The sequence below is a fragment of the Pseudomonas sp. rhizo25 genome, from assembly GCF_031931935.1.
GTDB lineage: Bacteria > Pseudomonadota > Gammaproteobacteria > Pseudomonadales > Pseudomonadaceae > Aquipseudomonas > Aquipseudomonas synxantha.
In genome coordinates this window covers 1-115,343 of the sequence record NZ_JAUJXA010000008.1, presented here as the reverse complement: position 1 = coordinate 115,343, position 115,343 = coordinate 1, and the positions used below count along the sequence as shown (strand labels likewise).

94 protein-coding genes, 2 pseudogenes and 2 riboswitches (1 of these 98 running past the window's edge) are annotated in these 115,343 nt (G+C 60.9%); of the genes and pseudogenes, 40 read left to right on the top strand and 56 right to left on the bottom strand.

The genetic code is table 11. The features are described 5' to 3' along the window. The 6 genes in view from pepN to QZR30_RS18370 are tightly spaced (at most 14 nt apart) and all read right to left on the bottom strand, a layout consistent with a single transcriptional unit that may run on beyond the window. Nucleotides 1-1,367, bottom strand: the 5' portion of a protein-coding gene (gene pepN / locus QZR30_RS18395; protein WP_059397578.1) for an aminopeptidase N. It extends 1,291 nt beyond the left edge of the window; only the first 1,367 of its 2,658 coding nucleotides appear in the window; it begins with the start codon at nt 1,365-1,367; the stop codon falls past the left edge of the window. Nucleotides 1,368-1,380: 13 nt separating this feature from the next. After that, entirely contained in the window at nt 1,381-2,211 is an 831-nt protein-coding gene (locus QZR30_RS18390; protein WP_046072346.1) for a DUF2797 domain-containing protein, read from the bottom strand. Then, nucleotides 2,208-2,468 (bottom strand): YeaC family protein, encoded by a 261-nt coding sequence (locus QZR30_RS18385; RefSeq protein WP_043051201.1) that lies wholly within the window; start codon nt 2,466-2,468, stop codon nt 2,208-2,210. Before QZR30_RS18385 ends, QZR30_RS18390 begins: the two co-directional genes overlap by 4 nt. A gap of 14 nt (nt 2,469-2,482) precedes the next feature. Continuing rightward, the gene (locus tag QZR30_RS18380) at nt 2,483-3,352 is read right to left on the bottom strand and encodes a rhomboid family intramembrane serine protease (protein ID WP_046072345.1); all 870 of its coding nucleotides are present in this window, start codon (nt 3,350-3,352) and stop codon (nt 2,483-2,485) included. After that, entirely contained in the window at nt 3,349-4,323 is a 975-nt protein-coding gene (locus tag QZR30_RS18375; RefSeq protein ID WP_162252748.1) for a metallophosphoesterase, read from the bottom strand. Before QZR30_RS18375 ends, QZR30_RS18380 begins: the two co-directional genes overlap by 4 nt. Further along, nucleotides 4,320-5,210 carry an NAD(+) kinase gene (locus tag QZR30_RS18370; RefSeq protein ID WP_003217892.1) on the bottom strand — a complete coding sequence of 297 codons (891 nt, stop codon included), beginning with the start codon at nt 5,208-5,210 and terminating at the stop codon, nt 4,320-4,322. Before QZR30_RS18370 ends, QZR30_RS18375 begins: the two co-directional genes overlap by 4 nt. Before the next feature lie 146 nt (nt 5,211-5,356). Between QZR30_RS18370 and QZR30_RS18365 the strand changes: the two genes are divergently transcribed. Beyond that, nucleotides 5,357-6,304: a DUF1853 family protein gene (locus tag QZR30_RS18365; protein WP_311903845.1), complete on the top strand. Its 948-nt coding sequence runs from the start codon at nt 5,357-5,359 to the stop codon at nt 6,302-6,304. A gap of 113 nt (nt 6,305-6,417) precedes the next feature. Here QZR30_RS18365 and QZR30_RS18360 read toward each other — a convergent pair whose 3' ends face one another. The 6 genes and pseudogenes from QZR30_RS18360 to QZR30_RS18335 form a co-directional block, all read right to left on the bottom strand. After that, nucleotides 6,418-7,020, bottom strand: coding sequence for a vWA domain-containing protein (locus QZR30_RS18360; protein WP_311903933.1), 603 nt, complete (start codon nt 7,018-7,020; stop codon nt 6,418-6,420). A gap of 53 nt (nt 7,021-7,073) precedes the next feature. Continuing rightward, nucleotides 7,074-8,072: an ATP-binding protein gene (locus QZR30_RS18355; RefSeq protein WP_311903843.1), complete on the bottom strand. Its 999-nt coding sequence runs from the start codon at nt 8,070-8,072 to the stop codon at nt 7,074-7,076. Beyond that, complete coding sequence (cobN, locus tag QZR30_RS18350; RefSeq protein ID WP_274358415.1) at nt 8,069-11,833, bottom strand: cobaltochelatase subunit CobN; 3,765 nt, start codon at nt 11,831-11,833, stop codon at nt 8,069-8,071. The genes QZR30_RS18355 and cobN overlap by 4 nt, the downstream gene beginning before the upstream one ends. A 2-nt stretch (nt 11,834-11,835) precedes the next feature. Continuing rightward, nucleotides 11,836-12,897 (bottom strand): cobalamin biosynthesis protein CobW, encoded by a 1,062-nt coding sequence (gene cobW / locus QZR30_RS18345; RefSeq protein ID WP_046072340.1) that lies wholly within the window; start codon nt 12,895-12,897, stop codon nt 11,836-11,838. A 93-nt stretch (nt 12,898-12,990) separates the two neighbouring features. After that, a riboswitch (cobalamin riboswitch) is annotated at nt 12,991-13,190 on the bottom strand. Between the two features lie 123 nt (nt 13,191-13,313). Beyond that, the gene (locus tag QZR30_RS18340) at nt 13,314-13,559 is read right to left on the bottom strand and encodes a M10 family metallopeptidase C-terminal domain-containing protein (RefSeq protein WP_311903841.1); all 246 of its coding nucleotides are present in this window, start codon (nt 13,557-13,559) and stop codon (nt 13,314-13,316) included. Nucleotides 13,560-13,581: 22 nt separating this feature from the next. After that, a pseudogene (locus QZR30_RS18335) lies at nt 13,582-13,875 on the bottom strand (M10 family metallopeptidase C-terminal domain-containing protein); the annotation flags it as partial. Nucleotides 13,876-14,127: 252 nt separating this feature from the next. Further along, a riboswitch (cobalamin riboswitch) is annotated at nt 14,128-14,341 on the top strand. Nucleotides 14,342-14,438: 97 nt separating this feature from the next. Here QZR30_RS18335 and QZR30_RS18330 point away from each other — a divergent pair. From QZR30_RS18330 to cobM, 4 genes are all read left to right on the top strand, one after another. Next, nucleotides 14,439-14,627, top strand: a complete 189-nt coding sequence (locus QZR30_RS18330) for a CbtB domain-containing protein (protein WP_046072339.1) — start codon at nt 14,439-14,441, stop codon at nt 14,625-14,627. An 11-nt stretch (nt 14,628-14,638) separates the two neighbouring features. Further along, nucleotides 14,639-15,340 carry a CbtA family protein gene (locus QZR30_RS18325; RefSeq protein WP_046072338.1) on the top strand — a complete coding sequence of 234 codons (702 nt, stop codon included), beginning with the start codon at nt 14,639-14,641 and terminating at the stop codon, nt 15,338-15,340. Continuing rightward, nucleotides 15,337-15,729 carry a cobalamin biosynthesis protein gene (locus QZR30_RS18320; RefSeq protein WP_311903838.1) on the top strand — a complete coding sequence of 131 codons (393 nt, stop codon included), beginning with the start codon at nt 15,337-15,339 and terminating at the stop codon, nt 15,727-15,729. Before QZR30_RS18325 ends, QZR30_RS18320 begins: the two co-directional genes overlap by 4 nt. Nucleotides 15,730-15,799: 70 nt before the next feature. Next, complete coding sequence (gene cobM / locus QZR30_RS18315) at nt 15,800-16,546, top strand: precorrin-4 C(11)-methyltransferase (RefSeq protein ID WP_056846436.1); 747 nt, start codon at nt 15,800-15,802, stop codon at nt 16,544-16,546. Between the two features lie 598 nt (nt 16,547-17,144). On the opposite strand, the gene nfuA is transcribed toward cobM, so the two are convergent. The 3 genes from nfuA to QZR30_RS18300 form a co-directional block, all read right to left on the bottom strand. Then, complete coding sequence (gene nfuA, locus QZR30_RS18310; RefSeq protein ID WP_003190728.1) at nt 17,145-17,729, bottom strand: Fe-S biogenesis protein NfuA; 585 nt, start codon at nt 17,727-17,729, stop codon at nt 17,145-17,147. Nucleotides 17,730-17,788: 59 nt separating this feature from the next. Further along, nucleotides 17,789-18,814: an acyltransferase family protein gene (locus QZR30_RS18305; RefSeq protein ID WP_311903835.1), complete on the bottom strand. Its 1,026-nt coding sequence runs from the start codon at nt 18,812-18,814 to the stop codon at nt 17,789-17,791. Nucleotides 18,815-18,899: 85 nt separating this feature from the next. Continuing rightward, a complete protein-coding gene (locus QZR30_RS18300; protein WP_059397584.1) occupies nt 18,900-21,191 on the bottom strand; it encodes a fatty acid cis/trans isomerase in 2,292 nt (763 codons plus the stop codon). Between the two features lie 164 nt (nt 21,192-21,355). On the opposite strand from QZR30_RS18300, the gene metH reads away from it, so the two are divergent. The 4 genes from metH (at nt 21,356) to QZR30_RS18280 (ending at nt 35,543) form a co-directional block, all read left to right on the top strand. After that, nucleotides 21,356-25,066, top strand: a complete 3,711-nt coding sequence (gene metH / locus QZR30_RS18295) for a methionine synthase (RefSeq protein WP_311903833.1) — start codon at nt 21,356-21,358, stop codon at nt 25,064-25,066. Between the two features lie 229 nt (nt 25,067-25,295). Continuing rightward, the gene (locus QZR30_RS18290; protein WP_311903832.1) at nt 25,296-30,119 is read left to right on the top strand and encodes a hypothetical protein; all 4,824 of its coding nucleotides are present in this window, start codon (nt 25,296-25,298) and stop codon (nt 30,117-30,119) included. Nucleotides 30,120-30,296: 177 nt separating this feature from the next. Next, nucleotides 30,297-35,081 (top strand): hypothetical protein, encoded by a 4,785-nt coding sequence (locus QZR30_RS18285; RefSeq protein ID WP_311903830.1) that lies wholly within the window; start codon nt 30,297-30,299, stop codon nt 35,079-35,081. 243 nt (nt 35,082-35,324) lie between these two features. Beyond that, on the top strand, nt 35,325-35,543 hold the full coding sequence (locus QZR30_RS18280) for a DUF2970 domain-containing protein (protein WP_046072330.1): 219 nt from the start codon (nt 35,325-35,327) through the stop codon (nt 35,541-35,543). A gap of 67 nt (nt 35,544-35,610) precedes the next feature. On the opposite strand, the pseudogene QZR30_RS18275 reads toward QZR30_RS18280, so the two are convergent. Further along, nucleotides 35,611-35,838, bottom strand: a pseudogene (locus QZR30_RS18275) (LacI family transcriptional regulator); the annotation flags it as partial. A 425-nt stretch (nt 35,839-36,263) separates the two neighbouring features. Here QZR30_RS18275 and QZR30_RS18270 point away from each other — a divergent pair. Beyond that, nucleotides 36,264-37,922, top strand: coding sequence for a nitrite/sulfite reductase (locus QZR30_RS18270; protein ID WP_046072328.1), 1,659 nt, complete (start codon nt 36,264-36,266; stop codon nt 37,920-37,922). Next, nucleotides 37,906-38,400, top strand: a complete 495-nt coding sequence (locus QZR30_RS18265; protein WP_043050275.1) for a DUF934 domain-containing protein — start codon at nt 37,906-37,908, stop codon at nt 38,398-38,400. The genes QZR30_RS18270 and QZR30_RS18265 overlap by 17 nt, the downstream gene beginning before the upstream one ends. A 102-nt stretch (nt 38,401-38,502) precedes the next feature. On the opposite strand, the gene QZR30_RS18260 is transcribed toward QZR30_RS18265, so the two are convergent. After that, complete coding sequence (locus tag QZR30_RS18260; protein ID WP_057022523.1) at nt 38,503-38,907, bottom strand: MerR family transcriptional regulator; 405 nt, start codon at nt 38,905-38,907, stop codon at nt 38,503-38,505. Between the two features lie 71 nt (nt 38,908-38,978). Here QZR30_RS18260 and QZR30_RS18255 point away from each other — a divergent pair, with 71 nt between their 5' ends. The 6 genes from QZR30_RS18255 (at nt 38,979) to poxB (ending at nt 47,886) form a co-directional block, all read left to right on the top strand. After that, nucleotides 38,979-40,202 (top strand): NADH:flavin oxidoreductase/NADH oxidase family protein, encoded by a 1,224-nt coding sequence (locus QZR30_RS18255; RefSeq protein WP_311903828.1) that lies wholly within the window; start codon nt 38,979-38,981, stop codon nt 40,200-40,202. Between the two features lie 195 nt (nt 40,203-40,397). Next, nucleotides 40,398-41,207, top strand: a complete 810-nt coding sequence (gene icmH / locus QZR30_RS18250; protein WP_311903826.1) for a type IVB secretion system protein IcmH/DotU — start codon at nt 40,398-40,400, stop codon at nt 41,205-41,207. A 35-nt stretch (nt 41,208-41,242) separates the two neighbouring features. After that, nucleotides 41,243-43,609: a type VI secretion system Vgr family protein gene (locus QZR30_RS18245; protein WP_311903824.1), complete on the top strand. Its 2,367-nt coding sequence runs from the start codon at nt 41,243-41,245 to the stop codon at nt 43,607-43,609. Further along, entirely contained in the window at nt 43,609-44,487 is an 879-nt protein-coding gene (locus QZR30_RS18240) for a VRR-NUC domain-containing protein (protein ID WP_311903823.1), read from the top strand. The genes QZR30_RS18245 and QZR30_RS18240 overlap by 1 nt, the downstream gene beginning before the upstream one ends. Nucleotides 44,488-44,489: 2 nt before the next feature. Beyond that, complete coding sequence (locus tag QZR30_RS18235) at nt 44,490-46,043, top strand: type VI immunity family protein (protein WP_311903821.1); 1,554 nt, start codon at nt 44,490-44,492, stop codon at nt 46,041-46,043. A gap of 118 nt (nt 46,044-46,161) precedes the next feature. Beyond that, on the top strand, nt 46,162-47,886 hold the full coding sequence (gene poxB, locus QZR30_RS18230; RefSeq protein ID WP_311903820.1) for a ubiquinone-dependent pyruvate dehydrogenase: 1,725 nt from the start codon (nt 46,162-46,164) through the stop codon (nt 47,884-47,886). A 113-nt stretch (nt 47,887-47,999) separates the two neighbouring features. Here the strand turns inward: poxB and QZR30_RS18225 are convergent, their stop codons facing one another. After that, the gene (locus QZR30_RS18225; RefSeq protein WP_046072326.1) at nt 48,000-48,557 is read right to left on the bottom strand and encodes an NADPH-dependent FMN reductase; all 558 of its coding nucleotides are present in this window, start codon (nt 48,555-48,557) and stop codon (nt 48,000-48,002) included. 228 nt (nt 48,558-48,785) lie between these two features. On the opposite strand from QZR30_RS18225, the gene QZR30_RS18220 reads away from it, so the two are divergent. Beyond that, the gene (locus QZR30_RS18220; protein WP_046072325.1) at nt 48,786-49,022 is read left to right on the top strand and encodes a hypothetical protein; all 237 of its coding nucleotides are present in this window, start codon (nt 48,786-48,788) and stop codon (nt 49,020-49,022) included. 60 nt (nt 49,023-49,082) lie between these two features. Here QZR30_RS18220 and QZR30_RS18215 read toward each other — a convergent pair whose 3' ends face one another. Next, nucleotides 49,083-49,421: a hypothetical protein gene (locus QZR30_RS18215; RefSeq protein WP_056846443.1), complete on the bottom strand. Its 339-nt coding sequence runs from the start codon at nt 49,419-49,421 to the stop codon at nt 49,083-49,085. A 183-nt stretch (nt 49,422-49,604) separates the two neighbouring features. On the opposite strand from QZR30_RS18215, the gene QZR30_RS18210 reads away from it, so the two are divergent. Then, a complete protein-coding gene (locus tag QZR30_RS18210; RefSeq protein ID WP_046072323.1) occupies nt 49,605-50,516 on the top strand; it encodes a LysR substrate-binding domain-containing protein in 912 nt (303 codons plus the stop codon). A 3-nt stretch (nt 50,517-50,519) separates the two neighbouring features. Here QZR30_RS18210 and QZR30_RS18205 read toward each other — a convergent pair whose 3' ends face one another. The 5 genes from QZR30_RS18205 to QZR30_RS18185 form a co-directional block, all read right to left on the bottom strand. Next, on the bottom strand, nt 50,520-51,089 hold the full coding sequence (locus tag QZR30_RS18205) for a GNAT family N-acetyltransferase (RefSeq protein ID WP_046072322.1): 570 nt from the start codon (nt 51,087-51,089) through the stop codon (nt 50,520-50,522). Nucleotides 51,090-51,109: 20 nt separating this feature from the next. Continuing rightward, nucleotides 51,110-53,365, bottom strand: a complete 2,256-nt coding sequence (locus tag QZR30_RS18200) for an Orn/Lys/Arg decarboxylase N-terminal domain-containing protein (protein WP_046072321.1) — start codon at nt 53,363-53,365, stop codon at nt 51,110-51,112. Nucleotides 53,366-53,502: 137 nt separating this feature from the next. Further along, entirely contained in the window at nt 53,503-54,243 is a 741-nt protein-coding gene (gene dnaQ / locus QZR30_RS18195) for a DNA polymerase III subunit epsilon (RefSeq protein WP_173664510.1), read from the bottom strand. A gap of 70 nt (nt 54,244-54,313) precedes the next feature. Next, nucleotides 54,314-54,766: a ribonuclease HI gene (rnhA, locus tag QZR30_RS18190; protein ID WP_003173571.1), complete on the bottom strand. Its 453-nt coding sequence runs from the start codon at nt 54,764-54,766 to the stop codon at nt 54,314-54,316. An 85-nt stretch (nt 54,767-54,851) separates the two neighbouring features. Further along, nucleotides 54,852-55,610 carry a class I SAM-dependent methyltransferase gene (locus QZR30_RS18185; protein ID WP_046072319.1) on the bottom strand — a complete coding sequence of 253 codons (759 nt, stop codon included), beginning with the start codon at nt 55,608-55,610 and terminating at the stop codon, nt 54,852-54,854. 65 nt (nt 55,611-55,675) lie between these two features. Between QZR30_RS18185 and gloB the strand changes: the two genes are divergently transcribed. The 11 genes from gloB to QZR30_RS18130 all read left to right on the top strand — a co-directional run bounded on the left by gloB (nt 55,676) and on the right by QZR30_RS18130 (nt 70,609). Next, nucleotides 55,676-56,443, top strand: coding sequence for a hydroxyacylglutathione hydrolase (gloB, locus tag QZR30_RS18180; protein WP_046072318.1), 768 nt, complete (start codon nt 55,676-55,678; stop codon nt 56,441-56,443). Nucleotides 56,444-56,541: 98 nt separating this feature from the next. After that, nucleotides 56,542-57,942: a transglycosylase SLT domain-containing protein gene (locus tag QZR30_RS18175; protein WP_046072317.1), complete on the top strand. Its 1,401-nt coding sequence runs from the start codon at nt 56,542-56,544 to the stop codon at nt 57,940-57,942. 150 nt (nt 57,943-58,092) lie between these two features. Next, nucleotides 58,093-59,928, top strand: coding sequence for an extracellular solute-binding protein (locus tag QZR30_RS18170; RefSeq protein ID WP_056846444.1), 1,836 nt, complete (start codon nt 58,093-58,095; stop codon nt 59,926-59,928). Beyond that, nucleotides 59,925-61,763 carry an extracellular solute-binding protein gene (locus QZR30_RS18165; protein WP_046072315.1) on the top strand — a complete coding sequence of 613 codons (1,839 nt, stop codon included), beginning with the start codon at nt 59,925-59,927 and terminating at the stop codon, nt 61,761-61,763. The genes QZR30_RS18170 and QZR30_RS18165 overlap by 4 nt, the downstream gene beginning before the upstream one ends. Then, nucleotides 61,764-62,837, top strand: coding sequence for a microcin C ABC transporter permease YejB (locus tag QZR30_RS18160; RefSeq protein WP_046072314.1), 1,074 nt, complete (start codon nt 61,764-61,766; stop codon nt 62,835-62,837). It abuts the gene before it with no gap. 1 nt (nt 62,838) lies between these two features. After that, nucleotides 62,839-63,858 (top strand): ABC transporter permease, encoded by a 1,020-nt coding sequence (locus QZR30_RS18155; protein ID WP_046072313.1) that lies wholly within the window; start codon nt 62,839-62,841, stop codon nt 63,856-63,858. Nucleotide 63,859: 1 nt separating this feature from the next. Beyond that, the gene (locus QZR30_RS18150; protein WP_274358403.1) at nt 63,860-65,461 is read left to right on the top strand and encodes an ABC transporter ATP-binding protein; all 1,602 of its coding nucleotides are present in this window, start codon (nt 63,860-63,862) and stop codon (nt 65,459-65,461) included. 158 nt (nt 65,462-65,619) lie between these two features. Then, on the top strand, nt 65,620-66,141 hold the full coding sequence (locus tag QZR30_RS18145) for a sigma-70 family RNA polymerase sigma factor (RefSeq protein ID WP_274358402.1): 522 nt from the start codon (nt 65,620-65,622) through the stop codon (nt 66,139-66,141). Next, nucleotides 66,138-67,088, top strand: coding sequence for a FecR domain-containing protein (locus QZR30_RS18140; RefSeq protein WP_274358401.1), 951 nt, complete (start codon nt 66,138-66,140; stop codon nt 67,086-67,088). The genes QZR30_RS18145 and QZR30_RS18140 overlap by 4 nt, the downstream gene beginning before the upstream one ends. Nucleotides 67,089-67,187: 99 nt before the next feature. After that, complete coding sequence (locus QZR30_RS18135) at nt 67,188-69,650, top strand: TonB-dependent siderophore receptor (RefSeq protein ID WP_274358400.1); 2,463 nt, start codon at nt 67,188-67,190, stop codon at nt 69,648-69,650. A 65-nt stretch (nt 69,651-69,715) separates the two neighbouring features. Then, nucleotides 69,716-70,609, top strand: a complete 894-nt coding sequence (locus QZR30_RS18130) for an AraC family transcriptional regulator (protein WP_046072308.1) — start codon at nt 69,716-69,718, stop codon at nt 70,607-70,609. On the opposite strand, the gene QZR30_RS18125 is transcribed toward QZR30_RS18130, so the two are convergent. From QZR30_RS18125 to QZR30_RS18115, 3 genes are all read right to left on the bottom strand, one after another. Continuing rightward, the gene (locus tag QZR30_RS18125) at nt 70,551-71,138 is read right to left on the bottom strand and encodes a LysE family translocator (RefSeq protein ID WP_046072307.1); all 588 of its coding nucleotides are present in this window, start codon (nt 71,136-71,138) and stop codon (nt 70,551-70,553) included. The two genes, QZR30_RS18130 and QZR30_RS18125, sit on opposite strands and share 59 nt — an antisense overlap. Before the next feature lie 117 nt (nt 71,139-71,255). After that, complete coding sequence (locus tag QZR30_RS18120; RefSeq protein ID WP_046072306.1) at nt 71,256-71,885, bottom strand: ribonuclease T2 family protein; 630 nt, start codon at nt 71,883-71,885, stop codon at nt 71,256-71,258. 45 nt (nt 71,886-71,930) lie between these two features. Continuing rightward, nucleotides 71,931-72,908 (bottom strand): Gfo/Idh/MocA family protein, encoded by a 978-nt coding sequence (locus tag QZR30_RS18115; RefSeq protein WP_046072305.1) that lies wholly within the window; start codon nt 72,906-72,908, stop codon nt 71,931-71,933. Nucleotides 72,909-73,036: 128 nt separating this feature from the next. On the opposite strand from QZR30_RS18115, the gene QZR30_RS18110 reads away from it, so the two are divergent. Continuing rightward, nucleotides 73,037-73,399 (top strand): NUDIX hydrolase, encoded by a 363-nt coding sequence (locus tag QZR30_RS18110; RefSeq protein ID WP_046072735.1) that lies wholly within the window; start codon nt 73,037-73,039, stop codon nt 73,397-73,399. Between the two features lie 303 nt (nt 73,400-73,702). Here QZR30_RS18110 and QZR30_RS18105 read toward each other — a convergent pair whose 3' ends face one another. The 12 genes from QZR30_RS18105 to QZR30_RS18050 form a co-directional block, all read right to left on the bottom strand. Then, nucleotides 73,703-73,960, bottom strand: coding sequence for a hypothetical protein (locus QZR30_RS18105; RefSeq protein WP_046072304.1), 258 nt, complete (start codon nt 73,958-73,960; stop codon nt 73,703-73,705). 3 nt (nt 73,961-73,963) lie between these two features. After that, nucleotides 73,964-74,410 carry a GNAT family N-acetyltransferase gene (locus tag QZR30_RS18100; protein WP_046072303.1) on the bottom strand — a complete coding sequence of 149 codons (447 nt, stop codon included), beginning with the start codon at nt 74,408-74,410 and terminating at the stop codon, nt 73,964-73,966. Between the two features lie 89 nt (nt 74,411-74,499). Beyond that, a complete protein-coding gene (locus QZR30_RS18095; RefSeq protein ID WP_046072302.1) occupies nt 74,500-74,829 on the bottom strand; it encodes a hypothetical protein in 330 nt (109 codons plus the stop codon). 120 nt (nt 74,830-74,949) lie between these two features. After that, nucleotides 74,950-76,023, bottom strand: a complete 1,074-nt coding sequence (locus QZR30_RS18090; protein WP_056846449.1) for a class I SAM-dependent methyltransferase — start codon at nt 76,021-76,023, stop codon at nt 74,950-74,952. Between the two features lie 37 nt (nt 76,024-76,060). Next, the gene (locus QZR30_RS18085) at nt 76,061-77,509 is read right to left on the bottom strand and encodes a class-II fumarase/aspartase family protein (RefSeq protein WP_046072301.1); all 1,449 of its coding nucleotides are present in this window, start codon (nt 77,507-77,509) and stop codon (nt 76,061-76,063) included. Beyond that, nucleotides 77,509-78,927 carry an adenylosuccinate lyase gene (gene purB / locus QZR30_RS18080; RefSeq protein WP_056846450.1) on the bottom strand — a complete coding sequence of 473 codons (1,419 nt, stop codon included), beginning with the start codon at nt 78,925-78,927 and terminating at the stop codon, nt 77,509-77,511. The genes QZR30_RS18085 and purB overlap by 1 nt, the downstream gene beginning before the upstream one ends. A gap of 30 nt (nt 78,928-78,957) precedes the next feature. Then, nucleotides 78,958-79,944 (bottom strand): HOASN domain-containing protein, encoded by a 987-nt coding sequence (locus QZR30_RS18075; protein WP_311903812.1) that lies wholly within the window; start codon nt 79,942-79,944, stop codon nt 78,958-78,960. Nucleotides 79,945-79,984: 40 nt separating this feature from the next. Beyond that, nucleotides 79,985-80,980 (bottom strand): HOASN domain-containing protein, encoded by a 996-nt coding sequence (locus tag QZR30_RS18070; protein WP_311903810.1) that lies wholly within the window; start codon nt 80,978-80,980, stop codon nt 79,985-79,987. A gap of 261 nt (nt 80,981-81,241) precedes the next feature. Then, nucleotides 81,242-82,693: an efflux transporter outer membrane subunit gene (locus QZR30_RS18065; protein WP_068967053.1), complete on the bottom strand. Its 1,452-nt coding sequence runs from the start codon at nt 82,691-82,693 to the stop codon at nt 81,242-81,244. After that, nucleotides 82,690-85,866 carry an efflux RND transporter permease subunit gene (locus QZR30_RS18060; protein ID WP_311903808.1) on the bottom strand — a complete coding sequence of 1,059 codons (3,177 nt, stop codon included), beginning with the start codon at nt 85,864-85,866 and terminating at the stop codon, nt 82,690-82,692. Before QZR30_RS18060 ends, QZR30_RS18065 begins: the two co-directional genes overlap by 4 nt. Continuing rightward, entirely contained in the window at nt 85,863-87,029 is a 1,167-nt protein-coding gene (locus QZR30_RS18055; protein ID WP_311903807.1) for an efflux RND transporter periplasmic adaptor subunit, read from the bottom strand. Before QZR30_RS18055 ends, QZR30_RS18060 begins: the two co-directional genes overlap by 4 nt. 652 nt (nt 87,030-87,681) lie before the next feature. Beyond that, nucleotides 87,682-88,119, bottom strand: coding sequence for a DUF3995 domain-containing protein (locus tag QZR30_RS18050; protein WP_046072294.1), 438 nt, complete (start codon nt 88,117-88,119; stop codon nt 87,682-87,684). 93 nt (nt 88,120-88,212) lie between these two features. Between QZR30_RS18050 and QZR30_RS18045 the strand changes: the two genes are divergently transcribed. Together QZR30_RS18045 and QZR30_RS18040 are read left to right on the top strand one after the other, a co-directional pair. Next, entirely contained in the window at nt 88,213-88,602 is a 390-nt protein-coding gene (locus QZR30_RS18045) for a DUF2946 domain-containing protein (RefSeq protein ID WP_046072293.1), read from the top strand. A gap of 94 nt (nt 88,603-88,696) precedes the next feature. Further along, on the top strand, nt 88,697-90,823 hold the full coding sequence (locus QZR30_RS18040; RefSeq protein ID WP_046072292.1) for a TonB-dependent receptor: 2,127 nt from the start codon (nt 88,697-88,699) through the stop codon (nt 90,821-90,823). A gap of 78 nt (nt 90,824-90,901) precedes the next feature. Here QZR30_RS18040 and QZR30_RS18035 read toward each other — a convergent pair whose 3' ends face one another. Together QZR30_RS18035 and QZR30_RS18030 are read right to left on the bottom strand one after the other, a co-directional pair. Beyond that, a complete protein-coding gene (locus QZR30_RS18035) occupies nt 90,902-91,909 on the bottom strand; it encodes an ABC transporter substrate-binding protein (RefSeq protein WP_056846456.1) in 1,008 nt (335 codons plus the stop codon). A 130-nt stretch (nt 91,910-92,039) separates the two neighbouring features. After that, a complete protein-coding gene (locus tag QZR30_RS18030; protein ID WP_043050583.1) occupies nt 92,040-92,489 on the bottom strand; it encodes a hypothetical protein in 450 nt (149 codons plus the stop codon). A gap of 389 nt (nt 92,490-92,878) precedes the next feature. Between QZR30_RS18030 and QZR30_RS18025 the strand changes: the two genes are divergently transcribed. The 3 genes from QZR30_RS18025 to QZR30_RS18015 all read left to right on the top strand — a co-directional run bounded on the left by QZR30_RS18025 (nt 92,879) and on the right by QZR30_RS18015 (nt 93,807). After that, entirely contained in the window at nt 92,879-93,154 is a 276-nt protein-coding gene (locus tag QZR30_RS18025) for a hypothetical protein (protein ID WP_052722000.1), read from the top strand. Between the two features lie 110 nt (nt 93,155-93,264). Then, complete coding sequence (locus QZR30_RS18020; protein WP_034120023.1) at nt 93,265-93,495, top strand: hypothetical protein; 231 nt, start codon at nt 93,265-93,267, stop codon at nt 93,493-93,495. A gap of 69 nt (nt 93,496-93,564) precedes the next feature. Continuing rightward, the gene (locus QZR30_RS18015; protein WP_034120024.1) at nt 93,565-93,807 is read left to right on the top strand and encodes a DUF2789 domain-containing protein; all 243 of its coding nucleotides are present in this window, start codon (nt 93,565-93,567) and stop codon (nt 93,805-93,807) included. A 1-nt stretch (nt 93,808) separates the two neighbouring features. Here QZR30_RS18015 and QZR30_RS18010 read toward each other — a convergent pair whose 3' ends face one another. From QZR30_RS18010 to QZR30_RS17950, 13 genes are all read right to left on the bottom strand, one after another. Next, on the bottom strand, nt 93,809-94,012 hold the full coding sequence (locus QZR30_RS18010; protein ID WP_056846458.1) for a hypothetical protein: 204 nt from the start codon (nt 94,010-94,012) through the stop codon (nt 93,809-93,811). Between the two features lie 199 nt (nt 94,013-94,211). After that, nucleotides 94,212-94,616 (bottom strand): TraR/DksA family transcriptional regulator, encoded by a 405-nt coding sequence (locus QZR30_RS18005; protein WP_003191666.1) that lies wholly within the window; start codon nt 94,614-94,616, stop codon nt 94,212-94,214. Nucleotides 94,617-95,038: 422 nt separating this feature from the next. Continuing rightward, a complete protein-coding gene (locus QZR30_RS18000) occupies nt 95,039-96,061 on the bottom strand; it encodes an ABC transporter permease (protein WP_003191668.1) in 1,023 nt (340 codons plus the stop codon). 26 nt (nt 96,062-96,087) lie between these two features. Further along, nucleotides 96,088-97,641 carry a sugar ABC transporter ATP-binding protein gene (locus QZR30_RS17995; RefSeq protein WP_311903801.1) on the bottom strand — a complete coding sequence of 518 codons (1,554 nt, stop codon included), beginning with the start codon at nt 97,639-97,641 and terminating at the stop codon, nt 96,088-96,090. Nucleotides 97,642-97,706: 65 nt separating this feature from the next. After that, nucleotides 97,707-98,642: a sugar ABC transporter substrate-binding protein gene (locus tag QZR30_RS17990; protein WP_046072288.1), complete on the bottom strand. Its 936-nt coding sequence runs from the start codon at nt 98,640-98,642 to the stop codon at nt 97,707-97,709. Between the two features lie 49 nt (nt 98,643-98,691). Then, nucleotides 98,692-98,868 carry a hypothetical protein gene (locus QZR30_RS17985; RefSeq protein ID WP_173664485.1) on the bottom strand — a complete coding sequence of 59 codons (177 nt, stop codon included), beginning with the start codon at nt 98,866-98,868 and terminating at the stop codon, nt 98,692-98,694. Nucleotides 98,869-98,996: 128 nt separating this feature from the next. After that, nucleotides 98,997-100,025: a Gfo/Idh/MocA family protein gene (locus tag QZR30_RS17980; RefSeq protein ID WP_311903800.1), complete on the bottom strand. Its 1,029-nt coding sequence runs from the start codon at nt 100,023-100,025 to the stop codon at nt 98,997-98,999. A 155-nt stretch (nt 100,026-100,180) separates the two neighbouring features. Beyond that, nucleotides 100,181-101,206, bottom strand: coding sequence for a Gfo/Idh/MocA family protein (locus QZR30_RS17975; RefSeq protein ID WP_046072286.1), 1,026 nt, complete (start codon nt 101,204-101,206; stop codon nt 100,181-100,183). Between the two features lie 19 nt (nt 101,207-101,225). Then, nucleotides 101,226-103,157, bottom strand: a complete 1,932-nt coding sequence (gene iolD, locus QZR30_RS17970) for a 3D-(3,5/4)-trihydroxycyclohexane-1,2-dione acylhydrolase (decyclizing) (RefSeq protein WP_311903798.1) — start codon at nt 103,155-103,157, stop codon at nt 101,226-101,228. Nucleotides 103,158-103,167: 10 nt separating this feature from the next. After that, entirely contained in the window at nt 103,168-103,983 is an 816-nt protein-coding gene (locus QZR30_RS17965; RefSeq protein WP_059397604.1) for a TIM barrel protein, read from the bottom strand. Between the two features lie 25 nt (nt 103,984-104,008). Next, nucleotides 104,009-104,797, bottom strand: coding sequence for a 5-deoxy-glucuronate isomerase (gene iolB, locus QZR30_RS17960; RefSeq protein ID WP_046072283.1), 789 nt, complete (start codon nt 104,795-104,797; stop codon nt 104,009-104,011). 3 nt (nt 104,798-104,800) lie between these two features. Further along, nucleotides 104,801-105,688, bottom strand: a complete 888-nt coding sequence (gene iolE, locus QZR30_RS17955) for a myo-inosose-2 dehydratase (protein WP_046072282.1) — start codon at nt 105,686-105,688, stop codon at nt 104,801-104,803. Nucleotides 105,689-105,837: 149 nt separating this feature from the next. Beyond that, a complete protein-coding gene (locus tag QZR30_RS17950) occupies nt 105,838-107,775 on the bottom strand; it encodes a bifunctional 5-dehydro-2-deoxygluconokinase/5-dehydro-2-deoxyphosphogluconate aldolase (RefSeq protein WP_059397605.1) in 1,938 nt (645 codons plus the stop codon). 284 nt (nt 107,776-108,059) lie between these two features. On the opposite strand from QZR30_RS17950, the gene QZR30_RS17945 reads away from it, so the two are divergent. Further along, a complete protein-coding gene (locus tag QZR30_RS17945; RefSeq protein WP_043050572.1) occupies nt 108,060-108,968 on the top strand; it encodes a MurR/RpiR family transcriptional regulator in 909 nt (302 codons plus the stop codon). A gap of 106 nt (nt 108,969-109,074) precedes the next feature. On the opposite strand, the gene pdxR is transcribed toward QZR30_RS17945, so the two are convergent. Then, nucleotides 109,075-110,487 (bottom strand): MocR-like pyridoxine biosynthesis transcription factor PdxR, encoded by a 1,413-nt coding sequence (pdxR, locus tag QZR30_RS17940; RefSeq protein WP_311903793.1) that lies wholly within the window; start codon nt 110,485-110,487, stop codon nt 109,075-109,077. A 93-nt stretch (nt 110,488-110,580) separates the two neighbouring features. Between pdxR and QZR30_RS17935 the strand changes: the two genes are divergently transcribed. Next, on the top strand, nt 110,581-111,816 hold the full coding sequence (locus QZR30_RS17935; RefSeq protein ID WP_311903791.1) for a multidrug effflux MFS transporter: 1,236 nt from the start codon (nt 110,581-110,583) through the stop codon (nt 111,814-111,816). A 101-nt stretch (nt 111,817-111,917) separates the two neighbouring features. Here the strand turns inward: QZR30_RS17935 and QZR30_RS17930 are convergent, their stop codons facing one another. Continuing rightward, entirely contained in the window at nt 111,918-112,823 is a 906-nt protein-coding gene (locus QZR30_RS17930; protein WP_056846465.1) for a hypothetical protein, read from the bottom strand. A gap of 393 nt (nt 112,824-113,216) precedes the next feature. Here QZR30_RS17930 and QZR30_RS17925 point away from each other — a divergent pair, with 393 nt between their 5' ends. Then, the gene (locus tag QZR30_RS17925) at nt 113,217-113,900 is read left to right on the top strand and encodes a response regulator transcription factor (protein ID WP_005787712.1); all 684 of its coding nucleotides are present in this window, start codon (nt 113,217-113,219) and stop codon (nt 113,898-113,900) included. Continuing rightward, a complete protein-coding gene (locus QZR30_RS17920) occupies nt 113,878-115,269 on the top strand; it encodes a sensor histidine kinase (protein ID WP_046072278.1) in 1,392 nt (463 codons plus the stop codon). The genes QZR30_RS17925 and QZR30_RS17920 overlap by 23 nt, the downstream gene beginning before the upstream one ends. Nucleotides 115,270-115,343: the final 74 nt, after the last annotated feature.

Sequence of the window (115,343 nt, the reverse complement as noted above, 5' to 3'; positions counted from 1 at the left end):
ACCGCCAGACGTGGCGTACCGGCCTGGCTGTACCAGCGTTTGAACTGGCTGAGGTCGGCACCATTGGCGTCTTCCATGGCCTTGATGAAGTCATCGCAGGTCACGGCCTGGCCGTCATGGCGCTCGAAGTAAAGGTCACTGCCTTTGCGGAAACCGTCGGCGCCGAGCAAGGTATGGAGCATGCCGACTACTTCCGAGCCCTTTTCGTACACGGTCAGGGTGTAGAAGTTGGAGATCTCAATAAAGCTTTCCGGGCGCACCGCGTGGGCCATGGGCCCGGCGTCTTCGGCGAACTGGTGGGTACGCAGGTAGGCCACATCCTGAATGCGCTTGACCGTGGCCGAGTTCATGTCGGCAGAGAAGCCCGAGTCACGGAACACGGTGAAGCCTTCCTTGAGCGACAGCTGGAACCAGTCTCGGCAGGTCACGCGGTTGCCCGACCAGTTATGGAAGTACTCGTGGGCGACGATGGCCTCGACCCGTTGGTGGGCGGCGTCGGTGGCGGTTTCGGCGCGAGCCAGCACGGCGCTGGAATTGAAGATATTGAGGCCCTTGTTCTCCATGGCGCCCATGTTGAAGTCGTTGACCGCCACGATCATGAAGATGTCGAGATCGTACTCGCGGCCGTAGGTTTCTTCGTCCCAGCGCATGGATTTTTTCAGGCTGGTCATGGCGTGCTGGCACTTGTCGATGTTTTCCGGTTCGACGTAGATGCGCAGTGCCACTTCACGGTTGGTCATGGTGGTGAAGCTGTCTTCCACGCACCACAAATCACCGGCCACCAGCGCGAACAGGTAGGCCGGCTTCTTGAACGGGTCTTCCCAGGTCGCCCAATGCCGGCCGTCTTCGCCGGGGCCGCTGGCAATTGGGTTGCCATTGGACAGCAACACCGGGTAGCTGTGCTGCTCGGCGATCACTGTGGTAGTGAAGACGCTCATCACGTCCGGACGGTCGAGGTAGTAAGTGATCTTGCGAAAGCCTTCGGCTTCGCACTGGGTGCAGAACATGCTGCCGGATTTGTACAGCCCTTCGAGGGCAGTGTTGGTTTCCGGGTGGATCTTGACGGTGGTGTCGAGGGTGAAGGTTGCACTCTTGGGCTGCACGGTCAGGTGGCTGTCGGTCAGCTGGTAGTCAGCGTCCGTCAGTTCCTGGTCAGCCAGGTTCACGCTCAATAGCTCCAGTTGCTGGCCATCGAGCACCAGCGGCGGCAGGCCGGCACCGCGCTCGGGGTTGCGGCGCATCACCAATTGCGCGTGGACCAGGCTGTGGTCCTCGAACAACTCGAAGGTCAGGTGCGTCTCGTCAATCAGGTAGTCCGGCGCCTGATAGTCCTTAAGGTAGATCATCTTCGGTTGTTCGGTGCGCATGCTTGGGATCCTTCTACTGATGCACGGCGAGCTGGTAGGCCGTGTATTTACGAATATTGATAACGCCGGTATCGAAGATCAGGTATTGGCCCTTGATCCCCAGCAGCGTGCCTTCGGCAATCGGGTTCTTGTCCAGGTTGAAGCTGACGATCTTGGTCGGATACTGCTCGACCGGGTAGCGGATTTCAATCGGCTCGATGTCGGCAATGGTTTGGATGGCTTGCAAGCCAAAGCGTTCCTGCAAACCCAGCAAGCCTTCGGCACAGGAAGCAAACAGCTCATCGCGCACCTGCTTGAGGTCCACTGCTACCGCGTCGCCCTTGAGCAAGGCGCGCCAGTTGGTCTTGTCGGCCACCTGGCTGCGGAACAGGTCTTCGACGAAGCCAGACTGCTGGCGCGTGGCGACACGCATGATCGGCAGCGCCTGGCTGGCGCCCTGATCGAGCCAGCGGGTGGGCAATTGGGTGGCGCGGGTGATGCCGACCTTGATCCCCGACGAATTGGCCAGGTACACCACGTGGTCGGTCATGCAGAACGTTTCGCCCCAGCCGGGATCACGGCAGGTGCCGGCGTCGTAATGGCAGCGCTCGGGGCTCATGATGCACAGGTCGCACTGGGCCAGCTTGGTCATGCACGGGTAGCAATAGCCCTGGCTGAAGCTGGTCTTGGTCTTGCGCCCGCAATGGCTGCAATGAATGGCACCCAGGTATTCGAGGCGCACATGGGTGCCGATCAGAGGGTTGACCGGCACCTCGACATCGCCCAGGCGAAAAGCGTATTGAACAGTCGGCTCACCGAGTTGCGCCGACATTTTGCTGACTGCACCGCGACCAATTTCAATCAATGGATCGCATCCGACTTGAACAGGATGTTCGGCACCGGCGCCGACTTGGAGGCGCATTCCTGCGGGCCCATGTAGCCGGTGCGCTGCTCTTCGGGCAGGTTCTGGATTTCCCAGGCGATCACTGCCTGCAAAGACAACTCGCGCTGCTCGGCGGTGAGCTTGCGGCCGTCAGACCATTTGCCGATTTCCACGGCGAGCTTGAGGCTCTCGTAGATGTCCGGGGTGATGTTTTCGATCATTGCAGCAAAAGAGGACATAAGGCTCTTCCTTATCAAATAGACGCTTTGCGACGGTTGTACAAACCGCCGAGCAAACCCGTCAAGCAACCGATGACCAAGCCGCCCACATGGGCCGCGTTGGCGATTTCGCCGAAGCCGATCATCGAGACCAGCCCCGACAGGCAAAGCAGCAGCCACACCAGCATCATCACCAGTACCCCACGGGGCAGGCGATAGGCCGGGTTGGGTGACAATAATTGAAAGATCCAGCAATGCCCGAGCAGGCCATACAGCACGCCGGACAAACCGCCAAACAGGCCGGGCCCGCCATAGGCATATTGAGCGTAGTTGGAGACCAGGCTGAACAACAGGGTCAGGCCCAGCAGGTTGATACTGCCCTGGCGGGCTTCAATGCGCCGGCCCAGCTCCCAGTACCACATGCCGTTCATGGCCAGGTGCAGGATGCCGAAGTGAATCAGCATCGGCGTGACCAGGCGCCACCACTGCCCCGAAGCCAGCGTGTCGGCGAGCGGCGTGAACTGGATGTACTCGCCCAGCACCCGGAACGGCAGGAAGGTCAGCCAGGCCATGGCTTGCAGGTTTTCGCCGAGCAGGGTCACGGCACCAACGATAAGGCTGGCCAGCAGCACCAGCGCGGTGACCGGGCTATGGCGCACTTGCTGGACAAAGCTTGGCCGAGCAACCGGTGCCTGTTCGGGAATATCCAACTGCTGGTCCGGGTCGCCGGCAGGGAAACGCTGATACAACACGCGCACGTCATCACTGATGGTTTCGGGCACCCACAACACTTGCTCGCCCGCCTCTTCACTGACGCGATGGGGCACTTGCATGCGTTGCAGCAACTTGACGAAACCACCCAGGTCGACGCTCAGGGGCAAGCGCAATACAGCTACGGTACTCATGGAATGGCCTCTGGTCGCTCAACGTCGACCCATACGAATTTACGTGGATCCAGCTGGGTTTCCTGATCCAGTCGATACGCGACCAGCTTGCCGTACAGCACCGCGCTGTAGTCCAGGCAGGCCAGGTTCGGGCGGATCGGCGCCGGTTTGCCGCTGCGCCAGTAGTGGCCGACGAACAACAGCGGTTCATCGACGCCGTAGCGCAGCAACGAATTCTTTTGCTTGGAAGACAACGGCGTGCGCGCCACCGGCTCTGGCAAGGCGTCGGGCTGGAACACGATGTCGCCGTAGGTCTTGGGGTCGTCTTCCCAGAACTTGGTGCGAAAAAACGAGCGCGTCAGGCCATCGCCACCGGTCAGGGTCAAGCCGTCGGGCAAGCGCATATCGGTGCCGCGCAGCAGCCGGTCGAAGGCGTTGCAGGCAAAACTGCCCGGCACGGCGGCGGCCTGCAGGAAGTGCTGGTCGATACAGCCATCCGGGAAGGTCGCGCGCAGCGGCTGGATAAAGCCCTCGTCCCAGCACGCGTGCACCACGCGGAAACGCCCGGCATCGACAAACAGCGGCATGTCGTAGAACCAGCCGAGGAAGTCGTGCCAGTCGGCCGGGTGGTGTTCGAATTGGGTCAGGGTCTCTTGGATCAAGCGCGCATGCCGTGGGTTGTGCTCTCGCACGAACTGCTTGCCGCTGCCAGGCGGCGCCGGCGTGGTCCAGCCCAGCGCGTTGAACTCATGATTGCCCATGATGCACAGCGCCTGGCCGGCCTCGGTCATATCGTGAACGATATGCAGCGCCTCGCGGATGCGCGGGCCACGGTCGATGATATCGCCGAGGAACACCGCCATGCGTGACGGGTGGCGCCAGGTGCCGCCCTGCTTGTGGTACCCCAATTGGTCGAGCAAGTGCTCAAGGGTATGAGCGCAACCGTGCACGTCACCAATCAGGTCATAACTACGCGCGGGATCGAGCATCAGTCGCCTCCACCCCCCAAGCGGCTGCCCCAGCCCAGCTTGGTACGGCACACTTCGTAGTAGTTGTGATCCAGCGGGTGGATCAAGCGCAACTTCTGTGCCTTTTTGCTCACGGTGATGGTGTCACCGGGGGCGCAGGTGAAATGGTTCTGCCCGTCGCAGGAGACTTGCGGGTAAATCTGCATGTCTTTGGACACCACGATTTTCAACTCACTGTTGCCATCGACCACAATCGGTCTGCTGGACAACATATGGGGGTACATCGGCACGATCACAATGGCATCGAGCTTGGGATGCATGATCGGACCGCCAGCCGACAGCGCGTAGGCAGTCGACCCGGTGGGGGTGGCGACGATCAGGCCGTCGGCCTTCTGGCTGCACACGAACTGGCCGTCGATGTACAACTCGAATTCGATCATCCGCGTGGACTTGCCCGGGTGCAGCACTACATCGTTGAGGGCATCGCCCTGGCCAATGGCCTCGCCGTGGCGGCGCACTTCGGCTTGCAGCAGGAAGCGGTTCTCCACCAGGTAATGGCCGTCGAGCACCTTGGCCACTTCGACTTCCAACTCATCGGGGCGGATATCGGTCAGAAACCCCAGGCTGCCGCGGTTGATCCCCAGCACCGGCACGTTATGCCGCGCCAGCGCACGCGCGGCGCCGAGCAGGCTGCCATCGCCGCCGACCACAATGACCATGTCGCAGACTTCGCCGAGCATCTTGCGCGACGAGGTTTGCAGGCCATGGCCTGGGAGGATTTCAGCGATGGTGTCTTCGAGGATCACATGCAGGTGGCGCTCGAGCAGAAACTTCTTCAGTCGGCGGACGGTGTCCAACACCTGGGTACTGCCCAGGCGACCGATAATGCCGATATTGCGAAATTGCTCCATGGGGCTCCTGCGGGGTGTGGGGTGCGACCAAAAAGAACGATTATGGGCGAAAGGCCGTCTCAGGCAAAATCCTTTGTCGCCGCAGAGCCTTGATGACAATGGTTCTCAGGCACCTTACGCACGTCTGAAAAGGCTATGCTCGGACCATGACAGTGTTCCCTGACTTGCACGCCCTGCCCCGTCAATTGCGCCACCCCGAGGTGCGCGACCTGGCGTGGGTGATACTCGCCCCGCCGATGCTCGCGCAGACGCCATGGCCGCAGCGCCATCCGTTGGCCGGCAGTGACTGGGTACAGGCGCCCCACTTGCTCGAAGCCTGGCTGCGTGACCTGGACCGCGACAGCAGTGCCTTGCAGCAGTGGCTGAGCCTGTCACGCACGCGGCGCCTGGGCCTCTATTACGAACGCCTGTGGCAGTTCGCGGTGCAACATGCGCCGGGCGTGGAATTGCTGGCCGCCAACCTGCCGATCCGGCGCGCCGGGCATACCCTGGGCGAGCTGGACATGCTGCTGCGCGACCGCGATGGCGTGCACCACCTGGAACTGGCGATCAAGCTCTACCTGGGCCCTCAGGACGGCGATGGCCAGGATACCGCGCAGTGGCTCGGCCCGGGGTGTCATGACCGACTGGACCGCAAGCTGGCTCACCTGGCCCAGCACCAACTGCCGATCTCGGCGCGGGCAGAAAGTCGCGAAGCCTTGGCGGCGCTGGACATCCAACAGTTCGATGCGCATTTGTGGCTGGGCGGTTATCTGCTCTACCCCTGGCCCGGCGCGGCGCAATCCCCCCTTGGCGCTCACCCGCAGCATTTGCGCGGGCGCTGGCTGCATCAACGCGACTGGCGGGACTTTGTCAGCACCACCCCGCCCGGCCGCTGGCAGCCCTTACCCCGCCATGCCTGGCTGGCACCGGCGCATTACCCGGCGGGTGAAGTATGGAGTGAAGAACAGATGCAAGGCTGGCTGGCGGACCTGGACCCGATGGCGCCGGCGCAGTTGCTGGTGCGGATGGTGCAGAGCGGTGAGGAGTGGGAGGAAGCGGAGCGGTTGTTTCTGGTGGCGGATCTTTGGCCGAATGTGCCGGGGGCGGGCTGATGAAGCTGTGGTGTATTTAAAGGCCTCATCGGGGGCAAGCCCCCTCCCACATTTTGAGCACACCTCATTCCCCTGTGGGAGGGGGCTTGCTCCCGATGGCGATGGCCAAGGCACTACAAACCATCGATATGCCGATACTCCAACTGCAACCCCATCGCCAGCTCTTGAGCCCGCCCCAACCTGATCGGCCCGCGCTCAATATCGACCAGCACTCCCGGGCACTCCAATCGCGGTAACGCGTCAATCGCCTTGAGCCGCCCATCGGTCACCACCAGCAACTTCTGTTGCTCCACCGGATAGCGCTTGCGCCGCGCCGCGAGCCACTCCCCGGCCTCGGCCAGTGCCGCCAGCAATGGCGTGCCGCCGCCGGCACCGAGCTGATCCAGCCAGCCCGCCAGGCCTTTGGCAGCCTTCAGGCCTTGCACCTGCCACTTCGGCGATGCGCCGCTCGCCGTCAGCAATGCCATGCGCGCCCGTTGCCGGTAAGCATCGTCAAACAGCTGGGCCAACAACCCCTTGGCATCGGTCAACGCGCGATGGCGCCGAGTCGACGCCGAGGCATCGACGATCACCAACCATAATTCAGGCGCCGAACGGCTACGCAGGTAGAACAGCACATCTTCCCGACATTGCGGCCGGCCGCCAAGCAAGGTGCCCGGCCAATTGATCGTGCCCTGCTGTGCGCTGCGCGCCTTGCCCTGCCTGCCGTTGTCCAGTCTGCCCGCCTGGGGCCGGGCATCCGCCCCCGCGTCAGGTCGGGGGCGGATGCCTAGGGCTTTTTTGGCCAGGCCGGCACATCGCGGCGTGCGCCGGTGGGCAAGGCCGGTGCGGGCATATCGCCCCATTGGCCCTGGCCAGGGGAGGTCTCAGACGGCTTCGACGATTGCCCTTCATTCGGCGGCGCGGCCGGTGGCGTTTGCGGCTGACGGCGATGGCGCAAGGCAAACTCGGCCACTGCATCTATGTCTTCTTCGGCGATGACTGACGCGCCACGCCAAGCCGCATGAGCCCGGGCGCCACGCAGCCAGACCAGGTCAGCGCGCAGGCCATCGACGCCTTCAGCAAAGCAGCGTTCGGTGATCCGGGCCAATGCCAGGTCATCCAGCGGGATGCTGTCGAGCCGTGCCCGCGCCTGGGTGCAGCGCTCGCGCAAGGCGGCCTGAGGTTCAGCCCACTGCGCGCAGAACGCGGCTGGATCGGTGTCGAAATCCAGGCGACGACGGATGATCTGCCCGCGCTCGGCAGGCAAGGTCTGCCCGCTCAGCGCCACATTAAAGCCGAAGCGGTCGAGCAGTTGCGGGCGCAACTCACCCTCCTCCGGGTTCATGGTGCCGATCAGCACAAAGCGCGCCGAATGGCGATGGGAAATGCCGTCACGTTCGATCAGGTTGGTGCCGCTGGCGGCCACGTCCAGCAGCAGGTCCACCAAGTGGTCTGCCAACAGGTTGACCTCATCCACATACAGCACACCGCCATCCGCCTTGGCCAACACGCCGGGGGAAAACTGCGCACGGCCTTCGCCCAGTGCTGCATCCAGGTCCAAGGTGCCGACCAGCCGCTCCTCGGTCGCGCCCAAAGGCAAGGTGACGAACTGCCCGCTGGCCAGCAGGTCCGCCAGGCCACGGGCCAGGGTCGACTTGGCCATGCCCCGCGGCCCTTCGATCAGCACGCCGCCTATCCTCGGGTCGATGGCAGTCAGGCACAGCGCCAGTTTCAGCTCGTCGGCGCCGACCACGGCGGACAGCGGGAAATGGGGAGTCTCAGTCATCGGCTGTCTTCTTCTATATCCAGCAACAGGTTTTCCAACGCCTCGCGATACGCCCCCGGCTCCTGCCACATGCCCCGCTGCTGGGCTTCGAGCATACGCTCGGTCATGTCCCGCAGGGCGTCGGGGTTGTGTTGCTGCACAAAGGCGCGGGTGTCAGGGTCGAGCAGGTAGGCATCGGCCAGCAGCGCGTATTGATGATCGTCGATCAGCGCGGTGGTGGCGTCGAAAGCGAACAGGTTGTCCACGGTCGCGGCCATCTCGAACGCGCCTTTATAGCCATGGCGCTTTACGCCTTCGATCCACTTGGGGTTGGCGGCGCGGGCGCGGATAACCCGGTTCAGCTCTTCCTTCAAGGTACGGATTCTGGGCAGGTCCGGCTGGCTATGGTCACCATGATAGCTGGCGGCCTTGTCACCGCTCAGGGTTTCCACGGCGGCAAGCATGCCGCCCTGGAATTGGTAGTAGTCATTGGAGTCGAGCAGGTCATGCTCGCGATTGTCCTGGTTCTGCAATACCGCCTGCACCTGGCTCAAGCGCTGGGCAAATTGTCCGCGGGCGGCGGTGCCCTCGTCGGACCCACCGTAGGCATAACCGCCCCAGTTCAGGTAGATCTCAGCCAAGTCTTCACGGCTCTGCCACAGGCGTCCGTCAATCGCGCCCTGCACACCCGCGCCATAGGCACCGGGCTTGGCGCCGAAGATGCGCCAGCCGGCCTGCTTCGCCGCAGCCTCTAAGTCCAGGCCCGACGCCAGCAGCGCCTGGCGCTCGCTGCGCACCTTGGCGGCCAGCGGGTTCATGTCATCCGGTTCGTCGAGGGCCGCTACCGCCTGCACCGCCGCATCGAACAAACGGATCAGGTTGGCGAAGGCATCGCGGAAGAACCCGGACACGCGCAGGGTCACGTCGACACGCGGGCGGTCCAGCAGGCTGATCGGCAGTATTTCAAAATCATCCACCCGCTGGCTGCCGGTGGCCCATACCGGGCGCACGCCCATCAGCGCCATGGCCTGGGCGATATCGTCGCCACCCGTGCGCATGGTGGCCGTGCCCCACACCGACAAGCCAAGCTGGCGCAGGTGGTCGCCGTGATCTTGTAGATGTCGCTCAAGAATCAGATTGGCCGACTGGAAACCGATGCGCCAGGCCGTGGTGGTCGGCAGGTTGCGTACATCCACAGTGAAGAAGTTACGCCCCGTCGGCAGTACATCCAGGCGACCGCGACTGGGCGCACCGCTGGGCCCTGCCGGTACAAACCGCCCGCCCAGGGCATCCAGCAAGCCGCGCATCTCCGCTGGGCCACAGGCGTCCAGGCGTGGCGCTACCAAGATACGCAGGCTTTCTATCACCGACTTCACGTCCTGCCAGCCGGGCTCTTCCAACTGCTCGAGGGGACCTTCCAGCGCCTGCTCGATCAGGCGTGCTGCGTAAAACTCCAGGCGTTCGCGGGTATCGCCGGCGGTGCGCCATAACTGCCCGTCGATCTTCTGCAACACGGGCGGACGCCGTCCCGTCCAGGGCTCGGCCAAGGCGCAATCGAGCGGATCAAAGCCCAGGTCGAATGCCTTGGCCAGTACCCGCAGCAGGCTCGATTGCGGGCCACGGCCGTCGCCACGGGGAATTCGCAACAAGGCCAGCAAGGTGTCGATGCGCAAGCGGCCCTCGGGTGATTCGCCAAAAACATGCAGACCGTCGCGGATCTGCGATTCCTTCAAGTCACACAGGTAGGTGTCCAGGCGCGGCAGCCAGATGTCGGCGTCAGCCTCGCTGTCCAGCTCCAGCTCCTGGTCGATGCGGGTTTCGCGCACCAGCTTGAGAATGTCTTTTTGCAGCTCAAGGGCGCGGCGCGGGTCGAGCAATTGCGCCTCGTAGTACTCGTCGGCCAACAGCTCCAGGTTACGCAACGGGCCGTAGGTTTCGGCGCGGGTCAGCGGTGGCATCAGGTGGTCGATGATCACCGCCTGGGTACGCCGCTTGGCCTGGGCACCCTCGCCCGGGTCGTTGACGATAAACGGGTAGATGTTCGGTAGTGGCCCGAGCAATGCATCCGGCCAGCAGTTTTCCGAAAGGCCCACGCCTTTGCCCGGCAGCCATTCCAGGTTGCCGTGCTTGCCCACATGGATCACGCCATGGGCACCGTAGGTGTGGCGCAACCAGAAGTAAAACGCCAGGTAGCCATGGGGCGGCACCAGGTCCGGGTCGTGGTACACGGCGCTGGCGTCCACCTGGTAACCCCGGGCCGGCTGGATGCCGACGAAGGTCAGGCCCAGGCGCAAGCCGGCGATCATCATGCGGCCGTCGCGAAACATGGGGTCGTTTTGTGGCGCGCCCCAACGTTCCAGTACGGCCTGGCGATTAGAGTCCGGCAGGCGCTCGAACATCGCCTGGTAATCCTCCAGGCCCAGGCTTTGATGGCACGGGCGCAGGTCGAGGCTGTCGAGGTCATTGGTGACACCCCCGAGCAGCGCATGGATCAGTGCGGTGCCACTGTCGGGAAGCACTTCCGCCACCGGGTAGCCTTCAGCTTGCAAGGCGCGCAGGATATTCAGCGCGGCCGCCGGGGTGTCCAAGCCGACACCATTGCCAATACGACCGTCACGGGTGGGGTAGTTGGCGAGGATCAGGGCAATGCGCTTGTCGGCATTGGGCACCCGGGCCAGGTCAACCCAGCGCCGCGCCAGTTCAGCGACAAAATCCATGCGTTCGGGCGCTGCGCGGTAGCACACCACGTCCGACTGGCTGCGTTCGCTGCGCCAGGCAAGGTCCTTGAAGCTGATCGGCCGGCTGATGATGCGCCCATCCAGCTCCGGCAAGGCAATATGCATCGCCAGGTCACGAGGGCCGAGCCCTTGCTCACTGGCCTGCCAGCCGGGTTGGTTGTCCTGGGCGCAGATCGCCTGGATCACCGGGATATCGCGGCGAAATGGGCGCAGGTGCGGGGCTTCGGGGCTGGACTGGGCAAAGCCGGTGGTGTTGAGGATCACGGCGGCTTGCACGTCGTCCAGCAGGTCCTCGACCACCGCAAGGCAACCGGGTTCTTTCAAGCTGGCCACCGCGATAGGCAGCGGATTGAGGCCCGCCGCCTGCAAGCGCTGGCAAAACACATCGATGAAACCGGTATTGGCCGCCTGCAAGTGGGAGCGGTAGAACAGCACCGCAGCCACAGGGAAGTCGGGGCGCCAATCTACCTGCCAGTCATTGAGGCGGGCATTGGCTGTATTGGGGTGATAGATCGCCGTACGCGGCAAGGTTTGCGGCTCGGCCCAGAGATAGTCGCGGCCCAGATGGGCGCTGGCAAGGCAATGGTAAAAATCCAGCGCATTACCCAGGCCACCCTGGCGCAGGAAATGCCACAGGCGCTCGCGCTGTTCGGCATCAACAGTGCTCAGGGCGCTGAGCTCCGGGTCGGGTCGGTCATCCCCCGGCACCAAAATCAGCGTGACGCCGCGTTCGGCCAGCTCCACCAGGCGCTCGATGCCGTAGCGCCAATAACCAATGCCGCCGTGCAGGGAAATCAGGATGACCTTGGCGTGGCGCAACACCTCATCGACGTACAGGTCGACCGAGGCGTGGTTCTGCACCTGCATCGGGTTGGCCAGGCGCAGGCTCGGGTAATCCTCGGGCAACTGCCGGGCCGCTTCGGCGAGCAGCGCCAGGCTGGAGTCGCCGCTGCACAGGATCACCAGTTCAGCAGGGGTTTGGCCAAGGTCGGCAATATTGTCGTCCGCGACGAAACCACCGGGTTGGGTCCTGAGCAGGTGCATGGTTAAACGCTGAGGGCAGCGCGCAATTGCGCTTCAAGGCCGGCGGCATCCAGTTCCTGGCCGATCAGCACCAGGCGCGTGGTACGAGCTTCATCGGCCCCCCAGGCACGGTCGAAGTGTTTGTCGAAGCGCGTGCCCACACCCTGGATCAGCAGGCGCATCGGCTTGTTCGGGATCGCGGCGAAACCTTTGACGCGCAGGATGCCGTGCTGCACCACCAATTGAGCCAGGGCGTCGAGCAGCAGCGCTTCTTCGGCTTGGGGCAGGTCGATGGAGATGGAGTCGAAGGCATCGTGATCGTGATCGTCTTCACCTTCATGATGATGATCGTGATGGCTGTGGCGAGCGTCAATGTGCTCCTCGGAGCCTGCGCCCAGGCCAATCAGCACGTCCAACGGCAGGCGACCGCTGCTGGCTTCGATGACCTTCACTGCTGGCGGCAGCTCCTCGGCGACTTCCAGGCGCACGCGGGCCAGGTCTTCGGCGCTGATCAGGTCGGCTTTGTTGAGGATCACCAGGTCCGCGCTGGCCAGTTGATCAGCGAACAGTTCATGCAACGGCGACTCGTGGTCCAGGTTCGGGTCGAGTTTGCGCTGGGCGTCGACCTGATCCGGGAACGCGGCGAAGGTGCCGGCGGCCACCGCTGGGCTGTCGACCACGGTGATCACTGCGTCGACGGTGCAGGCGCTGCGGATCTCCGGCCACTGGAAGGCTTGCACCAGCGGCTTTGGCAGGGCCAGGCCCGAGGTTTCGATGAGGATATGGTCAAGGTCACCGCGACGGGCAACCAGTTCGCGCATCACCGGGAAGAACTCTTCCTGCACGGTGCAGCACAGGCAACCGTTGGCCAGTTCGTACACGCGGCCATTGGCTTCTTCTTCGGTACAACCGATAGAGCACTGCTTGAGGATTTCACCGTCAATGCCCAGCTCGCCGAATTCGTTGACGATCACCGCAATACGACGGCCCTGGGCGTTGTCGAGCATATGACGCAACAAGGTGGTCTTGCCCGAGCCAAGGAAGCCGGTAACGATGGTGACGGGGAGTTTGGCCAGTGTTTTCATCGGATGCCCTTTGGGGCGGGCATACGGGACGACAGGCCCTGCGGCGGCGCGCAGCAGCGGATTTCGTCACCGGATCACCCCGCCCGGTTGAATTGGAAAATCGGTGACGAGGCAGGTCTCCTGGCTTGGGGCGTACAGGTCTTGCGACCAACGCTGACTGCGCCTTCCCGCCGTCTCGGCAGTGGCATGGCAGTCAACTGAACCCTTCACAGTTGCGGGGGCAGCCGCGGCTTGGACCGCGTTCCCTTCTTAGCTTCGGCCTGGGCCGAAGAACCTCGAGCGAGCAAGGCTACGCAGTGCGGGAGAAGGGGTCAATGTTGATCGCGCATCCGACCTCGAGAAACGCCGAAACCACTCAGGCAGCGGCCGGCCTGTTGAAGCGGCTACTCCCTACCCGCTGGCATGCTGCTTCTTTTTTAGGAATAGGCCCACTTAACCGGAACATTACTGATGATGTCGGGTGTATTTATCGGACCGTGGCTTTTGAGAAAAAAGTCAAAACGGCCGTTGCCCGTCAGATCGATAGCCAACCTCGACAGGTTGGCGTGGCGGTTGTAACTTAGAACAGCTTGACCCGGTTCGCCCGATAACCGCCTTACAAACGTCAACGCGCCAATACCGGCGTTTTTCAACAAGGCCGATGTCGATTCTGTCGGTGCCACTCACAAAGTCCATGATCAGGTCAGGATTTTCCAACGTGGAATCGCTGGCGTGGTCATAAGCAAAGGTATCCGCTCCCCCTGCCCCCCTCAGCCAATCGGCGCCCGCTGCCCCCTTGAGCACATTGTCCGCATCGTTGCCGATGATCGCATCATGACCAGAGCCGCCGATTGCGTTTTCAACCGTAACGCCTTTGGCAATAGAAACATTCCCCCGCAAGCCTCCAACATCGGAATAGGATTCAGCGTTGAGGTTGATAGTCTGGTTTTGGCGATATTTGGAAAAATCCAACGTGTCGTTACCTCCACCGTCCCACACACAGAATATTGCCGTATCCCTGGGATGATCGAGTTGATAATAGTCTCGACCCTAATTGGAGTTAAAACCGTAGGTGGTGTCTGAATTACGTGTCCTATAATTGGCACCATATACCCGCTGGACACCCGCAATATCACCCATCAAGGGTGCAGCAGAGTACTTTCCTTGATGGTTCTGACCACTTAAGTCGGCATCGAAGTAGCTCATGACAGCGCATTCCGCCATTTGACGTAAGCGCTCGCCGCATGCTCTCCTACACACCTTGTTTCGGGTGCCCTTCACAGGGTGAAACGGGAAACCGGTGCGCCATAGACCTATGGCAAGTCCGGTGCTGCCCCCGCAACGGTAAGCGAGCGAAGCGTCAAATCCACTGTGCTGTGCATGGGAAGGAGACGCTTATCAGGTGGAACTCTTCCAAGAGCCGCCCCTCGCAAGCCCGGAGACCGGCCCGAAAAATTCAGATAACAAACCCGCGGTGGGCGGGCGCTGTTCAGAACCCTGCGTGCCTGGCTCGCGTGGTTTGCATGCGCTCGTTTCACTCTGACACCTGATAGGGACGCGCCATGTCGATCACCACCAGCACCTCGCACTCCGCCAGCAGCACTGCCACCTTGAGCCAACGCCTGACCGCCGCAATCGGTGCGTCGATCCTCGGCGCGTGCCTTGTATATTTCGCCGGTTTCTCCCATATCGAGGCAGTGCACAACGCGGCCCACGATACCCGCCACAGCGCCGCGTTCCCGTGCCACTGAGACCTGCCGATATGATCAAGCGTATTGCCCAGACCGCAGGGTTCACCGGCTTGTTGGCCGCCCTACTGTTGACACTGCTGCAAAGCTTGTGGGTTGCACCGTTGATTTTGCAGGCGGAGACCTATGAAAAGCCGCCGGCAACCACCGAAGTCACCCATGAGCATGCCGGCGCCGCTGCGCACACCCACGACGCCGAGGCCTGGGAGCCGGAAGATGGCTGGCAGCGGGTGCTCTCCACCACCGGTGGCAACCTGGTGGTTGCCGTCGGTTTTGCACTGATGCTGGCCGGCCTGTACACCCTGCGCGCACCGACCCGCACCGCCCAGGGCTTGCTCTGGGGCCTGGCGGGTTACGCAACCTTCGTGCTGGCACCCACCCTGGGCCTGCCACCGGAATTGCCGGGCACGGCTGCGGCTGACCTGACGCTGCGCCAGAGCTGGTGGATAGGCACCGCCGCCTCCACCGCCGCCGGTATTGCGCTGATCGTGTTCGGCCGCAACTGGCTGTTGAAAGTGCTGGGCGTGGCGATCCTTGCCGTGCCCCACGTGATCGGCGCACCGCAGCCGCAGGTGCACTCGATGCTGGCCCCGGAGGCTCTCGAGGCACAATTCCAGATTGCCTCGCAATTGACCAACGTGGCGTTCTGGCTGGCCCTTGGCCTGATCAGCGCCTGGTTATTCCGCCGCCACCGCGACGATCGATACTCGGCATGATCCTGGTGGTCGGCCTGGGGTGCCAGCGCGGTTGTGATGTTCACGCCCTTCTGGACCTGTTTGACGCCGCCCTCGCCGAGGGCGGCATTGAACGCCAGCGTATCAGCGCCCTGGCGAGCCTTGATCGCAAACAGGATGAGCCCGGTTTGGTGGCCCTCGCCCATCTTCTGGGCCTACCGCTACAGTGTTTCAACGCCGAACAACTGGCAGGTTATGAACATCGCTTGAGCCATAAGTCATCGGTCGCTTTTGCCCATGCAGGTTGTTATGGCGTCGCCGAAAGTGCCGCCCTGGCCCTGGCCGAACACCTCTCGGGCTGCCCATCCCGCCTGCTGATTACCCGCCGGAAAACCAACCAGGCCACCTTTGCATTAGCCTGCGCCAGTTAAAATCCCGATAATTGCCGTTATCGATCATGAATAATCTTCATGCTCACCCGTTTTTCAACAGGAATTTCCCATGACCGTCTACTTCATCGGCGCAGGCCCCGGTGACCCGGAACTGATCACCGTCAAGGGCCAGCGGCTGATCCGTAGTTGCCCGGTGATCATCTACGCGGGCTCGCTGGTGCCTGCGGCGGTGCTGGAAGGCCATCAGGCGCATCAGGTGGTCAACAGCGCCGAACTGCATCTGGAGCAGATCATCGACTTGATCACGACCGCCCATGGACAAGGCCAGGATGTGGCACGCGTGCACTCCGGCGACCCAAGCCTGTATGGGGCGATTGGCGAGCAGATCCGTCACTTGCGTGAGCTGGGCATTCCCTTCCAGATCATTCCCGGGGTCACGGCGGTAGCGGCTTGCGCGGCGCTGCTGGAAACCGAGCTGACCCTGCCGGACATCGCCCAGAGCGTGATCCTGACTCGCTATGCGGATAAAACCAGCATGCCCGCTGGTGAGGGCTTCGACAGCCTGGCCCGGCACGGCACGACCATGGCGATTCACCTGGGGGTCAATCACCTGGAGAAGATCGTCGCCGACCTGCTGCCTCACTATGGCGCCGATTGTCCGATTGCCGTAGTTCACCGTGCAACCTGGCCGGATCAGGATTGGGCCGTGGGCACCTTGGCGGATATTGCCCAGAAGGTCGCGGCCAAGGGGTTCCGGCGTACGGCGTTGATTGTGGTGGGCCGGGTGTTGGCCAATGACACTTTCAGTGAGTCTTCACTGTATCGGGCGGGACATGCGCACCTGTACCGACCTTGATTTTTTACTTTATAAAATTAAATCAACGCACTGATTTAAATGAATAAATACCAATAAAATGTGGGAGGTGGCTTGCCCCCGATGGCCATAGGTATCTACACACTTCATAGCAGTCACCGGTAACCACGATGCGCAGCGAGCCGCTCTTGATCTTGATCTGCTGTTGATCCTAGGCGCCCCGTTAAACCACGCTGGCCGGAATTCGACAGGGATTTGGGGGGTAAACCGGCAGGGATGCCGGTTTAGCCGCCCCGCGCCATGGATGGCGCGTGGCGGCGGCCCCCCAAATCCCTGTCGGATTACGGGCACACCGAGCCTAGGCGAGGTGCCGAGTGGTGGGGCAATAGCGTTTTGGTTACTTTTGCGCTTTTCAAAAGTGACCCGCTGTAAGAGCGGAACCAATAGTGGCCGTTACCTAAATAACGGATATGTACTCGATCAACCTACAACATCCCGATCGGTCGTCAGGCCGCCATCGGGGGCAAGCCCCTCCCACACTTAATCTTTATTATTAGATAGATATCATAAGCCCCTGAATTTTAAGCACAAAAAACGGCGCTCACGGGGCGCCGTTTTTTCTTCGCAGTGAACACCTTACTCAGTAGTAGGCATTTTCTTTCTGCGTGTGGTCAGTCACGTCACGTACGCCCTTGAGCTCCGGAATGCGCTCAAGCAAAGTGCGCTCGATGCCTTCGCGCAGGGTCACGTCTGCCTGGCCGCAGCCCTGGCAGCCGCCGCCGAATTTCAATACGGCGATACCGTCATCCACTACGTCGATCAGGCTCACCTGGCCGCCATGGCTGGCCAGCCCTGGGTTGATCTCGGTTTGCAGGTAGTAGTTGATGCGCTCGTTGACCGGGCTATCAGCGTTGACGTTCGGCACCTTGGCGTTGGGCGCCTTGATGGTCAACTGGCCGCCCATGCGATCGGTGGCGTAGTCGACCACGGCGTCATCAAGGAAGGCTTCGCTGAAGGCATCGATGTAGGCGGTGAAGCTTTTCAGCCCCAGGGCGGTGTCTTCAGGTTTCTCTTCACCCGGCTTGCAGTAGGCGATGCACGTCTCGGCGTACTGGGTACCGGGCTGGGTGATAAAGACGCGGATACCAATACCCGGGGTGTTCTGCTTGGACAGCAGGTCAGCCAGGTAATCATGGGCGGCGTCGGTAATGGTTATGGCAGTCATGGAAACTCCTCACAGGCTTGCCGGCAGTTTACGCCAAATCATTACAGAGGTACAAAGTCCTAGTATTTTTGTCGGGAAATAATTGCCTGATCCTCGACACCCAGCCAACGCTTGAGCGGGCGATAGGTTGCCTTCTCCAGCCATTGGTAGCTGACGTATGCGCCCAGCGCCGTCACTACGATGCAAACCGGCAGGATTGTGTAGGGATCTATTGCGTTTCGCTCAGCAACCCATCGCCCGGCGGCCAGCACCGGCACGTGGATCAGGTACACCGAATAAGAGCAATCGCCGAGCATTTTCAAAATGCGCGAACCTTGGAAGTAAGGCTCCAGAGTTACACAGCTGATAACCAATATTGCGCTGGGCACACCCCACTCAAGCGCACGGGGTACATCTGCCCCGTGATAGATCGCCGCCAGGGCTACCGCAATCCCGGATAATGGCAGCCACGCCCGGGCCCGGCACCAGCCACGCTGGTACAACATGCCGATCACGATACCCATCAGAAACTCAAGCACGATGTCGTTATGGTAAAAACCGCTGGCCAGGTCCAGGGCAGGACTGAGGGCACAGCACACCAGGTACAACAAACCTGCCACCACCCACAACCGATATGAACGGCCAACCAGCAAGGCCACGGCAAACAGAACGTAGAAGAGCATCTCGAAGTTCAGGGTCCAGCCAGCATCCAGCAGCGGATAGACCCCATACCCTCCTGGGTTCTCAGCAGGTATAAACAGCAGCGACAGCAGCACATGGCCCAGCGCCAGCTCAACATCGGGAAACATCGACGGCACTGTCAGAACCAGCACAGCCATGAGCAGCGTATAGAACCAATACGCCGGAGCGATCCGCGCCAGACGCATCAGCATGAATTGCCACGGCGTGAGCGCCTTATCTGCGGTGGCGAGGAAAATCACCAGGCCGCTGATGACGAAGAATATGTCCACCCCGATGCCGCCTTTGTCGGCAAACAGATAAGCCAGGGGGTTATGCACCTCAAATTCAAAAAACACCTGCGTGAAGTGGTGCCCGAACACCAACCACGCCGCCAGCGCCCGTAGCGCTTGCACTGAAATCAACATCGTCGGAGTACCTTTTCCAGCCTATCGACAGATATCCGACTGCTTCAGCCCCCGCGTGGAGAAATGACCGGATTAATAGCTGTAGTTATAGGTTCTCATAGCGGTTCATGTCCAATACGCCCTCTTCCACCGGCGTGGTTTCATGAATGTACCGCGACAAGTCGTGGAAATACTGCCAGAACAACGGATGGCTGCGGCGCACACCCCAGCGCTCGACAATCTGCTCAAACCCCTTGGCATCCTGGGCCTGCTGCATGCGTGCGACAAATTCAGGCACTTCCCGGGCCGGAATATTGAACATGAAGTTCGGATAACTGCTCATCACCCCGGGATAGATGGTCAGCGTGTCCAACCCCGGCTGGTAGCGATACGCCTCACCGAGCAGGAACGCGACGTTACTGTGGGCGCGGTTGCGCAGCATGCTGTACACCACACGCTGACCGCTGGTGGTCTCGATGCGCAGCATCGTGGCCTCGGGCAACTGGTCGATCACCTTGAGCCCCGCCGCAGGCCGCGACGTCAGGCGGCTAAGCGCCTGTTCGGCATCCTGCAGGCCTGGGTCGATAGCGCTGCGCGAGCAATAGGCCCCCGTGCAGCGGTTGATCGGATCCGGGCTTGCATTCAAAGCGCCATAACGCGCCAACAGCTGGTTGGCAAAGTCGCGCTTGGGGTCCTTCTCGTCCAGATGCAAGCCCGTGGGCTTGTCGTCATCAATGGCTTCATAGTCCAGCCACAGCTTGAGCTTGCCGCTGTTCTGGTACCAGTCATCAAGGAAGTCCTCGCGGCTGTCAGCCGGCATCAGGCGCAGGAAGTTCTGCTCGGCGCCGTTACGGATCAAGTCGAAGTACAGGCGCGTCTGGGCCTGGTGCGACACGTTGCCAAACACGTCGAAGTTCACCGCCAACTGGTAATAGGTACGCTCCAGCAGCGGGTAATCGAACAGCCACATTGTTTGCGGCACCTCGCCGATCAGGCCTTTGGTGACCGAGGCGCTGTCGAAATGACGGAAGATGCTCAGCAAGGCATTGTCACTGCCCGCCCACAGGCTCGACCAACTCGGTGGCGGCACGTCTGCATAGCTGTCACGGCGCAAGGCTTCGTATTGGTTGCGCTTATCGCGATAGGCCAGCCACAGGCTCAGCACGCTGCCCACGTCATCGTTCTGTCCCGGCATCGCCAGCAATGGCGTGGTCTGCCCACGATAGCGCGCATCGGTGATGTAGAGGTCGTGGTCCGGGTCCTGGAACAGAGCCCAGAAGTTATCGCGGATCACATCCGTGGCGATCTGCCCACGACACACCGGCCCGCGGATAAAAGTGCGCACGAAGTATTCGGCGTTATCCAGCATGAACTGGTAGCGAGCCTTGGCCGGGATGGCTTCGAAGGTTTCGAACGGGTTGGCGCGGCGCCCGGGGCCGTAGCCCGGCAAAGCACTCGCTTGCCAGTCACCGGAATAGAACAGCGCCTTGATCCGCGCCATTTTCGCCGGGCTGAACGGGTAAGTGATGTGGGTTTTATGCACGATCACGCCCTGCACCGGCCACAGGCGGTAATAGACTTTGGTACCAGGATCATCATTGGGACGGCGCGTGGCGATCAGGTCGATGGGCTGGCCGCTTGGCGTACGTGAACGTACCCATTGGAAGAAATGCCCCGGCTCGCCGTTCTCAAAGTGGATATGGGCCAGGAACAGATGCTCGTACAACCAGCGCGCCACCAGGCTTTGCCGGGCACCGGGCTGGTTGAACAGGTTTTCCCATTGCTGCACCTGCAGGGCCTCTTTGGCGCTGGGTGCCAGGCCTTGTTCGTCAATCGGTGCACCGGAGGCCAGCCAGCGTTGCAGGGTCTGGTATTGCTGGTCGGACAAGCCAGTGACGGCCAGCGGCATGCCTTCCTTGGGATGGGCGCCGGCGTAGGTGTTGAACTCGCCAGGCGTCGCGCACATGTTTTCGCGGTTCAGGCCCAGGACGATGTCTTCCGGCAGCTTGGCATTAGGCTGCAACGGCGCGTTGTGCCCCAGCTCCAGCATGCGTGCCATCAGCGCGGCCTGGCTGCCCTGGGCATCGAGTACCGAATAGAAGCCCTTCTGCTGCCAGGCCTGTTGGCCGAAAGCGTCGTAGAACAAGCGGGTGGTCGGTGCCGCCCGGCTCCGCTCGCCGTCGTATACCGGCACCTTGCTCGCACCACGGGCCGCGCCCTCGGCACTGCCCAGGTTAAGCTGGCAAGCGGAGTCGTAGCAGGCATGGCAGGCCACGCACTTCTCGGTGAAAATCGGCTGGATGTCGCGGGTATAGGAGATCGCCGCAGCGGGACCTTGTGCCTGGGCGGTACAGGCGACCAGTGCCAGGAAGGCGCTGGTGAAAAAGCGAAGTGACATGTATCCGGTCCCGATTCAATGCGTGCGCTAAAAGTGCCGGCGATTCTACCGGGCCACGGCCGCCCTCAACATGAACGATATTCATGCAAAACCGGCACATGCTCCAAATCGGCACAGGTTTGCTATGATCCATGCCCTCCGTAATGCCTGACCAGAGTAGTCCCATGCCCGATCGTAGCGCTCGTCTGCAAGCCCTTCACCAAGCCCTCAAGGAACGTATCCTGATCCTCGATGGCGGCATGGGCACGATGATCCAGAGCTATAAGCTCGAGGAGCAGGACTACCGTGGCAAACGCTTCGTCGACTGGCCAAGCGACGTCAAGGGTAACAACGACCTGCTGGTGCTCACCCGCCCCGACGTCATCGGCGGGATCGAGAAGGCTTATCTGGACGCCGGTGCTGACATCCTCGAGACCAACACCTTCAACGCCACGCGTATCTCCATGGCCGACTACGGCATGGAAGAACTCGCCTATGAGCTGAACGTAGAAGGCGCACACCTGGCGCGCAGGATCGCCGACGCCAAGACGGCCGAGAACCCGGCCAAGCCGCGCTTCGTCGCCGGCGTGCTTGGCCCCACCAGCCGCACCTGCTCGCTGTCGCCGGACGTGAACAACCCTGGCTACCGCAACGTGACCTTCGATGAACTGGTGGAAAACTACACCGAGGCCACTAAAGGCCTGATCGAGGGTGGCGCTGACCTGATCCTGATCGAGACCATCTTCGACACCCTCAACGCCAAGGCCGCGATCTTTGCCGTGCAAGGCGTGTTCGAGGAACTGGGCGTGGAACTGCCGATCATGATTTCCGGCACCATCACCGATGCGTCCGGCCGTACCCTGTCGGGCCAGACCACCGAAGCGTTCTGGAACTCCGTGGCCCACGCCAAGCCGATCTCCGTAGGCTTGAACTGCGCCCTTGGCGCCAGCGAGTTGCGCCCCTACCTGGAAGAGCTGTCGAACAAAGCCAATACCCACGTATCTGCGCACCCTAACGCCGGGCTGCCCAACGAATTCGGCGAGTACGACGAACTGCCGGCGCAAACCGCCAAAGTCATTGAAGAATTCGCCCAGAGCGGTTTCCTCAATATCGTCGGCGGTTGCTGCGGCACCACCCCGGGCCATATCGAAGCTATCGCCAAGGCCGTGGCCGGTTATGCGCCGCGCGCGATCCCGGACATTCCCAAGGCCTGCCGTCTGTCGGGCCTGGAGCCGTTCACCATCGATCGCAGCTCGTTGTTCGTCAACGTCGGCGAGCGCACCAACATCACAGGCTCGGCCAAGTTCGCCCGGCTGATCCGCGAAGACAACTACACCGAAGCCCTGGAAGTCGCCCTGCAACAGGTGGAAGCCGGTGCCCAGGTGATCGACATCAACATGGACGAGGGCATGCTCGATTCGAAGAAGGCCATGGTGACCTTCCTCAATCTCATTGCCGGCGAGCCCGACATCTCCCGGGTGCCGATCATGATCGACTCCTCCAAGTGGGAAGTGATCGAGGCCGGCCTCAAGTGCATCCAGGGCAAGGGCATCGTCAACTCCATCAGCATGAAGGAAGGCGTCGAGCAGTTCATCCATCACGCCAAGCTGTGCAAGCGCTACGGTGCCGCCGTGGTGGTGATGGCGTTCGACGAAGACGGCCAGGCCGACACCGAAGCGCGCAAGAAAGAAATCTGCAAGCGCTCCTATGACATCCTGGTCAATGAAGTCGGCTTTCCGCCGGAAGACATCATTTTCGACCCGAACATCTTCGCCGTCGCCACCGGCATCGAAGAGCACAACAACTACGCCGTCGATTTCATCAACGCCTGTGCGTATATCCGTGACGAACTGCCCTACGCGCTGACCTCCGGCGGCGTGTCCAACGTGTCGTTCTCGTTCCGCGGCAACAACCCGGTGCGCGAGGCGATCCACTCGGTGTTCCTGCTATATGCGATTCGCAGCGGGCTGACCATAGGGATCGTCAACGCCGGCCAACTGGAGATCTACGACCAGATCCCGGCCGAGCTGCGTGACGCGGTGGAAGACGTGGTGCTCAACCGCACCCCGGAGGGCACCGACGCCCTCCTCGCCATCGCCGACAAGTACAAGGGCGACGGCAGCGTCAAGGAAGCCGAAACCGAGGAGTGGCGTGGCTGGGAAGTCAACAAGCGCCTGGAACACGCGCTGGTCAAGGGCATCACCACCCATATCGTCGAAGACACCGAGGAGTCCCGGCAGTCGTTCGCACGCCCGATCGAAGTGATCGAAGGCCCGCTGATGTCCGGCATGAACATCGTCGGCGACCTGTTTGGCGCCGGCAAGATGTTCCTGCCCCAGGTGGTGAAATCCGCCCGGGTGATGAAGCAGGCCGTGGCCCACTTGATCCCGTTCATCGAGCTGGAAAAAGGCGACAAGCCCGAAGCCAAGGGCAAGATCCTGATGGCCACGGTCAAGGGCGACGTGCACGACATCGGCAAGAACATCGTCGGCGTGGTGCTCGGTTGCAACGGCTATGACATTGTCGACCTGGGCGTAATGGTACCGGCGGAGAAGATCCTGCAGGTGGCCAAGGAACAGAAGTGCGACATCATCGGCCTGTCCGGGCTCATCACTCCATCGTTGGACGAGATGGTGCACGTAGCCCGTGAGATGCAGCGCCAGGACTTCCACCTGCCGCTGATGATCGGTGGCGCCACCACCTCCAAGGCGCACACGGCGGTGAAGATCGAGCCCAAGTACAGTAACGACGCGGTGATCTACGTCACCGATGCCTCCCGTGCGGTGGGTGTGGCCACGCAATTGCTGTCCAAGGAGTTGAAGGCCGGCTTCGTCGAGAAGACCCGTCTGGAATACATCGACGTGCGTGAACGCACCTCTAACCGCAGTGCGCGCACCGAGCGCCTGAGCTACCCGGCGGCCATCGCCAAGAAGCCACAGTTCGACTGGAGCACCTACACCCCGGTCAAGCCGACCTTCACCGGTGCCAAGGTGCTGGACAATATCGACCTCAAGGTGCTGGCCGAGTACATCGACTGGACGCCGTTCTTTATCTCCTGGGACCTGGCCGGCAAGTTCCCGCGCATCCTCGAAGACGAGGTGGTCGGTGAAGCCGCCACGGCGCTGTACGCCGATGCCCAGGAAATGCTCAAGAAGCTGATCGACGAGAAACTCATCAGCGCCCGCGCCGTGTTCGGTTTCTGGCCTACCAACCAGGTGCAGGACGATGACCTGGAGGTCTACGGCGACGACGGCCAGCCGATCGCCAGGCTGCATCATTTGCGCCAGCAGATCATCAAGACCGACGGCAAGCCGAACTTCTCCCTGGCCGACTTCGTTGCGCCTAAAGACAGCGGCGTGACCGATTACATCGGCGGGTTTATCACCACCGCCGGCATCGGCGCCGAAGAAGTCGCCAAGGCGTATCAAGATGCCGGCGACGACTACAACTCGATCATGGTCAAGGCCCTGGCTGATCGCCTGGCCGAAGCGTGCGCCGAATGGCTGCACCAGCAAGTGCGTAAAGAACACTGGGGTTACGCCAAGGACGAGCAACTGGACAACGAGGCGCTTATCAAGGAGCAGTACAGCGGCATCCGCCCTGCCCCGGGTTACCCGGCGTGCCCGGACCACACCGAGAAAGCCCAGCTCTTTCAACTTCTGGACCCAGAGGCCCGGGAAATGCACGCCGGGCGCAGCGGTGTATTCCTCACCGAGCACTACGCAATGTTCCCGGCGGCGGCGGTCAGTGGCTGGTATTTCGCCCATCCGCAGGCGCAGTACTTTGCCGTGGGCAAGGTCGACAAAGACCAGGTGGCCAGCTACACCGCGCGCAAGGGCCAAGACCTTATCGTGACTGAGCGCTGGCTGGCACCGAACCTGGGATATGACAACTGAGGGCCGGGGTGTTCAGAAAGTCGCCGTGCAGGCTCTGCGGGGCGACGGCTTCAGGGCGCTCTGTTGTGTAATTGAAACCGAATGACAGAGGATCATGGCGCCCATCGTTGCAGTCGGTATCCCCGTAACGCACCGGTAGCCGCACTATGGGATTTCCTATCGCAGACCGATTACCGGTCAACTGAGCCGGCAGCCAAAAACCGGCTGCACACGCGAAAAGGAAATCGTCATGTCCGACCCGACTCCCCCCTTGCCAACCTCGGCCCTGAGCCAACGGCCTGCCCAGGCCGTACACGAACATTTCGCTACCCGCCCGCGCTTGTTTTCGGTGGTGTTCAACACACTGCGCGGGCGCATCCTGGAACGTTACCCATCGCTCAAACTGGACCTGCTCACGGTCAAACTAGCCAGCCCACACCCCTCTGGCCATTACACCTACAAGGCGTTGATGGAAGTCGCTATCGCCCATGTACTGAACCCACAGTTACTTGATCTGCACTCACCGCGCGAACTGCCTTACTACCTGACCCAACAAATACCCACCATCCTCAAACCCGATACCCCACCGCTGATCGACATGCAGGTGATCGCGCAGATCATCGATGAATTGCCGTCATCGCTTTACCTGCATTTCCAGCACGACTTAGCGAACTACTGGAGCCAGATCGACAGTCACGGCTACAGTCGCTGGCAATGGCTTGGCGAACTGCTCAACGGCCAAATGACCGCCGTGGCAGCTGGTTGGTCGAGCCTGGGCGACACCCAGCGCGACATGCTGGCGACCGTCGCTGCCTGGCCAGTGCTGGCAGAACGCCTGTCGCGCTCATCGTCCAGCACCCATGCCTATTTCATTGAAAACACACTCACCAGCGCCGACCAGGAAGTCCGCGTACTCACCCCTGACCTGCTGCTGGTGCGCGAAAAACAGGTGTTGCTGTACAGCGTGGCCGGCGTTGTCGAGACGTTCGATTCGATGGATGCTTTCGGCCAAGCCTGGGTTGAGAGGATGCAGCACCAGTTCCAGTTCGACAGCATTACCTGGCGGCTCAACGAACCGGACAATCATGTTTTCGAACAGCAGGCCGGCCTGATCCTCAACCAGCAGCTGGAGGACTTGGCGGCGTTGACGTTTCAAGGGCAAGACGAAGAAACCCTTGAGCGGCGCCTGGAACGCCTAACGGACCCGGCGCTGTTTTTTTTCCCACTGCCCACTGCCGCCGCCGCGCCCCTGCAAAAGGTTATCGATCAGTTGCCCGAATGGCTCAGGCAGGCCGATGCCGCCGATCGGTTTGCCTACCATCGCCATCTGCAGGACATGGCGCAGGTGTTGCGACAAAATCAGGGTCGTTCGTTCAATGAAGGCATTGATAACATCCAGCACTTCAGCCGCAGCGCATTGCGCACGCAGATGCAGGTCGATCATGGGGACATTGACCCAGACGAGGTGCTGTTGGACTTCGCCATCGCGGCCGGCTATCCGGGCGGCTACGGCATCATCGAACATGTGCAGATGACACTGACGGAACTGGCCCTGAAAAACCTGGCGGGCAAACCCAAAGGCACGCTCGAGCTATCGTCCAAAAGTGCCGCACCATTGCCGCACTGGTTGACCGAAGACTACCTGCTGGGCAGCAACGGATTGATCCAGCGCGTCGACATCGGTACTGCCTACCCCCAAAAAATCAAGGACCTGCTGTTGTCCGATAGCGTCGACGCACGGCGCAGGGAAGCGTTGTTTACCCGCGAACTCAAGGTGCATCTGCCCCTGCAAGCGCTGGAATACAAGATCCGCCAACAGTACGGCGTGACCCTCAAGGGTTATCGCTACGTGAAGGCGTTGATGGGTGACATGCCCTCGGACAGAATCGTCGACGAGCAGGAGATCGTCCTGCGCCCCCTGGCCCTGTGCCGCGAAACCGGGGCCACGCCCGATGAAGTCAACAACGCTTTCATTATCGAACCGCGCAACGCGACCATCGGCCCGCACTTGCTGTATCGGCCGCTGTACACCGACGCCCTGCGCGAATACCCAACGCGCCAGGCGCTGTTGGCGGCGATCGCCGAGCCTGGCGACCTGCAAGACAGCGTACTGACCTGGCTGCCCGACAAGGCCCGCCCCATCTACGATCACGGCGGCTTGCGCGAACCCCACATCATTCGTTTCCTGCCTGGGGACGAGTTCAGCGTTTCTGCAAAACCGGCGCCCGCCACGCTGGCCATCAATGAAGGTGCCGGGGAATGGTTGCAGTCGCAAATCAATGGCAACCTTCCCAATCACCTGTTCGGTAGCACCGCTCGGGCAATGGTCGACTTGGCCGACCGCGAGTCGGTGTCCAACAGTGAAAGCCGCTGGGCCATCATGATGGAAGGCGCCTGGCTGCTGTTCAACACCCTGCTGTTGCCGCTGGCCCGTGGGCCGGCCATGCTGGCAGGCTGGTTCCTGGTGCTGGTCAGCAGCCTGCAGCAAGACTTGGCAGGCCTGGACAGCACCGACCCCCAGACCCGCGAGCTGGCACTGATCGACCTGTTGCTCAATACCGCGATGGTGTTGCTGCACGCTGCCTCCTCGCACACGCCTGGCCCGACCGAGCGTCGCGCAGAGCATCTGCAAGCCTGGCGCCGCCGGCCGGGCCTGCCCCATCCGCAAGGCAAGCCGGTGGTGCGCCATGGCGCAGTGATGCTGCCCGGTGAGCCCCCGGCGTCTGGCCACACCGCCTTGGATTTCAGCCACTCGCTGGCCAGCCCCCAAGCCAGTGCAGCGTTGCTCAAAGCATTGGTCAAGGTGCATGTACCGTGGCCCAACGTTTTACCGGTCGCAGAACCAGGCGGCGTCCTCAAGGGGCTTTACCGCATTGATGGGACCTGGCACGCCAGTGTGGGTGGACTGCTGTTCCAGGTCAGCGTGGTGCCGGGTTTTGGCGAAGTTTATGTGGTGCACCCACAGCACCCGCAGCACCCGGGCTTCCAACTGGCCAGCGACGGCCAGGGCAATTGGCGGCTGGATCGCCGCGCAAGGCTGGAGGGAGGCATGCCTAGAGAACGGTTCAGTGAATGGCAAGGAAAACGCAAGAAACGATTGGAGGAGCTGAGCTCAGGATTGGAAGCCCTCAGTATTGAAGCAAGTGCATTGGCGCCCCAGGCGCAACAGCTTACAGACGCAGTGAAAAGGGCTCGGGGTCAACTGACAGAACACAAGCAAGCCTTGAGAGCGGACTGGGAAAGGCTCGGCAGCTCCACATTACTTCCCGAACTGCGCCCCAAAATCACTGAGCGTCATGCGCAGAGGAAAGACTCGACAGCACGTGCCACAAGCGCTTGGAGCATTGCAGTCGACAATTACCAGGAAAACACCCAAGCGTATATTTCCACCCAGGAAAAGTCTCTGGCCATGGCCAGAGAACTGTTGGATCTGGACAGAACGCAGGCTCAATACACGCAGGTACGAGATATCGCGACCGACAACATTCACAGTCACTTATTGTTGTCTTACTCGAATCTGCATCAGAAAATCAAAAACACGCTGGAAACCGGACGCGGCGAAAGCCTCTCCGAGCTACTGCTACGGGTCGACCAAGAACTGCCCAAGCACATCACCGACGCCTACGAGGAGTTCATCAGCGGTGCGACGCAGCGCCTGCAAGTGCTCAAGGAAATGCTCAGCGTTGCACAAAGAATTGAAGCCATCCTGCAACAGGCCAATCCGGCATTGAGGGCTCGGCTCACGAGCAAAATCACGTCCAACAACACTGTTTCCTCGGTCGTTATAGAGCAGCATATGCTGTTGGCGTTTGTTGAGTTGATAGTCGATCGTGCTCGAAACACAGATATCCCAAGGGAGCGTCCTTTCCTTAAGGTACTTACCGATCGCCGAGCGACGACTTCCATACTTACCTATACCGAAATACGAGCCACCAGCGGTTACTCACCGGCCGAACAAATTGACGTATTCAAGGATGCGCTCCAGCAGTACGCACGACTGGAAAACGCCGTTAACTCGTTATCTGAAATGGGTTCCGAGCTTGTGCGAGAACACTACAGAAGCTCTTTCCTGGAGCAGTTCAGCGTGGCCCGCACTACCCTGGAAGCGCAACTGGCCCAGTTGATCCTATCTGAAGAAGGCTTTGTCCCTAGGCAAGCCTCCAACCGAGACGCCCGACAGAAACCCGCGAGCCGCAGGGTCATCAGGACCCATGACCGGGAGACCCTGGTGGGTGACCTGCGTCCGAACGAGCCAGGTGTCGAGGACAGTTTCGTCGACATCAAGGACCCACTCACCGGGCAAACCGTCGCCACCTACCATGAACACGCCAATACAGGCGTCTGGAACATCGTCAAACCCGCGCAACCACCCCAGCCGAGCGCCGCTGCTGGCCGCACGTTAAAAGCGATCAAAGAGCAGGCAGAGCTCGTCAAAGGCGAGCGGGCCGGTATTGATGCAAGCATTCGCTTCCAACAGCGCAAGCTTCAGGATCCCAGCCGACGCGAGGGCCTCGACCCCCATGAATGGGATGTGATGCTGAGCCAGCATGCAGCGAAGTTCGAAGCCCTCGCCGAGGAACTCCTACGCAACCACGCCGCCAATCCAGAGGCCGTAGCACTGCGTAATGCTTATCTGGCTGACGCGAATGCCGCCACAGAACACGCTCGCGAGGCGTGCGCCGAAGGGTATAAGCGGCAGCGCCCGAAAGCCGCCAATGTCGCTTATTTGTGGCGCCATGGCTTTGTCGATATCAACCTGGTGCGCAGTCGTGTCATTTTGAAGGCCGGTGACTTTCTGACCGAGTATGCAATCCGCGACAAAAACCAGATCAATGCCGGAAAACCCTTTGAGGACACCGTGTTGTGGTACGCCCACTTCCACTATCCGGCCGCCGATACGCCCGCCTCGCAACCTGCCTTCGGCCATCTGAAAACCATTGCCGAGCGCCGGTTCACCCGCCGGGAACTGATCGAACAAGCACGCGCCGACAACCGTGCCGTGGTCAACCTCGAGAAAGCCGAGATCAGGCCACCACTCGACCAGGAGCTGTTCCTGGGGCTGGAGGTACTGTGACCGAGCGCTGGCTGGCGCCTGACCTGGGGTACGACAACTAGGCCATTGGCCAAGGGGTGCGGTATCCCGATGCCGCACCCGTGACCACAAAATCCGTTTTCCTGTGCAGGACCGATCCTCGGTCCGCTGACCCGGCAGCTAACCCAGCCGGATTCACACAGGAAAAAGGATTTCACCATGTCCGATTCACCTACGGCCCTGGGCCAATTGCCCAGCCAGGCCGTCCACGCCCATTTCGCCACGCGCCCGGCGTTGTTTTCAGTGGTGTTCAAGGCCCTGCGCACGGGTATCAGCGAACGCTACCCGAACCTGCAATTTGACCTGCTCACGCTCAAGCTGGCCAGCCCTACGCCCAGCGGCGGCTATGCCTTTCCCTTGCTGGCCCATGTGGCCCTCGACCACGTTCTCAACCCTCAGCTACTTGACCTGAGCCCTCGCGGTGAACTGCCGTATTACTTGTCGCCCGCACCGGGCAGCGGCCTGGCCGACGTCGACATGCAGGTGATTGCGCAGGTTATCGACGAACTGCGCGCCTCGCTGTATCTGTCGTTCCAGCAGGACCTGGCCGATTACTGGAGCCAGGCCGATAGCCATGGCCGCAGTCGCTGGCAATGGCTGGGAGAGTTTCTCCAGGGCCAGATGACCGCCGCCGCCGTCGCCGCCTCAAGCCTGAGCGACACCCAGCGCGACATGCTGGCGGTCGCCGCGGCCTGGCCGGGGCGTCTGGAACGCCTGCCACGCTCCACGCCCACCACCTATGCGTATTTCATCGAAACCACACTGGCCAGGGCCGCGCAAGAAGTGCGCCTGCTGACGCCGGACCTGCTGCTGATACGCGACAAGCAAGTGTTGCTGTGCGGCGTGGCCGGGGCGATTGAGGCATTCGACTCACTGGACGCATTTGGCCAGGCCTGGAGCCGCCGCCTGCAACGCCAGTTCCAGTTCGATAGCCTGACGTGGCGGCGCAATGAACCGAACGGCAACCTGTTCGAACAACAGGCCGGGTTAATCCTCAACCAGCAACTCGACAACCTGGCCGCCGTCGACCTGCGCGGCGTCAGCGAAGCGCAGGTAGACCGGCGCCTGGACCTGCTCACGGATCCGGCCATGCTGTTCCTGCCAGCGCCGGCAGGCAACCCGGCGCTGATGCAGCAGATCGGCGCCCAACTGCCTGGCTGGCTCCGGCAGGCAGATGCCGATGACCGTTTCGCCTACCACCTGCACTTGCAGCAGGGGGCCACGGTACTGCGGGTCAACCAGGGGCGTTCCTACAATGAGGGCATCGAAAACCTGCATGATTTCAGCCGCGCAGCCCTGCGCAAGCAGATGCAGGCCGACCATGGCGACTACGACCCCGACGACGTGCTGCTGGACTTTGCCGTGGCCGCCGGCTACCCAGGTGGCGCGGGCATTATCGACCACGTCAGGCTTTCACTGACCGAACTGGCAGTGAAAAACCTCGCCGGCAAACCCAAAGGCACGCTGACGCTGTCATCCAAAAATGGCGGCACGCTGCCGCCATGGCTGACTGACGATTACGTGCTGGGCTCCTCGGGCCTGATCCAGCGGGTCGACATCGGTACGGCCTACCCACAGACGATCAAGGACCTGCTGCTGTCCGACAGCGACGATGCGCGGCGTCGGGAACAACTCTTTACTCGCGAACTCAAGGTGCAACTGCCGCGCATGGCACTGGAATTCGCGATCAGGCAGCAATACGGTGTCACCACCCAGGGCTACCGCTATGTAAACGCCCTGATGGGCGAGACACCGAACGACCGGATTGTCGACGGCCAGGAGATCGTCCTGCGGCCCCTGGCCCTGTGCCGCAAGGCCGGTGCCACACCAGACACCGTCAACAACGTCTTCATCATCGAGCCCCGAGACGCCAGCATCGGCCCGCACTTGCTGTATCGCCCCTTGTACACCGACGCGTTGTATCAGTACCCCACGCGCCAGGCACTGCTTGAGGCGCTGGCCGCTCCCGGTGACCTGCAGGCCAGCGTGCTGACCTGGCTGAGCGACAAGGCGCGACCGATCTACGCCCATGGCGGTATCAAGGAGCCGCACATCATTCGCTTTCTGGCCGGGGATGAGTTCGCCATCCCGGACAAGCCCGAGCCCGCGACCCTGGCGGTGGATGAAGGCGCCGAAGAATGGCTGCAATCGCAAGTCAATGGCCAACTGCTCAGCCATTTGTTTGGCAGCACCGCGCGGGCCCTGGTGGAGCTGGCGGACCGCGAGTCGGTGTCCAACAGCGAAAGCCGCTGGGCCATCGTGATGGAGGGCGCCTGGCTGCTGTTCAACACCCTGCTGTTGCCACTGACCCGCGGCCCGGCGATGTTGGCCGGCTGGTTCCTGGTACTGGTCGGCAGCCTGCAGCAAGACCTGGCGGGCCTGGACAGCCGCGACCCGACCACTCGCGAGCTGGCCTTGATCGACCTATTGCTCAACACCGCCATGGTGCTGTTGCACGCTGCCAGCCCGTCGCCGCGCACCCCACCGCAGGCACACGAGGACGCCCCACCAGCGCTGGCCGCCTGGCGCCGCCCTGCGCATCAGGTCCAGCCCGCTGCGCCTCAGGTACGTCATGGTGAGGTGGCGCTGCCAGGTGAACCGCCCGCCACCGGGCTTACCCCGCTGGATTTCAGCCGCTCGATTGCCAGCCCCCAGGCCGGTGCGAAATTGTTGAAATTATTGCTCGACCTGCACGTACCTTGGCCCGACCCATTGCCCGTCGCCCAGGCCAGCGGCCCATTCAAGGGTTTGTACCGCATTGGCGAAACCTGGCATGCAAGCCTGGGCGGGCTGTTGTTCCAGGTCAGCGTGGTGCCCGGCTTCGGCGAGGTCTATCTGGTGGACCCACAACACCCCCTGCGCCCCGGTTTCAAGCTGACCGGCGACGGCCAGGGGCATTGGCGCCTGGAACGCAAGGCGCGGCTGGAGGGTGGCATGCCCAGGGAGCGCCGTGGAAGATGGGAGCGCCAGCATCGTGATCGCTTGAAGGTGCTGGAGGCAGACCTTGCGCGACTGAACCTGGAGTTCCTGCCCCGGGCGATGGCTTCGCTACCGTTCAAGTCAGCGCTGGACAAGGCGCGTGTCGAACTGGTCAATCAAAAACAAAAGCTACGCGAGGACTGGTTGAGGCTGCGCACGGCGAGTGAGATCCCTGGCTTGCAGGACAAGCTCGCTGCGCGCCATGAGCAAAGGCGTGCGATGGCGACGAAGGCCAAGCTGGAGTGGGACATCGCCTTCGAGCGTTACCAGAAAGACGCCGAGCTGGGCAATGCGACCATGCAACAGATCCAGGACAAGGGCCGCGAACTGATGGAGGCCGATAACACCGACGCAAGACATAAGAAAACCCGCAATGTCGCGGCCAGATCGCTTTATGACTACTGGGGCTCGGTGTTCGAAGCCAAGCTGCAAAAGTTTACCGACATCCTTGAAACCGACCAGGGCGAAAATGCCGAAGAACTGTTTGACCGGGTCAACCGTGAACTGCCTGAGGGCATTCCTTACGCCTACCAGATGTTCCTCGAAACCCGAAAACTGCAGATCGAAGCCTTGCGAGAGATGCTCGAACCGGCCGAAAAAATCGAAACCACACTCAAGCAGGCGGATCCGGAACTGCGCGAGTTCCTGTTGAAAGAGCATCCCGAGGACCAATACCTGTCCGCCGTCACCGTCGAACAGAATATCCTGATGTTCCTTGCCGAACTGGTGCTGGATCGCACCCATGGTTCGCGAAGCCCGGCGGAGCTGCCTTTTATCAAGGAGCTCACCGACCCCAAGAACACCACCAGCGTATTGGCGCATACGGAAATGCGCACCACCAGCGGCTACTCCACGAGCGAACAAATCGAGGTCCTCAAGAGCGCGCTCGAACGCTATGAGCGCATGGAGAACGCGGTCAACGCCCTCACGGACATGGGCTCAGGCTTTGTGCGCGAAGCCTATCGCACAGAGCTCCTCGACCAACTGGTGATCGCCCGCACCAGCCTGGAAGCGCAACTGGCCGATGTGATTCTCGCCGAGGAAGGCTTCGCCCACGTGCCTAACGTAGCTGCCCCCACCCGGCCGAAACCCGCCAGCCGCAGAGTGTTCAAGACGCGCAAGCACATGACTCTGGTGGGCGACTTGCGCCCCGCAGACCCAGCGATGCCCGGCAGCTTTGTCGACATCAAGGATCCGCTCACCGGCCAAACTGTCGAGACCTACCATGAACATGTCAATGAAGGTGTGTGGGCCAAAGTCGATACACCAAAACCGTCCACGCCCTCGACAGCCGCAAAAGTTCGCGCACTGAAGACCATCAGGCAAAGCGCCGAAACCGTGATGGCCCAACGGGCAGGTATCGAACGCACGATTCGCGCCCAACAGAGAAAACTTCAAGACCCGGCCCGACGTGAAACGCTCAGCCCATTGGACTGGGATGACATGCTGAGCCAGCATGCGCGCAAAATCGAAGCCCTGGCCGAAGAGATCGAGCGCGATCATGCCAGCCAAGCCAACGCCGCCGAATTGATCAAGCAGTACCGGGACGAGGCCGCGTCTGCGCAAAAGCTCGCCCGTGAGGTGTGTGCCGAGGGCTACAAGCGACAGCTGCCCAAGGCATCCAATGTTGCCTATCTATGGCGCCACGGCTTTGTCGATATCAACTTGGCCAAGAGTCGTGAGCCACTGGCTGCCGGGGATTTTCTCAGCGAATACGCGGTGTACGAGAAAGGCACCCCCCATGTCTTGTGGTACGCGCATTTCCACTACCCCACCGTCCAAACGCCCGCTGCGCAGCACAGCTTCGGCCACTTGAAGCTTCCGGCCGAGCGGTTGCTCACGCGCAAACAATTGATCGAAAGGGCTGTTGCTGAAAACCGCGCCGTGGTCAACCTGGATAAAGCCACGATCAGGCCGCCGCTGGACAAGCAACTGTTCCTTGACTTGGAACCTCCCCGGGGCTGAGTGAACGCCGCTATAAGCTCCCCATCCGCATCGCCAATACGCGGTGCGGATGCACGCCAATGACTCAATGAAGCGAAGATGGACAGGGCTGCGGCATCGGATGCTTGAGCGGCAAGCACCTGGGCGCGGTCCATGGACGGTGGTGCATACATAAGAGTGCAACCGGCTAAAGAAGGCACGTAAAGCCGCCCTGCCCCAGGCATTGTCTATGCTCTAGAGAACGCTGCACCTGACGAGGTTCTCATGAGCGATCCAATCGACAACAAACCACCGACCTTCTGGCAAATGCTCCACAGTGTCATGGCCGCCGCCTTCGGCGTGCAAAGCGGCAAGAACCGCGCCCGCGACTTTACCCATGGCAAACCCAGCCATTTTGTGGTGCTGGGCATCCTGTTCACCGTGGTATTTGCCTTGACGCTGTTCGGCATCGTCAAGCTGGTGCTGCACCTGGCCGGCGTTTAGCGCAGCAGCAGTTGCAGGCTGAACGCTCGTTCACCAGCACCAGGTAGTCGGGCCGCTCTCTGCCTTACAACGCTTCGCGAGCCTGTGCCAACGTTTTAAAGGCCTCGCGCTCGGAATAACGCATGCGCAAATCCAGGCCGAGGTCCTTGGCAGCGGCCTGCATGAATTGCGCATAGCTGACCCAGAAGGTTTCGGTAGAAGTGCCTGGGTTGAGAAACACCACCGACGCGGCCTGGGCCATCGCCCCGTGCGCCGATATTGCCAGCCACACACACGCAATCAAAACCTTCAACATGGTTGCTCGAACCTGGAAAACGGATCGTCATGATAGTGGCAATCCGACAGCCAATCGAGGCCCAATCAACCCTCTTTATTACTGGTGGCTGACCCAGAACACGGCGGTCCCGACCACCAGAATGATCAGGAACAGAATGGCCCAGGCATCCACGGTACTGTCAGGTTTACGGGCTTTGGTGGAATTGCTCATTGCATCGCCTCTTGTCGGTTTTATAGGTGACGGCACTAAGACTCGACCACAGTAAAGATCATGATTGCCCGCATGACAAATGTGGGTATGGCGATAACAGTTCTCATTAGTCATTTTGGTTATTTACATATACCCAAACATCACTTTTGCGCATATACGCAAACTGGTATCGTGCGCCGGCTCCGTTGTGAGTGCGCGGCCGTGCGCGCAGATTTGCCGAGAACAGGACCTATATGTACGTATACGACGAATACGATCAGCGCATCATCGAGGACCGCGTCAAGCAGTTCCGTGATCAGACCCGACGCTACTTAGCAGGTGAACTGAGCGAAGAAGAGTTCCGCCCTCTGCGCCTGCAAAATGGCCTTTATGTGCAGCGCTTTGCGCCGATGCTGCGGGTCGCCGTGCCCTATGGCCAACTGACTTCGCGCCAGGCGCGGATGATGGCCAAGATCGCCCGCGACTTCGACAAAGGCTACGCCCACATCAGCACCCGCCAGAACGTGCAGTTCAACTGGCCGGCCCTGGAAGATGTGCCGGACATCCTGGCTGAACTGGCCACCGTGCAGATGCACGCCATTCAGACCAGCGGTAACTGCCTGCGCAACGTGACCACCGACCAGTTTGCCGGCGTCGCTGCCGACGAATTGATCGACCCACGGCCCTGGTGTGAAATCGTGCGCCAGTGGACCACCTTCCACCCGGAATTCGCCTACCTGCCGCGCAAGTTCAAGATCGCCATCAACGGCTCGACCTCCGACCGTGCGGCCATCGAAGTGCACGATATCGGCCTGGAGCCGGTGCACAACGCAGCCGGCGAGCTGGGTTTCCGCGTGCTGGTGGGTGGCGGCCTCGGACGTACCCCGGTGGTCGGCGCGTTTATCAACGAGTTCCTGCCGTGGCAGGACCTGTTGAGTTACCTCGATGCGATTTTGCGGGTCTACAACCGCTATGGTCGTCGCGACAACAAATACAAGGCCCGGATCAAGATCCTGGTCAAGGCACTGACCCCTGAGGTGTTCGCCCAGAAAGTCGACGCCGAGATGGAACACCTGCGCGGCGGCCAGACCACCCTGACCGAAGCCGAAGTACACCGCGTGGCCAAGCACTTCGTCGACCCTGAGTACAAGGCCCTGGCCAACCAGGACGCCGAGCTGGCCGCCCTCGACCAGCAGCACCCAGGTTTCGCCCGCTGGCGCACGCGCAATACCCTGGCGCACAAGAAGCCGGGCTATGTGGCCGTGACCCTGTCACTCAAGCCCACCGGCGTTGCCCCTGGCGATATCACCGACAAGCAGCTGGACGCCGTTGCCGACCTGGCCGAGCGCTACAGCTTCGGCCAGCTGCGCACTTCCCACGAGCAGAACATCATCCTGGCGGACGTTGAGCAGAGCCAACTATTTACCCTGTGGGGCGAGTTGCGCGAAGGCGGTTTCGCCACACCGAATATTGGCCTGTTGACCGATATCATCTGCTGCCCGGGCGGCGACTTCTGCTCCCTGGCCAACGCCAAGTCGATCCCGATTGCCGAATCGATCCAGCGCCGTTTCGACGACCTGGACTACCTGTTCGACATCGGCGAGCTGGACCTGAACATTTCCGGTTGCATGAACGCCTGTGGTCACCACCACGTCGGCCACATCGGCATCCTGGGCGTGGACAAGAAAGGCGAGGAATTCTACCAAGTGTCCCTGGGTGGCAGCGCCAGCCGTGATGCGAGCCTGGGCAAGATCCTCGGCCCATCCTTCGCCCAGGAAGCCATGCCCGAGGTGATCGGCAAGCTGATCGACGTGTACATCGAACAGCGCACCGAAGATGAACGTTTCATCGACACCTACCAGCGCATCGGCATCGACCTGTTCAAGGAGCGCGTCTATGCAGCGAATCATTAAGAACAACGAAGTCGTCGACGAAACCTGGCACCTGCTGCCCAAGGACGCGAGCTTCGACGGCATCTCCAACTGCGACGACCTGATCGTGCCGTTGGCCCTGTGGCGCGAACACGGCCACGCCCTCAAGGCCCGCGACGGCGGCCTGGGCGTGTGGCTGGACGCCGATGAAGAAGCCGAGGAAATCGGTGACGATGTGGAACACTTCCAGGTCATCGCCCTGAACTTCCCGGCCTTCACCGACGGGCGCAACTACTCCAACGCCCGCCTGCTGCGTGACCGTTATGGCTACAAGGGTGAATTGCGCGCGATTGGCGACGTGTTACGTGACCAGCTGTTCTACCTGCGCCGTTGCGGGTTCGATGCCTTCGCCTTGCGCGCCGACAAAGACCCGTATGAAGCACTGGAAAGTCTCAAGGACTTTTCGGTGACCTATCAGGCCGCCACCGACGAGCCGTTGCCACTGTTCCGTCGACGCTGAGTATCAAAATGTGGGAGGGGGCTCGCCCCCGATGACGGAGTGCCAGTCAACAGATTCGTTGGCTGATCCACCGCTATCGGGGGCAAGCCCCCTCCGACATGTTCAGGAGCCGGTTTGGATCGATTCCAGCACCCGCTTGTGCCCCATCGAGCAGGGCACACCTTCCGGCTGCGCCCGCACCGCATCGATCACCCCCAGCAACTGTGCCTTGCTGTGGGCCAATTGCGTCTGCATCACCTCGATCTGCGCCACCTTGCGCTCCAATGCCTCAATCAACTCATCGCGCTTGTGCGCCCCCGGCGCGGGCATCAATGCCTTGAGCTCCTGCAAGGTAAACCCGGCCTGCTGCGCGCTCTGGATCAGTTGCAAGGTCTGCAATGCCTCGGGGGCGTAGCGCCGATAACCGTTGGCCTGACGCCCGACCTGGCTAATCAGCCCCTGGGCCTCATAAAAACGGATACGCGAGGCCGCCAACCCGCTCTGCTTCGCCAACTCACCAATATTCATCACAGCGTCCGCTTGACATTAAAGTTAACTTTAAGCTTAGCCTGAGGCCTCCCCTGCTCAGGAGTCAACTCATGTCACCTTTTGAAGCCTTGCAACTGCCCAACGGTCAGGTCATCGCCAATCGCATCGCCAAGGCCGCAATGGAAGAGAATATGGCGGATACCGATCAGGCGCCGTCCCGCGAATTGAAGCAGTTGTACACGGCCTGGGCGGATGGCCTGCCCGGTCTGCTATTGACCGGCAACGTGATGATCGACCGCCGCGCGATGACCGGCCCCGGCGGCGTGGTCCTGGAAGACGAACAACACCTGGACCGTTTTCGCGAATGGGCCGATGTGGCACGAAATAAAGATGTGCACTTTTGGGTACAGCTCAACCATCCGGGGCGCCAGACTCCCGCCAACCTGCGCCAGCAAGCCCTGGCGCCTTCCGCTGTCGCACTCGATCTGGGTGGCTTTTCGAGGATGTTCGCCAAACCCAAGGCCATGACCGAGGCCGACATCGAGGAGGTGATCCAGCGCTTCGCCATCAGCGCACGCCTGGTCGAGAAAGCCGGGTTTACCGGGGTGCAGATCCACGGCGCCCACGGCTACTTGCTGAGTCAGTTTCTCTCGCCGCTGAGCAACCAACGCACCGACCGTTGGGGCGGCCCGCTGGAAAACCGCGCGCGCTTACTGCTGGAGGTGGTCCAGGCCGTGCGCGCCAGCGTCAGCCCTGCCTTTTGCGTGGCGGTAAAGCTCAATTCAGCGGACTTCCAGCGTGGCGGCTTTGATGAAACCGATGCCCGCGCGGTGGTGGAGATGCTCAATACACTGCCCATCGATTTGCTCGAACTGTCCGGCGGCAGCTACGAAGCACCGGCCATGCAGGGTGAAGCGCGGGATGGTCGCACCCTGGCCCGTGAAGCATACTTCCTGGAATTTGCCAGCGAAATCGCCGCCATCGCGACCATGCCGGTGATGGTCACTGGCGGCATTCGGCGCCTGCCAGTAGTGCAGCAGGTGCTCGACAGCGGCATCGCCATGGCTGGCATCGCCACAGCCCTGACGCTGGAGCCGCAGTTGATTCAACATTGGCGCCAAGGTCGCGACCCCAACCCGCAACTCAAGCCGACCAGCTGGAAACGCAAGCCCCTGGCCGCCCTTGCGACCCTGGCCGTGGTACGTGACCAGATGCGCCGCCTGAGCCGTGAACGCCTGCCCAACCCAAAGGCCGCGCCCTGGCTGGCGTTGGCATGCGACCAATGGTTTCTTGCCCGGCGTACGCGGCAATACCGTGCTTCTATCAAGTTGTAGCGAGTAAGCAAAACTGTGCTGTCTGACTCTCCCAGAGACATCACTGAAACTTCATTCAACGAAATCCAGTTAAACGCATTGCAAAAGAGATACTTCTTACATCCAAGAACCACGAAACGTGGCGAACCCGTCCGACATGACATCGCATAACCCTGAAGTTTCTAATAGCAGTACTTTTAGAGCAGGGTTTGCCCAATGTCTGAAACACAGAATCCCCACCCCTCACAACCCCTTACCCCGCCCCCGCAGGTAACCAGGTCGGAGACTCCGGCCTCGGTTGACGACCTCGTGCTGTTATTGGATCCCGAATTCGACATGCGTGGCGTGGCATGGAATCCGTTGTGCGGCGCGGCTACGCCCTTGATCGGGCTGGTCATCCGCCTGCGCTATCTGGATCAACATGACAATGTCCCTGCGCTGTACCAAGCCGTGCGCAACCATATCACCGCAATCATGGAGGAGGTCAGTCAACTCGACTACGACGCCGGCATGCTCAAGGCTTACTCCTACAGCCTTTGCTTGTTAGTAGATGAAGTGGTGATGGGCACTCCATGGGGGAGATCTTCAGAGTGGAGCCAAGATTCGCTCCTCAACGCGTTTCATCAGGAAACCTGGGGTGGGGAGCGATTCTTCACTGTTATGAACAACATGATTCCCGAAGCGGCCAGATACCAGCATGTGCTGGAGTTCATGTACCAGTGCCTGATCACCGGTCTCAAGGGCAAATACGGCGCCCATATCAAGGGCGATGAAGAAATACAGAAGATCATTGATCACTTGCATGGTCTGTTGCGCCCCTTGCGCGGCGAAACGCCCAAGCGTCTGACAGACCCATTGGCGAACGTTGCGCCGCGCAACTATCGGATCAAACGCTCCTGGCCATTGTGGACGCCTTGGGCCATGGCCGCCGTCTTGCTGACGGTCGCCTACACCATTTACTCCATGCGCCTGAACGCCATTACACAGGAAGTGCTCACATCGCTGAACAAAATCCTCGCGATGTAGGCCTTGTTCATAAATAGCCGATCAGGAGGGTCGCCATGCCTCGCCAAAATGACCTGCGTTTTACCTTCGAGCCCTTGAAAGGCGATGCCTTCGACATAGTCTCCTTTAGCCTTCAAGAAGGCCTGTCCCAGCCCTTCAAGCTCACACTGGAACTGGCGAGCTTCGACGCCGCCATCGACTTCAACCGAGTGCTGGACCTGGCAGGGCTGTTCACCCTATGGCGCGGCGAAATCCCGGTACGTTATGTCCACGGTCTGGTCAGCCTGTTTACCCAGGCCGACACCGGTTTTCGTCGCACCCGCTACACCGCCGTGATCGAACCGACCCTGGCGCGTTTCGACCTGAGTTCCAACTGGCGCATCTTCCAGGACCAAACCGTGCCCGACATCATTACCAGTATGCTCGCAGAGCAACGACTGACCGATGTACGCAGCGAAATCTGCTTCGAACACCGCCCGCGTGAGTACTGCGTGCAGGCTGGTGAAACCGACCTCGCGTTCATCACTCGCCTCGCCGCCGAAGAGGGCCTGCTCTACTCATTCGAACACCGCGCCGACGGTCATACCCTAATCCTTACCGACCGCGTGGGCGGCCTAGGCACCATCGGCACGCACAAACATTGCCCGGTGATCTACCAACCCATGGGTGGTGGCGCCGCCACGGAACCGGCACTGACCCGCTTCCACTACACCGAACAAGTGCGCACCGCACGCCAGGTGCAACGCGACTACACCTTCACTCATCCGTACTACAACCAGCAGCACACCGCCACCGGCGACCAGGACCTGAACCACCAACACAAGGACTACGAGCGCTACGACTACCCCGGCCGCTACAAGCGTGATATCGCGGGTAAACCTTTTACCAAAACGCGCCTCACCGCCCTGCGCAACGACGCCAAGCTGGCGCATGTGGCCGGTGATGACGCGCGCCTGCAACCCGGGCTGGCGTTCGACCTCAACGAGCATCCCCGTGAGGACTTCAATGATCGTTGGCGCACCATTGCCGTCACGCACACAGGCAAACAACACAGCAGCCTGGAGGAAGAAGCCTTCGGCAGTGACAGCGGTACGTTCTACGAAATGAAAGCCAGCGCAATCCACTGGATGTCTGACTGGAAAGCCCCGCTGTGCGCCAAACCCTGCATCGACGGCCCGCAGATCGCTACGGTAGTCGGGCCGCCGGGCGAAGAGATCTATTGTGATGAGTGGGGTCGGGTCAAGGTGCAGTTTCCGTGGGATCGCTCGGACAAAAACAACGACCAGAGTTCGTGCTGGATTCGTGTGTCCCAGGGTTGGGCCGGTGCGACCTGGGGCGCCATGGCCGTGCCGCGGGTGAATCAGGAGCTGATTATCAGCTTCCTGGATGGTGATCCTGACCAGCCGATTGCCACGGGCCGCACCTACCGCCAGACCAACCTGCCGCCTTATGAACTGCCTAAACACAAAACGCGGATGACCATCAAAAGCCGCACTCATAAGGGCTCTGGCTTCAATGAGCTGCGCTTTGAGGATGAACGGGGCCAGGAAGAAGTATTTATCCATGCTGAAAAAGACAAGAACGTCCACATCAAGCACAACAACACGACCTTCGTGGGTAACGACCGAAGCGAAAAGGTCGAGCATGACGAACAGATTGAAATAGGTCATGACCGCAGCGAGCAAGTGGGCAACGATGAGCACCTGGTTATCGTTCAGGACCAGTATCTGGAAGTGGGCCGCGATCGAACACACAAACTGGGGCGTAACCATCACATCAGCATCGGCGGAGACCGAGTCGAAGAAATTGCCAACAATCGGCATGATCGGATTGCTGCTGATCATGACGTCCAGATTGGCGGCAATGTTGAGCAATCAGTGCGCAACAGTTACCACCTCTCAACAGGCCAACGCATCGAGCAAAAAACGCGCGTATTCGATGTTGCATCGGGCGAGCGCCTGGTGCTCAGAGCGCCTGGCGGCAGCATCACTATCGATGGCAGTGGCATTACGCTTGACGGGCTGGCCATCAGAATCAAAGGCCCTGTGAGCACAGATTCGATCGGTACGGGTAATCCACTTGGCACCCCATCGCTGTCGGAGATACCGCCGGGGGCCTTCCTGGGGCGCTACACATTGCTCAAGAACGATCAACGCGTTTTCGCAGGTTACCGCTATCGCATCACTGATGGCGCAGCACTTCTTGCCGAAGGCCTGACCTGCCCCTTGGGTGGAACTGAGTGGACGGTGACCGAGACATCCAGACCCGTGCAGGCCCATAAGGCAATCATGCGCGACGATCAGCAAATCAGTGAAAGCTGGCAGCCCTATCTGATGGCCCTCGATGATCAAGGCTCCCCCGTCGAGGCCAAGGCTATTTTTCCCGACGGTTTTCTTGATCAACACAGTGGAGACCTCGACTGATGCCCGGTCCTCTAGCGCCCGTTGTCGCTCGTATTATCGACGGTGCTTATCGAGCCTACCGAGCAAACCAGGCGCTTGAAAACACCAAAACCGCCGCCGAACTGGCCCAACTCGCTGCGGAGATTGCCGAGCGCCGACAACAAATCAAGAACATCCTTCGCGCCACCATCGAAGCAATGGCCCGCGAAATCGAGGTCAAGAGTTCGACCTTTGCCGTGGTGGATCGCGGCGGCAACAGTACCGTCTCGCGGCGAGGCCAGGAGAACATCACGTTCAAGGAATACATCGAGCGCAAGGTGCCTTTTCGCCCGGCGATCAGCCAAGTCTGCACCGTTGCCTTGCAGATGCCGATCAAGGTGCCACGGCGGATTCGCAAGAAAATTGCCGGAGATACGGTGCAGACCACCATAGAAATTGCACTTAAGCAGTTCACCGCCTCGTTGTTTTTTGAGGCCGTGGACGAGGCGCTGGAGTGGCGCAGCCCGCTCAAGGCAGAACCCAACTACAACGGCAACAGCAAGAAGGCGCTGCTGGGTGACCCGGCTACGCGGCCCAAACGCTTTGGAAGTGCAGTCCAGCCTTTTTGGCCACGGCCGAAGGGCTTGTTGGCACCGGACCTGGTCGTCGTTGAGTACCGACAGGAGCCGTTTGAAACCAAGAATGTGTTTGCGGCGGTGGAGATCAAGTTTCCGGGTGATTGGGCGGATTCAAAACAAATGAAAAGGTACGTGACCCTCATGACCCCCGAGACAGGAATAAACCCGGAGAAAATCGGCAAGGAAAAAGTAGCCCTGCTTCGGGTGCCGGAAGACTGTGTCGGTACCGAAGCGGATGAGAAAAAAAACCACCCCATTGAACAGACAAGGAAGAAGAAATAATCATGAGCACAACTCATCAGATGTTTACCGTCAAAGAACGGGGCCTCTTTATCGAGCTTCTGAAGGAATGGCCAAACTCCGAATCAGGCACCGAGCAAGCCTCGCACAGCGTCAGCCCCTTCACCAGTTTCTACTTCCCCCCCACCTCCGACAACCAGCGTGATATCGCTTTGCTAATGGTGGATATCCATGAAGCTTTCGAACAACTGCTTGGGCATCCCTACACCATGACCATGCACGAGGATGCAGAACGCCCTCATCCATACCCCGATGAAGAGCCTGATCTTCGCATGCAAGCGATGGATGTCTATCCAAACGATTACTTTGTATTTTGGTTTACCGACGAAGAAAACCACGCATCCTCCCCGACGACGGCAGGTCATTTCTGGCGCAGTCGGTTCCAAGCTAACGGAACCACTCCTGCTTACTCCTGGATAGTTTTCCATTACCGCTGGCAATGGTGGCTCGACAACCGCGATGCCTGGCGCCAGTTCGTCCTCAAGACCATCGACCTGCTCAAGGCCCATCAGGCCTACAGCGGTTTCGCCATGGCCAACCCCATGGAATATGGCACGCGAGCAGAAGTCACCACCTGGGAAAGAGCCCTCGCTCCGGCTTTCTACGGGCTTGACATCGAATATGCCTATGGCATGGACGACGAATTGCCCAACGGCATCCGCCCTCCCACCTGGGCTTTCCTGCTCGCCGACCACTGGCGCAAAAAACTCGACCTGACCCGCGAACAGGTACGCGAAGCACTCGCTCACCCCCGCATCAACATCACCGAACTGCATAGCGGCCAGTGGATCGAGCTGGGCGAACAGCCTGAGCTGCACCCTGTTGAACACGGCGTGCCCGAACTGCCCATGCTCTTGAACAAATTGCTCAAGCCCATCCGCTACGACGACCTGGGTTTGTTGGGCTTCGGCCAATGGGACGGTGACCCGAACGAACGTTTTACCGATGCCGACAGCCGACGCTGGATGGCACGTTTCGATGCCGACAGCGATTGGCCGACGCCCGCCGTGCGGTTGATCAAGCCAAAGCCGCCTGCTCACGCTCAAGTTTCTCAGCCCCTAGGCATGGTTGCAGGCATGACCTGTACCCAAGCCGGATGGTGGCTTGTGCCCGGCTTGGCGGGCTCTCGACGCGAATTCAACCAGGGGGATGTTTTGCCGACGCTCGAATGCGGGCCCACTGATCACCTGCTGATCTGGCAACGCGACCCAGATCAAACACCTGCGGAACCCGCTCGCCATGCCCATAGCCATGAACCGGCACCACGCGCTGGTCGCTGGGAAATGGAATCGAATCGCTGCGTGGAGTGCACCGTCCAGTTGAATGAACGCCTGCCCTTGCATGAAGGCCAGAACGTACGCTGGCTATGGACCGTCAGCGGCATGCGTGCACGCAGCGGCGAAACCTGCCCTTATCCGGGAAAGTGGGTATGCGATTACAAGCCGGGCAGCGAGCGGCTATTCGATTACGCAGCCCTGATGCCCTGGGTTGATGAAGAGAAAGTCGTCTGGCGTTGGTTGGGGCTGGTGCAATCTTGAATGGCTGGTACTGCGCAACCATGACGCAATCTTCACATTAACAACGGAGCATTCGCCGTAATCGAACTGTCCTCTACTGATCAGCAGCTTTTCAACTCACTGACGATTGGAGTTCTTCATGGCGAAAATCAACCTGGCCCAGCAGTTGGCGACCACCCTTGAACAGGCGGGCATCAAGCGCATCTGGGGCCTGACCGGCGACAGCCTCAATGGCTTGACCGACGCGCTGCGGAGCATGGACAGCATCGAGTGGATGCACGTGCGCCACGAAGAAGTCGCGGCCTTTGCCGCTGGCGCCGAAGCCGCTGCTACCGGTGAGTTGACCGTGTGTGCCGGCAGTTGCGGGCCGGGCAACCTGCATTTGATCAATGGCCTGTTCGACTGCCATCGCAACCATGTGCCGGTGCTGGCGATTGCGGCGCAAATTCCGTCGTCGGAGATCGGCCTGAATTATTTCCAGGAAACCCATCCCCAGGAATTGTTCAAGGAGTGCAGCCACTTTATCGAGCTGGTCAGCAACCCCGAACAGATGCCCCAGGTGCTGCACCGTGCCATGCGCTCGGCGATCCTCAATCGCGGCGTGGCGGTGGTGGTGATTCCGGGGGATGTGTCGCTGCTGGAAGTCGAAGACACGCTCAAGCCCTGGCCGGCCCTGCATGCGCCGCGCACCTTGCCGGCGCAGCAGGACCTGCAACGCCTCAGCGAGATCTTGCAGGACAGCGAGAAAGTCACCCTGCTGTGCGGCAGCGGCTGTGCCGGCGCCCACGATCAAGTGGTGGCCTTGGCCGATGCCCTCGGCGCGCCGGTGGTGCACGCGCTGCGCGGCAAGGAGCATGTGGAATGGGATAACCCGTTCGACGTCGGCATGACCGGTCTGATCGGTTTCAGCTCCGGTTACCATGCGATGCTCGACTGCGACACCTTGATCATGCTCGGCACTGACTTCCCCTATCGCCAGTTCTACCCGACCGACGCCAAGATCATCCAGGTCGACCGCGATCCGCAGGCCCTCGGTCGCCGCGCGACGTTGGACCTGGGCATCGCCGCCGATGTCAGTGAAACCATCGACGCCCTGCTGCCACGCCTGACCCGCAAGACTGATCGCAGCTTCCTCGAAACCTCGCTGAAGCACTACGAAAAAGCCCGCCAAGGCCTGGATGACCTGGCACAACCGTCCAAAGCCAACCGGCCGATTCATCCCCAATACGTAGCGCGCTTGCTCAGCGAACTGGCCGACGATGACGCAATCTTCACCGCCGACGTCGGCTCACCTACAGTATGGGCTGCGCGCTATGTGAAGATGAACGGCAAGCGCCGGCTGATCGGCTCGTTCAACCATGGCTCGATGGCCAATGCCATGCCCCAGGCCATCGGCGCCCAGGCGGCATTTCCCGCGCGCCAGGTGATCTCCATGTCCGGCGATGGGGGCTTCACCATGCTGATGGGGGATTTCATTTCACTGGCGCAATTGAAACTGCCGGTGAAACTCATCGTGTTCAACAACTCGTCCCTGGGGTTTGTTGCCATGGAGATGAAAGCCGCGGGCTACCTGGACACCGGCACCGAGCTGAAAAACCCCGACTTCGCCGTCATGTCCAATGCCATGGGCATCCTGGGTATTCGCGTTGAGCAGTCCGAAGACCTCGAACCGGCCTTGCGCCGCGCCCTGGCCCATGACGGCCCGGTACTTGTGGACGTAGTCACCGCCACTCAAGAGTTGGTGATGCCGCCGAGTATCAAGCTGGAGCAGGCCAAGGGGTTCAGCCTGTATATGCTCAAGGCGGTGATGAGCGGGCGTGGGGATGAGGTGATTGAACTGGCGCGGACTAACTGGTTGCGATAAGAAAAAATGCGGGAGGGAACTTGCCCCGATAGCAGTGCGTCAGCTAAACATTGGCTGACTGATACACCGCAATCGGGGGCAAGCCCCCTCCCACACTTGAACTCATTGCCAGATCAAGCCTTCTGTTTTTCCACCCACTTGCCGTAGGCATCGATAAAGGCCTGCAGGAACGGCTTGGACCTTTCCGACACTTTGCCCGCCTCATCGAACACGCTGCCCGCTCCGCCCAGGTAGGCTTCCGGCTGTTGCATGCACCACACATCCAGGAACACCAGCGACTGGCGCAAGTGGTGGTTGGCACCGAAACCGCCCATGGCACCCGGCGACACACTGATGATGGCTCCCGGCTTGCCGCCCCAGACACTTTGCCCATATGGACGCGAACCCACGTCAATGGCGTTCTTCAAAGGAGCGGGTACGGAGCGGTTGTATTCGGGGGTCACGAACAGCACTGCGTCGGATGAACTCACCTGTTTGCGGAAAGTACTGTAGGCTGCGGGCGGTGTTGCTCCCTCGAGGTCTTCGTTGTAGAGCGGCAAATCGCCGATTTCGACAATGTTCAACTTGAGATTGGCGGGGGCCAGCTCGGCCAGGGCCAGGGCGACCTTGCGGTTGATCGACTCTTTTCTCAAGCTGCCCACCAGGACGGCGATCGTGTAGACCTTGCTCATTGAGGTTTTCCCGACTTCTGAATAAAGGAGCTGGTAGTTATAGAGGCTTCGCGGCGTGTTCACCAGAGGTTCCCGGTGATTTTCCCGGCGCTTTCTTTGCAATCAATTGCGTAGGAAGCGTCTGAAAACATCAGCGAATAGTATTTTTTTCTTATAGGTAAACTACCCCGCTCCCTGACGGTCTACAGAACCGCAAATCGAGTGTTTATCTCCAGAGGTTCTAAACAGATGGCAGCAGTACTAGTCGGACAGTTCCATGCCAGAGACGCGGAAGGTCGCGTGTATTCGGTGCATGAGTTCCAGGAATCCAACCCGGCGCAAGGCGACCTGGCTGGCTCGACGCCCTCCACTACCTACAAGCTGGCCATTGGCGACCGTGTAGAAAAACTGGAAGGCGATGAATTCAAGTTGATCCAGTCGGGGACCATTATCGTCCGCGAATCGCAAACCACCCTCGCCTCATAAGATCCCGCCTTATCCACCCGCCCAGTCCCAGCGCGTGCTGGCGGCAACTGGGCCGGAGGATCAGGGTTTGCGGATATCTGTCACTTCAATTCCCTGCTCGCCTTGCTTGAGCGTCACCACGAGTCGCCCTCGCTCCCCCTCGACGGCGTACATGGAGCGCTTGTAGCCCGACACGTTATAGGCGGGATATGCCTCCACCTGCCGAATCAAGGTAATGCCCAGCACCGCGCCCACCTGTTCACCCACCTGTTCCTGTGAACGGATAAAGGTTTCCAGTGCGAGGTTTTCCGGCGTGGGTTCAGCGTGATCATTGAAGAGGTAAGCCGCCACGCATCCCAGGGTCACCAGGACCAGGAGTTGCTTGGCCGTCACCCCGAAGAATGTCGAGGGTAGAGGCATTTTGAGACCAGACCTGTTTTTGTTTTAAGTACCGGAACGCCGGCATTGGTCGTTACTGATCAGATGCGCCATTCTAGTGAGGTCATGACCGAATGCCATAGGCCAGGACGACCCGTGCAGTCTTTTTTGCGCACAAAGCCTTGCACCATTGAATCCCCATCGCGCTGCACATAGACTCCGGCCATGCGTTTACGTCATATCGAAGTGATTCAGGCCATCTTGCAGACCGGGCACCTCGGCACGGCCGCCGAGTGGCTGCAACTCCCCGTGGGCGAGGTAGACGCCACTCTCAAGGATGCCGAGTTGCAATTGGGGTTCATGTTGTTCGCCAGTGTACGCGGCCGCCTGCAAGCGACGCGCGAGACCCTGGAGTTGCAGGCGCATATTGGCCCGTTATACGAAGCGCTCGAACCGCTACAACGCCTGGCCAGCCGTTTGAAACACCATCACGCCCCGACACTGCGCGCCCTGTGCACCCCGCCCCTGGCCAACCAACTGTTGCCGCAAAGCATTGCCATGCTGCGCCGACGCTTCCAGGACACCCCGTGCAATCTGTCGAGCCAGCCGACCCGGGAGATCGTCAGGAGCCTGCTGCTGCACGAAGCCGATGTGGGCCTGAGCCTGCATGATCCGGAACATGCACAAATCCAAAGCACCGTACTGGCCCAGGGCAAATTGCAACTACTCGCGCCCCATGGGTGGCTCAAACCAAAGCAAAAGTACATTGCATTGCAGGACCTGGCCGGGCAGTCGCTGATCGGGCTTGAGGGGCATGACCCCCTCAGTCGCCTGCTGGACGCCAAGCTGCAAGCCCTGCGCCCACTGCCGGTGGTGCAGACGCGGGTGCAAACCTACCAGATGATGCGCAGCATGGTGGAAGCCGGGGAAGGCTTGGCGATTGTCGACCCCTTCACCGCCTTCGGCGCGCGAGAGGTCGGGCTGGATGCGTGCCCGGTGTCGCCGCCGATCATGGTTAGCCTGTATGCATTGACGCTGAAAGACCATGCGACTTTACCGGCGTTGAATGCCTTGCTGGAGATTGTCACCCAGAAGGCCGAAAGTCTCCTGGGCGGCGACACAAAATCCACAGCCTAAGCGTCAGATCGATTCCACTTCCGTCTTGAACAACCGATACCAGAAGATCGCCACTTCACGGGTTTGCGGATCAATCCCGCGATAACGCAATTGATCAATCCCGCCCATCACGTACCCACAGCGCTCATACAGGCGGCAGGCCCCAAGATTATTGTTCTGGGTTTCCAGCATCATGCCCGGCAGGTTTTTTTTGCGAGCCCAGAACTGCGCCACATCCAGCAACGCCTTGGCCACACCATGGCGTCGCGCAGGCAACACCACGGCCAACTCATCGACGTGGGCAAAACCGTTCCAGTTGGTGCTGACCACTACATGCCCCACCGCACGGTCATCCAGGTAGGCCATGAAGATCGCGCTGTCGGTGGCGTCGCGAAAGCTGGCGAACTCTTCCGGGTCAATGCCGTAGCACTTGCGGTACGGCAGAACGCGCTCCACAGGCCACTGATCGACACGCAGGCCCATCTGCGGCACAGCATAGGCGCTGACCTCGAAGCTGAAGTCATTGCCCCATACATAGGGGTCGAACCCTTCATCGGCGACCCGCACACTGAGCCCTGGATACTTCGGGTTCATTACTGCTTGCATAAACATCCTTAGCCCTTGATGCAATCGACGGTGTAACAACGGCCACTGCCGTCATCTTCATGTTGCAGCCCATGAACATCCGCGACAAAACCAGGGAAGCTGCTATCGAACGTACGGGCAAACGCCAGGTAGTCGATGATTGAACGGGTTGACTCGGTAAAGCGTTCACCGGGCATGATCAACGGAATACCGGGCGGGTAAGGCACCAGCATCACGGCCGCGACACGCCCAGGCAAGGCATCGATAGGGACTGCCTCCACCTCGCCCCTCACCAACTGGTCGTAGGCATCGGCGGGCTTCATCGCGATTTCCGGCAACACCGTATACATGCGTTTGAGATGCTTGGCGGTAGCGTTGCTACGGTAACAGCTGTGCAACTGGTCGCAAAGGTCGCGCAGCCCCATCCCCTGATAACGCGCGGGGCCTTGGGCATACACCGACGGCAGACAACTGACCAAGCTGGCATTGGCGTCATAGCTGCGCTTGAACTCCAGCAACTCGGTGAGCAAGGTACTCCATTTGCCTTTGGTGATGCCCATTGAAAACAACACCAGGAACGAATACAACCCGGTTTTTTCCACGACCAGGCCACGCTCCCAGAGGAACTTGCTGACCACCGCGGCGGGAATTCCGCAGTCGCTCAGGGCGCCACCGGCGTTGAGGCCGGGCATCACCAGCGTCACTTTGATTGGGTCGAGTAATACGTAGTCTTCGGCAACGTCGCCAAAACCATGCCACTCATCCTGAGGGTGCAACAACCAATCCGCGGTGACGACCCGGTCGATACCGGCGACCGAGGTTGGCTGCCAGATGGAAAACCACCAGTCTTCGGCAGCGATATGCAGGCGCAGGTTGGCCAGCGCACGCCGAAAACTCAGGGCCTCGTCAAACATTTCCTGTAGCAGCGAGCGCCCGGCCGGGCCTTCCATCATTGCAGAGGCCACGTCCAGCGAGGCGATGATGCTGTATTGGGGCGAGGTCGAGATATGCATCATGAAAGCTTCGTTGAACCGATCACGGTCCAGTTGCCGTGCGCCGCCGTCCTGCACATGGATCATCGATGCCTGGCTGAACGCCGCCAGCAACTTGTGCGTGCTGTGGGTGGTGAAGACCAAGGGGCTATCCGGGGTGCGCGAGGTGCCCATGCCATAGCGCCCGGCGAAGAACTCGTGGAACGCGGCGTAGGCGTACCAGGCTTCGTCAAAGTGCAGCACCTCGACACTGTTGCCCAGTTGCTGCTTGATCAATTCGGCGTTGTAGCACAGGCCGTCGTAGGTGGAGTTGGTCACCACCGCCAGCTTCACTTTCGCAGGCCGGCCACGGGTCAGGGGGCTGGCGTCGATCTTGGCGCGAATCGACTCAGGGCTGAATTCGCTCAGGGGAATCGGGCCGATGATTCCCAGTTCGTTGCGCTCAGGGCACAGGTACAGTGGGATCGCGCCGGTCATGATGATCGAGTGCAACACCGATTTGTGGCAATTGCGATCCACCAGCACCAGGTCGTCGCGGCCGACCATGGAATGCCAGACGATCTTGTTGGCAGTGGACGTGCCGTTGATCACAAAGAACGTATGGTCAGCGCCAAAGTTGCGAGCGGCGCGGGCTTCGGCTTCGGCCAAGGGCCCGGTGTGATCAAGCAGCGAGCCCAGCTCGGGAACTGAAACAGACAAGTCCGAACGCAGGGTATTTTCCCCAAAGAACTGATGAAACGCCTGCCCCACCGGGCTTTTGCGATAGGCCACGCCACCGCCATGGCCGGGGGTATGCCAGGAGTAATTGGAGTCGGCGGTGTGTTGCACCAGGGCCTTGAAGAATGGCGGCAGCAGACCATCGAGGTAGGAACGCGCAGCGCGGGCGACCTGGCGTGCGAGAAACGGCACGGTGTCTTCGAACAGATAGAGAATCCCGCGCAGTTGGTTGAGTTCACTCATGGCATCGGCGGGGGCGTTTTCCAGGGTGACCTGTTCGCCCAGGGCAAAGATCGGCAGGTTGGGCGCCCTCACCCGCGCCAGGCGGATCAGCTCGACCATGTTTTGCAGCAGATGGGTATTTTCTCCGGCGCCTTCCGCTGCGATCAGCATGCACGCCAAACCGTGATGAGTAGAGGCCACCAGCCGACCTTCGGCGTAGTCCACGGCAGAAAAGATACTGAAGCCCTCTTGTTCCAACTCCCTGGCAATGCCTCGAACCCGGTCGCCGGCGACGGTGTCGGCCTTGATGTCACGGTGCACGATCAGAACGGGGAACTTCAGGTCTTTGTACATGAGCGCTCTTACTCCGGAGGCTTTGCACTCAAGGGTAGAAGCTGGGAGCGAATGTGGCGAATGAAGATTTCACAGACGATGGGGGTCAACTGTGGGAGGGGGCTTGCCCTCCACATTTTTACTGCATTGAGTCCGGGTTATTGTTGGGTCAACTGGGTCCATAACGCCGGCGCACCCGCCGACTTGGCAATCGCTTCCAACCGCGCCGCATGCTCGGCCAAATCCTGCTCGCTGGCCCGGATAACCGGCGTAGGCCTGCGATCAGCCGGCAGACGGCGGATTTCCGAAGGGCGGTTGCCGGAGCCTTCCGCCGATCCGGCGCCGTCTGAGGCATTACCGGCCAGGGACAGGCTGGTCTGCCCGCCGGTCATGGTCAGGTAGACATCGGCCAGGATCTCGGAGTCGAGCAAGGCGCCGTGCAGTTCACGGCCAGAGTTATCGACGCCATAACGCTTGCACAGGGCATCGAGGCTGTTGCGTTGGCCCGGGTGACGCTCGCGGGCCATCATCAGGGTATCGAGGATCGTGCAGTGCTGGGAGATGTCCGCACGGTCCATCTGCCCCATCAGGGCAAATTCGTTGTTGATAAAGCCGATGTCGAACGCCGCGTTATGGATGATCAGCTGGGCGCCGTTGATAAACTCGAAGAACTCATCGGCCACTTCGGCAAAACGCGGCTTGCCCTTGAGGAATTCGTCGGTGATGCCGTGGACGCCAATCGCGCCTTCGTCACTGTCGCGGTCCGGTTGCAGGTAGACGTGGAAGTGGCGGCCGGTCAGGCGGCGGCCCATCAGTTCGACACAGCCGATTTCGATGATCCGGTGACCATCGGTCACCGGCATGCCGGTGGTTTCGGTATCGAGTACAACAGATCGGATGGCCATCAGGGTTCAGCTCTCAACGGTGTGGTGTGAATCAAAGGGCGCGATGTTAACACGTGGGCCGGCTTCAGCTCTGCTTGTAGCCGCGTACTTCGTCCACCCCACGGTTGGCCAACTGGTCGGCGCGCTCGTTGCCAGGGTGGCCGATGTGCCCACGCACCCATTTCCAGGTGATGTCGTGACGGTTGCATTGCTCGTCGAGCAATTGCCACAGGTCGGCGTTCTTGACCGGCTCCTTGGCCGCGGTCTTCCAGCCGCGTTTTTTCCAGTTGACCATCCACTCATTGATGCCCTTCATCACATATTGCGAGTCGGTCACCAGCAGAACGTTGCAGCGACGCTTGAGCTCTTCCAGGCCGCGAATGGCGCCCATCAGTTCCATGCGGTTATTGGTGGTGTTGGCTTCGCCGCCCCACAGTTCCTTCTCCACGCCCTTGCACACCAGCAGGGCACCCCAGCCGCCCGGGCCGGGGTTGCCCTTGCAGGCGCCGTCGGTGAAGAGTTCTACGCTATCGGTCATCGGTTGCATCCATCAAGACGGGCTGGCGGTCATTGACCGACAGTATCCCGAGGCCGGGCAGCCCGGCCTGAAATCAATAAAGAGGTTAGGGTTCGCTTCGCTCGCGGTTGACCTTGGCCATCGGCATCGGCACCAGCTTGCCCATGGGTTGGCGCAGCACCTGGCGCACCGGCCGCAGCCCTACCACGATCTTGCGCGCCACCAATAAATAGAAGCCGCCACCCGAGAGTTGCCAGGCCCCCGCCCGGCGCTCCCAACCGGCCAGGCGACCCTGCCACTTGGCCGTCGCCAGCGGCGGACGATAGCACCCGAAGCGGCGTTTCTCCAGCGCGAAGCCCAGCAGATTCAGCCAGTCGCCCACCCGCGACGGCGAGATGCAGCGCGCCTGGCGCAGGCCGTCATGGGCGAATACACGGCGCAAGCCCCAACTGCTCCAGGGGTTGATACCGACAATCAGCAAGTGGCCACCGGGGCGCACGCTGCTCGCGGCTTCGCGCAGCAAGCCATGGGGCGACAGGCAGAAATCCAGGCCATGCTGCAACACCACCACGTCGGCGGCGTGTTCGCTCAAGGGCCAGGCCTGTTCCTCACAGACGATTTCCACCCCCGGCAGCGGCGCGCCCAAGCGCACATTGCGTTGCACCTGGGGTGCCGACGGCGGGGTTTCGGCCGACGGTCCGTAATGCACCAGGTAGCCACCGAAGAACCGGCCCAGCTCGTCATCGAGCATGCGTCGTTCTTCATCCAGCAGAAATTGCCCAATCGGCCCGGACAACCATTCACGGGCCGCACTGATCAGGGCCAGCCACTCAGGATCGGCCTGGGCGAACGCTTTATCGGTCATTGCATTCTCCAACTCGCCTAGACGTTCTAAGATGCACCAATGTGTTCAGCTTGGCGAATCGAAGAATGATACAGATCAGTGCCCTACCCGCCTTCACCGACAACTACATCTGGTTGTTGCAAGACCCCGCCACCCGGCGCTGCGTCGTGGTCGACCCCGGCGATGCCGCGCCAGTGCTGGCCTGGCTCCAGCAGAACGCCGAGTGGACCCTCAGCGACATCCTGGTCACCCACCATCACCATGATCACGTGGGCGGTGTCGAGCAACTGAAACAGGTGACCGGCGCCAAGGTCCAAGGCCCGGCCAACGAAAAGATCCCGGCGCGGGACGTGGCGCTGCAGGACAATGACCGTATCAACGTGCTGGGCTGGGACTTCGACGTCTACGCCGTGCCAGGGCATACCCTGGGCCATATCGCCTTTTATCACGAAGGGGTGCTGTTGTGTGGCGATACCTTGTTCGCCGCCGGTTGCGGGCGACTGTTCGAGGGCACGCCGGAGCAGATGCATGCCTCCCTGGAACGCCTGGCCGCCCTGCCCGCCGATACGCTGGTGTACTGCACCCATGAATACACACAAAGTAATCTCAAGTTTGCCCAGGCCGTGGAACCGCACAACGCCGACATCGCCGAACGGCTGGAAAACGTTGCCCAACTACGGGCTCGCGGCGAGATGACGCTGCCTTCCAATTTGGCCCTGGAAAAACGTACCAACCCGTTCCTGCGTACCGCTGAAACATCCGTTAAACAAAAAGCAGACGAACGGAATGGCCGCGACAACCGCTCTGGGGCCGAGGTGTTTGCTAGCTTGAGGGCTTGGAAAGATAAGTTCTAAGAGGACGTATTCTGATACGTAATTTCTGAATGGTTGACCGGAACCGAAGCGCTTTCTAGAATCGCCCGACATTTTTGCCCGGAACTTACTTCCAGCCAATGTCGTCATCTATTCGTAAATCCATTTCTTCAGACGCATTGACCCGCCTGGCTCAAGCCGTGGCGGTGGCTGTGTCCGCGACTCTGGCGGGCTGCCAATCGACCCATTACGCTGCACAATCCACCGTGCAACCCAAACCCAATCTTGCTGCCAAGATCAAGCAAAAACCTATTTGGCTATCAGAGAAGCCTAGCCCCGAAGTGCCCCAGGATGTCTGGGAACGCATGCGTCGGGGCTTTCAATTGCAGGACGGCGTCGGCGTCAACCCGCGCATCGAGCAACAGCGCCTGTGGTTCGCCAGCAACCCGTCCTTCCTCGAGAACGCCGGCGAACGCGGCAGCCTCTACATTCATTACATCGTCGAACGCCTTGAAGAACGCAACATGCCCCTGGAGCTGGCGCTGCTGCCAGTGATTGAAAGTGCCTACAACCCAATGGCCTATTCGCGCAGCGATGCAGTCGGCTTGTGGCAGTTCATTCCCTCCACCGGGCGCTACTTCAACCTGCGCCAGACCCGTGCCTACGACGGCCGTCGCGACATTACCGCCTCCACCACCGCCGCCCTGGACTACCTGACGCGTCTGCATGACATGTTCAACGGCGACTGGCTGCTGGCCCTGGCGGCCTATAACGCCGGTGAGGGCACGGTCAGCCGGGCCATCGAGCGCAACGAAAAGCTCGGCCTGCCCACCGACTACTGGAACCTGCCCCTGCCCCAGGAAACCAAGGACTACGTGCCCAAGTTCCTGGCCCTGTCCCAAGTGGTACTGGCGCCCGAGGCCTACGGTGTCAACCTGAACCCGATTGCCAATACGCCATACTTCGAAGTAGTCGAAGTCAAGCAGAGCATGGACCTGTCAAGGGTTGCGGCGCTGGCCGAGATCGACGAAGACGAACTGTTCCAACTCAACCCGGCCTTGAAGCAGCGCACTACCCTGGACGGCCCCCAGCATTTGCTGGTGCCCACTTCCAAGGCCCAGTTGCTGACCAGCACCCTTTCGACGATGAAGCCCGAAGAATTGCTGAGCATGCGCCCGAAAAAGCCGGTGTTCGACGAAGTCGAGACCAAGTCGGTGGCCGGGCGCACCCGCAACTACAAGGTGCGCAGTGGCGACAACCTCACCTTGATCGCCAAGGCCAACAAGGTCGACGTGCATGACCTGCAACGCTGGAACAAGCTCAACGGCCAGGCCCTCAAGGTCGGCCAGACCCTGGTGATGCAGGACACTCGTAAAGCCGCGGCGAAGAAACCGGTGCAGTACAAGGTCAAGAAAGGCGACTCGCTGTACATGGTCGCCAAGCGCTTCAACGTCGAGATGCAACATCTCAAGCGTTGGAACCCGCGCACCGGCCAGGCGTTGAAGCCCGGGCAGATGCTGGTGGTGTCCGGGCCAAGATAAAGCCCTCAAGAACACCGGTAGGCTAATGTGGGAGGGAGCAAGCCCCCTCCCACATTAGGCTCTGGGTGCTCTCAGCAGTCTTTTTCCAACCGGAACAAGCTGTTACTGTACCGATCATAAAGCCCAAGCCGCCTGGATCGGATCTCTGACTTGAAGCGTCCTCTCCTTCTACTAATAAGTCTGGCCTTGAGCTTTGCTGCGAACGCGACGATTACCGAGAGCCACGGTTACGCGCAGTTCGGCTCACTCAAGTACCCAGCCAAATTCACCCATTACGATTGGGTAAACCCTGCAGCGCCCAAAGGCGGAACACTGCGGATCATGGGGTTTGGCACCTTCGACACCCTCAACCCTTATACTTTCAAGGGTACCAGCCCGGTGGCCACCGGCAATTTCCTGCAATACGGCGTCAATGAGCTGAACGAACCCTTGATGGTCGGCACCGGCCAATACGCGCCATCCGGCGACGAGCCCACCTCCAGCTACGGCCTGATTGCGCAGTCAGTGGAATACAGCGAAGACCGCAGCTGGGTGGTCTTCAACTTGCGCCCCGAGGCGCGCTTTCACGATGGCAAGCCGATCACTGCCGATGACGTGGCATTTTCCTATCGTACCCTGCTGACCGAAGGCCACCCGCAATACCGCACCAACCTGCAGGAAGTGGCGCGGGTGGATATCCTCAACCGTCACCGCATCCGCTTTGTATTCAAGCGTGCCGGCAACCCATTGCTGATCCTGCGCCTGGGCGAACTGCCGGTGCTGCCCATGCACTACTGGAAGAACCGCGATTTCAAGGCCACCACCTTCGAGCCGCCGCTGGGCAGCGGGCCTTATCGCATCACCAAGGTCGCCCCTGGCCGGCAACTAGTGTTCGAGCGGGTCAAGGATTACTGGGGCAAGGACCTGCCGGTCAACCGCGGCTTCTATAACTACGATAAAGTCGACGTGGAGTTCTATCGCGACAGCGATGTGGCCTTTGAAGCCTTCAAGGCCGGCGAATTCGACATCTATATCGAACACCAGGCCAAAAACTGGGCCACGGGCTACAACTTCCCGGCGGTCAATCGCGGTGACGTGATCAAGGCGCAGATTGCCCACCAGATCCCCACCCAGAGCCAGGGCCTGTTCATGAACAGCCGGCGACCCGCGTTCAGCCAGGCCAAGGTGCGCGAAGCCCTGGGGTTGATGTTCGATTTCGAATGGACCAACCGCACCCTGTTCAGCAACGCCTATAAACGTTCGGTGAGCTATTACCCCAACAGCGAATTCTCGGCCAGCGGCCTGCCGACCGGGCATGAGTGGTTGATGCTTTCCCCTTATCGCGACCAATTGCCAGCCGCCCTCTTCACCCAACCCTTCAACCTGCCGCAAACCGACGGTCGCGGCATCCCCCGCGACACCCTGCGCCGCGCCCTGGCCTTGCTCGGCGACGCCGGCTGGAAGCTATCGGGACAAGGGCAGCGCCTGCTCAATAAGGACGGGCAACCGCTGCGCCTGGAGATCCTGCTGGTCAACCCTAACCTTGAGCGCATCCTGCAACCTTATGTCGAAAATCTGACCCGCATCGGCATCGACGCCCGCTTGCGCACGGTCGACCGTGCACAGTACAAACAGCGCCTCGATCAATTCGATTTCGACATGATTCTGATGACCCTCAACCAGACCTTAAGCCCCGGTCTTGAGCAGTGGCAGTACTTCCACTCCAGCCAGGCCGCGATCAAGGGCAGCAAAAATTACGCGGGTATCGCCAACCCGGTGGTCGATCACCTGCTGGACCAACTGCTGGCGGCGCAGACCCGCGAAGAACAACTGGCCGCCGGCCGTGCCCTGGACCGTGTGCTGCTGTGGCAGCACTACAGCATTCCCAACTGGTACCTCAACTATCATCGCCTGGCGTACCGCAACCGGTTCGCCTTCGTCACCACGCCGCCCTATAGCCTGGGCCTGAGCGCATGGTGGCTGAAAGCTTCGGAGAAAGCCCAATGATGTCTTTGCGTACTACCCTGCTCGCCAGCCTGTTGCTGTGCACCGCAGCGCAAGCCGCCCCGCAACATGCGCTGACCCTCTACAACGAGCCCCCCAAATACCCCGCCGACTTCAAGCATTTTGACTACGTGAACCCCGACGCCCCCAAGGGCGGCACCTTCCGTGAATCGGCCATGGGCGGTTTCGACAGCCTCAACCTCTACATCAGCAAGGGCGTGCCGGCGGATAACCTGCAGTTGATCTACGACACTCTGGCCGTGCAAAGCCTGGACGAGCCCATTACCGAATACGGCCTGGTGGCCGGCAAGATCGAAAAGGCCCCGGACAACAGCTGGGTGCGTTTCTACCTGCGCCCCGAAGCACGCTTCCACGATGGCCACCCGATCCGCGCCGAAGACGTGGTGTTCACCTTCCAGACCCTGATCAAGGACGGTAACCCGCTGTACCGCAACTACTACGCCGACGTCGATGAAGTGGTGGCCGAAGACCCGCTGCGGGTGCTGTTCAAGTTCAAGCGCACCAACAACCGTGAGTTGCCGCTGATCCTCGGGCAGCTGCCGGTACTGCCCAAGCACTGGTGGGCGACTCGCGATTTCTCCAAGGGCAACCTGGAAATTCCCCTGGGCAGTGGCCCGTACAAGGTGGCGGAGGTCAAGCCAGGACGCATGATTCGCTACGAGCGGGTCAAGGACTACTGGGCCAAGGACCTGCCGGTGACCAAGGGCTTCTACAATTTCGATACCCGCATCACCGATTACTACCGCGACAGCACCGTGTCCCTGGAAGCCTTGAAGGCCGGGCAGTTCGACTACTGGCTGGAGTTCAGCGCGAAGAACTGGGCCAATGCCTATAACATTCCGGCAGTGACCCAGGGCCGCTTGATCAAGGAAGAAATTCCCAACGGCAACCCCACCGGCATGCAGGGCTTCGTGTTCAATACGCGCAAGCCGATGTTCCAGGACGTGCGCGTGCGCAAGGCCATCAGCCTGTTGCTGGATTTCGAATGGAGCAACAAGCAGCTGTTCAATGGCGCCTACACCCGTACCCGCAGTTACTTCGAAAACTCGGAAATGGCCGCCACCGGTTTACCCGGCCCGGATGAGTTGGCGATCCTTGAACCGTTGCGCGACAAGATCCCTGCCGAAGTCTTCACCCAGGCTTTCGAGCCGTCCAGAACCGATGGCAGCGGCATGATCCGCACCCAGCAGCGCGAGGCTTACCAACTGCTGCAAGAGGCCGGTTGGAAGATCGTCGACGACAAGATGGTCGACACCAGCGGCAAGCCGGTGACCATCGAGTTCCTGCTGGCCCAGACCGAGTTCGAACGCATCCTGCTGCCATTCAAGCGCAACCTGGCGGACCTGGGCATCGACCTGGTGATTCGTCGGGTGGATGTCTCCCAATTCGTCAACCGCCTGCGCTCGCGGGACTTCGACATGCTGGTGGGCAGCTTTCCGCAATCCACTTCGCCGGGTAACGAGCAACGCGAATTCTGGAAGTCCTCCAGCGCCGACAAGCCCGGCAGCCGCAACTATATGGGCCTCAAGGACCCCGCTGTCGACCAACTGGTGGAAGAGTTGATCGATGCCGGCTCGCGCCAAAGCCTGATAGCCCACGCCAGGGCGTTGGATCGCGTACTCCAGTTTGGTTACTACGTAATTCCCAACTGGCACATCAAGACCTTCCGCGTGGCGTACTGGGACCATTTGGGCCATCCGAAGGTCTCACCACGCTATGACGTGGGCACGGCCACCTGGTGGGCCAAACCCGACGTCAAGCCTGCGGTCTCCCTGGACCCCACGCAAAACGCCGATACGGCGAGCGGAGGCGATTGAATGCTAGCCTATATTGTTCGCCGCCTGTTGCTGATCATCCCCACACTGTTCGGGATCCTGCTGATCAACTTCGTCATCATCCAGGCCGCCCCCGGGGGCCCGGTGGAGCAGATGATCGCCAAGCTCGAAGGTTTTGACGGCGCCACCAGCCGCATCGCCGGCGGCGGTGCCGAAGTGGCGGTGGCCGGTTCCAGCTACCGTGGTGCCCAGGGCCTGGACCCGGCGCTGATCCAGGAAATCGAAAAGATGTACGGCTTCGACAAGTCGGCGCCGGAACGTTTGTGGATCATGGTCAAGAACTACGCCCAGCTGGATTTCGGCGACAGCTTCTTTCGTGACGCCAAGGTCATCGACCTGATCAAGGAAAAGATGCCAGTGTCCATCTCCCTCGGGCTATGGAGCACCCTGATCATGTACCTGGTATCGATCCCCCTGGGGATCGCCAAGGCCACGCGTCACGGCAGTCACTTCGACGTATGGACCAGCTCGGCGATCATCGTCGGTTATGCGATCCCGGCGTTCCTGTTTGCGATCCTGCTGATCGTGGTGTTTGCCGGAGGCAGCTACCTGGACTGGTTCCCATTGCGCGGGCTGACCTCCAACAACTTCGACGAGTTGAGCTGGAGCGGCAAGATCCTCGATTACTTCTGGCACCTGGCCCTGCCCGTCACCGCACTGGTGATCGGCAACTTCGCAACCATGACCCTGCTGACCAAGAACAGCTTCCTCGACGAGATCAACAAACAGTACGTGGTCACTGCCAAGGCCAAGGGCCTGACCAACCACCGCGTGCTCTATGGTCACGTGTTCCGCAACGCGATGCTGCTGGTAATCGCCGGCTTCCCTTCGGCCTTCATCGGCATCTTCTTTACCGGCTCGTTGCTGGTGGAAGTGATCTTCTCACTCGACGGCCTGGGCCTGATGAGCTTTGAAGCGGCGATCAACCGCGATTACCCGGTAGTGTTCGGCACGCTGTTTATCTTCACCCTGCTGGGGCTGGTCGTGAAACTGATCGGTGACCTCACCTACACCCTGGTCGATCCGCGTATCGACTTCGCCAGCCGGGAGCATTGAGATGAACCTGTCCCCCCTCAATCGCCGCCGGTTCGAGCGGTTCAAGGCCAACAAGCGTGGCTGGTGGTCGCTGTGGCTGTTCCTGATCCTGTTCGTGCTGAGCCTGGGCGCCGAGTTGATCGCCAACGATAAGCCCCTGGCCGTGCACTTCGACGGCGGCTGGTACTTCCCGGCACTCAAGCGCTACCCGGAGACCACCTTCGGCGGCGAGTTCCCCCTGGAAGCCAACTACAAGAGCCCGTACATCCAGGAGTTGCTCAAGGCCAAGGACGCCTGGACGCTCTGGGCGCCAATCCCGTTCAGCTACCAAAGCATCAACTACGACCTGAAGGTCCCCGCCCCCGCGCCCCCCTCGAGCACCAACCTGCTGGGCACCGATGATCAGGGCCGTGATGTGCTGGCGCGAGTGATCTATGGTTTTCGCGTATCGGTGCTGTTTGCCCTGACCCTGACCGTGCTCAGTTCGATCATCGGCGTGATTGCCGGTGCCTTGCAGGGCTTCTACGGCGGCTGGGTCGACCTGGCCGGCCAGCGCTTTCTGGAGATCTGGTCCGGGCTGCCGGTGCTCTACCTGCTGATCATCCTCGCCAGCTTCGTGCAGCCCAACTTCTGGTGGCTGCTGGGGATCATGCTGCTGTTTTCGTGGATGAGCCTGGTAGACGTGGTGCGTGCCGAGTTCCTGCGTGGGCGCAACCTTGAATACGTGCGTGCGGCACGGGCGTTGGGCATGCAGAACGGCGCGATCATGTTCCGCCATATCCTGCCCAATGCGATGGTCTCGACCATGACCTTCCTGCCCTTCATCCTCACCGGCGCCATTGGCACCCTGACCGCCCTGGATTTCCTCGGCTTCGGGCTGCCGGCGGGTTCGCCGTCGTTGGGTGAACTGGTAGCCCAGGGCAAATCCAACCTGCAGGCGCCGTGGCTGGGCATGAGTGCCTTCGCGGTGCTGGCGATCATGTTGAGTTTGCTGGTGTTTATCGGCGAGTCCGCTCGCGATGCGTTCGACCCGAGGAAATGAGATGACTCAGGACAATCTGATCGAAATCCGCGACCTGAGTGTCGAGTTCGTCACGGGCGAGCATCACCATCGCGTGGTCAATCACGTCAGCTTCGACATCAAGCGTGGCGAAACCCTGGCGTTGGTCGGTGAAAGCGGTTCCGGCAAATCGGTGACGGCCCATTCGATCCTGCGCCTGCTGCCCTACCCGTTGGCAAGGCACCCGTCCGGGACCATCGAATATGCCGGGCAAGACCTGCTGACCCTCAAGGAAAAGACCCTGCGGCATATTCGCGGTAACCGCATCGCAATGATCTTCCAGGAGCCGATGACCTCGTTGAACCCGCTGCATTGCATCGAGAAGCAGATCAACGAAGTACTCGGCCTGCACAAGGGCCTCACCGGCAAAGTCGCCACCTTGCGCACCCTGGAGTTGCTGGAACTGGTGGGCATCCCCGAGCCGCACAAGCGCCTCAAGGCCCTGCCCCACGAACTGTCCGGCGGCCAGCGCCAGCGAGTGATGATCGCCATGGCCCTGGCCAACGAGCCGGAACTGCTGATTGCCGATGAGCCGACCACGGCCCTCGATGTAACCGTGCAGTTGAAGATCCTCGAACTGCTCAAGGAGTTGCAGGCACGCTTGGGCATGGCGCTGTTGTTGATCAGCCACGACCTCAACCTGGTGCGACGCATCGCCCACCGCGTGTGTGTGATGCAACAGGGCTGCATCGTCGAGCAGGCCGATTGCGAGACGCTGTTCCAGTCACCCCAGCACCCCTACACCCAGGAGTTGCTGGCGGCGGAGCCCAGCGGTGGGCCGGCCAACAACGCGGTGGGCCCACCGTTGCTGGAAGTCGACGACCTGAAAGTCTGGTTTCCGATCAAGAAAGGCTTTTTGCGCAACACCGTCGACTACGTCAAGGCCGTGGACGGTATCAACTTCAGCCTGCCCCAGGGCCAGACCCTGGGTATTGTGGGTGAAAGCGGCTCGGGCAAGTCCACCCTGGGGCTGGCGATCCTGCGCTTGATCGGCAGCCAAGGCGGGATTCGCTTCGAAGGCCAGCAACTGGACAAGCTCACCCAGCAGCAGGTGCGCCCGTTGCGCCGGGAAATGCAGGTGGTGTTCCAGGATCCGTTCGGCAGCCTGAGCCCTCGCATGTGCGTCAGCGAGATCGTCGGCGAGGGCCTGCGCATCCACAAGATGGGCACGCCTGCCGAGCAGGAAGCCGCGATCATCGCAGCGCTCAAAGAGGTGGGGCTGGACCCCGAATCCCGCCATCGTTACCCCCATGAGTTCTCCGGCGGCCAACGCCAACGCATCGCCATCGCCCGCGCCCTGGTGCTCAAGCCGCGCCTGATTTTGCTGGACGAACCCACCTCGGCCCTGGACCGCACGGTACAACGCCAGGTGGTGGAATTGCTGCGCGGCCTGCAGGCCAAGTACAACCTGACCTACCTGTTTATCAGCCATGATCTGGCGGTGGTGAAGGCGCTGAGTCACCAGTTGATGGTGGTCAAGCAAGGCCAGGTGGTGGAGCAAGGTGATGCGCGAGATATTTTTGCTGACCCGCAGCACGCCTACACCCGGCAGTTGCTCAAAGCAGCCTTTCTAGTACCTGCGTGACGGAACGTGGGGCGAAATGTGAGAGAGGGGCTTGCCCCCTCCCACATGAATAGTGCACAGCCAAGTCCCTCAATAGCAAACCAATATCATTTGCGCACATCGCTACCCTTTGCTTTAATCGCGACCAATTCTTATTTACGCCGATCCTCTTGCGCGGGATGGATATTGTGTCGACCTCTTTCACCCACCTCTACGGCACCCACCACGGCTGGCTACTTGGCCTGCTGCGCCGACGCCTAAACGACCATTGGGATGCCGCCGACCTGGCCCACGACACTTTCATCCGAATCCTTAACCGCCCGCTCAGCGAGACCGATCAGGTAGGCCAGCGCTCCTACCTCGCCACCATCGCCCGTGGCTTGTGCATCGACCACTGGCGCCGTCGCCAACTGGAAAAAGCTTGGTTGGACAGCCTGGCGCAGCGCCCGCAAGCCACCCAGCCGTCACCGGAACAGCGCGCCATCATCGTTGAGACCCTCTACGAAGTGGACGCCATGCTGGCGCGCCTGCCCAGCAAGGTGCGCGAAGCCTTCCTGCTCGCACAACTGCATGGCCTGCCCTATAAACAGATCGCCACGCAAGTCGGCGTAGGTGAGCGCATGGTCAAGAAGTACTTGGCCCAGGCCCTGCTGCACTGCGCGATCCTGGAAGCCGAGCTCGACGGGCTGCTGGTGCAATGAGCCTGCCCGGCAAACTCAGCCATGCCAGCCTGGAACAGGCCGCGCAGTGGTATGTGCGCCTGCAGGATCTAGGCAGTGCTCAGGAGCAGCAGCGCTGGCAGACCTGGATGGCGCAGAACCCCGAGCATCAGGCGGCCTGGCAGTACGTGGAACGGGTCAGCCGGCGTTTTACACCCTTGATGGAACAAGCCCATGGCGCCAGTCACGCCCTGCGCACCTCACGGCGCCAGACCCTCAAGACCCTGCTGGTGCTCTGTGCCGGTTCGACACTGGCCTGGGGCACTTGGCGTACCACCGCCCTGCCCCGTCTGGTCGGCGGCTGGAGCGCCGATTACGCCACCAGCAGCGGTGAGACCCAGGACACGCTGCTGGCCGATGGCAGCCATATCTGGTTGAACACCTTGAGCGCATTGGATGTGCGTTTCGATCCAACGCTACGCTTGCTGCGCCTGCGTTTTGGCGAAGTGCTGATCGACACGGCCAAGGACCTCAACCGTCCATTCCTGGTAGACACCGACTACGGGCGCATGCAGGCACTGGGCACCCGCTTCAGCGTGCTGCAAGGCGACGATTACACCCAGCTCAATGTGTTCGAGGGCCGGGTGAAGGTGCATGCCGTCAATGAACAGGAACGCATCATCGAGGCAGGCCAGCAGGTTTCATTCTCTCGTGCGGGCTTCAATGCAACGGTCAGCGCATCACCGGCCCGCGAAGCCTGGAGTCGTGGTGTGCTGCTTGCCGATAACCTGCCACTGGGCCAACTGATCGCCGAGCTCAACCGCTATCGTCCCGGCCATCTGGGCTGTGACCCCGCCGTGGCGCAGTTACCGGTGATGGGCTCTTTCCCGCTCAAAGACAGCGACCACGCCCTGCATCTGCTGCAAGCCGCATTGCCGATCCGGGTCGACAGGCTGATGCCGTGGTGGGTCAGCGTCAGTCCGCGGTGAAAAAACTTACAACACTCAGTTCCCTTTTCCACAACTCGTTCGGTTAACCCAGCAGACGTTTTCAATTCGCCGTTCGATTTGCTTCCAAGGGACACCTTCATGCCGCAACCTGCTCGCTTTGCGCTGCGCCCATTGGCGCTGGCCACCTCGCTGTTTTGCCTCGGCGCACCGACGGTGCACGCCGTCCAGTCGCCGTCGACCCAGGAAGAGGCCCGAAGTTATCGCATCGACGGCGGCTCGCTGATCAGTGTGTTGAACCATTTTGCCGAGCAATCGGGGATCTTTATCGCCGGCCACAACAATCTGGCTGCTGGCAAAACCAGCCCAGGCCTGAATGGCAGCTACACCGCAGCCAGCGGCTTGCAGCGCCTGTTGCAGGGCAGCGGTTTGCAGGCCGTGCCCCAAGGCAACCACGGCTACGTGCTGGAGCCGGCCCCGGCCAATACTGGCGCACTGGAATTGGGCGCCACGACGATCTCCGGCCAGGCCCTGGGCGCCACCACCGAAGATACCCAGTCGTACACCACAGGTTCCATGGCTTCGGCCACCGGCTTGCCGCTGTCGATGCGCGAGACTCCACAATCGGTCACGGTGATCACTCGCCAGCAAATGGACGACCAGGGCTCTACCAGCATCGCCGACACCCTGCGCCGCGCCCCCGGTGTCAGCGTGCAGAATTACGACAGCGAACGCTGGGAGTTCTCCAGTCGAGGACTGCCGATCACCAATTTCCAGTACGACGGTGTCAACTCCACCTACGACGGCGTGTATGACTACGGCACCACCAGCACCGACATGGCGGTGTACGACCATGTGGAAATCATCAAGGGCTCGGCCGGTCTGCTCAGCGGTTCCGGTGACCCATCGGCCACGGTCAACCTGATCCGCAAAAAGCCGACCAAGGCCTTCAAGGCTTCGGTCACCCAGACCTTCGGCTCCTGGGACAACTACCGCACCGAGGGCGACATCTCCGGCCCGTTGACCGAATCGGGCAACGTACGCGGGCGCTTTGTCGGTGTCTACCAGGACCGCCAGTCGTACCTGGACCACTACCAGAACACCAAGGACATCGCCTACGGCATCCTCGAAGCGGACCTCACCCCCGACACCCTGCTGACCTTCGGCATCGACCAGCAGGACACCCGCTCCCGCGGCGCCAGTTGGACCGGTTTCCCGATGTACTTCAGCAATGGCGCGCGCACCAACTTTTCGCGCTCGTTCAACCCGGCTGCCGACTGGAGCCGCCGCGACTTCCAGAACCAGACCCTGTTCGCCTCGCTGCAACAACAACTGGCCAATGACTGGTCGCTCAAAGTCAGCCTCGACCGCAAGCGCAGCCAGCACGACACCCTGCTCGGCTCGGCCAGTGGCGGCAACCCCAACCCGGTCAGCGGCGACGGCATGTATATGTTCATGGGCAAGTACAAAGGCGATCAGGTGCAGAACACCCTGGACGTCAACCTCAGCGGGCCGTTCAGCCTGTTTGGCCGCGAACATGAGCTGATCATGGGTTTCATGGCCACCCGTTCGAAGCAGGACGTGCCGGTGTACGGCTCGATCTACCCGCCGGTGGGCGGCAGTATCTTTGACTGGCACGGTGAATACGCCAAACCAGATATCCCGCGCAGCGGCCAGAACGATATCGTGCAACGCCAGACCGGCGCCTACCTGGCCACGCGCTTGAAACCCACCGATGACCTCTCAGTGATCCTCGGTACCCGCGTGAGTACTTTCAGCGGGACCGACACCACCGATTTCTACGACCCGACCAAGGCCGACAACCACACCACCTACCACCAGAGCGGCGTGGTCACACCCTATGCCGGCATCGTCTACGACCTCAATGATACCTGGTCGGTATACACCAGCTATACCCAGATCTACCGCCCGCAAAACAGCAAGGACGTCGACCGCAAGCTGCTCGACCCGATCGAAGGCGATACCTATGAGGCCGGTCTCAAGGCCGCGTTCTACGACGGTCGCCTGAACGCCAGTTTTGCTGCGTTCCGTATCGAGCAGGACAATGTCGCCGAGTACGTTTCAGGCTTTGAAACCGACTCGGTGTACCGCCCGATCGCTGGCGCCACTACCAAGGGCTTCGAGGCCGAGCTATCCGGTGAAGTGCTGGACGGCTGGAATATTTCTGCCGGCTACACCTACCAGCATACCCGTGATGCCAATAACGGCTACGTGTACAGCTCGGTACTGCAAACCACCACCCCGCAGCAGGTGGTGCGCCTGTTCAGCTCCTATCGCCTGCCCGGCGCCCTGCAGAACCTCACCGTGGGCGGCGGGGTGAACTGGCAGAGCGAGTTCTTCGGCAACGTGTTCCAGCCAGACCCGAACGACACGGTCAATTTTGGCCACACCTCACGTATCACCCAGGACAGCTACTACCTGGTAGACGTGATGGCGCGCTACCGCTTCAACGAGCACCTGAGCACGACCTTGAATGTGAAGAACCTGTTCGACAAAAAGTACTACACCGGTCTGGGCAACTTTGGCACCGGTTTCTACGGCGAACCGCGCAGCCTGCAACTGGCGACCAAATGGGACTTCTAGGCTGACGCCCCTGGCGGTGTGTGTAATGATTACCCCTCGATCTCTCAAGGGATAGAGCCACCGCCATGTCGACGAACACTACTGCCCGACCCGAGCATGCGCCGCGCTTCTGGCGCGACGAACGCTTGCCGTTCATCGAGGCGCGGACCATCGCCGACGGGCGCAAGGTCACTTACACCCGGCATGCCCACGAGCACTTCTCCATCGGCGCGATCACCACCGGGCGCAGTTATTATCACTACGGTGCCCAGACCTTCGAGATCGGCGCCGGCACGGTGGTGCTGATGAACCCGGGCGACGTGCATGCGTGCAACCCTATCCATGACCAGCCTTGGTCCTATCACATGCTGTACCTCGACACGCCGTGGCTGACCGACCTGCAATACCAACTGGGTTTCAGCACCGAGCAGGGTTATCGGCCATTCGACACGCCTCACACCCGCGACACGCGGCTGTACCACGGCTTGCTTGAACTGTACCGCATACTGCTGGACGAGCACGCCGACCTGCTGCAGAAACAAAGCGCGCTGGTGAGCTATTTCACCGAGGTGCAACAGCGCCTCAATCCTTCGCTGGCACCGGTGCGTGAGGTCAACCACAAGCTGGAACGCGCCGCCGAGTACATCCGCACCCACTGCATCGAGGCATTGAAACTCGAAGACATTTGCCAGGCGGCCGAGCTGTCGCCGTCCTATCTGATACGCGCATTCAAGCAGTATTATGGGTTGACGCCCCACGCGTTCATGGTCAACCGACGCATCCAGTTTGCCCGCAGCCAACTGCGCAACGGTGCACTGATTGCCGACGTCGCCCTGGCCGCAGGCTTTGCCGACCAGGCGCATTTCCAGCGCACCTTCAAACAGCACTTCGCCGCCACGCCGGGGCAGTACCGCGAAAACCTCAAGCCATCAGCAAATAACCCACACTGGCCACCAGCAACGCGGCCATTGAGCGGTTGAACAGGCGCACGCCCCGGGGGTTGCTCAAGTAGCGGCGCAAAAATGTCCCGGCATACGCCCAGCACGCCACCGACAGGTAGCAGATCACCAGGTACAGCGCCGCAAACAACCACACCTGCCCAGCGTCGCCATCGGCCGCAAACAGGCCCATGCCCGCCACGCATGCCAGCCAGGCTTTCGGGTTGAGCCACTGCATGATCGCGCCGTACAACATCGACGGCGCGGTTGCCGTACCGTCGGCGTCCAGGCGACCATCGTCCACCGCCAGCTTCCAGGCCATGTACAGCAGGAAGGCGACCCCGCCCCACTGGATCAGTTGGGTCAGGATCGGCCAGCGCACCAGCACTTCATGCAGGCCCAGGCCGATCAGCACCAGCAACAAGGTGAAGCCGACGGCGGCACCGAACACATGCTTCTGGCTGGCGGCAAAACCGAAGCGCGCGCCGCTGCTCAGGGCGACGACATTGACCGGCCCAGGGGTGATGGAGGTGGCGAGGGCGAAAGCGGCCATGGAAATGATCAAGCTCATTGCAGTTCCTTCTTGTGATGCCAAACGAGGTTGAGATCACGGTAACGCGTGCAACGATCAAGGTATTGAACAAAATGCCCCTCTGCCCTGCTCCATACCCACTGCTGGAATTGGCATTCAGCGTTGGGTAGGAATACGGATATCACCGTCTCGGCACTGGCTTTTCACACTGCGCGGGCAGCCGGCAAACGCCAGGTCCTTGGTCAGGCACACGCGCACCTCCGAGAGCACCTTGCCCTTGCAGATCACCGCCAGCCCGTGATTGCCCATGCGTGGGTTGCTCTCGCGAAACAGCGCCTCGATTTCCTGTGCCTGCATCGACGGCGGTGTATTGAACGGCTGCAGCTGTTGCGGGATAACCACCACGCCAAGCGCCGTGTCGGTCCTTTCCAGATACTCCAGCGGCTCGAGCCCGCTGCAGGTACCATGCTTGGCCCACTCATGCTTGAGCAACGCACGGGTTGGAAACAGCGCCGCGCCCTTTTCCATTTCTTCATCGCTCAAGCGCGACTGGGGCGCACACGAGGCCGGCCAACCGCCCCGTGCGTATTGCGGCCACAAGCCGTGCAGCACAAACCCATAGCCCTTGCCCGAGCACTGCTCATTGCCTGGGTGCGTCAGGCAGAACGTCGGTGACCACGACAGTGACAGCACATAAAAATCAAACTCTCCTGCCGACCCTTGGTTGCGCGACGCCGCCGTTGCACCTGTAGCGATCAGCAGCCACAACACCATCCAGTATTTCATCCCGGTATTCCTTTGAAAAAATGAAGCCTCACGCTATTGCAACGGCTAGGGATGCTGGGAGTAACGTTGTAACACCTTGTCCAGGATGATATCGGTCTTCAACGCCTCGATCGCCAGCGACGGATGCTCGGCCTCCCCGCGAATATGGGCGTTCATGTTCAGTACGTGGTGCCACTGGATATGGGCATGGCATGGCACTTCCAGTACTTCGGTGGTCTCGCCTTCAAGGCGCAGTGGCTGGTCCTCGAACACCGAGAACTGGATGCGCCCCAGGCTACCGATCAACTCGACACGATCCTCACGACGGTCCGCCACGAAGTTCCAGCAGCCCATGCCCAACGCACCGCTGGCAAAGGTCCAGCAGGCGGTTACCGCATCTTCTGCTGCATAGCGTCCGGCCTGTCGCGCGGTATAGCCCGAGACCTCGACGATATCGCCAGCCAGGTACTGGAAAAGATCGAAGCCATGGCTGGCCAGGTCGGCGAAATATCCGCCACCGGCAATCGCCGGGTCGGTGCGCCAATTGGCGGCGCTGCTATCAGCTGCAGCAGCCGGCTTGCACAGGGTCCAGGTCAGGTGGCGCAATGCACCGATACGACCTTCCTGCAACCAGGTACGCACTTGCTGGAAGCGGGGCAACGAGCGCCGATAATAGGAAACAAACAGATGCAGCCCGGCGCGTTCGAAGGTGCGCTGCATCAACGCACTCTGTTCAGCGTTCAGCGACATGGGCTTTTCGACGCAACAATGCTTACCCGCCGCCGCCACCATCAGCGCGTATTCAAGGTGGCTGTCAGGCGGCGTGGCGATGTAGACGGCGTCCACCTCAGGGTCGTTGATCAGTGCCTGGGCGTCGGTATAGAAACGCGCTATACCGTGCCGCGCCGCATAATCGCGCACCGCTTCGATACGCCTGCCCATTACGGCCACCAGTGCCGAACCTGGCGCTTTATAGAAAGCCGGTCCACTCTTCAATTCAGTGACATTGCCACAGCCGATCATGCCCCAGCGTATGGTCTTCATTGAATGTCCTCGCTCGTATTCGTCAAACCGGCAGTATCCACATACCGGCCCCGGCACGCCATAACCACTTAGCATGACAATTGCATTACACTTTTATGACATTGATCGCGCTGCGGGAGGTACAGGCATTGAAAATACGTGCAACGGTCATTTGCGCACATGAGGAGCATATTCTCTTCGTGCGCAAAGCCCGGTCCAAATGGGCGTTGCCAGGCGGCAAGGTCGAGCCCGACGAGCGCCCGGTCGGCGCGGCGGAACGCGAGTTGGAAGAAGAAACCGGATTAAATGTGGACGGCTTGCTGTATTTACAGGAACTCAAGACCCGCGACACCCTGCACCATGTGTTCGAAGCCTCGGTGGTGAATATCGACCAGGCACGGCCATGCAATGAGATCGTGGACTGCCAGTGGTATGCCTACGGTGCCCTGGATGAACTGGACACCACCGATGCCACCCGCCACATCGTCAAATCCTTCCTGCGTCGTCTCTGACGCCAGATGAAATGTTCTGAAATTCAATCCCCAGGTCAAATCGCAGGCAAAAAAAATCCCAAGTAGCTGATGGAAACTTGGGATTTAAAAATGCATAAACCGTGGGAGGTGAACGCCCGGGTATAGTAGCGACTGTAAAAACCTGTAACAACAATATTTTAATCCTTTCGTCGGATTACATATTGCGTAAGCCATTCAATAACCACATGTTTTTTATGGTAACGGATAATAGGATTGCCACTTTTTGGTGCAAGTAGCGCAGATATTCCTCAAGCAATTCCGTTTATAAAATAGGGTTATTAATCAATGTGACGTCGCCCGCTTGAATAACTGATCGCTCAGTTGCGTGCACGTTTGGCGAAGCTCGTCGTTACGAGAAGCGGTCGCACCCGCGACCCATTCCAGGTGACGGCACAGCGCGAGGCGTTCGGCGGCGTCTTCACGCTGGCGGTCTGCCTTGGCGTTGATCTGAACGAAATAGAACCCCAATAGCACCGCGACGCACAGCACGCCAACCGCGAGATAACGCAAGCTGTTGGACGCTGGCGGCGGCGCATCCATGGCCTACGGCGCCCTGCCCTTTTCATAACGAACGTCGTCGCCCTCGACACGGCCCACGACGGACCAGCCCAGGCGCTGGTAGAAGCCATTGGCGCGAATGTCATCGCGCCCGTCGGTGACCAGATACAGCTTGTCGTGGTGTTCAAACAATGCCGCCTCGGCCAACGCCATCAGCTGGCGCCCCAGCCCAAGGTTTTCATAGGTGGGCAACACGAACATCGCGAACACTTCGCCTTCGGCCAGGTCAACCATGGAAAACCCGGCCGCCTGGCCATCCACTTCCGCGATCCAGGCGCAGGGCGCCGCACTCAGGGTATCGACCAGTGCCTGTGGGGTAATGCCCAGGTCGGCCATCTGTTCAAGACTCAAATGGTTTTGCACCACCGAGGTGCGGATAGCACACAGCGTGTCAACGTCATCGGCTGTTGCCGCTCGAATAAGCACTTGCATACAGGCCTCCATGAAGAAGTGGGTGATTGTATGCAAATACCTACATTGAGATTGTCGTGGATTTGTAAGCGCCAGTGCGTGGCACGCAGTTATTTACGCGCCACCTTATACCGCAAACAATCCTGATAAAAGCTCTTGCGAATCGCCTCCGGCTTAAGCCGTGAACGACTGTCATAGGTCTGTTCGGTAATGCCCATGGCCATCATGCGCATCCACGATTTGTTGAACTTGATGCTTTGGATCTTCTGCCGAGCGGCGTACAGCGATACCCCGGACAACTTGAGTTCCTGAGCCCTGGCAGCAGTGCCCGCGCCCCAGCTGCACATGTACTTGTCGCCCTCGCGCAATTCCCTGGCCTGCACGGCAGCCGCGCCGCCGGCCAGGGAGCAGGCAATCAGCATCATTCCCACAGTGCGCATTTGCATCCTCGGCTAACCACCTGAAAATAAAAGCGATTTTGGCGAGGATTTAGTTACAAAGGGGCCACTAAATTGCCTTACTCTGCGAACTTCAGGCAGCCGTCGCAGACATGGCCCACGTCAGGGCTTGAGTTCGAACAACGCCGGCATCGGCGGCCACTCCGAAGGGACTTTGCGGAAGTGGCTGAACCCGGCGGCTTGCGCCATCTGGCGGGCGCGCTTCTCGCCCATGAACGCTCCCAGCCCTGCCCCGCCATGGGACAGCGAGCAGGTCATGCAATAGAGGGTGCTCTGCGGGTACATCACCCGGCCGAACAGGTTCATGTTCTCGTGCAGCTCCTCGGACAAGTTGAGTTCGACCATCAGGTAGGTGCCGTCTGCGGCCGTGGCTGCGCGCAGGTCCTTGAGCATTTGCTGGGGGTCGGTGGCGTCGTGGATCACCACGAAGGTGGTCACGAAGTCGAATTGCTGGCCGCGCAGCGCATCGGAATCGTTCACCTCGAACTGCACCCGGTCGCCCACGCCGGCCGCCTCGGCGTTGGCCCGCGCCAACTCGATGGAGGGCAAGTGGAAGTCGCAGCCGACAATCCGCGCCTCGGGATAGGCCTTGGCCATGGTGATCGCCGCCAGGCCGGCGCCGCAGCCGAAGTCGAGCACACTGCCGCCGGACTTGAGTTTCTCTTCGACGCCGTCCAGGGAAGGGATCCAGTGCTGCACCAGGTAGTGCTTGTACCAGGGCATGGTCATGCGCTCCATGCCTTTCCAAGTCTCCAGCGGGAACGCCTCCTCGGCGCAGCCGCCGCCATTACGGAATGCTTCGATGACCTTGGGTGCCATGCTCACGAACGGCACGCTCAACTGGATGATGCCGCCGGCGAAATACGGCGAGTCTTCATCGGCGAGCACCGGCACGAACTCCGCAGGCATCTGGTAACGGCGCGTGGGCGCGTCGTAGGTCACATAGCTGCCGGTGACCATGCTGCCCAGCCATTCACGCAGGTAGCGGGCGTTATAGCCGGTCTTCTGCGCCAACTCCTCCAGGGTCACCGCCTCGCCGTCGGCCAGGGCCTTGAACAAGCCGAGCTGGTCGCCGATATAGAGCATGGCGCCGCGCAGGGTGTTGCCGTAGTCCTCCATGATACGCGCCGAAAACTGTTGGACCTTGGCTTTATCAACTGCCGTAACGTTTGACATGTGTCGCTCCTTGATAAGTCTGTTGGGTGATCACTGCTTAGCGGGCCGCCAGTTTGGACAGCACGTTGTCGACGATACGGTCGGACATCCCCAGGTGGGTCCTGGGCTCGAACAGCCGAGCCAGTGCGCCGGTGTCCATGGCGGCAACCACCCGCGCATCAGCCTCGATCGCGGTGCGGATCGACACGTGATTGCGCTGGCTCGCCTGGGACACTTCGAAGATGATTTCGTAGGCGCTGCTCTTGCCCAGCTTGCGCGCCATTTCGAACACCACGGCTTCGGTGCAGATGGCATCGCCGTAGGCGTGGGCGGTGCATTCCATCTTCTGCACGTTCACAGTGAGCCCGTCGATGGTGTCGGTGAGGATCGACAGCGCCATCAGCGCGTAGTGGGAAACGTCCGCGACCGCACACCACTCCAGGCGCGTGCCGCGGTAATCGCGTTCGTGTTCAAGGATCATCGCATCCAGTGCGAGCATGACTTGGGCCTTGGCCAGCCGCGCCAGCACCACCACCTGCTCGCAGCCTTCCGGGTTGCGTTTGTGCGGCATGGTGCTGCTGCCGATCTGCTGGTCGCTCCAGCCCACTTCCACCTCAGCGATTTCCCAGCGATTGAGCGTACGGATTTCATCGGCCACCCGGGCCAACGAGGCCGTGACCATGGCCAGGGTGCTGACGAACTCCGCAACCCGGTCACGGGACACGTGCCAGCCGGTCAAGGGCACCTGCAATGACAAGCGCTCGGCAAAACGCTCCAGCATCGGTATCGCCTCCGGACCGAACGCGGCCATGGTGCCTACCCCGCCGAACAGCTGCACCACCAGCACGCGCTGGCGTGCCTCGGCCAGGCGCTGGCGATGGCGCAGCAGCTCATCGATCCAGCCGGCGACCTTCAGCCCGAAAGTGGTCGGCAACGCCGGGATCGAGTGGGTCCTGGCGACCATCAGCGAATCACGGTGCGCATCGGCCAGCGTCGACAATTTGCCCAGCAAGGTTTCCAGGGCCTGGTCCATGGCGTCGAGGACGTCGCGCATTTCCAGGGACTGGGCAGTGTCCTGGATGTCCTGGGTGGTGGCGCCGTAGTGCACGTATTCGCGGGCACTCGGGCTGCAGTTCTTTTGCAGGGCGCTGAGCAATGGCATCAGCGAATGACCGGTAGCCGCCACGCCATCGGCCAACTGGCGCACATTGATGCCCGACAGCAACGCGGCTTTTTCGATGTCCAGGGCCGCCTCACGCGGGATGATATTGACATCGGCCTGGGCCATGGCCAGTGCGGCTTCCACATCCAGCCAGCGTTGCAGGCGGCAATGGCTGCAGAAGATCTTGCGGCTCTGCGGGCCGGCATAGCCTGAGCCGTGGGTTTTCGAGTCGAGGATGTGGCTGTGTTCATGCCGGCATTGTTCGCCGTCATGACCCAGGCCCGGGTGTTCCGAACGTGCGGTGCAAGACGCACGGGCTGCCATTTCCAACGTTTGCGCATCCATCACATACCCTCCATTGCGTACAGGGACTGACCGGTATTGCCTTGGGTTTCTACTAACCCTTCAAGACGGGGTATCGCTTTATTCGCCACCAGGTCGACCATGTCTGCCGCCAGCCCGGTGTAGGCCGCCGGGTCAAGCAGGTCGTCCAGCACTTGGCGACTGAAACAGCCGTGCAGGCGCGAGTCGCTGAGCAGGGCTTCGCGAAAAGGACGACCCTCGACCTGGGCCTGCTGGGCTATTTCGTGGACCAGCTGATGAGCCGTCTGCTTGCCGAACCGTGGCGCCAGCGCGAGCATGATGCGCTCCGACAGGATCAGCCCGCCGAGCATGTCGAGGTTGCTGCGCATGCGCGTTTCGCGCACATCCAGCCCGGCCAGCAGCACACCCTCCATACGGGCGAGCAAGGCGCCGGCGTAGACAAACAGCTCCGGCAAGGCCGCCCATTCGATACGCCACGTGGTGCCGTCGCGCTCATGCAACTGGAACGCCGCATCAGTCAGTGCAAGCATCTGCGCGCGCACCAGCCGCGACAGCGCACTGATCAGGTCCACCGTCGACGGGTTCTGCTTGTGGGGCATGGTGCTGCTCCCCACCTGCCCTGCCCGGCGGCCTTCACGCACTTCATCGATCTCGGTGCGTTGCAGGTGGTAGATCTCATTGGCTACGCGGCCCAGGGTCGCCGACGCCTGGACCAGCAGCCACGCCGCCTCCAGGATGCGGTCGCGGGCGCTGTGCCAACTGCTCAACGGTGCCCCCAGGCCGAGACGTTCCAGGGTGCGGCGCTGCACCTCCAAACCCTGCGGGCCAAGCGCCGCCAGGGTGCCCACGGCGCCGGTCAGGTTGCCCACCATTACCCGGGCATACGCCTCGTCGAAGCGTTCGAGGTGGCGATCGATCTCATCGACCCACACCGCCACCTTGTAGCCAAACGTGGTGGGCAATGCTTGTTGCCCATGGGTGCGGGCGACCATCGGCGTGTGCTTATGCCGCAGGGCGAGCGTGAGCAAATGCCCACGGATGGCGCGCAAGCGCTGCAACACCAGGCCCCAGGCCTCGCGGACCTGCAGGATCAGCCCAGTATCGAGAATGTCCTGGGTGGTCACACCGTAATGCACGTACTCACCCCAGCCATCGGCGCACAAGGCCTCGAGGGCGCGAAGGGTCGGCACCAGGATATGCCCGGTCTCCATGCTCTGGCGCCCCAGGGCGTCGAGGTCCAGCAGTTCCACACTAGCCACCCGGGCGATTTCCCGTGCAGCTTCGTGGGGGATGATGCCCATCTGCGCCTGCGTCGCCGCCAGTGCTGTTTCTACATCGAGCCACTTCTGCACCTGACTGGCATCAGAGAAGATCGCGGCAAATTCCGGGGACGAGTAAGCGCCCCCGTGGATACGGGATTCAGTGATATGACTCGGCATGTCGGGTTACTCGCGTTGTCCTAAGGAGGGCTACTTCACGCGCTGCATTGCTTCCCAGACCGCGTCGTAATAGGCCCGCTCCAGCCGGAAGTGCTCGGCCAGGGACGTGAGAAAGGCATTCTGGAAACCCAGGTCCGGGATACGCCGTGCAATCAGTGCCCATTCACGCTTGGCCCGGGGTGGCACCAGGCTGATATGCACTTCGTAGTACTCCGCGTCGTCCTGGCTCAAGCCCGCATTGCGCAAGGCGTTGTACAACTTACAGTGGTTGCCGGGCACCACCAGCTCGGTGATGTAGAACACCGCCAGGCCCCAGCCGACATCGGGGTTGCGGAAACAGCGGGCACGGTTGTTCAGGTAGGCGATTTCCTCGGGCATCGTCGAGATGGCCTCGAAATCCGCGGTCAGGCCTATGGCAGCGAGAAGCTTGGCCAACAGTCGCGGATGGGAGCGCTGTTCGTCCTCTTCGCCCAGCTCACCGTAGAGATAACGGCCAAGGGCGGCCGCCTCGTCAACATCGGTCAGGTTGACCAACAGGTCGGCGGCATCCCGGTACAGGCGGTAGGTGCGGAACCACTGGTGGCGCAGGAACACCTGCAATTGCTCGCGGGACGCCTTGCCCTCGAACACATACTGCGACATCGGGTGGTTTTCCCGTGACTGCGCGGCAATCTGCTCTTCCAGGCGTTGCTGGAACGCGGCCTCGGACAACGGCGAGGCCAAGTCCGCAGACGGCATGAAACGCTCTTGCACGCTATAGATGGCATTGGCCAGCCAGCGTCGGGTCGAGGCGGTGGCGACGTCATCGCTCAGCGACAGGATGTACAGCAATTGCTGGCACTGCGCCGCGTTCGCGGCATCGCCGCGCTGGCCCGACTCACACAGGGCACGCAGCATATTGGCGGCAATTTCGATGCGATTGAACGTCGCATCCGGCTTCAGCGCTTCGGCCAACAGGCGGGCTTCGGCGGTGTGGATATTCTGCAATTGCGGCTGCGAGAAATTACGTGGGCTCATCATGTGCTCCATTATTGTTGTTTTAGGATCGCTGGGTGGTTCAGGCAGGCAGGCGCTGCGCCTGCATCTGCTGCCACAAGCTGTCGAAATAGGCCTTGTTGATTTCGAAGTGACGCTTGAGCGCGCGCATGAACGTGCGCTGAAAGCCGTCATCGCCTGCTAACTTGGCAATCAGCGCCCACATTTCCTCGGTGTCGATCTCATCCTGGGTGCCGTGCAGGCGGTGGAATTCGCTCGGCTGCTCTGGAACGTCGAGGCGCTGCAACAGCTCGTAGATGCGCCGGTGGTTGACGCAACTGACAGACTCCACCGCATAGAGCAGCGCAAGGCCCCAGGCGACATCGGTGTGGCGCACGCAGCGAATGCGATTATTCAGGTAGGCTTTTTCCAGGGGATGCAACGCAGGAAAGTCGATGGCCAGCGGAATATCGAAATACTCCATCAGATGGGCCAGCATCGCCGGGTGCGAACGCTCCGGAGTCTCGGCCCCCGCTTCACCGTAAAGGTTGCGGTAGAACACCGAGGCATCCTCGATGGCCTCGAAGCGAAAGGCCAGCTCTGCCAGCAGGCTGTAGAAGTTGTAGGAGCGGGTCCAGTGGTGTTCCAGGAAGAAACGCACGTCTTGCACAGGCGGCGTACCTTGGAACAGGTGCACCGACATGGGGTGGTTGACCCGGCTGCGAGCGGCGATTTCAGCGTCGACCAGCTGTCGGAACTCATCCACCGGCAACGCGGTGAAGCCCGGCAGGTCAACGGCGAACTCATCTTCGGCGCGGTAGACCTCACTGGCCATCCAACGGCGGGTCGGCTCAGTGCGTGGATCGCCCGGAATGTGCAGTTGCAGCAGGGCTGCCTGGTAGTGGGCGTAGGCATCGGCATCCCCCGACAAGCCTTGCCGGGTCAGCGCGAGCAGTGCTTCCAGCGCGCGGGTGACCTGGGCGTAGTGGGCGCCGGGTTCCAGGGCACTGGCCATCAGTGTCGAGGCCGTGGTGAACAGGTCGGAATCCGAGCGTTGTAACAGGGCAGCAGTATCCATTGATAACCCCTCGATTCTTGTTTTTGTGATTTGGCGTACTCGAAGAAAAGGCTAAAGGTTCCTCTAGTGGCAAGGTCAATACCTGTAGGAAATTTCTTTTCCCAATGGACATTTACCTGGCGTATGGAGAGCAAAATGTGGGAGGGGGCTTGCTCCCGATGGCAGTGGGTCAGTGCCAGATGTACTGACTGACCCGCCGCCATCGGGAGCAAGCCCCCTCCCACATTTGCACTGCCGTGCTGTGTTTTTGCTCGGCTGTGGCTAACGCAGCGCCGCAGCCCCACTGCAGATCTGCCCCGCCTGTTCACAAATCTGCCAGCCACCGCCCAGCGCCTTGTAGATCCCCACCACCGCCAAGCGCTGCTGGGTGCGCGCTGCCGTTAACGCACGGCGGCTGGTGAAGTCGGCACGTTCGGCCTCAAGCACATCCAGATACATGCCCTCGCCTTCGGCAAATCGCGTGCGCGCAAACTTGGCCGCCTCGCGATTGGCCGCCGCCTCCAGCAGCCGCAGGCCCAAGGTGCTGCCCGCGGCACTGTTGGCCTGGAACGCATCGTCGGTTTCCTGCAGGGCACGCAATACGGTCTGGTCATAGGCGATCAAGGCCGCTTGGGTACGCGCCTCGCTGGCGGCGATCCGTGCGCGTACACGCCCGGTGTCCAGCAGCGACCAGCGAATCACCGGGGCGATAAAGTTCGACTGCATGCCTGCATCACCCAGGGAGCCGAGGCTTCCGGCCAGTAGTCCGATGGAGCCCTGCACCTGGATATCCGGATACAGGCCGGCGGTTTCCACGCCTATTTGCGCAGTCTCAGCCGCCAGGGTGCGTTCGGCCGCGGCAATATCGGCGCGCCGGGCCAACAAGCCGGCCGGATCACCCACTTGCAGGGTGCGCAGGCTCAAAGTCTCACGACCGGGCCTGGCCAGCGGTGGCTTGAACCCTTGCGGTGCCTGCCCCAGCAGCACCGCCAACGCGTTGTTGGAGGTTGCGCGTCGCCGCTCAAGGTCGGGCGCTACCGCCTCGACATTGCGCAGCAAAGCCTCGGCACGCAGCCGGTCGAACTCGGTGGCAGCGCCGACACTGACCAGATGCTCCACCAGGCCCAGGCTGTCGCGCTGGCTCTGGCTGATGTCAGCGACCACGGCTTGTTCGGCTTCGATCCCTTGCAGTTCGAACCAGGTGGCGGCAACGGTGGCCGCGACGCTCGCCTGCACACTGCGCAGCAGCGCCTGGCGTGACCCCGCCTGGGCCTGCGCCACTTCAACCGAGCGTCGCACGCGGCCAAACAGGTCGATTTCCCAGGCCGCATCCAGGGCCGCACGGGTGGATTCAATGGAGCGCTGCTCGCCATATGGCGTCTCGACCTCACTGCGCCGTCGGTGCTCATAACCGAGGGCGGCGCCGCCGCTGGGCAAGAACCCTTGGCGGCTTTCGCGCAGCATCGCCTTGGCTTCGTCCAGGCGTGCGGCGGCGATGCCGATGTCATGGTTGGCTGCCAGCGCCTGCTGGATCAATTGGCTGAGAGCGGGCTCGTCGAACACCTGCCACCACTGCGCCTCGACCGCGCCGGTACCGAGACCGGCGACGGGCGCACCGAAGCTCGCCGGGCGCTGCGCGGCAGGCAACACAGGGGTGGAATAATCAGGGCCTACCGAGGCGCAGCCGGCCATCAGCAGCAACGGCAACAGCAACACTGGATAAGACAGTCTCATGATGCACGCTCCTCCAACTGCAACTTCGGACTCGACCCCTGACGCTCCACGCGCAGCGCCAGGCTGCGCATCACCACGTAGAACACCGGGGTGAGGAACAGGCCGAACAGCGTTACCCCGAGCATGCCGGCAAACACCGCGACGCCCATGGCATGGCGCATCTCGGCCCCGGCACCGCTGGCAAATACCAGCGGCACCACGCCGGCGATAAACGCCAGTGAGGTCATCAGGATCGGCCGCAAGCGCAGTTGGCAGGCGTGGATAACCGCCTCCAACGGGCTGGCGCCTTCGGCTTCGAGACTGCGGGCAAACTCGACAATCAGGATGGCGTTCTTCGCCGCCAGCCCGACCAGCACCACCAGCCCGATCTGCACGAACACGTTGTTGTCACCCTCCACCAGCCACACGCCGATGATCGCGCTGAGCAGGCACATGGGCACGATCAGCAAGACCGCCAGCGGCAGCAGCCAGCTGTTGTACTGCGCCGCGAGGATCAAATAAGCGAGCAACACACACAGCGGGAAAATAAACAGCGCCGACGACCCGGCGAGCTTTTGCTGGTAGGTCAAGTCCGTCCACTCATAGGTCACACCTTCGGGCAGCACCTCCTGGGCCAGGCGCTCCATCAGCGCCACGGCCTGGCCTGAGCTGACGCCCGGCATCGCCCCACCGGAGATATCTGCCGAGGGGTAGCCGTTGTAGTGAATCACACGGTCAGGGCCGGAACCCGGGGTGACGGTGACAAACGCCGACAACGGCAGCATGTCCCCGGCCGCATTGCGCACTTGCAGGCGGCCAATCGCCTCGGCCTGCATGCGATGGTCCGCATCGGCCTGGGCGGTGACCTTGTAGGTGCGGCCGAAACGATTGAAGTCGTTGACATACAGCGAGCCGAGATAGACCTGCAGTGACTCGAATACATCCGCCAGGCGCACACCCTGGCTCTTGACCTGGGTGCGGTCGATATCGACATTCAGCTGCGGCGCGTTGACGTCCAGGCTGGTCATCAAGCCGGCGACCTGCCCCGACTCGGTGGCTTTGGTCATCAGCACCTGGGTCTGCTGCACCAACGCCTCAAGCCCTACACCGCCACGGTCCTCGACCTGCAGCTTGAAACCACCGGTGACGCCAAGGCCAGGCACCGGCGGCGGCGGGAACACGCCGAGGAAACCGTCGGGAATGCTCGCGAACTTGGCTTGCAGGCGCCCGGCGATGGCGACTGCGGCCATGTCCGGCGAGGTTCGCTCCTTGAACGGATCGAGCATCACGAACATCACCGCCGCATTCGGTACGTTGACGAAGCCGTTGACCGACAGACCCGGGAACGCCACCACGCTTTCCACTCCCGGTTCGTCCAGGGCGACTTTCGACATTTGCCGCACCACCGCGTCGGTACGATCCAGCGACGCCGAGTTGGGCAATTGGGCAATGCCGACCAGGTAGTATTTGTCTTGCATCGGCACAAAACCCGCCGGCACAGCGTTGAAGCCGAACCAGGTCAGCGCGAGTAATCCGCAATAGGCCACCAGCGCCACGCCGCGACGGCCGACCACCTTGCGCACCGTGCTGCCATACGCCTGCGGCGCACGCTGGAACGGCCGGCCCAGCACCTCCAGCAGGCGCACGGCGCGACCGCGCAGGCTGCGCGGGTCATGTACCACGGCGGCACCTCGTGGGCGCAGCAACAGGCCGGCCAACGCCGGGCTGAGGGTCAACGAGTTGACCGCCGAGAGGATCGTCGAAATCGCGATGGTCAGCGCAAACTGCCGGTAGAACTCACCTTGCAATCCACTGAGGAACGCCGTGGGGATGAACACCGCAGCCAGCACCGAGGTAATCGCAATGATGGGGCCAGTGACCTCGCCCATCGCACGCCGCGCAGCTTGCGTGGGCTCCTCGCCGTTTTCGATATGCCGCTCGACGTTCTCGACCACCACGATGGCATCGTCGACCACAATGCCGATCGACAGCACCAGGCCGAACAACGACAAGGTATTCAGGGAAAAACCCATCAGGTGCATGACCGCGAAGGTGCCGATGATCGACACCGGCACGGCCATCAACGGGATCAGCGACGCGCGCCAGTTACGCAGGAACACCACCACCACGATGACCACCAGCAGGATCGCTTCCATCAGGGTGATCGCGACTGACTCCAGCGAAGCCCGCACAAACACCGTCGGGTCATAGGCAATCCGCGACACCAGCCCTTCAGGGAAGTTGGTCTGCAGGCGCTGCATGGTATCGCGCACTGCCTGCGCCACATCGAGGGCGTTGGCGCCCGGGCTCTGGATGATCTGCAAGGCCACTGCCGGCTCGCCGTCCAACAGGCTGCGCAGCGCGTAGGCATCGGCGCCCATCTCGATACGGGCCACATCACGCAGACGCGTGACCTGGCCGTTATCGCCGGTGCGGATGATGATGTCGCCAAATTGCTCTTCGTCCGTCAGCCGCCCGAGAGTATTGACCGTGACTTGGAAGGCCGCGCTGGAATCCGGTGCCTGGCCGACGGAGCCGGCCGCCACTTGCACGTTCTGCTCGCGCACCGCGGCAATCACATCGCCGGCGGTCAAGCCACGGGCGGCGATCAGGTCCGGGTCGAGCCACAAGCGCATGCTGTATTCGCCCGCGCCCCATACCAGCACGTCGTTGATCCCCGGCAGGCGCGACAGCTCGTCACGCACCTGGAGGTAGGCATAGTTGGAGATGTACAGCGGGTCATAACGTTTATCGGGGGATAGCAGGTGGACCACCATGAGGATGTCCGGCGAGGTCTTTTGCGTGACCACGCCGAGGCGCTGCACCTCCTCGGGCAAGCGCGGCAAGGCCCGCGACACACGGTTCTGCACCTGGATCTGCGCCATGTCGGCGTTGGTGCCCTGGGCGAAGGTCGCGGTCAGGATCATGCGGCCGTCGGTGGCCGACTGCGAGGTCATGTACAACATGCCCTCGACCCCGGTGATCACCTGTTCCAATGGCGCCGCCACCGTCTCGGCGATCACCTGCGGGTTGGCCCCGGGATAGGACGCGGTGACCTGCACCGTGGGCGGCGTGACCGCGGGGTATTCACTCAGCGGCAGATGAAAGAAAGCCACGATACCGCCGATCATCATCAACACCGACAAGACAATGGCGAAGATCGGCCGATCAATGAAAAAGCGTGGGAAGCTCATTGCACACCTCCCACAGTCAGCTGCGCCTCAAGCGGCTTGCCCTCGATACTGGCGGCCAAGGGTGTCACCTGCATACCGGGGCGCACCAACCCTTTGACGACGATGCGCTCGCCCGGCTGCAGGCCTTGCTCGATAACGCGCAGGCCGTCGGCCATCGGGCCCAGTTCGACCGGGCGGTATTCGGTCTTGTCGCCCTCACCGACCACCAGCACATAGCGGCGGCCCTGGTCGGTGCCGATGGATTGGTCGGCGATCAACACGCGAGGCTGCGCCACGCCGGTGTCCAGCTTGACCTTGGCGAACAGCCCTGGGGTCAGGCGCCCATCCGGGTTGTCGACCACCGCACGCACGCGCACGGTGCCGGTCTTGCGGTCGGCCGTATTGGCCAGGAAGTCCACCCGCCCGGCCCGTGCATAGGTCGTATCGTTGAGCATGGCCACCATGACCTTGGCGGCTTTGTCGCCCTTGGACCCGGCGTGTTGACGTGTGGCGGCAAGCGAGTGCAGGTAGGTGCGCTCGTCGACATCGAAATACACATGCAACGGGTCGACCGAAACGATCATCGTCAACGGCGTCTCCCCTCGGGTGACATAGTTGCCTTCGGTGACGAGGGCACGATCGATGCGGCCACTGATGGGCGCGGTGACGCGGGTGTAACTCAGGTCCAGCTGTGCCGTATCCAGCGCAGCCCTCGCCGCCTCGACCTGGGCCCTGCCCGCATTCAACGAAGCAATGGCGGTATCAAGACGATCACGCGCCACCACCTTCTTGGCGAACAGTTGCTCGGCTCGCCCATGCTCGGCCTGGGCCAGCACCGCATTGGCCTCGGCCTCGCGCAAACGTGCCTTGGCCGCATTCAGCGCCGCCTGAAACACCCGCGGGTCAATCACAAACAACGGGCTGCCCTTGGCCACGAACTGGCCCTCGGGCACGCTGACACTTTGCAGATAGCCGCTGACACGCGGGCGCAGTTCCACCTGATCGATGGCGGTCAACGAACCGGTGTACTCGACAAAGGGTGTCACCGCCCGCGCTACCACCTCGGCCACCGGCACACCGGGCGGCTTGGCGGCCGCAGCCGGCGGCGCGTTGTCTGTGCATCCGCCCAGCGTCAACACCACGGCCATTGCCCCGGTGATCAGGCTAATTGGTTTGGCGTACATCGTTCACCCTCCTTGGAATTTTCAAGACAAATCGACACTGGAGGTTTTTATCGGGCTTGCCACGTTGGGAAGGTCAAGCGCTATAAAACCGGGAGGTGTGTTTTTGTCTGGAGGGTGTTTGGAGCGTGGGCTGGGTGTGCAGTTTGGGAGATCTCGGCCTTTAGGCGCTTTGTTGTGGAAGGGGGCGGTGCGACGATTCGACTTGCCCTCGATGAGCATGGGTATCTACACAACTCTGACGTGCGACCGTCAGTAACCACGATGCGAAGCGAGCCGCTCTTGATCTTGCTCTGCTTTTGATCTCAGGCGCCCCGTCAAACCACGCTGGCCGGAATTCGACAGGGATTTGGGGGGTAAACCGGCAGGGATGCCGGTTTAGCCGCCCCGCGCCATGGATGGCGCGTGGCGGCGGCCCCCCAAATCCATGGCGGATTACGGGCACACCGAGCCTGGGCGAGGTGCCGAGTGGTGGGGCAAGAGCGTTTGGTTACTTTGCGCTTTTCAAAGTGACCCGCCGTAAGGGCGGAACCAATAGCGGCCGTCACCTAAACAATGGATATGTACTCGATCCAACCGAACATCCTGGTCGGCTGTGAGGCCGCCATCGGGGGCAAGTCGAATCGTCGCACCACCCACATTGGAGCTGAGACGATCAGGTCCAGGCCACCACCAAAAGCCCGGCACCTAACACCAGACACAGCGGCGAGTAGACATAGGTATCAAGGCGCGCAAACCGGGAGCCGCCGACCTTTTTGAAAAAGCCCACCAACTCCGAATCGCCAATCGCCCTGGCAAACATCAGCACCGCAATCGCACTGATGCCCCACTGCAACGCCCCATGGGACACCGGCGTGAAATACAACCCGGCGCGCAGGCAAACGAGCAAGGCAATTGCCACCAACCCCATAGCGACCAGAAAGGTGCCCAGTGCCGAGGGCTTGAACGCCGGTCGCGGCCCGCTGGCAAATTCGCCGGGCAGTTGCGGAATCGCCGCCAGGCTGCCGAATTTGCCGCCAGCGGCCCAGTAAAGATGCAGCATGCTGATAAAGGTAAAAACCCCGACAATCCATCGCGCAATGACAAAACTCATGGCGGACGCTCCCGAAAAATGTGGGAATCAGGATAGTCGCCCTGAGATTTTTTGCAGGCATTTCGTCGGCGGCTGATGGTAAAGTGCCGCCCCATGAAACTCGCCCGTGCCGACCGCTCGCTCATTGCCTGGATGCTTTACTGCTGCGTCCTGTTCAATGTGTTCGCCTGCAGCATTGGCCACGGGCAAATGGTGGGCATGCAGCTCAACGGCATCAGCGGCCAGTTCTGCACCGTAGATCCGCGTACCCAGGCGCCCCTGCAAAACAACTCTACGGATGAGAACCTGCCAACGCTGTCGAAAGCGTTCGGTTGCCCCTTGTGTTCGACCGGCGGCATGGGCCCCGCGCTCAACAGCCACCTGAACGTGGCGGTTTTGCCACAACCCCACGCGCCGCCTGCGGCGGTCGTGCTCGCTGCTGACATTCCTGCCCGCTTCACCTGGCCCACGGCTAACCCGCGCGCGCCACCTGCCCTCGCCTGATCCCTGCGCTTTCTAATCTGCATTGCCGACCGTTTCCGCGAGGAAGACGGGCGGCCGTGCGTTTGTTTTCAAGCCAAGTTTTCAGGATTCAACCATGAAACATCTACCCCTGCTGGCAGGCCTGTTCGGCTGCCTGCCTGCCTGCGCCCCTGCCCTTGAGCTGGCACCGACCACCATTGAAGGCGAGCAAAGCGTTGAGCCCGGGCTGGCCCTGGACCAACCCAGCGGTATGGCCTCGCGGCTGGGACTGAGCGTACGGGAAACCCCGGCCTCGGTGGCCATCGCCAACCGCAACGATATCGAGCGCCATGGCGCCAAGACCTTCCGCGATGCGGCCAACACCCTGCCCGGCGTCAATGCCAGCGCGCCGCCCGGGTTTGGTGGGTTTGTATCGTACCGAGGGTTTACCAGCAGCCAGATTACCCAAATGTTCAACGGCATCAATGTTGCCACGGGCCTGGCGCGGCCAGTGGATGCGTGGGTCTATGACCGCGTCGAGCTGGTGGGCGGCCCTTCCTCCTTGATCAACGGCGCAGGCTCCGTGGGCGGCTCGCTGAACTACGTGACCAAGCTGGCGAGCCGTGAGGAGCAGGCTGTCGAAGGCCAGTTGACCTATGGCAGCTACGACACCGCGGGCATGGCGTTCGGCCTCAACCATGCGCTGACCGAGCCTGGTGCCGAGGTGCAGCACTACGCACGCCTGGACGTGAGCCGCAACACCAACCACAGCTATATCGACCGCGATCAACGAGATGCCTGGAGCTTGGCGTTTTCGCTGCTCAGCGACTTGACCCCCGACCTGTCCCACACCCTGGCCCTGGAATATCAGGACGAGCATGAAGACAGCCCCTATTGGGGCACGCCGGTGCTCAACCCCAAGGCCGGCGAACTTAAGATCGACAAGCACAATCGCTTCAACAATTACAACGTCGCCGACGGTCGTTACGAACAGCGCACGATCTGGGCGCGGTCGATCATCGACTACCGGATAAACGACAGCACCACACTGAAAAACACCCTCTATCACCTCGACAGCCAGCGCGACTACCGCAACCTGGAGACCTACCAGTACAACGCCGATAACAGCGCGGTGAACCGCTCGACCGCCTATCAGGTAAGGCATCAGGGCCAACAAAACGGCAACCAGTTCGAACTGCGCCATGACAACAGGATTTTCGGCCTCTCCACCACCTGGTCCGGCGGTTTTGAGTACAAGGTCAACAGCACTACCAACAGCCCCTTGAACGTGCCTGGCAAAAGTACCGTGGAGCCGAACAACTATGACCCGGGACACTTCTATGACATCCCCGGCACCCGTCCTGGCTTCGTCAAGGACAAGACCAACCAGGTGACCACCAAGGCACTGTTCGTGGAAAACCGCCTGGGGCTGACGGATAAGCTCTCGCTGCTGACCGGCCTGCGATATGACGCCATCGACATGGACGTGACCAACCATCGCACGGTCACCGCCACCAACCCACGGCACTTCAAGCGCAGCTGGGAACCGCTGACGGGGCGTGTGGGCCTGACTTATCAATTCATCCCGTCGGCCAATGTCTACGTGCAATACAGCACCGCCGTCGAACAGCCCAATACCACCACCCAGGTGTTCGATGTGTCCACCGGCAAGCAATGGGAGATCGGTAGCAAGTTTGATTACCTGGACGGTCGCGGTTCGGCAACGGTCGCTGCCTACAAGATCGAACGCAAGGACTTTGCCGTCACTGATCCGCTGGATCCGACCAATAGCATCCCGGTAGGCGCGCAGTCGTCCAAGGGCATCGAATTGGCCAGCTCACTGCGTATCACGCCAAGGTTGCTGGCTGAAGGCAACTTCGCCTGGGTAGACGCCGAGTACGATGAGTTCAATGAGAAAATGGCCAGTGGCGCGGTGGTGTCGCGTAAAGGCAATACGCCAACCAACGTGCCCAAGCGCGTGGGCAATCTGTGGTTGACCTATGATTTTTCCGAGGATTGGCAAGGGGGTGTGGATGCGCGGTATGTCGCCCAGGTGTATGCAGATAATGCCAATACTCAGACGGTGCCGGCCTACACGCTGTTTGGCACCTTCCTGCGCTACAGGCTGGACGCCCACACCTCGGTGACCGGACGCGTGCGCAACTTGACCAATGAGGTGTATGCCGAGTTTGCCCATGTGTCGCCGGCGTATTACCTGGGTTCGCCGAGAACGTTTGAAGTCGCAATACAAACCCGATTCTAAATCTGGAATGCAAAAAAAATGTGGGAGGGGGCAAGCCCCTCCCACATTTTGATCTCCATCAAGTAGAGACGCTGTCTATTACTTGAGGGCCGACTCAACTTTTTGCGCAACATCATCGGTCAACCACGCCTTCCACACCTCAGGATGCTCCTTGAGGAACATCTGGGCCACTTCCCGTGGTGCCGTGTGGTTTTCGCTCATCTTCGCCAGCGCTTTGTTAAGCGGCTCAATGGGAAACTCGACCTTCTCGAAGAACTGGGCAATCTGCGGATGTTCCTGCTGGAACGGCGTCGATACGCCAATGCTCAATTTGGATGCCAACGAACGCGTGGGCTTGGGGTCAGGGTTGTTCGCATCGGTCAGGGTCTTCCACGCATCGGCATCAAACGGTGGCTCTTCCAACTGGATCAATTTATAGCGCCCCATCAACGGGGTCGGCGACCAGTAGTAGAACAGCACTGGCTTGCCCCGGCGGATCGAAGACGCAATTTCCGCATCCAACGCCGCGCCCGAACCGCTGCGGAAGTTCACGTAGCTATCGTCGAGGCCATAGGCCTTGAGCTTCTGCTTGTTGACCACTTCGGAGGTCCAGCCGATGGGGCTGTTAAGAAAGCGACCTTTGCCTGGTGATTCGGGGTCCTTGAACACATCCTTGTAGCGCGCCAGGTCCTTGACGCTTTTCAGGTCCGGAGCCAGCGGCTTGAGGTTTTTCGACGGGTCACCCTTGACCACGTACTCCGGCACCCACCAGCCTTCGGTGGCGCCTTTGACGGTATCTCCAAGGCCTACCACTTTGCCTTCGGCTTCGGCCTTGACCCACACCGGACTGCGACCAGCCCATTCTTCCCCAATCACCTGGATATCGTTCTTGGCCAGGGCGGTTTCCAGGGTGATGGTGGTACCGGGCAAGGTGTCGGTGGGCAGGTCATAACCCTTCTCGACGATAAAGCGCAGTACTTCAGTGATCAGGCTGCCGCTTTCCCAGTTCAGGTCGGCAAAATGCACCGGTGCCTGGGCAGCCGAGACCGGCAATGCCAGGCTCAAGGTCGTCAAGGACGCTGCCAACAGTGATTTCAATCCCTTCATGCGTTGCACCTCGCGTCTTCACAGTCATGGCGAACGGCTTTGCCGCCAATGCGCGAAGCCTCTGAATAGTTAAGTCAACGCAACTGTAGTAGAGGTTCCGGAACAGATCGGTACACGAAGTGTTTATCGGTTATTCGCTGGCCTTGAAGGTAACCAGCTCGCCCTTGCGCCATTTGGCGGCCTTGCCGGTCACGGCTTTCAGGGTCTTGGTCAGGCCTTCCTGCAATTGTTCATGGGCGGCAAATACCAGCATCACGCTGTGGCCTTCCTTGAACACAATGCCCTGGCCCTCGGCCGACGAAACAAAGGCGTAATCGCCCAACCCATACACGGTCAACTTGATATCGCGAAACTTGAGTTCGAACTTGCCACCTTCGCGGCTGGGTAACACCGCCGCACGGAAATGGTCGCCCACCTTGAGTTCCAGGCGTGGCTTGTCATCCACGACCAGCGCCGTTTCGGTATCGATCTCGGCGATATAGATACCTTCTGGGGTTTGTTCGGTGACGTAGACAAACCGCGATTGAAACTGCTTGACCAACTTTGCGCGCAAATCACCCAGCACGAATAACGCGTGCATATCCAGATTACTGACTGCCAAGGAAACGTCCCCACATCAAAAAAGCGCTGGCCGCTGAAGCGGGCAACACAAAAAACGGCCGTTACGGCACGATCACCCATTCGTTAAAAACTGAAGATAACCTACAAGGCTGGTACATACAGCCGCGGTGGACCTCAATCAAGGTCATCCGGTAGCACAGCAAATCACAGGTTTAGCGACCCGAGAATACAAGTCGAGCAACTTCAGAGAATAACCCAATCGAAAATGCAGTTTTCCGACGTCCAAAGCAAAAAAATAACCGCGCATGGAACCAGTCGCGAACTGCCGACGACAATACTAAAACAGCAACCCAGGTTAAACCACCCGAAACGCCACTGACAGGCCAACAAGATCGACAGGAGCTGAGCATGCAACGACGTCAACACGATGCTGCGTCTTTCCACAAGCGTTCATCATGGTCAGAAGAACGCCAATATTACTGCCTGCATAACGCTGATGGGTACTCGAACTCAGTCATTTATCAAGTTGTACCGGCTGGGAAGAACTTTTTCCACATCCTTGAAGTACCCAGTGGCCGGATCAAGGGGTTTCGCAGCGATCATAACAAGGCCTGCGAACTGGCCAAGACCCTGGAAGCCAAGTTGCAAGCCCTGTGTGACTCACTCGTTTCGTCACCTGGATGACTTTACCGCGCCGTCGTGCTTCAACAACTGCCATACTGGCCCGTCCATTGAAGTTTGCCCCCTGCGGGTCAGGTTTCATCAGTGCAGTTACCTTGAAGGGAAGGCTATACGTGACGGAATTTGATATTGGCGAATTTTTTATCCACGGCGATGCCAGGGAAGTAGACGGAGAGTTTCAAGCAGTTATCGTAATGCGTGCCAAACCACCCTTGACCACCGTCACTACGCATCAGGTAGAGAAGGACCGCTGGTTCAAAACCGTGGACGCCGCCGCCAGCGCCGCGAAGGACGCTGCCAAGGCGCTCAAGGCAGCCGTGGATTCAGGGGCGCTCACCTCCTGACAATCTGATAGAACTCTGCCGCGCCCCAAGCCTCCCATGCATACACACCTGAACCGCATGGAGTACGACATGGACACCACCACCCCCACGCTCGAAACCTTGTTCGATCAACTGGGCCTGGACTCGAGCCAGGAAGCCATCGAGCGCTTTACCGCCGAGCATCGCCTGCCGGATGATGTCAAACTCATCGACGCACCGTTCTGGAGCGAACAACAGGCGAGTTTCCTCAAGGAACAATTGCATGTAGATGCCGAATGGGCGCCTGCGGTGGATGACCTCAACGCACTGTTGCACGAATCGCCCAAGGAATAATTCAATGCAGGCTGTCTGACTGTTCCATGCGCAACAGCGCTTGCCAGGCAGTCCTGCACTCCTCGGCCTCATCGCGGCTGGCGAAGGCGGTACCGCGCTGCTCACCATTGAGCAATACCACCCAGCAAGCTTTCTGGCCCAGGGCACGCAGGGTCTGAGGTACGCCACTGCCGATCATTACGGCCACATCGACTTTGTTTTGCATGGAGCTTCTCCGCAGCATTAGTTAGCTTGCTAACAATGTTGGCCATGCTACGGTTTTATTCCAGTTGGAAAAAGCTATCTTCGGAATAGCTTCATTGCATAAACAGCAACAATCTACGCGCTGGACGCGGCCGGATGCTCGCGTAATGCTGTTGCAGGCGGGGCGGCCGGCTCACTGGCAGGCGCCCCCCTCACCCGTGTCAGGCTTGACGCTGGTGCTTGTCGATCTGCTCGTGGCGCTCTTGCGCTTCGATGCAGTACTTGGTGGTAGGACTGATCAGCAGGCGCTTGAGGCCGATAGGCTCGCCGCTGTCATCGCACCAGCCAAAGGAATCTTCCTTGATACGCTCCAAGGCCCGCTCAAGCTGCGGCAGCATGCGCTGGTCGCGATCGATGGCATTTACCAGCCAGGTACGCTCTTCTTCCACAGAAGCGGCGTCAGCCGGGTCGGCCGGGGTGTCCAGGCTTTCAATGGCGATGCGGTTCTGTTCAATGCGCTCGTGGTGTTCCACTTTCATGTCTTGCAGCAACTTCTCGAAAAAAGCGTGCTGTTCGGCATTCATGTAGTCATCCGCCGGCATGGCCAGCAACTTTTCCTTTGTCATTGATTTCTCTATAAAAAATACGTGCATTAAGGCGAATAAGGGAGCGTTCCGGCAGGCCTCTGCAGGTCTCGGAAGGGCGCCGTCCATTTCAAGCGCCACCCGGCACTCAATTTACGAGGGGCGGCAGTCTAAGGCCGACTTGAGGGCGCAGCAACTGAAAAGACAGGCATTTTTTCCCAATTAACCCCCAAAGGCACCAGGACGGGCTTGGCGAACGGTCATCGGAGTGCGTTTATAGCAAGAAATTCAAGTTTGTGGAGCTATATAGAAGACAAACGGTTGAAAGTGGCTGATCCCGGACTAAATGTGGGAGGGGGCTTGCTCCCGATAGCGGTGTGTCAGCTTGCACATCTGTTTCTGGCTGACCGCTATCGGGAGCAAGCCCCCTCCCACATTTGATCTGATTTGGCCCTTGGATTCACTCAGCGCTTGAGCTTGCGCTTATTACGGTATTGGTCGATCACCACCGCCACCACGATGATCAGGCCCTTGATGATGTCCTGGATATACGCGTCAACGCCGACGAAGGTAAACCCGCTGGCCATCACGCCGAGGATCAGCGCGCCGATCACGGTGCCGGTGATGCGCCCTACCCCGCCCGCCAGGCTGGTGCCGCCGATCACCGCTGCGGCGATTGCATCCAGCTCATAGGACATGCCCATGCCCGCCTGGCCGGTAGCCGCACGTGCCGAAGCCACCACGCCGGCCAAGCCCGCCAGCAGGCCGGCGATGCTGTAGACGATGATCAAGTGGCGCTTGACGTTGATCCCCGAGGTGCGTGCCGCCTGCATGTTGCCGCCGATGGCGTAGGTGTATTTGCCGTACTTGGTGTAGCGCAGGGCGATATGGAAGATCACCGCTACCACCAGGAAGATAATCACCGGCATTGCGCCATGGCCGATAGCCGTATAGGAATCCGAGAGCATGCTCACCGGCTGGCCTTCGGTGTAATAACGCGCCAGGCCACGGGCCGAGACCATCATGCCCAGGGTCGCGATAAACGGCGGGATGCCGGTCACCGCAATAATGCTGCCGTTGATTGCCCCGGCCAGCAGCCCTACACCCAAGCCCATTGCCACCGGGATCCATACCGGCAGGTCGGTCAGGGACGGAAACACCGCCCGGGAAAAATCGGAGGTCTGCGCCAGGCTCGCGGCGATCATTGCTGACAAGGCCAGTACCGAGCCGGAAGACAGGTCGATCCCCGTGGTGATGATCACCTGGGTCACACCGATGGCCAGCAGGCCGATGATCGACACTTGCAGGATCATCAGCACCAGGCGCTGGGAGTTCATCAAGAAGCTCTGGTCGCGCACGATCCAGCCGAACAGTTCAAACACCAGGCCGATGCCGATCAGCACCAGGAAGATGCTCAGCTCGGTAGGCATGCGTCGACGGTTCTTGACCGGTGCCGTCGCCGGTTTGTTGTCTGTTATTGCGTTCATAACCCATCACCTTCTTATTCTGTAGATCAGTGGACCGCGGTCATGCCGGAAGCCAGCTGCATGACTTTTTCCTGGGTGGCCTCAGCGCGATCCAGGGTGCCCATCAGTTCGCCTTCGTGCATGACCATCACCCGGTCGCTCATGCCGAGCACTTCGGGCAGTTCGGAGGAAATCATGATCACCGCCATGCCTTCGCTGGCAAGGAAGGCGATCAAGCGATAGATCTCGGCCTTGGCGCCTACGTCGATGCCGCGGGTCGGCTCGTCGAGGATCAGCAGGCGTGGGTTGGTCATCAGCCAGCGCGCCAGCAAGGCCTTTTGCTGGTTGCCGCCGGACAGCGTGTCGATGCATTGCTCCAGGGATGGGGTTTTCACCCGCAGCTTCTTGCACATGTCTTCACACAACACACGCAGGGCTTTCTGCTGGATGAAGCCGTTGCCCGAATAGTGCGGCAACACTGCCATCTCCATGTTTTCCAGTACCGACAGGCACGGGAACAGGCCGCTGAGCTTGCGGTCCTCGGTCAACAGCGCAAAGCCCTTCTCGATGGCCATATGCGGGTCGGTGATGCGCACCGCCTGGCCGTCCAGGGTGATTTGCCCACCGGTGCTCGGGGTGATGCCAAAAATCGTTTCTGCCACATTGGTGCGCCCGGAGCCCATCAGCCCGGCGATGCCGAGGATTTCCCCGGCGTGCAGGTCGAAGGATACGTCCTTGAACACACCGTCCAGGCTCAGGTCGCGTACCGACAGCAGCAGGTCACCAGTGGGCGTCTCGCGTACCGGGAACAGCTGGCTCAGCTCACGCCCCACCATCATCGAGATCAGGCTGTCGCTGTCCATGCTGTCGGCACGTTGCAGGCCGATGTACTGGCCGTCACGGAACACCGCCACTTCATCGGCGATGGCGAACACTTCGTTCATTTTGTGCGTGATGTAGACGATGCCTTTGCCCTGGGACTTGAGGTCGGCAATGATCGAAAACAGGTGGGCCACCTCCTTGTCGGTGATCGCCGAGGTGGGCTCATCCATGATCAGGATGTCGGAGTCATAGGACACCGCCTTGGCAATCTCGACCATCTGCCGCTCGGCGATGCTCAGGTTGCCGACCTGTTCTTCGGGGTCGAGGTTGATGCGAAGGCGCGCCAGCAACTCGGCGGTGCAACGATGCATTTCGCGGTGGTTGACCATGTGCAGGCTGTTGAGCTGCTCGCGGCCGATCCAGATGTTCTCGGCGATGCTCATGTGCGGCATCAGGTTGAGTTCCTGGTGGATCATCGCGATCCCGGCTTTCTGTGCCGCCAGCGGTGTGTCAAACACGATGGGCTTGCCGCGCAGGCGGATTTCCCCAGCGTCGGGCTGATAGATACCGGCGATGATTTTCATCAAGGTCGACTTGCCTGCGCCATTCTCGCCCATCAGCGCCAGCACCGTGCCGGGACGCACACGCAGTTGTACGTCGGCCAGGGCCACGACGCCGGGAAAGCCTTTGCTGATGTTGACGATTTCCAACAGGTAGGGTTCGTCCAGCGGCAACGGCTGGATACCGGGAGGCTGCGAGACAGCGGCATGAGCGAGCATAAGACGGTACTCCATCAGCAGGGCGGGCACGACCGCCCTGCCGGTTCATTGTTGTGATGTCAGGGCTACTTGAACTGGGCGACGTTGTCCGGAGTAATCAGCTGGAACGGAATGATCACGTTCTGCTCGACCGGCTCGTTCCTGGCCATCTTGCGCGCCGCCTCCACCGAACCCACGGCCTGGCCCTTGGCGTCCTGGAACGCGGAGGCGGCCATGTCACCCTTGGTGATTGCATTCAAGCCGTCCGGCGTACCGTCGACACCCGCGATCAGCACGCTGCCCTTTTCCTTGCCGGCCGATCTCAGCGCCATGGATGCACCAATGGCCATCTCATCGTTGTTGGCCAGCACTGCGTTGAACTCGCGGCCCTGGGTCAGCCAGTCGTTGACCAGGGTCATGCCCTTGTCCCGCAGCCAGATGCCGGTCTGTTCCTGTTCGATCTTGATGTCCGGGTACTTGGCGAGTACTTCCTTCACGCCCTTGGTGCGGTTGGTGGTGGAATTGTTCGCCAGGTCGCCCAGCAGGATCACGATCTTGCCCTTGCCACCGAGTTTCTCAGCGATGTACTGCATTTGCAGGCGTCCGGCCTCGACATCATCTGAGGTCACCGCCACCACGTCCTTGGGCAGGTCTTTCTGGTCGGGCCGGCGGTTGACGAACACCAGCGGAATGCCCGCCTTGGTCGCGGCATTGATGATGTTCTTGGTCGAGGCGGTATCGACCGGGTTGACGATAATGGCGTCGACTTTCTGACTGATGAAGTTCTCCACCTGGCTCAGTTGCTTGACCACATCGGCACGGGCATCTTCAAACTGCAGTTGCACGCCATCGCCCTTGGGGTAGGACTTGGCTTGCTTGTCCATGTCTTCGCGCAGGTAGGTAAGGAAGGTGTCATCGAACGCGGACATCGTGACGCCCACCTTGAGATCGGCGGCGCCGGCAACACCACTGGCCAGCAGGATGGACAGGGCCAGCGCGGTAAAACGGATCGGGGTCTTCATGAACGGTCTGTCTCCACTTTCTTGTTGGTTTTTTTGGACGTTGCGTTGATCAGGCCTCGGCCGGCACTCGCACCACCGGCGCGCCTGGAATGCAGCAGAGCAGCGCGCCCTGGTTTTCGACGCACAGCACATTAAGGAAGGAGAAGTAGAACGGTCGGGCGCGGGGCAGGCGGCGAGGCGTTTGAGCTGGGCGTAAAACTCGCAGTACAGCGTTGAAGATTTTCATCTGACGGTACCTGGTTGTTTTTGATCTTGTTTTTGTTGAGTCGCCCCAAACGTGTGCGGGACGGACTTTATGCAACCTGGAAAAGACTCTATTAGAAAATAATTTCCATATCAACCTGTTTTAGAATTTTATTCTATTTTTGTCGAAACCACCTGCTGGCGCTCGGCACTCACTCGCGCGGCATCCAATATACGGGTGGTTTCCAGCGCGTCATAGGCGCTTACCGGCAGCGGCCCCTGGCCGTGCACCGCCGCTTGCAGCTGGCGATAGAACTGGGTCCAGCAGCCCTTCTCCGACGGCACCCGCTCACGTTCCGGCCCCTGCTCGAACCAGCCCCAGCGTCGATGTTCCTCGGCCCCCCAATGCTCGCCTTCGGTCTTCGGCGATTTACCGGCCATCAACGCGTCTTCCTGGCCGTCCAAGCCTTCGACGGTGTAGCAACCCAAGCTGCCACTGACCCGAAAGCGTGGTGCCTGGCTGTTCTGCAAGGCGTTGCCCCACAGGTGTGAAATCACGCCATTGGCGTGGGTCAAGGAAACAAAGAAGCCGTGATCCACGCTGGGGTATTGCGCGGTGTAGTGCAGTTGGGCGAACACTCGATCCACCGGGCCGAACAGTTGCAGCGCCTGGTCCACCAGATGGCTGCCCAGGTCGCGCAGCCATCCGCCGCCACTGGCATTGCCCACAGCCTCTGGGCTGTAGCGCTCCACGCGGGATTCAAACCGGGTGATGCTGCCGAGGGCACCGGCGTCGATGAGTTTGCGCAGGGTCAGGTAATCCGAGTCCCAGCGCCGGTTCTGGTAGACGCTGAGCAGGGAACCCTGGCGCTCGGCGGCGGTGATCAAGGCTTGGGCCTGTTCGGCGTTGGCGGCAAAGGGTTTATCGCTGACCACGGTTACGCCGTGTTCAATGGCTTCCAGTACTAATGCAGGGCGGCCTTTGAGGGTGGTGGAGATGACCAGGGCGTCGACGCCGGCTTCGACGATCTGGCCGATGGAGTCAAAAGCCTTCACGCCTGGAAGGTCGGTAATTAATTGCTGGCGGCGTTCGGCTGAGCGTGTGACGACGCCTACAAACGTCGCGCCTTGCAACGTTGCAATCAGCGGCGCATGAAAGAAGCGCCCTCCGTGGCCGTAGCCGACTAGTCCAATTCGCATGCATACACTCCTGACTTGAAGTGAAAACCAATCCAAATGTGGGAGGGGGCTTGCTCCCGATAGCGGTAGATCAGATACATACTGGGTGACTGACCCACCGATATCGGGAGCAAGCCCCCTCCCACATTGACCAGGTTCCACCTGTGAGATTGGGATCAGCTGTAGAAGTGTGGGCGATCCGGCAAGCTGACTTTCACAATCTGCCCGCTGCCCTGGGCTTCAATGCAGGCATCTGCCGCCACCGCCGCCGCATACCCATCCCAGGCCGACGGCCCACCCACCTGTCCAGCGCGCACGCTGTCAATGAAGGCCTGCAACTCCACGTCATAGGCGCCGATAAAGCGGTCCTTCCAGTCCATCAGGATCGCGTTGGACAGCTTCGCGTCACTGCGCAGTTGCACCTGGGACGGCTCCGGCAACTTGGCGATGCCGGTCTCCCCCACCACTTCGCACTGGATGTCGTAGCCGTATTGGCAGTTCACAAATACCTCCACGTCGATACGCGTGCCCTTGGCGGTTTCCAGCAGCACGATCTGCGGGTCGCGCAGGTGGGCCAGGGCCTTGCTGGTCTTGCGCGGGAACACCACCTGTACGCTAACGTAGTCGTCGTCGAGCAGCCAGCGCAACACATCCAACTCGTGGATCAGGGTGTCGGTGATCGCCATGTCAGTCTTGTAGTTCTCGCCCACCGTGGGGTTACGGTGCGCGCAGTGCAGCATCAACGGCTCGCCGATCTGGCCGCTGTCGATTACGGCTTTCAAGGCACGATAGCCTTCGTCATACGGACGCATGAAACCCACTTGCACCAGGCGCTTGCCATGGGCGACTTCGGCTTCGACGATCTTGCGACAACCTTCGGCGGTGACCGCCAGAGGCTTTTCACAGAACACCGGTTTGCCGGCGGCGATGGCGGCCAGTACGAACGCTTCGTGGCTTGGACCCCATGAAGTCACCAGCACCGCTTCGACCTGCGGCGAGCTGATCAGTGCATGGCCGTCCGGGTACACCTCTGCGTCCAGCTTCAAGTCCGCGACCACCTTGGCGGCCTGCTCAAGGTTGATATCGGTGACCGCCACCACCTGGCTGTTGAGCAGGGTCTGGCTGCAACGACGGATATGGTCACGGCCGATGGCGCCTGTGCCGATTACACCTATCCGCAGTGAATTAGAAAGCAAAGACATGCAAACACTCCTCTTGTTATTAGTACTGCCGGGCTTTCGCCAGGTTTTCATTGAGTTTTTTCGCAGCGGCATTGGTGCGTTCGCTGGTGGACACCTGCGCCACGCCCACCCGCCACCACGACAGGTAGCCGTGAATCATGGTCTTGGGCAGCACCTTGATATCGATCAGCGTCGAGACGCTTTGCGCGCGCGCATCCGCCAGGGCCGCTTCGAGCTGTTCCACCGTGCTGACCTTGTAAGTCTTGCAGCCATAGGCCGCCGCACTCATGGCGAAGTCCACCGGCACCAGGCCACCGTCGAGCTTGCCGCTCTCGGGGTTGCGGTAGCGGAACTCGGTGCCGAAGCTGTCCATGCCATTGCCGATCTGCAGGTTGTTGATACAGCCGAAAGCCATGTTGTCGAGCAGCACCACGTTGATCTTGCGCCGCTCCTGGATCGAGGTGGCCAGTTCCGAGTGCAGCATCATGTAGGAGCCATCACCGACCAGCGCATAGACCTCCTTGGTCGGCTCGGCCAGCTTCACGCCAAGGGCCGCGTTGATCTCGTAGCCCATGCACGAATAGCCGTATTCGACGTGGTAGGTGTTGACGCCCTTGCTGCGCCAGGCCCGTTGCAAATCGCCAGGCAGGCTGCCGGCGGCGGCGACGATGATCGCGTCGTCGGCCAGGCTCTGGTTGAGCACGCCAAGCACCCGGCTTTGGGTCAGGCATGAGCCGGTCAGCTCGATAAATTCACGCAGTACTCCACGGTCCAGGTGGTCGTCGACTTCGGGGACGAACCCATCGCCCTGGTATTCCACCTGATGCACACGATCCACTTCGGCATCGAGTTGCGCCTTGGCGTCAGCGATTTGCTCACCCCAGCCGGAGCGGTAATCGCCCAGGGCGTCAGCCAGCGCTTGAAGGGCGACTTTTGCATCCGCCAGCACTTGCACACCGTCGAGTTTCAAGGCGTCGCACGGGCTGATATTGAGGTTGAGAAACTTCACCTCGGCGTGCTTGAACAGCGATTTGGACGAGGTGGTGAAGTCGGTATAACGGGTGCCGATGCCAATGATCAGGTCGGCTTCGGGTGCCAGCAGGTTGGCCGCCAGGCAGCCGGTTTCGCCGATGCCGCCGACATTCAGCGGATGGCTGGAAACCACTGCGCTCTTGCCCGCCTGGGTTTCCGCAAAGGGAATCGCAAAGCGCTCGGCGAAGGCTTGCAGCGCGGCATTGGCGCCGGAGTACTTCACCCCGCCACCGCAAATGATCAGCGGCTTGCGCTTGCCATGAAACGCGGCAAGCGCATCACCGATCATCGCCGCAGTGGCCGGGCGCCGGTCGATGCGGTGCACGCGTTTTTGCAGGAAGTAGTCGGGATAGTCCCAGGCTTCGGCCTGTACGTCCTGTGGCAGCGCCAGAGTCACCGCGCCGGTTTCCGCAGGATCTGTGAGCACGCGCATGGCCTGGATCGCCGCCGTCATCAATTGCTCAGGGCGGTTGATGCGGTCCCAGTATTTGCTCACGGAGCGAAACGCGTCGTTGGTGCTGATGCTCAGGTCGTGGAACTGCTCGATCTGCTGCAGCACCGGATCCGGCTGGCGGCTGGCGTAGACATCGCCGGGCAACAGCAGCAACGGGATGCGGTTGGCCGTGGCGGTGGCCGCAGCGGTGAGCATATTCGCAGCGCCAGGCCCGACCGAGGCGGTGCATGCATAGATCTTGCGCCGCAGGTGCTGCTTGGCAAAACCGATGGCGGCATGGGCCATGCCCTGCTCGTTGCGGCCCTGGTGCACCACCAAGTCGCCGCTGTCCTGTTCCAGGGCCTGGCCGAGACCCAACACATTGCCATGGCCGAAAATGGTAAATACGCCGGCAACAAACTTGCTCTGTACGCCGTCGACTTCGATGTATTGGTTATCCAGGAACTTCACCAGGGCCTGGGCCATGGTCAATCGTGTGGTGGTCATGACGCGCCCCTTATGGTTTTTGCAGGTGGGCGATGCTTGCCCCCAAGGCCTGCTGGATATCCGCTAACCCATGCACGCTTTCGGCAAAGGGTTCGAACGACAGATAGCCGCTGTAGCCAGTACTCAGCAAGGTATCGATCTGCACCGCATTGCCGAGGATATCGCCCTCGCCTACCAGTACGCGGTGGCCGTCGCCGATCGCGTTGAGCGGCGCGTCGTGATCTTCCACCCCGGAGATATGCACCAGACCGGTCAGTTCGGGAAAGAACTCATGCTCGCCGGCCAGGTGATGGTGGAAGGTGTCATGCACCACTCGGAACACATCCAGGCCACCGATGGACTTGATCGCCTCCACCGCCACGCGCTTGCGACGCAGGGCGGATACTTCAAAGCCCAGGGGTTCGACGAAACCGAGAATCCCGTACTCGCGCAGGATGGGCGCCAGTTCGCTCAACGCGGTGCGCAAAGCGGCGGCGCGCTGCGCGTCGGTGCGCGTGTCGCCGGGCTCATTGAACGGGCACATCACCAGACCCTGGGCACCGCATTCACGCGCGTAGGTGGCAAGCTCCAACGCTTGGGCACGGCGCTCGTCGTTCCACACGTCAAAGGGGTACAACGCGTTGATCGACAGCACCGTAATACCCTGCGCCGCGCACAACTCACGCACGCGAGTGGCGGGCATGCCGTATTCGATTTCGCGGTTCTTTAGGTCGTTGCGGATCTCGATGGCATCGCACTTGAGGGCCTTGGCCATCTGGATGAAATCCGCCAGGGCCAGGTCAGGCGCGACCATGCGGTTAAGGGCAAAACGTAGCGGCGACTTCATTGTTGTTGTTCTCCGTCCAAACCGTTTAAAGGTCCAGCAGCCAGCTGTGCTGCGGGTCGTTATGGAAATGCCAGGCGCGCTTTGGGCCGGCCATCACGTTGAGGTAATACGACTCGTAGCCGTATGGCACGCTGACCGGGTGGTAACCCTTGGGCACCACCACCAGGTCGCTGTTTTCCACGGCCATGGCCTGGTCGATGCTGCGGTCATCGGTGTACACGCGCTGGAAGACAAAGCCCTGGGGCGGGTTGATCTGGTGGTAATAGGTCTCTTCCAGGAAGCTCTGGTGCGGCAGGTCGTCGGTGTCGTGCTTGTGCGGCGGGTAGCTTGAGGAATGCCCCGACGGTGTGCGCACTTCCACCACCAGCAGCGAATGGGCCGGCTCGCTATCGGGCAGGATGTCGCACACATAGCGGGTGTTGGCGCCTTTGCCACGCACACTGCGCTTGCACTGCTCGGGGCGGATCAGGCGCGGGGCAAAACCCTGGGCACCCGGAGCGGCGCAGACGGCGATCTGTACATCGCTCAAGGCGCTGACCTGAGCATCGGTGCCAGGCGGCAGGTAGGCGGCGAACGGTGATTTGTCTTCGAACACCGACTGGCGATCACCGAGGTTCTGCCAACTGAAACCCGCGCCTTCGATGTTTACCCGACCGCTGAGCAACACCAGGCACAACTCCTGATCGCCCGCGCTGATCGGCAGGCTTTCGCCCAGGCTCAGGCGGTAGGCGGCAAAGCCTACGTAGTCCAGGCGCCCGGCTTCCAGGGCGACCATGGTTTGCCCGCGTTTGCTGCTTTTGACCAACAAGCTCATCACTCAAGTCCTCTGGTTGAGAAGCGCACGCAAGGTGTCATAACCCTTTTTTGCGTAGATATAACTGGGCGCCACGGCCGGGTCCTGCTCGGCTTCCACCACCAGCCAGCCCTCGTAGTTCGCCGCCAGCAGTACGTCCAGCAACGGTGCAAAATCGATGTCGCCATCGCCGGGCACAGTGAAAGTGCCGTTGACGATGCAATCGGGAAAGCTCCACATCTGGTTGCGCGCCAGTTGCACCACGGGTTTGCGCACATCCTTGAAATGCACGTGGCAGACACGGTCGATATGCTTGCGCAACACCTCGATGGGTTCGCCGCCGCCCATGTAGCAGTGGCCCGAATCGAACAGCAGGCCGACTTCAGGCCCCGTGCGCTGCATCAGCTGGTCGATGTCTTCGGGGGACTCGACATAGGCGCCCATATGGTGGTGGTACGCCAGGCGTACCCCCTGGGACAGGGTGAAGCGCGCCAGTTCGGTGAGTTTGTCGGCATAGTCCTGCCAAGCCTGCTCGCTATGGAAACGCGGGCGTTCGATCAAACGAATGCGCGAGCCCTGGATCGAATCAGCCACTTCGCCATACACCAGCACCGAGGCGCCGTTGTGCCTGAGCAGTTCGACATGACCGGCAATCGCCTCGATTTCCTCGGCCACGGAGCGACGGGCCAGGCGGCTGGAGTACCAGCCGGAGACGAGGGCCAGGTCATAGGGGCGCAACACGTCGCCGACACCCTTGGCATCCTTGGGGAATTTGCCGTTGAGTTCAAAACCTTCGTAGCCGATGTCCTTGCCTTCGCTCAGGGCCGTGCTCAGCGGGGTTTCACCGCCGAGGGCCGGCAGGTCGTCGTTGCTCCAGGAGATCGGGTTGATGCCAATTCGGATTGCGGGCATGGCTGCACCTTTATTATTCAAGTCGCTTCTCAACTGTAGGAGCGAGCTTGCTCGCGAAGATCGCTAACGATTACACCGGCATTCTGACGAAACGCGGTGTCCATGCGTTTTTCGCGAGCAAGCTCGCTCCTACAGGTATCGGTCATGTATCAGGTTCGAGCACTGCGCCAGGCATTGATGAGTTGTTCGAAGGTAGCCTGTACCTGCTGGATCAAGGTCTCATCATCGATCTCCCCCGCCATCCACGCCCGGCTCGGCTCCTGGAAGATCGTGCGGCCTACGGCAAACCCACGGCAGGTGGTGCTCAGGCGTGCTTGCTGGAAACCATCGGCGAGGCATTCGGCGGACGCGTTCAGGCCCAGCAGCACCACGCCCCGGCAGTACGGGTCGCGCTCCTGGATCAGTTCGTCGAGCTTCTTCCAATCCTCGGCCGACTGCGCCTCGATCTTCCACCAGGCCGGGTAGATGCCCAGGTTGTACAGGCGCTTGAGGCTGCGGTAGAGCACGTCGGGGTAAGTCGATGGATGATCCTTGGGCGGGATGACTTCCAGCAGCAGCTCATGCCCGCTCACGATGGAGGCCTCGTACACCGCCTTGAGTTGCGCTTCCTGCTCCAGGCGCAGCATCGGTTCGTCATCGGGGTGGAATTGCACCAGGCACTTGATGATCTGTTCCTGGGGCCAGGCAATCAGGTTGCTGCCCACCGAGCGGCCGTGTTCGAACGCCAGGGGCCGTGAGTTCTGCACTTCCACCGGGCGTGCGATCCACCAGCCGCGACCGCTGGCGGCGTTGAGGGCATCCTGGCCGAAACGTTGGTCGGCGAGCAGGCCCACGTCGGCCTCGACGCCCTGCTCGCCGAGCTTGCGCTCCACGCGTTCGATGGCCTGGATAAACAACTGCTTGATCGCGCTGATGCGCGCAGGGTCCTGGCCGCCCTTTTGCGCCAGGTCCACCAGTTGCCAGCGGTGGTCGAAGGCAAACACGAACAATTGCTTCCATGCCTTGCGCGGCACCGTTACGCGGTGCAGGCGTTGCAGGGTCACGTCCTGGTCCGGGCGGGTAATGGGCACCGGGCTGCTGAACAGGTAATCGAGCTCAGCGGGAGTAGGCATGGCCGGCGCACAGGCATGGCGCGAAACCACCAGGCCACCGCAGGCATTGGCCAACTGACTGCAACGTTCATCGCTGGCGTCATTGATCCAACCGCTGAGGAAGCCTGACATGAAGGCATCGCCGGCCCCCAGCACATTGAGCACTTCCACGCGCACACCGGGGTAGATCGCCCCGTCCTCCAGCCGCGCAGGAATCGCGCCGTGGATGACCGTACAACCCTGGGGACCCAGCTTGACTACCAGGGTCGCAGGCGTCAGTTCGCGTACGGTGCGCAACGCGGTGAGCAGGTCTTCACTGCCACCGGCGATAAGGAATTCTTCTTCGGTGCCGACGATCAGGTCGAAACGCGGCAGGATCTTCTGCACATGCTGGCTGACATTTTGGTCGGCGACGAAACGGGTTTCGCCATCGGCCTTGCCCGCCAGGCCCCACAGCACCGGGCGGTAGTCGATATCCAGCACGCGCTTGACGTTGTGCTTGGCGGCGTAATCCAGGGCCTGGATGCTGGCCTTGTACACGCCGTCGGTGGAGAAGTGCGTACCGGTGATCAACAGCGCTTTGCTGGAGGCAATAAAGGCTTCGCTGATGTCTTCGGCGCGCAGGGCCATGTCGGCGCAGTTTTCGCGGTAGAACACCAACGGGAAGGTTTCACGATCCTTGAGGCCCAGCAGCACCAGGGCGGTGAGGCGCTCCGGGTCGACCTTGATACCGCTGACATCGCAGCCTTCACGGGCCAGGGATTCCACCAGAAAACGGCCCATATGGTCGTCGCCCACGCGGCTCAGCATCGCTGACTTGAGACCCAGCCTGGCGGTGCCGAAGGCGATGTTGGCGGAAGAACCGCCGAGGTACTTGGCGAAGCTGGTCACGTCCTCAAGCCGCGCACCGACTTGCTGCGCATAGAGGTCGACGCCCAGGCGCCCGAGGCAAATCAGATCCAATTGACGCCCACTGGCAAAACGAGTCTGGCCCATGCTGGCTCCTGTTATTTTTATCAGCCTGCGTTGTGCCGCCGTGGCGACGGCAAACGCTCTTGGTGGGAGCAGACTAGAACGTCCAGCGGTAGCAATCAATATTTATTCCATAATTATTTTTAGTGGAATATTTTTTCCAATACGTCAGCATAGCGGCACGCCAGCGCCCGTGCATCGTTTCAGCAGGCCACACGGGCCGTGATGCCGAGGTATTTTTTTGCGCCTACCCTGTAGACTTGCGCCACCCATCAGCGCATCAGACGAACACGCCAGAAGGATTGCCCATGTCCCGCACCGATCCCGAGACCACCCTGGAAGAAACTGTCGCCAGCCCTCCGATCAATGCCGAACGCCTGTTGCAGCTGATCACCGACGAATACGAGAGCCTGCCGCGCCAGCTCAAGCGCATCGCCAGCTACATGAGTCAGCAGAGCGACCGGATCATGGTCGACCGCATCAGCGACATTGCCCGCGAATGCGAAGTGCACCCCTCGGCCATCGTGCGGTTCTCCCAGCGTTTCGGCTTCAGCGGGTTCAGCGAGATGCAGGCGCTGTTTCGCGAGGCGTATACCCACAAGACCACGCCGGTGCAGAACTACCAGCAGCGCATCCGCAGCATGATCGCCAATAAATCGCAGAAGGCCAGCGGCGGCGACCTGGCGCGCGAATGCGTCAACGCGACCCTCTCCGGCATCGAGCGCCTGGGCCTGGAGCTGGACGATACCGCCTTCGAAAAAGCCGTGGACCTGGTGGTCAATGCCGACAACATCTACGTGGTTGGCGTGCGTCGCTCCTTCGCGGTGGCCGACTACCTGGTCTACAACCTGCAGCACACCAACAAGCGCATCCACCTGATCTCTGGCCTGGGCGGCAGTTATCGCGAGCAGATGCGCAGTGTGCGCGCTAATGACCTGGTGATCGCGATCAGCTTCACGCCCTACGGCAAGGAGACCCAGCACTGTCTGCGCATTGCCCAGCATCACCAGGCCAAGACCCTGATCATCACTGACAGCAACCTGTCACCGCTGGCCAAGCGCGCGAATGCGGTATTGCTGGTGAATGAAGGTTCGTCGTTTGCCTTTCGCTCGCTGAGCGCCACCTTGTGCCTGTGCCAGGCGCTGTTTATTGCGGTGGCGTATCGGTTGGAATTGAAGGTGGATGAGATTCATGAGCAGGTCGGGTTCGACGACTGACGCGCACTACCTGTAGGAGCGAGCTTGCTCGCGAAAAACCCATAGGCATTGCGGCCATCCAGAATGCCCGCGTTATCGTTAACGATCTTCGCGAGCAAGCTAGCTCCTACAGTAATTGCGCCAGGGCCCGGCCGTGGAAGCGGATCTGCGCGAGGGTCAACGCGGTGTAGCCGATAATCACGGCGGGCGGCAACGTCACATCGACACAAAACTTGCCCAACGGTTGCAAGCTCAACCCGGCGTTGGCGGCGCGGGCGCAGAAGTCCGCCTCTTGCACCCCGGGCGGCAACCACAACACAAAATGCAGCCCGGCCTGCTGGCCACTGACCGTGACGCCCTCCGGCAGACAGGCAAGCAACGCATCCCGCCGCGCCTGATACGCCTGGCGAGAAGCCCGCAGGTGCCGCACGAAGGCACCACTGCCAAAAAATTCCACCAAGCCCAACTGGTCGGTTGCACCCACTGAATGCCCGGTCAGTTGCAAGGTGCGCAGCAGTGCCGGGCGCAGGATCTTGGGCACCACCATGAAGCCGACCCGCAAGCCGGGAAACAGGTTTTTGTTGAAGCTTCCGCAATAGAGCACGCGGTCGTTCGAATCCAGGGACTTGAGCGCCGCCAGGGGTGCGCTGTTGTAGTTGTACTCGCTGTCGTAGTCATCCTCCACCACCCAGGCATCCGCCCGGTTCGCCCAGTCCAGCAGTGCCAGGCGGCGTGACACCGATAGGGTCACGCCCAGCGGCGCCTGGTGCGCTGGGCTGACATAGGCCAGCCGTGCGTGCTCGGGGAGCTGGTCGGTATCGAGGCCTTCGGCCGTGACGGCGATCGCCTGGACCCGCGCCCCGGCGAGGCCGAACAAACGCCGCGCCGGTGTGTAGCCGGGGTCTTCGACGCAGGCGGTGTCACCTGGCTGGAGCAGCGTGCGTGCAATCAGGTCAAGGCCATGGCGAATGCCCGTGGTGACGATCACTTCATCAGCCTCGCACTGCATGCCGCGATAGCGGCGCAGGTAATCCGCGATCAGTTCGCGCAAGGCCGGCAACCCGCCGGGGTGCGCAGCCTCCAGCACGCCGGGACCTGCCGCCAGCAACCCGCGGGAGAGGCAGCGCGCCCAGGTTTTCAGGTCGAACAGGCTGGCATCCGGGCGTCGTGCGACAAAGGGCACGTGGCTCTGCACGCCGGCGTGAGGTAAGTCGGGCTCAACCGGTCGGCGCAGGTTTTGCTTGGCCACCGGGGCTGCGATGAACTGCTCCGGAATCACCGCACACACCCGCGTGCCGGAGCCGGCCACACGCTGCACATAGCCTTCGCTGTGCAAACGGTCAAAAGCGGCCTCGAGGGTGCCACGTGAGACCTGCCAGCGCTCGGCCAGGCTGCGGGTCGACGGCAAACGACTGCCTGCCGGCAACTGTCGAGCCAGGATTGCCTCGCGCAACGCCTCGTAGGCGCCCTGCTGCTTGCCTGCATCCAGCGTATCGGGGCGCGGCAGGTCAGGGTTGGAGGCAGCTTTTCCGCGGCTCATAGTGGTCCAGTCATCCATGGCATAAGTGGTCCTGAGGATTAAACCACAAAGTCGCTAGAGTCCGGGCTCTACTCATTGCGAAGAAACCCGCCCATGACTCAACGCCTTCTCGCTCCGTGGTTCTGGCTGACTTTGCTGACGGTCCTGGTGGGCCTGCCGCGCCTCACCCTGGATTTGCATTTGCCCGCCCTGCCCGCCATGGCCGACTACTTCCACACCCAGGACAGCCAGTTGCAACTGGTCCTGACCCTGTACACCCTCGGCTCGGCGATTTCCCTGCTGGTCAGCGGCCCGCTCACCGACCGCTTCGGCCGACGCCCGGTGCTGTTGGCCGGATTGACGCTGTATGTGCTGGCGACCGTGACCTGCGCCCTGGCAGATAGCCTCGGCGTGCTGGTCATTGCGCGGCTGTTCCAGGCGCTCGGCGGGTGCTGCACCACGGTGATTGGCCGAGTGATCGTGCGCGATTATTTTGACCGCGATGAGCAGGCGCGTCTGTTGGGGTTGATCTCCATGGCGATGGCCGTATCGCCCATGGCCGCGCCAGTGCTCGGTAGCCTGTTGTTGCCGCTCTTGGGTTGGCGTGGCTTGTTTGTATTACTCGCGGTGATCGGTTGCGTGCTTTGTGTAATCGTCCAACGCCGCCTGCCTGAAACCCGCCCGCAGCAAGTGGCCGCTGCACCGCCCAGCCACTTGCTGCGCACCTACAGCCAACTGCTGCGCGACCGCTACTTCCTGCGTTATGCCTTGGCGATCGGCTGCGCGTACAGCACGTATTTTCCGTTTATCAGCGAGTCTTCGGCATTGCTGCAACGGGGCTTTGATTTGACGCCGACCGCCTACGCCCTGGTGTTTGCCGCGACAATCAGCGGTTACATGCTCGGTGCCAACCTGTTCCGGCGTCTGGTGCAGCGGTTCGGGGCCGACCGCTTGATCAGCGTCGCCATCGGCTTGAATGTGCTGGGCAGCGTCATGCTCGCGCTAGCCACGGCACTGCTGCCACAGACGTGGCTGGCCATTGTGGTACCGATGGTGGTGATCATGGTGTCGGTGGGCCTGACGATGCCTGCCTGCCAGCTGTCTGTGTTGCAGCCGTATGGGGCGATTGCCGGCACGGCGTCGGGGCTGTTCTTTTTTATCCAGATGTTTGTCACGGCACTGAGCAGTTGGGCCACCGGGCTGCTGTCGGACGGTACTTCGCTGCCGTTGGTGATCATGACCTCGCTTGCCAGCGCATTGCTGGTCACAAGCTGGCTGACCCTGCGCAAAACGCAAAGTGGGAGGGAACAAGGTCCCTCCCACTCTTCACCGAGCCAGGCTCGGATTTAGTGCATGAAGATCGCGATCAGGATGATCAGCGGAATCGGCACGCCGAGGAACCACAGCAGTAATGAGCGCATTATATTCTCCTTAAGTGAACGGGCCTTGAATTAACGAACGTAGTTTTCGGTTTCGACATACACCACGGCATCCCGGCGGCGACCGCCAAAGGTAGCGGCGAAACTGGCGAAGAATGCACCGATCAACAGCGCCACGAAGGTCCACAGCGAGGTATAGGCGGCAACTTTCGCGGCGGTGTCGGCGGCTTGCTTGGCTTTTACCTTGGCATCTTCGATGGCTTTGCGGGCATCGCCGTAGACTTTGTCGATACGCGCTTCAGCATCGGCCTGGCTGAGGTTGGTGCGCTGGCTGATCAGTTGGGCCAGGTAGGCACGGTCTTCAGCAGCAAGTTGGCCGTCATTGCTCAGGGTGCGGGCGAAAATGCGACCGACCACGGCGTGTGCGGCGTCATCGCTGACTGCGGCTGGGCGGTCATCGCGGAACAGGCTGTCGACGTAGTAGCCGAAGTCACCACTATCGGCACCCTGTGCTGCGTTGCCGGCCGCTTGGGTCATGCCACTGGCGGCGCCAGACGCGACACTGGCACCGGCTTGCACGCCGCCGCTGACGACGCTGCTGACGGAACCGACCACCAACATCGCGGTGATCAGTGTCGCCACTGCCCAGGCCAGGAAGCCATGGGCGGTGTCGCGAAAGTACACCTCATCGCCATGCATATTGGCCCACTTTACCCGCAACCGACCGGCGATGTAGCCGCCCAGTCCCGACGCAACAATCTGGGTAAAGGCCAGCCAGACAATCGTGGAAATGCCCAGGCCCTTGGCACTGATGCCACTGTCGGCCCACGGCGAGACCGCCGAAAAGCCCAGGCCGAAGCCCAGCAGCACCAGAATTAATGACAAGGCAGCCGCCGCAGCGGCCCCGGCGAAGATCGCCCCCCAGGAAACCCCGGAGAGCGTGCTTGACTCTTGCAGCGTGGATGAGGATGTGATCATTGTTGTTTTGCTCCAGGCATGAAAAATAGTGTTACAAGTCTCAAAAGGGACAGTGCAGGCACCATGCCAGTCGCGTATAAAATTAAATTCTTTAAATTTCAAAAGCTTAGGAAGATTGAACTTATCCAAACCATGCAAGTTGCAAGAACTGTCTGCTGTAGGCGGGCGTTATGCATTCCCTGTGGGAGGGGGTTTGCTCCCGATAGCGGTGTACCAGGCTATAAAACTTGTCCTGACAGACCGCTATCGGGAGCAAGCCCCCTCCCACATTGGATCCGTGCCAGTCACGAACAGGTGACGGCTCTGCCTAGATGAAGTTTTATTTAGGAAACATTCAGCAACTTCTTGGCAAAATACCCGCACTTCTAGTGTGAACGCTCACCAGGTAATCCTATGACCCGCATTTTGACCATCGAGGATGACGCCGTAACGGCCCGCGAGATCGTCGCCGAGCTGAGTAGCCATGGACTGGACGTAGATTGGGTGGACAACGGCCGCGAAGGCCTGGTCCGTGCCGTCAGTGGTGATTACGACCTGATCACCCTCGACCGCATGTTGCCCGAACTGGATGGCCTGGCCATCGTCACCACCTTGCGCACCATCGGGGTGTCGACGCCGATCCTGATGATCAGCGCGCTCTCGGATGTCGACGAGCGCGTACGCGGCCTGCGTGCCGGGGGCGATGACTACCTGACCAAGCCGTTCGCCTCCGACGAAATGGCCGCCCGCGTCGAAGTGCTGCTGCGGCGCAAAAGCACGGTCAAGGAGTTCGAGACCGCCCTGCGCGTGGCCGACCTGGAACTGAACCTGATCAGCCGCGAAGCCAGCCGTGCCGAGCAACCGCTGACCCTGTTGCCTACCGAATACAAACTGCTGGAATTCCTGATGCGCAACACCGGGCAGATTCTCTCGCGGATGATGATCTTCGAAGAAGTCTGGGGTTATCACTTCGACCCCGGCACCAACCTGATCGATGTGCACATCGGTCGCCTGCGCAAAAAGATCGACCCACCGGGCCTTACGCCGTTGATCCGCACGGTACGAGGTTCCGGTTATGTCATTGCTGAACCCCTCTAAAGGCTGGCGTTCTTCCAGCAGCCGCTTGTTGGCGCTGTACAGTTCGTTGTTCGTGGCCTGGAGCTGCATCCTCATGGGGGTGCTGTACTACGAGGTATCAGGTTACCTGGGCGATTTGTCGCGCCACTCCCTGCTGCAGCGCCAGCATTTGTTCCAGCGCTTCGACGGCGAAGAACTGGTGGAGGCCTTGACCACCAGCATGACCTTCGACATGAAGGGCGTGGACGCCTATGGTCTGTTCGATGAGCAATTTCGCCCCCTGAGCGGGCCGATCCGTACGGTGCCGGCCGACCTGCCTTTGGATGGCAAGATCCACGCGCTGGCCAATTGCGTCGAATCCGACGACCCGAAACTGCCCAAGGACAGCTGCGACGCCGTGGCTACCCGCACCGGCGACGGGCGCTGGCTGGTGCTGGTGCGCGCCAACGGTTCGCTGTTCGGCGTGACTCGGATCATCTGGCACGCCTTGCTGTGGGCCCTATCGTTGACCATCATCCCTGGCGCTGCCGGCTGGCACCTGCTGCGCCGTCGCCCGCTGCGGCGGATTCGCGGGATCCAGGCCAGCGCCGAAGCCATCGTCGCCGGTGACCTGACGCACCGCTTGCCGCTGTCCAACCGCCGTGACGAGTTGGACATGCTCGCCGCCATCGTCAACGCCATGCTCGACCGCATCGAGAAACTGATGAACGAGGTCAAGGGTGTGTGCGACGCCATCGCCCACGACCTGCGTACCCCACTCACACGCCTGCGCGCACAGCTTTACCGCATCAAGCAGCAAGCCGAGGAAGACTCCGCCCACGCAGTGAAACTCGATGACGCCATTGCCGAAACCGACACGCTGATGGCGCGCTTTCGCGGGCTGCTACGTATTTCCGAACTGGAAGACCATCAGCGTCGGTCTGGCTTCCTAGTGCTGGACCCACTGCCGCTGCTGCGCGAATTGCACGACTTCTATCTGCCCCTGGCCGAAGAGGGTGAAATGGAGTTGGTATTACAGGCACCCGAATCACTGCCATGGGTGACAGGCGACCGCGCGCTGTTGTTTGAAGCCTTGGCCAACCTGTTGAGTAACTCGATCAAGTTCACCCCGCCCAATGGCAAGGTGATCCTGCGGGCGGTCAATGATATGGGCAGCACCCGTATCGAAGTGCTTGACTCAGGGCCGGGGATTCCGGCGGCCGAGCGCGCTTCGGTATTCCAGCGCTTTTATCGGGTGGATGAAAGCGATCAGCACGGCGGTTTTGGCTTGGGGTTGTCGATTGTGGCGGCGATCATCAACTTGCACGGCTTCAAGCTCGACGTCGGCACCAGCGAACTGGGCGGCGCCCGGCTGGTGCTGGAGTGTCGCCAGCAGTTGATACCTGACTAGATCGTCGGGGCACAGAGAACCAAATGTGGGAGGGGGCAAGCCCCGGTACAAACCGGGGACATCGTTTACATTTC

Bases quoted from the DNA above. Each gene is read 5' to 3' on its own strand.
- QZR30_RS18215 (WP_056846443.1), bottom strand. From the start codon at position 49,421: ATGCCTCTACCCTCGACATTCTTCGGGGTGACGGCCAAGCAACTCCTG.
- QZR30_RS17925 (WP_005787712.1), top strand. From the start codon at position 113,217: ATGACCCGCATTTTGACCATCGAGGATGACGCCGTAACGGCCCGCGAG.
- QZR30_RS18070 (WP_311903810.1), bottom strand. From the start codon at position 80,980: ATGGATACTGCTGCCCTGTTACAACGCTCGGATTCCGACCTGTTCACC.
- QZR30_RS18210 (WP_046072323.1), top strand. From the start codon at position 49,605: ATGCGTTTACGTCATATCGAAGTGATTCAGGCCATCTTGCAGACCGGG.
- QZR30_RS18115 (WP_046072305.1), bottom strand. From the start codon at position 72,908: ATGAAGACCATACGCTGGGGCATGATCGGCTGTGGCAATGTCACTGAA.
- cobM (WP_056846436.1), top strand. From the start codon at position 15,800: ATGACCGTCTACTTCATCGGCGCAGGCCCCGGTGACCCGGAACTGATC.
- QZR30_RS18015 (WP_034120024.1), top strand. From the start codon at position 93,565: ATGGACACCACCACCCCCACGCTCGAAACCTTGTTCGATCAACTGGGC.
- QZR30_RS18160 (WP_046072314.1), top strand. From the start codon at position 61,764: ATGCTAGCCTATATTGTTCGCCGCCTGTTGCTGATCATCCCCACACTG.
- QZR30_RS18130 (WP_046072308.1), top strand. From the start codon at position 69,716: ATGTCGACGAACACTACTGCCCGACCCGAGCATGCGCCGCGCTTCTGG.
- QZR30_RS17980 (WP_311903800.1), bottom strand. From the start codon at position 100,025: ATGCGAATTGGACTAGTCGGCTACGGCCACGGAGGGCGCTTCTTTCAT.
- QZR30_RS18325 (WP_046072338.1), top strand. From the start codon at position 14,639: ATGATCAAGCGTATTGCCCAGACCGCAGGGTTCACCGGCTTGTTGGCC.
- iolD (WP_311903798.1), bottom strand. From the start codon at position 103,157: ATGACCACCACACGATTGACCATGGCCCAGGCCCTGGTGAAGTTCCTG.
- pdxR (WP_311903793.1), bottom strand. From the start codon at position 110,487: ATGAGCCGCGGAAAAGCTGCCTCCAACCCTGACCTGCCGCGCCCCGAT.
- QZR30_RS18165 (WP_046072315.1), top strand. From the start codon at position 59,925: ATGATGTCTTTGCGTACTACCCTGCTCGCCAGCCTGTTGCTGTGCACC.
- QZR30_RS18145 (WP_274358402.1), top strand. From the start codon at position 65,620: ATGGATATTGTGTCGACCTCTTTCACCCACCTCTACGGCACCCACCAC.
- QZR30_RS17985 (WP_173664485.1), bottom strand. From the start codon at position 98,868: ATGAAAATCTTCAACGCTGTACTGCGAGTTTTACGCCCAGCTCAAACG.
- QZR30_RS18120 (WP_046072306.1), bottom strand. From the start codon at position 71,885: ATGAAATACTGGATGGTGTTGTGGCTGCTGATCGCTACAGGTGCAACG.
- QZR30_RS18280 (WP_046072330.1), top strand. From the start codon at position 35,325: ATGAGCGATCCAATCGACAACAAACCACCGACCTTCTGGCAAATGCTC.
- iolE (WP_046072282.1), bottom strand. From the start codon at position 105,688: ATGCCCGCAATCCGAATTGGCATCAACCCGATCTCCTGGAGCAACGAC.
- QZR30_RS17920 (WP_046072278.1), top strand. From the start codon at position 113,878: ATGTCATTGCTGAACCCCTCTAAAGGCTGGCGTTCTTCCAGCAGCCGC.
- cobW (WP_046072340.1), bottom strand. From the start codon at position 12,897: ATGAAAACACTGGCCAAACTCCCCGTCACCATCGTTACCGGCTTCCTT.
- QZR30_RS17930 (WP_056846465.1), bottom strand. From the start codon at position 112,823: ATGATCACATCCTCATCCACGCTGCAAGAGTCAAGCACGCTCTCCGGG.
- QZR30_RS18185 (WP_046072319.1), bottom strand. From the start codon at position 55,610: ATGACCGATAAAGCGTTCGCCCAGGCCGATCCTGAGTGGCTGGCCCTG.
- QZR30_RS18095 (WP_046072302.1), bottom strand. From the start codon at position 74,829: ATGCGCACTGTGGGAATGATGCTGATTGCCTGCTCCCTGGCCGGCGGC.
- QZR30_RS18075 (WP_311903812.1), bottom strand. From the start codon at position 79,944: ATGAGCCCACGTAATTTCTCGCAGCCGCAATTGCAGAATATCCACACC.
- QZR30_RS18290 (WP_311903832.1), top strand. From the start codon at position 25,296: ATGTCCGACCCGACTCCCCCCTTGCCAACCTCGGCCCTGAGCCAACGG.
- QZR30_RS18270 (WP_046072328.1), top strand. From the start codon at position 36,264: ATGTACGTATACGACGAATACGATCAGCGCATCATCGAGGACCGCGTC.
- QZR30_RS18150 (WP_274358403.1), top strand. From the start codon at position 63,860: ATGACTCAGGACAATCTGATCGAAATCCGCGACCTGAGTGTCGAGTTC.
- QZR30_RS18085 (WP_046072301.1), bottom strand. From the start codon at position 77,509: ATGGATGCGCAAACGTTGGAAATGGCAGCCCGTGCGTCTTGCACCGCA.
- QZR30_RS18140 (WP_274358401.1), top strand. From the start codon at position 66,138: ATGAGCCTGCCCGGCAAACTCAGCCATGCCAGCCTGGAACAGGCCGCG.
- QZR30_RS18125 (WP_046072307.1), bottom strand. From the start codon at position 71,138: ATGAGCTTGATCATTTCCATGGCCGCTTTCGCCCTCGCCACCTCCATC.
- QZR30_RS18355 (WP_311903843.1), bottom strand. From the start codon at position 8,072: ATGACTGAGACTCCCCATTTCCCGCTGTCCGCCGTGGTCGGCGCCGAC.
- QZR30_RS18305 (WP_311903835.1), bottom strand. From the start codon at position 18,814: ATGTTGATTTCAGTGCAAGCGCTACGGGCGCTGGCGGCGTGGTTGGTG.
- QZR30_RS18025 (WP_052722000.1), top strand. From the start codon at position 92,879: ATGCAACGACGTCAACACGATGCTGCGTCTTTCCACAAGCGTTCATCA.
- QZR30_RS18220 (WP_046072325.1), top strand. From the start codon at position 48,786: ATGGCAGCAGTACTAGTCGGACAGTTCCATGCCAGAGACGCGGAAGGT.
- QZR30_RS18040 (WP_046072292.1), top strand. From the start codon at position 88,697: ATGAAACATCTACCCCTGCTGGCAGGCCTGTTCGGCTGCCTGCCTGCC.
- QZR30_RS18035 (WP_056846456.1), bottom strand. From the start codon at position 91,909: ATGAAGGGATTGAAATCACTGTTGGCAGCGTCCTTGACGACCTTGAGC.
- QZR30_RS18330 (WP_046072339.1), top strand. From the start codon at position 14,439: ATGTCGATCACCACCAGCACCTCGCACTCCGCCAGCAGCACTGCCACC.
- QZR30_RS18225 (WP_046072326.1), bottom strand. From the start codon at position 48,557: ATGAGCAAGGTCTACACGATCGCCGTCCTGGTGGGCAGCTTGAGAAAA.
- QZR30_RS18320 (WP_311903838.1), top strand. From the start codon at position 15,337: ATGATCCTGGTGGTCGGCCTGGGGTGCCAGCGCGGTTGTGATGTTCAC.
- QZR30_RS18240 (WP_311903823.1), top strand. From the start codon at position 43,609: ATGCCCGGTCCTCTAGCGCCCGTTGTCGCTCGTATTATCGACGGTGCT.
- QZR30_RS18060 (WP_311903808.1), bottom strand. From the start codon at position 85,866: ATGAGCTTCCCACGCTTTTTCATTGATCGGCCGATCTTCGCCATTGTC.
- QZR30_RS18100 (WP_046072303.1), bottom strand. From the start codon at position 74,410: ATGCAAGTGCTTATTCGAGCGGCAACAGCCGATGACGTTGACACGCTG.
- QZR30_RS18300 (WP_059397584.1), bottom strand. From the start codon at position 21,191: ATGTCACTTCGCTTTTTCACCAGCGCCTTCCTGGCACTGGTCGCCTGT.
- metH (WP_311903833.1), top strand. From the start codon at position 21,356: ATGCCCGATCGTAGCGCTCGTCTGCAAGCCCTTCACCAAGCCCTCAAG.
- QZR30_RS17935 (WP_311903791.1), top strand. From the start codon at position 110,581: ATGACTCAACGCCTTCTCGCTCCGTGGTTCTGGCTGACTTTGCTGACG.
- QZR30_RS17945 (WP_043050572.1), top strand. From the start codon at position 108,060: ATGTCCCGCACCGATCCCGAGACCACCCTGGAAGAAACTGTCGCCAGC.
- purB (WP_056846450.1), bottom strand. From the start codon at position 78,927: ATGCCGAGTCATATCACTGAATCCCGTATCCACGGGGGCGCTTACTCG.
- QZR30_RS18135 (WP_274358400.1), top strand. From the start codon at position 67,188: ATGCCGCAACCTGCTCGCTTTGCGCTGCGCCCATTGGCGCTGGCCACC.
- QZR30_RS18155 (WP_046072313.1), top strand. From the start codon at position 62,839: ATGAACCTGTCCCCCCTCAATCGCCGCCGGTTCGAGCGGTTCAAGGCC.
- QZR30_RS17990 (WP_046072288.1), bottom strand. From the start codon at position 98,642: ATGAAGACCCCGATCCGTTTTACCGCGCTGGCCCTGTCCATCCTGCTG.
- gloB (WP_046072318.1), top strand. From the start codon at position 55,676: ATGATACAGATCAGTGCCCTACCCGCCTTCACCGACAACTACATCTGG.
- QZR30_RS18260 (WP_057022523.1), bottom strand. From the start codon at position 38,907: ATGAATATTGGTGAGTTGGCGAAGCAGAGCGGGTTGGCGGCCTCGCGT.
- QZR30_RS18030 (WP_043050583.1), bottom strand. From the start codon at position 92,489: ATGCACGCGTTATTCGTGCTGGGTGATTTGCGCGCAAAGTTGGTCAAG.
- QZR30_RS18010 (WP_056846458.1), bottom strand. From the start codon at position 94,012: ATGCAAAACAAAGTCGATGTGGCCGTAATGATCGGCAGTGGCGTACCT.
- QZR30_RS18065 (WP_068967053.1), bottom strand. From the start codon at position 82,693: ATGAGACTGTCTTATCCAGTGTTGCTGTTGCCGTTGCTGCTGATGGCC.
- QZR30_RS17965 (WP_059397604.1), bottom strand. From the start codon at position 103,983: ATGAAGTCGCCGCTACGTTTTGCCCTTAACCGCATGGTCGCGCCTGAC.
- QZR30_RS18105 (WP_046072304.1), bottom strand. From the start codon at position 73,960: ATGGATGCGCCGCCGCCAGCGTCCAACAGCTTGCGTTATCTCGCGGTT.
- QZR30_RS18050 (WP_046072294.1), bottom strand. From the start codon at position 88,119: ATGAGTTTTGTCATTGCGCGATGGATTGTCGGGGTTTTTACCTTTATC.
- icmH (WP_311903826.1), top strand. From the start codon at position 40,398: ATGTCTGAAACACAGAATCCCCACCCCTCACAACCCCTTACCCCGCCC.
- QZR30_RS18385 (WP_043051201.1), bottom strand. From the start codon at position 2,468: ATGTCCTCTTTTGCTGCAATGATCGAAAACATCACCCCGGACATCTAC.
- QZR30_RS17995 (WP_311903801.1), bottom strand. From the start codon at position 97,641: ATGCTCGCTCATGCCGCTGTCTCGCAGCCTCCCGGTATCCAGCCGTTG.
- QZR30_RS18285 (WP_311903830.1), top strand. From the start codon at position 30,297: ATGTCCGATTCACCTACGGCCCTGGGCCAATTGCCCAGCCAGGCCGTC.
- poxB (WP_311903820.1), top strand. From the start codon at position 46,162: ATGGCGAAAATCAACCTGGCCCAGCAGTTGGCGACCACCCTTGAACAG.
- iolB (WP_046072283.1), bottom strand. From the start codon at position 104,797: ATGAGCTTGTTGGTCAAAAGCAGCAAACGCGGGCAAACCATGGTCGCC.
- QZR30_RS18055 (WP_311903807.1), bottom strand. From the start codon at position 87,029: ATGTACGCCAAACCAATTAGCCTGATCACCGGGGCAATGGCCGTGGTG.
- QZR30_RS17975 (WP_046072286.1), bottom strand. From the start codon at position 101,206: ATGTCTTTGCTTTCTAATTCACTGCGGATAGGTGTAATCGGCACAGGC.
- QZR30_RS18380 (WP_046072345.1), bottom strand. From the start codon at position 3,352: ATGAGTACCGTAGCTGTATTGCGCTTGCCCCTGAGCGTCGACCTGGGT.
- QZR30_RS17950 (WP_059397605.1), bottom strand. From the start codon at position 107,775: ATGGGCCAGACTCGTTTTGCCAGTGGGCGTCAATTGGATCTGATTTGC.
- nfuA (WP_003190728.1), bottom strand. From the start codon at position 17,729: ATGACTGCCATAACCATTACCGACGCCGCCCATGATTACCTGGCTGAC.
- QZR30_RS18255 (WP_311903828.1), top strand. From the start codon at position 38,979: ATGTCACCTTTTGAAGCCTTGCAACTGCCCAACGGTCAGGTCATCGCC.
- QZR30_RS18090 (WP_056846449.1), bottom strand. From the start codon at position 76,023: ATGTCAAACGTTACGGCAGTTGATAAAGCCAAGGTCCAACAGTTTTCG.
- cobN (WP_274358415.1), bottom strand. From the start codon at position 11,833: ATGCACCTGCTCAGGACCCAACCCGGTGGTTTCGTCGCGGACGACAAT.
- QZR30_RS18005 (WP_003191666.1), bottom strand. From the start codon at position 94,616: ATGACAAAGGAAAAGTTGCTGGCCATGCCGGCGGATGACTACATGAAT.
- QZR30_RS18235 (WP_311903821.1), top strand. From the start codon at position 44,490: ATGAGCACAACTCATCAGATGTTTACCGTCAAAGAACGGGGCCTCTTT.
- rnhA (WP_003173571.1), bottom strand. From the start codon at position 54,766: ATGACCGATAGCGTAGAACTCTTCACCGACGGCGCCTGCAAGGGCAAC.
- QZR30_RS18370 (WP_003217892.1), bottom strand. From the start codon at position 5,210: ATGGAGCAATTTCGCAATATCGGCATTATCGGTCGCCTGGGCAGTACC.
- QZR30_RS18205 (WP_046072322.1), bottom strand. From the start codon at position 51,089: ATGAACCCGAAGTATCCAGGGCTCAGTGTGCGGGTCGCCGATGAAGGG.
- QZR30_RS18365 (WP_311903845.1), top strand. From the start codon at position 5,357: ATGACAGTGTTCCCTGACTTGCACGCCCTGCCCCGTCAATTGCGCCAC.
- QZR30_RS18200 (WP_046072321.1), bottom strand. From the start codon at position 53,365: ATGTACAAAGACCTGAAGTTCCCCGTTCTGATCGTGCACCGTGACATC.
- QZR30_RS18045 (WP_046072293.1), top strand. From the start codon at position 88,213: ATGAAACTCGCCCGTGCCGACCGCTCGCTCATTGCCTGGATGCTTTAC.
- QZR30_RS18245 (WP_311903824.1), top strand. From the start codon at position 41,243: ATGCCTCGCCAAAATGACCTGCGTTTTACCTTCGAGCCCTTGAAAGGC.
- QZR30_RS18000 (WP_003191668.1), bottom strand. From the start codon at position 96,061: ATGAACGCAATAACAGACAACAAACCGGCGACGGCACCGGTCAAGAAC.
- QZR30_RS18175 (WP_046072317.1), top strand. From the start codon at position 56,542: ATGTCGTCATCTATTCGTAAATCCATTTCTTCAGACGCATTGACCCGC.
- QZR30_RS18265 (WP_043050275.1), top strand. From the start codon at position 37,906: ATGCAGCGAATCATTAAGAACAACGAAGTCGTCGACGAAACCTGGCAC.